This is a genomic window from Elioraea thermophila (ex Habib et al. 2022) (assembly GCF_003336755.1).
Lineage (GTDB): Bacteria > Pseudomonadota > Alphaproteobacteria > Acetobacterales > Acetobacteraceae > Elioraea > Elioraea thermophila.
In genome coordinates this window covers 1,061,507-1,176,240 of the sequence record NZ_QMDI01000002.1, presented here as the reverse complement: position 1 = coordinate 1,176,240, position 114,734 = coordinate 1,061,507, and the positions used below count along the sequence as shown (strand labels likewise).

Below are 114,734 nucleotides of genomic sequence, written 5' to 3'. Positions count from 1 at the left end.
CTCCGTCGAACTCGCCGACCTGCTTGCTCTCGGCGCGCTCGCGGGCCGCATGGCCGAGGTCGTCGGCGCCTCGAACGACGGCGACGGGCAGAAGGTGCTCGACGTACGGTCGAACGAGATCTTCCTCCGCCATCTCGAGCCCTGCCCGGTGGCCGCCATCGTTTCCGAGGAGATGGACGAGGTGAAGCTCACAGGGCGGGACGGGCCGCTCGCGGTGGCCATGGACCCGCTCGACGGCTCCAACAACATCGAGCAGAACATGTTGGTCGGCAGCATCTTCTCGCTGCTGCCTCTGACCGATCCGGCCGATCCGGCGAAGGCCTTCTTCCAGCCCGGCACCGCCCAGCTCGCCGCCGGCTTCGTGGTCTACGGTCCCTCCACCGTGCTCGCCCTCTCGCTCGGCGACGGGACCGATCTCTTCACCTTGCATCGACCGTCCGGGGAGTGGCGCCTGACGCATGCCAAGGTGCGGATCCCGACCTGGAAGCCCGAGTACGCGATCAACGCCTCCAACATGCGGCACTGGACGCTGCCGATCCGCACCTACATCGAGGAGCTGATCGCGGGTGCCTCGGGGCCCCGCGGCGTGGACTACAACATGCGCTGGCTCGCCTGCTCGGTGGGCGAGGCGCTGCGCATCCTGCTGCGCGGGGGCATCTACCTCTATCCCTCGGATGCGCGGCGCGGCTACGAGCGCGGTCGGCTGCGTCTCCTCTACGAAGGCTTCCCGATCGCTTTCGTCATCGAACAGGCAGGCGGGATGGCGAGCGACGGGTTCAACCGCATCCTCGAGCTCGTTCCGCAATCGATCCATCAGAAGATCCCGCTGATTTACGGCTCGCGTGAGAAGGTCGAGCGCGTGATGGCGATGCACAACACGGGCGTGATCCCGCCCGGCGGTCAGCGCCCGTTGTTCGGCGAGCGCGGCCTGTTCAAGTCCTGACCCGAGCCTTTCCCCTGCCCCGCACGCGCGACATGTCCGTCAAGCACCCGATCATCGTCGTCACCGGCTCCTCCGGTGCCGGCACAACCACGGTCAAGCACACCTTCGAACAGATCTTCCGTCGCGAAGGCATCACCGCGGCCTGGATCGAAGGCGACGCCTTCCATCGCTACGACCGCGCCGAGATGCGGCAGAAGATGGCTGAGGCCGAAGCGGCCGGAAACAAGCACTTCAGCCATTTCGGCATCGAGGCGAACCTGCTCGAGGAGCTGCAGGAAGTCTTCGTCCAGTACGGTACCAACGGCACCGGCCGCACGCGGCACTATGTGCACGATGCGCGCGAGGCCGAACTCTACGGCTCTCCGCCCGGCACCTTCACGGCCTGGGAGGAGTTCCCGCCGAACACCGACCTCCTGTTCTACGAAGGCCTGCACGGCTGCGTGGTGACCGACAAGGTCAACCTCGCCGCGCTCGCCGACCTCAAGATCGGTGTGGTGCCGGTGATCAACCTCGAGTGGATCCAGAAGATCCACCGCGACCGGGCCGCGCGCGGCTACTCCACCGAGGCGGTGATGGACACCATCCTGCGGCGGATGCCGGACTACGTGCACTACATCTGCCCGCAGTTCGCCGAGACGGACATCAACTTCCAGCGCGTGCCGACGGTCGACACCTCGAACCCCTTCATCGCGCGGTGGATCCCCACCCCCGACGAGTCCATGGTGGTGATCCGGTTCAAGAACCCGCGCGGCATCGACTTCCCCTACCTCTTGTCGATGATCCCCGGTAGTTTCATGAGCCGAGCCAACTCCATCGTCATTCCGGGCGCGAAGCAGGACTTGGCGATGCAGCTGATCATGACCCCGATCGTGCTGCAGCTCGTCGACCGCGCGCGTCGGGCACGGCACTGAGAACGACGGGCAAGAAGAAGGCGAGGGCGGAGGACGCGAGGATGAGTGGTGCGGCGGAAGTCGACCTGAGGACGATGGCGAACGCGATCCGCGCCCTCGCCATGGATGCGGTGGAGAACGCGAAGTCGGGCCACCCGGGCATGCCGATGGGCATGGCGGATGTGGCCACCGTGCTCTGGACCCGCTTCCTGAAGTACGACGCCGCCGCCCCCGACTGGCCGGACCGCGACCGTTTCGTGCTCTCCGCCGGCCACGGCTCGATGCTGCTCTACGCCCTCCTCCACCTCACCGGCTTCCCGGGGATGACGATGGAGGAGATCCGCCGCTTCCGCCAGCTCGGCTCGCTCACGCCGGGCCATCCGGAGTACGGGCACACGCCCGGGGTGGAGACGACGACGGGCCCGCTCGGCCAGGGGCTCGCCAACGCGGTCGGCATGGCGATCGCGGAGCGGATGCGCAACGCCCGCTTCGGGGACGCGCTCGTCGATCACCGCACCTTCGTCATCGCCGGCGACGGCTGCCTGATGGAAGGCATCAGCCACGAGGCGATCTCGCTCGCGGGCCATCTCAAGCTCGGGCGTCTCATCGTCCTGTTCGACGACAACGGCATCTCGATCGACGGGCCGACCTCGCTTGCGGTGTCGGATGACCAGTGCGCGCGCTTCGCTGCCTCCGGCTGGCACGTGCAGCGGGTGGACGGGCACGACATGGAAGCCGTTTCGGCCGCGATCGAGGCGGCGATCGCCGACCCCCGCCCCTCGCTCATCGCCTGCCGCACCATCATCGGCTTCGGCGCGCCCAACAAGCAGGGCTCGGAATCGACGCACGGTGCCCCGCTCGGCGCGGCCGAGGTGGCGGCGGCGCGCGAACGCCTCGGCTGGCCCTGGCCGCCGTTCGAAATCCCCTCGCCCATCCTCGAGGCCTGGCGTGCCGCCGGTGCCCGCGGCCGGGCTGCGCGCGAGGCGTGGGAGGCGCGCCTCGCCGCCGCGCCCGACGAGACGCGCGAGGCCTTCCGCCGCGGCGAGACCGGTGAGATCGCCGCTTCCGTGCGCCAGGCGACCGCCGCGCACATCGAGAAGCTGCTCGCCGAGAAGCCGACGGTGGCCACGCGCAAGGCCTCCGAGGCGGCGCTGAAGGCGCTCACCGCCGCGGTGCCGGAACTGATCGGCGGGTCGGCCGACCTCACGCACTCGAACAACACCGTCACGCCCGCCACACCGGCGATCAGGCCCGGCGACTTTTCGGGGCGCTACATCCACTGGGGCGTGCGCGAATTCGGGATGAGCGCAGGCATGAACGGCATCGCGCTGCATCGCGGCTTCGTTCCCTATGGTGGAACGTTCCTGGTCTTTTCCGACTACGCCCGCAACGCGATCCGCCTTTCGGCGATGATGAAACTGCGCGTCGTCTACGTGATGACGCACGACTCGATCGGGCTCGGCGAGGACGGCCCCACGCACCAGCCGATCGAGCACCTCGCGTCCTTGCGGGCGATGCCCGATTTGCTTGTCTTCCGCCCGGCGGATGCGGTGGAGACCGCCGAGTGCTGGGAAGCGGCGCTGACGGGGCCCGAAATGCCTTCGGTGCTCGCGCTGACGCGCCAGAACCTGCCCGCCCTGCGCACCCAGCCTGCAGCGGAGAACCTGTGCGCCAAGGGCGGCTACGTGCTCGCCGAAGCCGAAGGTGGCCCGCGCGCGCTGACCATCCTCGCCACCGGCTCCGAGGTCGCGCTCGCCGTCGAAGCGCGCAAGGCGCTGCAGGGGGAAGGCATCCCGGTCGCGGTCGTCTCGCTGCCGTGCTTCGAGCTCTTCGACCGCCAGAGCCCCGAGTACCGGGCGGCCGTGCTCGGTGCGGCGCCGCGCATCGCGGTCGAAGCGGCCTCGCCCTTCGGCTGGACGCGCTACGTGGCGAGCGAGGACGATGTGCTCGGCATTTCCACCTTCGGCGCCTCCGCCCCCGGGCCCGATCTCTTCCGCCACTTCGGCTTCACCGTCGACTCGCTCGTTCGGCTCGCCAAGGAGCGGCTCGCGCGCACGCACCGCGCGGCGGCCTGAGGGTTGGGTCGGGGCTACGGGGATCGAACCACGCAGGACGAAAGGACGCGATCATGGCCTTCATCACGCTTCGCCAGCTTCTCGATCACGCCGCCGAGCACGGCTACGGCGTGCCGGCCTTCAACATCAACAACATGGAACAGCTGCGCGGCATCATGGAGGCGGCGGCGAAGACGGAAAGCCCCGTCATCCTGCAGGCTTCGCGCGGTGCCCGCGCCTATGCGGGTGATGCCATCCTGCGCGCGATGGTGACCGCCGCGGTGGAGATGTATCCCGACATTCCCGTCTGCCTGCATCTCGATCACGGCGACAAGCCGGCGACCTGCCTCTCCGCCATCCAGGTCGGTTTCACCTCCGTGATGATGGACGGCTCGCTCGAGGAGGACGGCAAGACCCCCGCCTCCTACGAGTACAACCTCGAGGTCACCCGCAAGGTGGTGGAGATGGCGCACTGGGTCGGCGTCTCCGTCGAGGGCGAGTTGGGCTGCCTCGGTTCGCTCGAGACCGGGCACGGCGAGAAGGAGGACGGGCACGGCGCGGAAGGCACGCTCTCGCGCGAACAGCTGCTCACCGACCCCGACCAGGCGAAGGACTTCGTGGCGCGCACGGGCGTGGATGCGCTCGCCGTCGCGATCGGCACCTCGCACGGCGCCTACAAGTTCAAGCGCAAGCCGACGGGTGACATCCTGGCGATGGACGTGGTGCGCGCCATCCACGAGCGACTGCCGAACACCCACCTCGTCATGCACGGCTCCTCCTCCGTGCCGCAGGAGCTGCAGGACCTGTTCAACCAGTTCGGTGGCGAAATGCCGCAGACCTGGGGCGTGCCGGTGAGCGAGATCCAGGAAGGCATCAAGCACGGCGTGCGCAAGATCAACATCGACACCGACTGCCGCATCGCGATGACGGCCGAGTTCCGGCGCGTGGCGATGGAGAAGAAGGGCGAATTCGACCCGCGCAACTTCCTCAAGCCGGCGATGGCCGCGCTCACCAAGCTTTGCGCCCAGCGCTTCGAGGAGTTCGGCACGGCGGGCCAGGCGAAGAAGATCAAGCCGCTGCCGCTTGCGGCGATGGCGAAGCGCTACGCCTCGGGCGAACTCGACCCGGCGGTGCGCGCGGCGGTGGCGCGCGCGGCCTGAGGCCGGGACCAGGCCTCACCCTGGGGAACCGTTTTCATTGCGCAACACAGTCCGGCATTGCAGCAACGGTCGAGCGGGCGGAGGCATTCGGCCTCCGCCCTTTCCGCCTGATCCCCGCCGATCCCGTGGCCGATCGGCTTGATCGCCGGCGCGCAACGGGCGCAGGATCACCCCCCGTAACGATCGCACTTGGTGTGCGCGGCGAGCCTCTGCTCTCAGGGAGACGCGAACGTCCATGGCCCCCGTCCTGATCGCCCCCTCCATCCTTTCCGCCGACTTCGCGCGCCTCGGCGAACAGGTGCGGGAGGTGGATGAGGCCGGCGCGGACTGGATCCATCTCGACGTGATGGATGGCCATTTCGTGCCGAACATCACCTTCGGTCCCGACGTGGTGCGCGCCATCCGCAAGTATTCGGCGAAGTGCTTCGACACCCACCTGATGATTTCCCCGGTCGATCCCTACCTCGAGGCATTCGCCAAGGCGGGGGCCGACCGCATCATCGTGCACGCGGAAGCGACGACGCATCTCGATCGGACGCTGCAGGCCATCGCGGGCCTGGGCAAGAAGGCCGGCGTCTCGCTCAACCCTGCGACACCGGAGGACGCGGTCGCTTACGTGCTCGACCGCATCGACCTCGTGCTGGTGATGACGGTGAACCCGGGCTTCGGCGGCCAGTCCTTCATTCCATCGCAGCTGGAGAAGATCCGGCGGCTGAAGCGGATGATCGGCGATCGGCCCATCCATATCGAGGTCGATGGCGGCATCACGCCCGAGACAGCCCCGCTGGTCATCGAAGCCGGTGCGGACGTGCTGGTGGCAGGCTCCGCCGTGTTCGGCCGCCCTCCCTACCATCGCGCCATCGCCGCCCTGCGCGGAGAGCCGGTCGCCGCCTGACCGCGCCGCAGGGGCGCCGCACGCCGGGGGGCGAGGCGATGCGCGCCTTGGGCATCGACTGCGGCACCTCGGGCCTGCGCGCCGCCCTGATCGATGCCGCGGGCGAGTCGATCGCGCAGGCCGCCGTCCGTTACGCGACCGGGTCGGAGCGCGATCCCCAAGCCTGGGCGAGGGCATTGCGCGAGGCACTCGCGCTCCTTGCTCGCGAGGCCGACCCCGCCTCCGCCGCGGCGGTGGCGATCGACGGCACCTCGGGCACGCTCGTCGCCCTCGGCGAGGACGGGGCGCCGCTCGCCGCGTCCCTGTATGACGAACGCGCCGAAGCCGACGACGTCGCCGCCGTCGCCGCGGTCGCGCCGGCGGACAGTCCCGCCCGGGGCGCGACCTCGCCGCTCGCCCGCGCGCGCGCCCTGGCGCGGCGCGCCGGCGTCGTTCGTCTCGCCCACCAGGCGGATTGGCTCGCCGCCCTGCTGCACGGGGGGGAGCCGGTGGCGGACGAGAACAACGCGCTGAAGACCGGCTACGATCCCCTCTCGCGCCGCTGGCCGGCCTGGGTCGCCCGCGTGCTCGATCCCGCGCTGCTGCCGCGCGTCGTGCCCGCGGGCGGGCCGATCGGAACGGTCGCGCATCGTGCCGCGCGCGAGATGGGCCTGCGGGCTGGCGCCGTCGTCGTCGCCGGCACCACGGACTCCTGTGCGGCCTTCCTCGCCGCCGGTGCCACGGAACCCGGGGAGGGTGTGACCTCGCTCGGCTCCACGCTCGCGGTGAAACTCCTCTCTCTCGTGCCGGTGGCGGACGGCGCGCGCGGCGTGTACAGCCACCGGCTTGCCGGGGCCTGGCTCGCGGGTGGCGCGTCCAACACCGGTGGGGCGGTGCTCGCCCGCTTCTTCGACCCCGAGACGATCGCGCACATCTCGGCCCGCCTCGACCCGGCGCGGCCCTCGGGGCTCGACTACTACCCGCTGCTGGCCCCCGGAGAGCGTTTTCCGCGCCACGACCCCACCCTCGCGCCCCGGCTCACGCCCCGCCCGGCCGACGACGCCCTGTTCCTGCAGGGGCTCCTCGAAGGCATCGCGCGCATCGAGGCCGAGGGCTACCGCGCGCTCGCGGAACTCGGGGCGCCGGCGCTGCGCTGCGTCCGCACCACCGGTGGGGGCGCGCGAAATCCCGCCTGGACGGCGATCCGCGCCCGCATCCTCGGCGTGCCGGTGCTGCCGGCGGCCTGCGAGGAGGCGGCGGTCGGTGCGGCTCGGCTCGCCCTCGCCGGGCTCAGGCGAACGTCGCCTCCGCCGCCAGCGTGACGGCTCCCGACGGGTCGCGCACGGATAGCGCGACGCGGTCCCCGCTCTCCGCCCCGACGAGCCGCAGCCGCTCACCGACGAAGGCCGGGCGCAGGCCGCGGAAGGAGAAGCGGGCAAGCCGCCGCTGCGGTCGCAGGCGAGCGGCCAGGCCGGCAAGCCACGTCGCCTGCAGGGGCCCATGCACGACGAGGCCAGGATAGCCCTCGACCTCCCGCACGTAGTCGGCGTCGTAGTGGATGCGGTGGCCGTTGCCGGTGAGCGCCGAGTAGCGGAACAGGAGGACGGGATCGGGCACGATCTCCGCGATAGCGGCGCCCTCCGGCACAGGCTCCGGCGGGGCCTCCTTGCGGGCCGGGCCGGAACCGTCTCGATAGACGATGTCCTGCTCCTCCTCGATGACGCAGCCGCTGGGCCCGTCGATGACGTGGCGGACGGTGACGAAGACGAGCGGGCCGGAGGCGCCGTGCTTCTCCGTGATCGCGGTGATGGTGCTGGTCCGGCGCACCCGATCGCCGATCCGCAAGGTGCCCGGAAAGGCGAGGCGTCCGCCGGCCCACATCCGCCGCGGCAGATGGTGCACGGGAGGGAGGAAGCCGCCGCGCTTCGGGTGTCCGTCCGACCCGAGCGAGGCGGGCGGCCGCCAGTCCTGGAACAGGATCCAGTGCCAGAGCGGCGGCAGCGCCCCGCCGGGGGCGGCCTCGGCCAGACTGACGCCGAGCGTGGCGGCCAACCAGGCCGGCCGCCGCGGGTCGACCTCGTCCTCGAGCGTGACCGTGCGGCCAAGCCAGGCCTGCCATGCCTCCCCCATCGCGACCTCCTCTGGCGTGTGCGATCTGGTGCGGCGAGCGGCGCCGTGCGAAAGCCCGATTCGTCGGCGATCCCCGGCCGCAGGATGGAACCGCAAGAATACGACCTGATGGACCGTGTCGAGGGGGAGATGTGGTGGTACCGCGCTCTCCACGCTCGGGTCGTGTCCTGTCTCGACCGCTTTCCTGGCCTTGTGGAGCGGCCTTTGCTCGACGCCGGCTGCGGTACGGGCGGGCTGCTTGCGCGGCTTGCCGTCGCCTTTCCGACTCGGGAGCTCGTCGGGGTGGATGTTGCGCCGGAGGCGGTACGCCGTGCCCAGCGCAAGGTGCCGAGGGCACGGCTGATCGTCGGTTCGGTGTCTGCCCTGCCTCTGGCGCCGGGCTTCTTCGGCGCCATCGTGTCCTGCGACGTGCTGTGCCATCGCCTGGTCGACGAGCACGCGGCACTCGCTGAACTCCATCGTGTGTTGGCGCCGGGCGGAACCTTGGTGCTGAACCTGCCGGCGCATGAGTGGTTGCGCTCGGCGCACGACGAACGGGTGCACAACGCGCGCCGCTACTCGCGGAGGAGCCTTCGCCCGCTGCTCGAGCAGGCAGGGTTCATGGTGCGGGACATGCGGCATTGGAACGCGCTCCTGTTGCCGCTGATGGTCCTCAAGCGGAAGGTCTTGGCGCGGGGGAAAGGCGCGTGCAGCGACGTTGCCCTAATGCCGCCACCGATCGAAGAAATGCTTCACGCCATTACGCGGGTGGAAGCGGCGCTCGCCGGCGCCGGGGTTCGGTTTCCGGCTGGCGGGTCGCTGCTTGTCGTCGCTGAACGGTCCCCTTGAACGGATGAGATCCATGGTTGCCGCATTGCCCATGCCGCCTGAACACGGCGTAGGGTGCGACGGGCCGGCACCGACGCTGTCTGTCGTCATCCCCGTTTACAACGGCGCCGGCACGATCGGGGAACTGGTCGCCGCCCTCTCGGGGCTCGAGGTCGAGGGCGGGCTCGAGATCGTGTTGGTCAATGATGGCAGCCCCGATGACAGCGATCGCGTCTGTCGCGCCCTGCTTGAGACGTGCCAAGTCCCGATCACCTACGTCGAACACGCCCGCAACTATGGCGAGCACAATGCGGTGATGACTGGGCTGAGACACGCCCGCGGCGCGTTCGTGATCACGATGGACGACGATCTGCAGAACCCGCCCGAGGAGGTGCTTCGCCTGCTGCACGCCTGCCGCGATGGTGGTTACGACGTCGTCTACACGTTCTATGCGGAGAAGAAGCACGCCTGGTGGCGCAACCTCGGCAGCCGCTTCGCCAACTGGGTGGCCGATCTGCTGCTCGACAAGCCGCGCGGTGTGTACCTGTCGTCGTTTCGCTGCCTCAACCGTCTCGTCGTGGATGGGGTGACCCGCTACGAGGGCCCGTTTCCGTACGTGGACGGGCTGATCATGGAGGTGACGCAACGCATCGGCACGCTCGAGGTGCGCCACCTGCCGCGCGCCATGGGGCGATCGAACTACACGCTGCAACGGTTGGTGCGGCTCTGGCTCAACCTCGCGTTCAACTTCTCCCTCCTCCCGCTTCGCCTTGCCGTGCTGGCGGGGCTCGGCATGGCGGCGGTCGGGGCAGTGGCGGCGCTCTACGTCGTGCTGGAGGCGGTGTTCGGCGAACCGCCCGCCGGCTGGGCCAGCACCATCACGGTGGTGCTGCTGCTCTCGGGCGTCCAACTCTTCGTCCTCGGCATGATCGGCGAATACATCGGGCGGACGTTCCTCACCGGCAACCGCAAGCCGCAGGGCATCGTGCGGAGAGTCGAACGTTCGTCGGTGCCGGCGGTCTTGGGCTGAGCAGTTCGATGCATTGGACATTCCTCGCCGGCGCGCTGATCGTCGGCACGGCGGGTCAGCTCCTGCTGAAGATGGGCGCGGTCGGACCCGGGGGGTTCCTTGAGCAGCTTTTTCGCCCTGCGACGCTCGGCGGGCTCGTCTGCTACGGGTTGGCCGCGATGCTGTACATCGTCGCCCTGCGCGGCATTCCGGTGTCGATCGCCTTTCCGGCCGCCGCCTCGCAGTACGTGATCGTCGGCCTGTTCGCCTGGCTCGTGCTGCACGAGCCCTGGACCCTGCAACAGGCCGCCGGGCTCGGTCTCATCGTGCTGGGGGTCGCCCTGCTCGCGACGTCCCACTAGCCAGCGCGTCGGTCCTGTTTGGCAGGACCGGATGGTGCCGACACTCGGATTTGAACCGAGGACCTACTGATTACGAATCAGTTGCTCTACCGCTGAGCTATGTCGGCAACCCGCGGCGCGCGTTCTAAGCCGCACCGTCCGCCGGTGCAAGCGGCGCCACCGCAGCCCCGGCCCGCTTCAGACCCCACACATCCCCGGGCGGCCCCTTGCGGATCGCCGCCAGAAGGGTGCGCACCTCCTGCCGGGCCGCCACATGGCTCATGGTCAGCGACCCGCCGATGCCGGCCTCCTTCAGGTCCATCAGCGTCAGACCCTGCAGATAGAGCTCGCGGAAAATCACCCGCTCGCCGAAGCCGCGCACGGTGCGGAACCCGATCCGCTTCGCCAGTTCCTCGAGCGTGGCACCGACGTCGCGCTGGTTGCGCGCCTCGCGCGCGCCGAGCCTATTCCGCATCACGATCCAATCGAGCCGCCCGCGATCACGCGCGAAGCGTGCCTTGCGCGCCTCCCAAACGAGTTCGGCGTAGACCGACGGGCGTACCACGCGCCGATCGTCCGGATCGACGATCGCCAGCATGGAAAAGTCGACGAAGCTGTCGTTGATCGGCGTGATCAGGGTGTCGGCCAGGGCATGCGCGCGGCGGGCGAGGTAGGTGTCGGCTCCCGGACAGTCGATGACGACGAATTCCGCCTCGCGCGCGAGTGCGGCGATCGCCTCGCTGAGGGCCGCCTCGTCCTCGGCCTCCGCCTCGCGCCGCGTCTCCGCCCGCGAGGCGTGGATCGCCCGCGAGGCCGGCAGCGGCAGGGACACGCCGCGTTTCGCCGCCGTCGCCGCGCGCGCCTCGAGGTAGCGCGTCAACGTCGCCTGGCGCGCGTCGAGGTCGATCGCGCCGACACGGTAGCCGTCGCGCAACAGCCCGACGATGACATGCATCGCCGCGGTCGACTTGCCCGACCCGCCCTTCTCATTGCCGAGCACGAGGATGTGCGGGCGGGTGTCGAGCGTGACTCTCGGTGTCGGCAGCGTCCCGTGCACCGCTGATCACAGTCCGGGCAGAGGGGCGGGCAGCAGCAGTTGCGGCGACGCGGCCCGTGCCTCGCCCCAACGCAGGCTGCCCACCGCGCCGCAGGAGCTGCACAAGTGGCTCCACTCGGCGTGGCTCGAGCCGCAATTCGCGCAGGTCCAGTCCGGCGGTTCGGGGGCGGAGGCCGCATCGCGCCAATGCGCCTCGGCCTCCGCATGCGCCCGCTCCGAGCCGGCGAACTCGCCTTCCGCGATCTTGGCGAGGAGCGCGTGCAGGCGGCGATCCTCCACACCGCCCGATCGCGCCCGCTCCGCCCAGCGTCGGGCCTCGGCCCAATCCTCCGCTTCCAGCGCGGCCTGGGCGGCGGCCAGCGCCAGCTCCGCCCCGCCCACCTCAGTCGCCAGTGCCGCCACGCGCTTGGCGCGCCCGGCCTTGCTCTCGTCGGCCGGTCCCTCCAGCGCGAGGGCGGCGAGCATCGGATGCGACGCCTTGGCGAGCCCCTCCTTGAGAGCGGAATCGGCCGCCCGCGCTTTCCCCATGGCGCGCAGCCGCCGCACCACGGCGGCATGGGCGGGGGCGAGGGCGGGCGCGAGCGCCGCTGCCTGCTGTTCCAGGCGCAAGGCGGCGCGGGGCTCGCTCTCCTCCGCCGCGGCGGCGAGCAGGAGGGCGGCACGGCGAAGCCCCTCCTCCGACCCGCTTTCCGCCGGCGGCAACAGCCTCAGCGCCGCCTGCCAGTCGCGCCGGCGCACCGAATCCTCGAACGCCAGGGACTTCGCCCAGGCTGCATTCGGCTGGTAGGCGAGCGCCGCCCGAGCCGCCTCGGCCGCCACGGCGCGGTTGCCGCGTTCGACCGCGATCTGGGCGATGCCGCGCTGGCCGAGAGCGGCCGCCGGCCCGTCCTGTTCGGCCAGCAGGCGGAAGGTGGTTTCGGCCGCCTCGACGCGCCCCGCCGCGCGCGCCGCGTAGCCCGCGAGCATCAGCGTGAGCGGCGTGTCGCCGAGCAGACGTCGGGCCTTCTCGCCGTATTTCAGGGCGGCCGAACCGTCGCCGGCTGCCAGCGCGGCGAAGGCCGAGACCATCGCCTCGTCACCCTCGTCGCGGTGGCGCAGCGCGCGCTTGAGGCGCCGCCGGGCGAGCCAGGAGCGGATGCCGGCATAGAGCCGGACGATCAGCCCGACGACGAACAGCGAGATGGCGAAGGCGAGGGCCGCCAGCCACAGCGGGATGTCGATCGCGAGGTCGCCGGCGGCGACCGTGACGGAGGCGGGGCGAGCCGCGACCCACAGCGTGCCGGCGGCGACCAGGCCGAGGACGATCAGGATGAACAGCGCACGGCGCATCGGGGCGGCTCCTCAGCGGCCGGCGGCGAGGGCGACGAGGTCATCGCGGGCGGCGATGACCGATTCCGCCTGGGCGATCCAGCCTCCCATGGCCCTCGCCGCGCCCGGCGGCAGGCCGGAGAGCGCGGCCAGAGCCCCGCGCAGGTCGCCCGCCTCGAGCGCCTTCTCGGCCTCGGCGAGCAGGGTGGCGACCGGGTCGCCGACCACCACCGAGCCGCCGCGGCGGACGGTGACGAGGCCGGTGATGCGGTTGCCGGTGCGCTCCCAGAAATCCTCGCCCACGGTCTCGCGCAGCTCCCGCGCCGCCTTGGCGGCTTCGGGGAAGGACCGGCGCAGGGAGGCGATGGTCGGCGGCGAGCGCTCGGCGAAGGCGGCGAGCGCGCGCGGCACTTGCGTTCCCGGCGGCAGGGCGGCGAGGGCGGGGCCGAGCGGGCGCCCGGTCTCCAGCGCGGCCTGCGCGGCCATCGCCGCGGCGAGGCGGGCGGCGAGCGCATCGAGCCGCGGGTCCTGCATCGGCCGCTGCTCGAGGGCGGCGAGGCGGGCGGCGAGGTCGGGCAGTCGGGGGTCCTCGACCGGCTTCGCTTCCAGCGCGGCGAGGCGGGCGGCGAGGTCGGGCACGCGCGCATCCTCTACCGGGCGCTGCTCCAGCGCGGCGAGGCGGCCGGCAAGATCGGCGACGCGGGCGTCCTCGACGGGGCGCCCTTCGAGCGCGGCAAGACGGGCGGCGAGGTCGTCGAGGCGCGGATCGGCGGCGGGAGCGGCCGGCGCGGCAGGGCGCGCCTCGAGGGCGGCGAGGCGGCCGGCGAGCTCCTCCACCCGGGGATCCGGTGGTGCGGTGGGCGCCGGGCGCTGCTCGAGGGCGGCGAGGCGGCGGGCGAGCTCCTCCACGCGGGGGTCCGGCTGGGCGGCCGGGGCCGGGCGGCCCTCGAGGGCGGCGACCCGGCTGGCGAGCGCGGCCAGAGCAGGATCGGCCGCCGGCGCGTTGAGCCGATCGATCGTCTGCCAACCGACCAGGATGGCGAGCACGCCGACGGCCGCCCACAGCAGGCCCGTGCGAGCACCTGCGCTGGCCTGGGCCGGCGGCGGGGCGGCGGAGGGGGATGCGGGCGAGGCGGGTTTCGCTGCGGCGGACGGCGGCGGAGCTGCTGGCGGCGGGGTGGCGGGGGCCTTCGCCTGGCCGGCTGAACCGGCGGGTTGTCCCGGCTGTCCCGTCGGCGCGGTGGCGGGCTTCGCTTCCGCCTTGGGGTCGGGCTTGGCCTCGGGCGGGGGCTGGGGCGCCGCCGGCTTCTGCGCCTGGGCCGCTTGGCTGGAGGGGCTGGCTGGAGTTTGGGCCGAGGCTGGCGTCGGCGGCGCTCCGGATGGCTTCGGTGCCGGCGGGGGTGCGGCGGCCTGCGGTGCGGGGGGCTTCGGCGCTTCCGGCGCCGCCGCGGGTGGCTTCGCTGGCTCCGGTGCGGCGGCCGGCGGCTTGGCGGCCTGGGCCGGTGCCGGCGGCGCCCCGGCGGACGGCGAAGGGCTGGGCTTCTGCGGCTGCGGCTGGCCGTCGGTCTTGCCAGGAGCGACGTCTTTCCGCCCGTCCGGTGGAACGCTCATCCTCGATCCTTCCCCATCCCCTCAGAGCCGCAGGAGGCGGCGAGCAGGGCCAAGAGACTGTCCTGGTCCGGGCGCGCCGCCGAACGGATACGCCGGAACGCGAGCCCCGTCAGCCCCGACGCGGCGGCCTCGCTGATGGCGAGCGCCTCCGCCCCGGCGAGCTGCCCCTCGAGGCCGTGGTCCCGCACCAGTCTAGCGAAGACTCGCGCCGCCGAGGCGGAGAAAAAGAGCACGACCGCGACGTCGTGCGTCCGCAGCGCCGCCTCGGCCTCGGGTGCGAGCTCATCGACGGGAACCGCGTCGTAGGTCACGCGACGCAGGACCCGAAAGCCCCGGGTTCGGAGGTCGGCGGCGAGCCGCAGTCCCTCGCCCGGGCGGGTGGGCAGGAGCAAAGGGCCGGCGGTGGCGTCGAGGGTCCGCGCGGCGAGGGCGGCGAGGGCGGTGGCATCGCCAGAGGCGGAGCGGACGTCACGGAAACCGTGCCGACGGGCCTCCTCGGCGGTGGCGTCGCCGACCGCGAGCAGGGGCACACCCCGGTGCGTGGCGGGGAGGGTGCGGACGGCGTTCAGCGACCCGGCCAGCACCGCCTGCAGACGATGCGCCGGCGGCAGGCGGGCCGGCAACGGTGCGATGCGCAACATCGGCGCGAGCAGAGGCCGAAAGCCGCGCGCGCGCAGGAGCGCGGCGGTGGCGTGCGCGTCGGGCTCGGGCCGCGTCACCAGGACGACTGGGCCGACGCCTGCCGCCCCGCAACACCCGCCGTCGGCTGCCGCTTGGCCCCCTTCGCTCACGCTCCCCCGGTCCGTCGCCACGCCGTTCGCCCCGCGCGCGGACGGGCCTCAGTCGCCGGTCTCGATCCGGGCGACGAGTTCCTTCACGGTGGGGATGAAGCCGTTCGAGTAGAACGGATCGGTCGCGAACCGATAGGCATTGTGGCCGGCGAACATCAGGTTGCGTTCGACGTCCTCGCCGTGCGCGATGTCCTGCAGCGTCTTCTGGATGCAGAACGAGCGCGGGTCGGCCTTCTTGCCGGTGGTGAAGTCCGGTTCATGCTGCGACCAGTTGGAGAAGCGGCAGGCGGAGAGGCAGCCCATGCACTCGATCTGGTCGCGCCGGATCTCGGCCGCCTTCTCGGGGGTGACGAAGATCAGCGTGCCGTCCGGCGTGCGCATCGCTTCGGTGTAGCCGTCCGCCACCCACGCCCGCGCGCGCGCGGCGTCCTTCGGCGTCAGGTACACCGTCCGACCGCGCGGGCCGGTGGGGAAGGGCTCCGTGTGCTCGCCGAGCGCCTCGGCCGTATAGGCGACCTGGCGTTCGTTGCGCTCGCGCAACTCGCGCAGGAAGCCGTTGTTCACCGCCGACGACCAGAACCCGGTGGGCGAGAAGCGGTTGAGGAACACGTCACCGGGCTTCAGGGTGAGCAGGCGACGCTTCCAGGCCTCGGAGATCGGGCTTTCCTTGGTCAGCAGCGGACGGGTGCCGAACTGGAAGGCCACGGGGCCGAGCTCCGGGTTGTCGATCCAGTCCTCCCACTCGCGCAGGTACCACACGCCGCCCGCCATCACGATCGGCGTGTCGTGCAGCCCGAACTCGTTCATCGTGCGCCGCAGCGCCAGCACGCGCGGGTAGGGCGGTTCCGGCTTCTCCGGATCCTCCGAGTTGGACAGGCCGTTGTGGCCGCCGGCAAGCCACGGGTCCTCGTACACCACCCCGCCCAGCCACTCGCGTGTCTTGTGGTAGGCACGGCGCCAGAGCGCGTTGAAGGCGCGGGCGGAGGAGACGATGGGGTAGTAGTAGACCTTGAAGCGGGCGGCGATCTCGGAGAGCCGGTAAGGCATGCCCGCCCCGCAGGTGATGCCGTGGATCAGGCCCCTCGCTCCTTCCAGGATGCCGGTGATGACGCGCTCGGCGCCGCCCATCTCCCACAGGATGTTGGCGTGGATGCGGCCCCGCCCGCCGGACATCTCATAGGCGGTGCGCGCCTGCTGGATGCCGCCCTGGATGCCGAAGGCGATCAGCTCCTCATGCCGCTCACGCCGCGTGCGGCCCTCGTACACCTGCCGCACCAGGCGTCCGTCGGGCGTGTAGCTGTCGGCGTTGACGGCGGAGAAGGTGCCGATGCCGCCGGCCGCCGCCCAGGCGCCGGCGGACACGCCGTTGGAGACCGACACGCCCTTGCCGCCCTCGACGAGCGGCAGGACTTCCGCCCCGCTCATGCGGAGCGCGTTGAGCGGCTTCATCGCGCCACCGTTCCTTTCCTGCCGCGATGATAGAGGCGAGAGGGGAGGGCGGGCGCAAGCCCCGCCGCGACGCGGCCACGGTTGCCCGGTGCCATCGTTCGGCGGTCTTGCCTCCTTCCCCCGCCGCTGTCCGTCACGGCGACCGCGGCTCTCACTGCGCCGCCGGCGCCTCCGCCTCCTCGCGACGGCGCCCGCCCTTTGGCCCCACCTTGTCGGTGATGTCCTCGCCGGTCTTCTGGTCGACCACGCGCATGGAGAGCTTCACCTTGCCGCGCTCGTCGAAGCCGATGACCTTCACCTTCACCGAGTCGCCCACGTTGACCACGTCGGTGGTCTTCGCCACCCGGCCGGGGGCCAGTTCGGAGATGTGCACCAGCCCGTCGCGCGAGCCGAGGAAGTTGACGAAGGCGCCGAACTCGGCCGTCTTCACCACCTTGCCCTCGTAGATCACGCCGATCTCGGGTTCGGCGACGATGCCGCGGATCCAGTCGATCGCCGCCTTCGCCGCCCGTTCGTCGGTGGCGGCGACCTTCACCGTGCCGTCGTCCTCGATGTCGATCTTGGTGCCCGTCACCTCGGTGATCTCGCGGATCACCTTGCCCCCCGTCCCGATCACGTCACGGATCTTGTCGCGCGGGATGTGGATCACCGTGATGCGCGGCGCGTTCTGGCTCACCGCATCGCGCGGGCGGGCGAGCGCCTTGCCCATCTCGCCGAGGATGTGCATCCGCCCCTCGCGCGCCTGTTCGAGGGCCTGGCGCATGATGTCGGGCGTGATCGAGGTGATCTTCAGGTCCATCTGCAGGGAGGTGACGCCCTTCTCGGTGCCCGCCACCTTGAAGTCCATGTCGCCCAGATGGTCCTCGTCGCCGAGGATGTCGGAGAGGATCGCCACCCCCTTCTCTTCCTTGATCAGGCCCATGGCGATGCCGGCGACGGGGCGCGGCAGCGGCACGCCCGCATCCATCAGCGCGAGCGAGGAGCCGCACACGGTCGCCATCGAGGAGGACCCGTTCGACTCCGTGATCTCGGAAACGACGCGCAGCGTGTAGGGGAACTGTTCCTTCGACGGGATGAGCGGATGGATCGCCCGCCAGGCGAGCTTGCCGTGGCCGATCTCGCGCCGCCCCGGCGAACCGAGCCGCCCGGTCTCGCCGACCGAGAAGGGCGGGAAGTTGTAGTGGAGCAGGAAGCGTTCGCGATACTCGCCCTCGAGCGCGTCGATGATCTGCTCGTCATCGCCCGTGCCGAGGGTGGCGACGCAGAGCGCCTGCGTCTCGCCGCGGGTGAAGAGCGCCGAGCCGTGCGTGCGCGGCAGCAGGCCGACCTCGACGTAGATCGGGCGAATGTCCTTCGTGCCGCGCCCATCGATGCGCAGCCCCGTGTCCAGGATCGCGTTGCGCACGATGTCGGCCTCGATGTCCTTCAAGAGCTCCTTCGCCTTGGCGGCATCCAGGCCTTCGGCGGCGATGGTGGCGAGCGCGGCTTGCTTCGCCTGCTCGATCCGCTCGCGGCGCGTTTGCTTCACCGTCTCGCGATAGGCCTCGGCCAGGGGGCCGCGCGCGAGCTCGTCGAGGCGGGCCTTCAGCGCGGCCGCCGCGGCATCCTCCTCCGCGAGCGGCCAGGGGTCCTTGGCCGCCACTTCGGCGAGCTGCACGATCGCCTCGATCACCGGCTGCATCTGCTCGTGGCCGAAGACCACCGCCTGCAGCATCTCCTCCTCGGACAGCTCGTGCGCCTCGGACTCCACCATCAGCACGCCCTCGGCCGTGCCGGCGACGACGAGGTCGAGCTTGGAGGTCTTCATCTGCTCCTGGGTCGGGTTCAGCACGAACTGCCCGTCGATGTGGCCGACGCGCGCCGCCCCGATCGGGCCGAAGAACGGGATGCCCGAGAGCGTCAGCGCGGCCGAGGAGGCGATCATCGCCACGATGTCGGGGTCGTTGGTCAGGTCGTGCGACAGCACGGTGGCGATGACCTGGACCTCGTTGCGGAAGGCCGGGGGAAACAGCGGGCGGATCGGGCGGTCGATCAGCCGCGAGACCAGCACCTCGCGCTCCGTCGGGCGGCCTTCGCGCTTGAAGAACCCGCCCGGGATCTTGCCCGCGGCGAAGGTCTTCTCCTGGTAGTGCACGGTGAGGGGGAAGAAGTCCTGCCCCGGCTTCGGTTGCTTGACGCCGACGGCGGTGGCGAGCACCACCGTGTCGCCGTAGCGGGCGAGCACCGCCCCGTCGGCCTGGCGGGCGAGCTTGCCCGTCTCGAGGATCAGGGGCCGGCCGCCCCAGGTGAGTTCCTTGCGGAAGAATTGGAACATGCGTGTGGTCTCTCCGTCGCGCGGGCGCGAGCCAGGGCCTGGTCACGACGGAGGAGAGGGGGCGGTCGGCCGACGGCGTCTCGGGCGGCATGGGTCGGGGGCAGCGACGGCGAGCGGCACCTCCCCGCGGTCCATGTGGCCGGAAACGCCGGCGATCTCATCCGACGGCGCACTCCCTTCGTCGCGACGGGGGCTTGCCGCCGCGAACCCGCGAGTTGTCGCGCGCCCCAATGGCGCGCGAGCGTGATGTGGGGCCTGAGCGCGGTTTTCGCCACGTTCTGCCCCGCTTTCGCCTCGGGCGCCTGCCTAGCGCCGCAGCCCGAGGCGGTCGACGAGCGCCTTGTAGCGCGCGGCGTCCTTGCGGCGCACGTAGTCGAGCAGGCGTCGCCGCTGCCCGACCATCATCAGAAGCCCGCGCCGGGAGTGGAAGTCCTTGGCATGGGTCTTCAGGTGCTCGGTGAGGTTGCGGATGCGCTCCGACAGCAGCGCGATCTGCACCTCGGGCGAGCCGGTGTCGCCCTCGTGCTGAGCGAATTCCTTGATGAGCGCCGCGCGGCGCTCCGGCGTGATCGACATCGCGTGGGCTCCTTCGCCATCGCTTCGCCCGCAGCGCGGAGCGCTGACCGCTACCCCCGCGCCGCGGGCCCCTTTGCCCGCCTCAACCCGGCTGCGGGCTCAGCAGCCGCACCGGGTGCAGCATGCCGGCCTCGAGCCTGCCGATGGCGAGCGCCTTGCCCCCCGCCATCACCCGCACGACCCCGCCATCGGGATCGGCTTCGGGCGGAATGCGACCCAGGAACGACACGAGCGACAACCGCTCGCCGTTCGCCAGTCGCTGGGCTTCCGCTGCCGTCAGGGCCAGCGCCGGGATGTCGGCCAGCGCGGTCTCGATCGGCTTCAGGAAACCCGGAGCGCCGTCCTCTTGCCCCATCGCCTCGGCCCTGTCCAGGGCGACGGCGTCGCGCTCCGTGAAGGGGCCGACCCGCAGCCGGCGCAGGGCGGCGACGTGGCCCACCGTGCCCAGGGCGCGGGCGAGGTCGCGCGCGAGCGAGCGCATGTACACCCCCTTGCCGCAGACGACGCGAAAGACCGCCGTGTCGGGGTCGGGCCGAGCCTCGAGGAGGAGGGAATCGATGCGGGCGGGGCGGGGGGCGAGCTCGACCGCGATGCCCTCCCGCGCAAGGTCGTAGGCGCGCTCGCCCTCCACCTTCACCGCCGAGTAGCGGGGCGGGATCTGCTCGATGTCGCCCGTGAAGCGCGGCAGGGCGGCGCGGATCGCCTCGTCCGTCGGTCGCACGGGGGAGGTCTCGATCACCTGCCCGTCGGCATCGTCGGTGTCGCGCGCCTCGCCGAAGCGCAGCGTGAAGACGTACTCCTTCGCCCCGTCCATCACGTAAGGGACGGTCTTGGTCGCCGCGCCGAAGGCGATCGGCAGAACCCCGGTGGCGAGCGGGTCCAGCGTGCCGCCATGGCCCACCTTCTGGGCGCGGAAGGCGCGCTTCAGGCGGTTCACCACGTCGGTCGAGGTGAGGCCGGAGGGCTTGTCGATGACGAGCCAGCCGTCGATCGGCCGGCCCTTGCGGGTGCGGGGCATGGGGTCGGGGCGTGTGGTCGGGCGCGCGGGGCCGCGGCGCGATGCGGCGGCGTGATGGCACGGCCGGTCGCGGACGGAAAGCCCCTCCGCGGCGGGACCGAGACGCTTGCACCCATCCGCCGTGCCGTTCTACCTTCGAAAAAACAAAATCGTGAGGGGAAACGCCATGACCCGCCCAGCGGTCCGCCCGTCCCACCTGCCGCGGCTCTCTCGCCGCGCCGTGCTCGCCTCCGCTCTCGCCACCCCCCTGCTTGGCCCCGCCCGCGCGCAAGGGCGCGTGCGTGTGGCCGTGGTCGGCGGCGGTTGGGGCGGGCTTTCCGCCGCCCGCCACATCCTCAAGGCGATCGACGGGGCGGAGGTGACGCTGATCGAGCCCAACCGCGCCTTCTTCTCCTGCCCGCTCTCCATCCACTACATCGTCGGCGACCGGCGGGCGGAAAGCCTGACCTTCCCCTTCGACGGGCTCATTCGCGAGGGCGTGCGGCACGTGGCGGAGCGCGCGCAGGCGATCGACCGCGCGGCGCGCGTCGTCGTGACCGAGACGCAACGCATCCCCTACGACTTCCTCGTCCTCTCGCCCGGCATCGAGTACATGGAGGAGGCGATCCCGGGCTTCGCCGAAGCCAAGGGCGCGATCCCCGTGGGCTTCCGCGCCTTCGAACAGGAGGCCGTGCGGCGCGCGCTGGAGGCGCACCCGGGCGGGGACATCGTGCTTTCCGTTCCGCCCGTGCCCTATCGCTGCCCGATCGCGCCTTACGAGCGCGCGGCGCTGATCGCGCAGTGGATGGACCGCCGTGGCATGCCGGGCAAGGTGATCCTGCTCGACCTCAACCCGGCGATCCCGATCGGCGGGCCGACCATCCAGGCCGCCTTCCGCGAACTCTACCCCACGCGGCTCGAACACCATCTGGGGGTGAAGATCACCCGCGTCGATGCCCACGCGAAACGGATCGAGACCGACAAGGGCGTACTCGCCTACGGCACAGCTTCGCTGATCCCGCCGATGCGCGCGGGCTCGATCATTCGCCAGGCGGGGCTGGGCGAGCGCTGGGCCAACGTCACCTTCCCCAACTTCCTCTCCGCGGCGGACGACCGGATCTACGTCATCGGCGACGCGGTCGGTTCCACCCTGCCGAAGAGCGGCCACCTCGCCTACGAGACGGGGGTGCACGTGGCCGACCATATCGCCGACCGGGTGGCGGGCCGCACCGGCCAGGACGGCGACGGCTTGCCGTCCGCCATCTGCTTCGCCTTCTTCACCTCTGAGGAGGCGATGGGGGTGAAGATCGAATCGCGCTGGAACGATCTCACGCGCGAAATCGAGCGGCGGGCCGAGATCGATCCCCGCAAGAACCGCAACGCCGCCCAGGCGGCGCGGGAGTGGTCGGAATCGATCTGGGCCGAACTCGTCGGCTGACGCGCGGGGCGCGGGCGCGCGCGACGCCGCGTCGCCCGGCGTTCACTCCTCGCGCGGGCCGAGGTCGCGCGCCACGCCCGGGGATTGCAGCAGCGCCTCGATCCGCGCCGCTTGGTCGATCGCGGTATCGGCGCGAAAGACGAGGTCGGGCGCGAACTTCAGCCGCACCGCGGAGGCAACGCGCGACCGCAGGAACGGGGTGGCGCGCTTGAGGGCCGAGAGCAGGACGGAAGCGTCGCCGCCGCCGAGCCGGGTGACGAACACCGTCATGTGCCTGAGGTCGGGCGAGGCGCGCACTTCGGTGACGGTGATGCGGGCCGAGGCGAGATCGGGGTCGCGGAAATCCCCGCGCTCGAACAGGGCGGCGAGCGCGTGCCGCACCTCCTCGCCGACCCTGAGCTGGCGCTGTGAGGGCGCCTTTGTGCTCATCCCTCAACTCCCGCCCGAGGGTGCCGCTCCGCTCACGCCGGAACCGTCTCGATCTCGAAACACTCGACGACGTCGCCCTCGCGGATGTCCTGCCAGTTGGCGAAGGCCATGCCGCACTCGTAGCCGCGCGCGACCTCCTTCACGTCGTCCTTGAAGCGCTTGAGCTGCGACAGCTCGCCCTGGTGGATCACCACGCCATCGCGCAGAAGCCGCACGCCCGCGCCGCGCTTGACCACGCCTTCGGTGACCATGCAGCCCGCGACCTTGCCGACCTTGGTGATGTCGAACACCTTGCGGATCTCGGCGTAGCCCAGGAACTTCTCGCGCTCCTTCGGCGCCACCTTGCCCTTGACCAGCTTCTCGATGTCGTCGGCGACGTCGTAGATGATCGAGTAGTAGCGGATGTCCACGCCGTCCCGCTGCGCGAGGTCGCGCGCCTGGGCGGTCGCGCGCACGTTGAAGCCGACGATCACCGCGTTCGACGCCTTGGCGAGCTGCACGTCGCTTTCGGTGATCTGGCCGACCGCCGAATGCAGCACGCGCACGCGCACCTCGTCGTTGCCGAGCTTGGCCAGCGTGGCGGCGATCGCCTCCGCCGAGCCCTGCACGTCGGCCTTCACCACCACCGCCACTTCCTTCTGCTCGCCGGCCTGGATGCGGGCGAGCATCTGATCGAGCGTGCCGCGCGCGGCCACCGCCCCGGCGGCCGCCTTCTCGCGCAGCTTGCGCTGGCGGAACTCGGAGACCTCGCGCGCCCGCGCCTCGTCGGCGACGACGACGAAGCGCTCGCCGGCCGACGGCACGCCGGAGAGGCCGAGGATCTCGACCGGCATCGAGGGCGGCGCCTCCTTCACCTGGCGGCCCTTGTCGTCCAGCATCGCGCGCACCCGGCCCCACTCCGTGCCGGCGACGACGATGTCGCCCTGGCGGAGCGTGCCGCGCTGCACGAGCACGGTCGCCACCGGCCCGCGCCCGCGATCGAGCTTCGATTCGATCACGGTTCCTTCGGCCGCCCGCTTCGGGTTGGCGCGCAGGTCGAGGATCTCGGCCTGCAGCAGGATCGCCTCCTCGAGCTTGTCGAGGTTGATCTTCTTGATCGCCGAGACCTCGACGTCCTGCGTGTCGCCGCCGAGCTTCTCCACCACCACCTCGTGCTTGAGCAGCTCGTTGCGCACGCGATCGGGCTTCACCCCCGGCAGGTCGATCTTGTTGATGGCGACGATGATCGGCGCCTTCGCGGCCTTGGCGTGCCGGATCGCCTCGATCGTCTGCGGCATCACCCCGTCGTCGGCGGCGACGACGAGGACGACGATGTCGGTCACCGAGGCACCGCGCGCGCGCATCGCCGTGAAGGCCTCGTGGCCCGGCGTGTCGATGAAGGTGATCTTCTGCCCCGACGGCAGCGTCACCTGGTAGGCGCCGATGTGCTGCGTGATGCCGCCCGCTTCGTGCGCGGCGACGTCGGTCTGGCGCAACGCATCGAGCAAGGAGGTCTTGCCGTGGTCGACATGGCCCATGACGGTGACCACGGGCGGGCGCGGAACGAGATCGCTCTCCTGGTCGACGCCGCCTTCGAGGCCGAGTTCGACGTCGGACTCCGAGACGCGCTTCGGCTTGTGGCCGAGTTCGGTGACGACGAGTTCGGCGGTGTCGGCATCCAGCGTCTGGGTGATGGTCGCCATCACGCCCATGCGCATCAGCGCCTTGATCACGTCCGCCCCGCGCACCGCCATGCGGTTGGCGAGCTCCTGGACGGTGATCGCCTCGGGGATGACGACCTCGCGCACGATCCGGCTTCCCTCCGTGCGCAGTCGTTCGCGCTGCGCCTGCAGACGTTCGCGCTCGCGCTGCCGGCGCACCGAGGCGAGGCTGCGCACGCGCTCCTCCTCGTCGTTCAGCACGGCGGAGAGGTCGAGCCGGCCGGCGCGGCGATCGCGATCGGGCAGGCCCTTCTTCGCCGGGGCGAGGGCGGGCTTCTTCGGCGCGGCACCTGCGCGGCGCGCGGGGCGCGCACCCTCCTCGTCCTCCTCCTCGTCCTCGACCCCGCGCAGGCGGAGCGTGGTGCCGGCGATCGTCGGTGCGGCGGGCTTCGCGGGAGCGGTCGCCGCCTCGGCGGCGCGGCCGCGCGCTTCGGCGCGTTCGCCCGCGGCGGCAGCGCGGCGCTTGGCCTCCTCCTCCTCGGCGCGGCGCTTGGCTTCCTCCTCGGCCTTGCGGCGGGCCTCCTCCTCGGCCCGACGCTTGGCTTCCTCCTCGGCCTTGCGGCGGGCCTCCTCCTCGGCGGCGCGGCGAGCTTCCTCTTCGGCCTTGCGGCGCGCCTCCTCGGCGGCGGACAGGACGGAGATCTTCTGCGCCTCGGCCTCGCGCCGGCGCTGTTCGCGCAGCTGCTCTTCGAGCGCCCTCTGGCGGGCCGCGCGCTCCTCGCTGGTGAGCTGACGGGCGGGGGCTGCCGGGCGCTGCGCCGGCTGGGGAGCGCGAGCCTGCGCGGCGGCACCGGCGGCTGCGGCGGCCGCGGTGGCGCGTTGCGGGGTCGCGGGCGCGGCTGGGGCGGCGGTCCCGGCGGGAGCCGCTGCGGTGCCGGGGGCGACGACGCGCTTCTTCACCACCTCGACCTGCACGACCTTGCTGCGGCCGTGCGGGAAGCTCTGGCGCACGCTGCCGGCGTCCACCGTCTTGCCGAGCTCGAGCCGGCCACGGCCTAAGGAAAGCCGGCCCTTGGCCTGATCCGGTTCCTTCGTCTCGCTCATCCGCTCAGCCGGTCCTTTCTCGCTGCCCCCTCTTGCGCCGCGCCGCGCACGCCCGCAAGCCTCTCCGCATCACGCGCGATGGCCTGCGCGAGCCGCCCCGGCGCGAGGGCGACATGCACCACGTGGTCGCGCCCGAGCGCCGCCCCGAGCTCGGCCGCCGTCAGCGGCGACACCACGGGCAGGTGGCGCGCGCCGGAAAGGAGCTTGCGCCGCCCCTCCGGCGCGCCGTCGCAGGCTTCGACGATGAGACCCGCCCGGCCCGCCGTCACCCACTCGCGCGCGGCGACGAACCCGGCCACCGCCTGGCCCGCACGCCGCGCAAGGCCGAGATGCTCCGCGATGCGACGGGCGAGCAGCTGCGCCACGCTTTCACGCAGCCGGGTGGGGATCGTCACCGGCCCCTTGGCGGCGCGGGCGAAGGCGCGCGCAAGCTTGGGGTCGTCGAGGAGATCACCGCACGCGCGCAACCAGAAGCCACGCCCGGGCAGGCGTTCGGCGAGATCCGGCACCAGCGCGCGATCGGGGCCGAGCACGAAGCGGATCATCCGCTCGCGCGCGCCCCGCTCTCCGGTCGCCACACAGCGCCGGAGCGGGCCGGTCTCCCCGGCCTCCTCCGGCGCGTGCTCATCGTGCTCCGCCAACACCGCCATGCCTCGCGCCCGCTCCCGTCGCGCTCAGCCTTCCGCCTTCGCCTGATCCTCGCCCTCGAACCAGTGGGCGCGCGCGGCCATGATCACCGCATTCGCCGTCTCCTGGTCCATCGCCTCCTCGCCCAGGATCTCGATCAGCTCGTCGGAGGCGAGGTCGGCGAGGTCATCGAGCGTCTTCACCCCCTTCTCGCCCAGCGCCACCAGCATGGCCGGCGTGAAGGGATGCACGGTGGTGAGTTCCTGGGACACGCCGAGCTCCCTCGCCTTCTCCGACAGCTCGGCGTCGCGGCGGGCGATGAATTCCTCGGCGCGGCGCTTCAGTTCGGCCGCGATGTCCTCGTCGAAGCCCTCGATCGCGGCGAGCTCCTCGAGCGGCACGAGCACGAGGTCCTCGACCGAGGTGAAGCCCTCGGTGACGAGGAGCCCCGCGATCACGTCATCCACATCCAGCGCCTCGACGAAGAGGGCGGAGCGGCGGCGGAACTCCTCCTGGCGCCGTTCGCTCTCCTCCGCCTCGGTCAGGATGTCGATGTCCCAGCGCGTCAGTTGCGACGCGAGCCGCACGTTCTGCCCGCGCCGGCCGATGGCGAGGCTGAGCTGATCGTCCGGCACCACCACCTCGATGCGGCGGTTCTCCTCATCCAGCACCACCTTGCTCACCTCAGCCGGGGCGAGCGCGTTGACGACGAAGGTCGCCGGGTCGGGCGACCAGGGAATGATGTCGATCTTCTCGCCTTGCAGCTCCTGCACCACAGCCTGCACGCGCGACCCTCGCATGCCCACGCAGGCGCCGACCGGGTCGATCGAGGAGTCGTGGCTCACCACCGCCATCTTGGCGCGCGAGCCGGGATCGCGCGCCACCGCCTTGATCTCGATGATGCCGTCGTAGATCTCCGGCACCTCCTGGGCGAACAGCCGGGCGAGGAAGTTCGGGTGGGTGCGCGAGAGGAAGATCTGCGGGCCCCGCGTCTCCTCGCGCACGTCGTAGATGTAGGCGCGCACGCGATCCCCGTTGCGGTAGGTCTCGCGCGGGATCAGTTCGTCGCGCCGCAGGAGCGCCTCGGCGCGGCCGAGATCGACCATCAGGTTGCCGTACTCGGTGCGCTTGACGATGCCGTTGACGATCTCGCCCACGCGGTCCTTGTACTCGTTGTACTGGCGCTTCCTTTCGTACTCGCGCACCCGCTGCACGATCACCTGCTTGGCGGTCTGCGCGGCGATGCGGCCGAAATCGATCGGCGGCAGGGGGTCGACGATGAACTCGCCGACCTTGATGCCGGGCTTGATCTTCTGTGCGACCGAGAGCGGCATCTGGGTCGCCTCGTTCTCCACCGCGCCGTCCTCGACCACCTCGGTCCAGCGCGAGAGGCGAACCTCGCCGGTCTTGCGGTCGATGTGGGCGCGGATGTCCTTGTCGTGACCGTACTTGGCGCGGCCGGCCTTCTGAATGGCCTGCTCCATCGCCTCCAGCACTTCCTCGCGGTCGATCGACTTCTCGCGCGCGACCGCATCCGCGACCTGCAGGAGTTCGGGGCGGGCGATGGCGATGTCCATGGATGTCCTCCGGTGGTGTCAGTTGGCGGCCCGTTTCGGCCGCGAAGCATCGATCAGCGCCTCGGTGAGCACGAGCCGGGCGGTGCGGATGGCGGCGAGGGGCAGCGCCACCTCGGTGCCGTCCTCCAGCTTGAGCCGCGCCTCGCGCCCGGCTTCCGCGCCGAGCACGATGCCGGAGAATCGGCGCCGGCCGGCCAGCGGCGTGGCGAGCTCCACCTTGGCGAGGTGACCCGCGAAACGGTTCCAGTCCTTCGCCCGGGTGAGCGGGCGATCGATCCCGGGCGAGGAGACCTCCAGCGTGTAGGTGGAGGGGATCGGGTCCTCGACGTCGAGCAGGGCGGAGACTTGGTGGCTCACCGTCTCGCAGTCGTCGACCGTGATGGGAACCTGGTCGGCGCGTTCCACCATCACCTGCAGGGTGGGGCGTTCCTTGCCGGAGAGGCGCACGCGCACGGTCTCGTACCCCATCGCGGCGAGGGAGGGCGCGATCAGGTCGTAGATGCGGGCCTCGAGCCCTTCGTGGTGTGGTCGGTCTTCGCTCAAAACCAAAAAGGCGGCCCCGTTGCCGAGGCCACCCTCCGTTCGATCGGCTGGTGTCTTCGCTTCAGATACGATCGCGCGCCGGCGAAGACAAGCCCCCGCGCATCAGGCGCCTTTCGCGCGCGGGTGCGCGGCCCGCCAGACCTCGAACAGGCGTGTCTCGTCCACCGCCGTGTAGCGCTGCGTGGTCGAGAGGCTCGCGTGCCCCAGCAGGGCCTGGATGACGCGCAGATCGGCCCCCGAGGCGAGGAGGTGGGTGGCGAAGGAGTGGCGCAGGCTGTGCGGGGTCGCGCGTTCGGGCAGGCCTAAGCGCCGGCGGGCGCGTTCCATGGCGCGGCGCAGCAGACGATCGTTCAGGGGGCCCCCGCGCGCACCACGGAACAGCGGCGAGTCGGGAACGAGCGGGTGCGGGCAGAGGGCGAGGTAGCGCGCCACGCCCTCGCGCACGACGGGCAGCACCGGCACCTCGCGCTCCTTCGCCCCCTTGCCGCGCACGCGCAGCGGCGCGTCATCTCCCGGCAGGGGGGCGTCGCGGCGACGCAACGCCAGCGCCTCGGCCGAGCGAAGCCCGCAGCCGTAGAGGAGGAGGACGAGGGCGGCATCGCGGGCGGCGATCCAGGGCTCGTCGGTGAGCGTCTCGGCCTCGTCGACCAGACGGTCCGTCTCCGCAACGGTCAGCGCACGCGGGGCGGGCCGCCGCACCTTGGGTGTGGCAAGGAGTTTCAGCGCCGGGCAGTCGGGCCCGCCGGTGCGGGCGAGGTAGCGGAAGAAGGTGCGGATGGCGGCGAGTTCCCGCGCGCGGGTGGCGTTCGACGCCCCCGCCGCCGCCCGCTGCGCCAGGAAGGCGCGCAGGTCGGCCAGCGCCAGACCGCCGAGCCCGGCACGATCGGGGAGACCCCCCAGGTGGTCGGCGAGGAAGGCGAAGAAGCGCGCCAGGTCGCCCTCATAGGCGCGCAGCGTGGCGGGTGAGGCCCGGCGTTCGGCCGCGAGCCAAACGAGGAAGGCCGCGCGCGCCTCCTCCGCCGTCATGCCGGCCTCATCCGGCCGCGCGGGCGAAGCACGCCTCCAGCACGCTGGCGAGGAAGGCGAAGGTCTCCGCCCCGGACGCCAGCCCCCCGCGCTCTGCCTCGCGCCAGCCGAAGGCGACGAGCCCCGCCGTGCCGCCGAGGGTGAACCGCGCCAGCACATCAGCGGCGACGAGGGCCGCCGCCTCGCCATGGATCGCCTCGCGCTCCGTCGGGCGGTCGCGCACCACCGCCCCGGCCGTGCCGAGGATACGGCGGACGAAGCCGCGCGGCAGGCGCCTGAGCCCGAGGGTGCTCCGCCCTTCGACGGCGAGGGAGACGACATCCAGCCCGAGGATCGCCGGCCACTCGCCTTCGACGACCTCGACCGCCTCGGCCGCACTGCGCGCGGAAAGGATGGCGAGGACCGCGCGGCGGGCGCGTTCGGCGAGCTTGGCTTCGGCGCGACGGGCGGTGATCAGCGCCGCCTCGCGAGCACGCGCCTGCTCGATCATCGCCGCCATGTGGTCGGCAAGCCGCTCGCCGTGCACCCGCCGCGGTGGCGCAAGCAGGGCATAGAGGTGCGGCCGGCGAGCGAGGAAATCGGGCTGCGCGCGCAGGAAGGCTTCGACCGCGGCGGCCTCGTCCGGATCCCCCTCCGGCTCGGCGGCGGGGTGTCGCGTCGTCCGCCTCACAGGATGGACTGCCCGGTCTTCGCCCAGTCCGCCAGGAAGCCGGCCAGCCCCTTGTCGGTGAGCGGATGGTTGATCAGCGCGCGCAACACGGCGGGCGGCATGGTGGCGACATCCGCCCCCAGCTTCGCCGCCTGCACGACGTGCATCGGGTGACGCACGGAGGCGACCAGCACTTCGGTCGCGAAGTCGTAGTTGTCATAAATCGCGAGGATGTCGGCGATCAGCCCCATGCCGTCGTGGCCGACGTCATCGAGCCGGCCGACGAAGGGCGAGACGTAGGCGGCACCGGCCTTGGCGGCGAGCAGCGCCTGGGCGGGCGAGAAGCAGAGGGTGACGTTGACCAGGATCCCCTCCTCCGAGAGGTCGCGGCAGGCGCGAAGCCCGTCGGCGGTGAGGGGAAGTTTCACCACCACGTTGTGGGCGAGTTTGCGCAGCGCCCGCGCTTCCGCCAGCATGGCCGCATGCTCGGTCGCCGTGACCTCGGCCGAGACCGGGCCCTCCACCGCCTCGCAGATCTCGCTGATGACCTCCGCCATCTTCCGCCCCGTCTTGGCGATCAGGGACGGGTTGGTGGTCACCCCGTCGACCAGGCCGAGGGCGGCGAGTGCGCGGATCTCGGCGATGTCGGCGGTGTCGAGGAAGAACTTCATGACGAGAGCGGGGTCCCCTTGGCGCGACTGCGCGGCCGCACCTTAGCGGCGGGGGAGGCCCCGGAGAAGCGCGCGGCGGCGGAGGGTGCTCCGCGGCGAATTCCGGTGCTGCTGCCGCTACCGCTGGCCGGGCCCTACGACTATGCCCTGCCGGAGGGACTGGAGGTCGCGCCGGGGACGGTGGTCGTCGTCCCGCTCGGGTCGCGCCGGCTGTCGGGCGTGGTCTGGCACGGCGCGGCGTCCGGGGAGGTACCCGCGACGAAGCTCCGCCAGGTCGCGGCCCTTGCCGACGTCCCACCCCTGCAGCCGCCCTTGCTCCGCCTGATCGACTGGGTCGCCGCCTACACGCTGTCGCCGCCCGGCGAGGTGCTGCGCATGGCCCTGCCCGAAGCGGCACTCGCCCCGCCGCCAGCGCCGCGATCCGGCTGGCGTGCCGCCGCCCCGCTGCCCGAGGGGGCGCGGATCACGCCGGAACGGGCTCGCGTTCTCGCCGTGCTCGCGGACGCGGGCGGCCTCGCCTGGGCGGGGGCGGAGCTCGCCCGCGCGGCCGGGGTCTCGCCCGGGGTGATCCGGGCGATGGCGGAGGCCGGCCTACTCGTCCCCACCCCGCTGCCCGACCCTACCTTCTCTTCCCTCTCGCCGTCTTCGCCGCGGCCGCTGCGCGCGGCGCAAGCCGAGGCGGCCGCCGCCCTCCGCGCCCGCGTTGCCGACGGCGGCTTCTCCGTCACTCTCCTCGACGGGGTGACCGGGTCGGGCAAGACCGAGGTCTATCTCGAGGCCGCCGCCGAGGCGGTGGCGCGCGGCAAGCAGGTGCTGGTGCTGCTGCCCGAGATCGCGCTCTCCGCCCAGGTGATCGACCGTTTCGCCGCTCGTTTCGGTGCCGCCCCGGCCGTCTGGCACTCCGACGTGCCGGGGGCACGCCGCCGTGCCACTTGGCGGGCGGTGGCGGACGGCACCGCACCCATCGTGGTCGGCGCCCGCTCCGCGCTTTGGCTCAATTTCCGCTCGTTGGGGCTGATCGTCGTCGACGAGGAACACGAGACGGCGTTCAAGCAGGAGGAGGGCGTCATCTACCATGCCCGCGACATGGCGGTGGTGCGCGCGCGGCTCGAGGACATCCCCTGCGTACTCGTCTCCGCCACGCCCTCGCTCGAGACCCGCGCCAATGTCGAACGCGGCCGCTATCTCAGGCTTCACTTGCCCGACCGGCACGGGGCGGCGGGAGAGCCGACCGTCGAGGCGATCGATCTCCGGCGTGAGCCGCCGCCGCGGGGGTTCTTCCTCTCGCCCCCGTTGCGCGAGGCGCTGGCCGAAACCCTGGCGCGCGGCGAGCAGGGGCTTCTTTTCCTCAATCGCCGCGGCTTCGCCCCGCTCACGCTCTGCCGCGCCTGCGGCCACCGCTTCGCCTGCCCGAACTGCACCGCCTGGCTGGTCGAGCACCGCTACACGCGCACCCTGCAGTGCCACCATTGCGGGCACAGCGAGCCCGTTCCCCCCGCCTGTCCGGCCTGCGGGGCGGAAGGGGCCCTCACCGCCGTGGGTCCCGGGGTGGAGCGGATCGCGGAGGAGGTGCGCACGCTCTTCCCGTCCGCCCGTGTGCTGGAAATGTCCTCCGACACGGTGGACGGGGCGCGCAAGGCGGCGGCTCTGGCGGCGATGATCGAGGCGCGGGAGGTGGATCTGATCGTCGGCACCCAGCTCGTCGCCAAGGGCTGGCACTTCCCGCACCTCACCCTGGTCGGCGTGGTCGATGCCGATCTCGGCCTCGCGGGCGGGGACCTGCGGGCGGCCGAGCGCACCTTCCAGATCCTGCACCAGGTCGGCGGGAGGGCCGGGCGGGCGGAGCGGCCGGGGCGGGTGCTGCTGCAGACCTGGGTTCCCGACCACCCGGTGATGCGGGCTCTGGTTTCGGGCGATGTCGAGCGGTTCGTCGCCGCCGAGCTCGCCGAGCGTCGCGCCGGGGGCTGGCCCCCGTACGGACGTCTCGCCGCGCTGATCGTCTCCGCCGGCGATGCCGAGACGGCGGATCGCGCCGCCCGCGCTCTGCGGGACGCGGCACCCGAGGGGAGCCGCTTCGTCGTGCTCGGGCCCGCCCCCGCACCGCTCGCCATCCTGCGCGGGCGGCATCGGCGGCGGCTGCTGCTCAAGGCCGCACGCGACGTCGACGTGCCGGGGCTCTTGCGCGGGTGGCTCGCCTCCGCCGCGATCCCCCGCGCCGCGCGCATCGAGGTCGATGTCGACCCGATCAGCTTCCTCTGAGTGTGGCGCGAACCACCGTTTTTCGACGATGCCACCTTCCGGCCCGTGCTACGATCAGGCCTCTCCCGGAGGCCGCCGTGTCGCGTCTGCCAACCGTACTCTCCTGCCTTGTCGCCCTGACGGCGGCCTGCGCGCCCTCCGCTTCCGGCCAGACGGTCTGGGTCTGGGATCCGCATCGCGGCTGGGTCCCGGCTCCGGCGATCGTCGCGCCGCCATCCGCCGGCGTTCCTCCCCAAGCCGGCCCGGTGCCGCCGCTCTCAGGCTCACCCGTTCCGCCCTTGGCCGGCGCGCCGCCCTCCGCCGTGCCGGCGTATCCTCCGGGACCACCCTTCGTGCCGCGGCGGCCAGAGGCGATCGCGCGCGATGCCTTCGGCCGCCCCATCGGCACCTTCGAGCGCACCCCGACCGGGCGGGTGATCGAACGAGACGCCTTCGGCCGTCCGGTCGCCACCTACGAGCCGCGCCCCGACGGCGGTTGGGTCGAGCGCGACGCGTTCGGCCGGCGCGTCGGCACGGCTGACCCGCAGCGGGGCGGCGGCTGGGTGACGCGTGATGTCTTCGGTCGCCCGACCGGCCGGGTCGACCCGCGCCCGGACGGCGGCTACATCGTGCGCGACCCGTTCGGCCGCCCGACCGCGACGATCGAGCCGCGCCGCCGCTGACGCGTCACGCCGCTCTCGCCGGGAGCCCGCCCAACTCCCAGCGCGGGCGGGGGGAGACGAACAGATCCTCACCCGGGTCGCCCACGCGGGCGCGTTCGATCGCCGCCCAGGCGACCATCACCGCATTGTCCGTGCAGAGGGCGGGCGGGGGGGCGACGAGGCGACGCCCCTCCTCGGCGGCCACTTCGGCCAAGGCGGCCCTGACGGTCGCGTTCGCCGCCACCCCGCCGGAGATGACGAGGGTGGCGCAGGCGGGCACCGTCCGCAGCGCCGCCCGCGCCCGATCCGCCAGCTGCTCCGCCACCGCCGCCTGGAAGGAGGCGGCGAGATCGGCCGCCTCGCGCTGCGAGACCTCGGCCCCGCGCGCCGCCAGCCGGGTCGCCACCGCCGTCTTCAGCCCGGAGAAGGAGAAGTCGCAGCCCGCGCGGCCGCGCATCGCCCGGGGAAGGGGAACCGCGCGAGGGTCGCCCTCGGCGGCGAGCCGCTCCAGCGCCGGTCCCCCCGGCCAACCGAGCCCCAGCATCTTCGCCACCTTGTCGAAGGCCTCGCCCGGCGCGTCGTCGAGCGTGCGGCCGAGCACGCGATGCGCGCCTGGGCCCTGCGTCTCGACCAGCAGGCAATGCCCGCCCGAGACGAGCAGGGTGAGGTAGGGAAAGTCGGGCGGAGGCTCGGCCACCCCGGGCAGGCGCGCGGAGAGCGCATGCGCCTCGAGGTGGTTCACCGCGTAGAACGGCAGGCTGCGGGCCAGCGCGAGGCCCTTGGCGAGATTGGCGCCGACGATCAGCCCGCCGATCAGCCCGGGCCCGGTGGTGGCGGCGACGGCGGTCGGGGCCGCCCCGGCCTCGGCCAACACTGCTTCGACCATGCCGGGCAGGCGGGCGAGATGGGCGCGCGCGGCGAGTTCGGGGACGACGCCGCCGAAGCGCGCATGCTCCGCCACCTGGCTCCACAGCGCCTGGGCGAGCACCCGGCCCGCCCCGTCGAGCACGGCGGCTGCCGTCTCGTCACAGGAGGTCTCGATGGCGAGCACCGCACCGGCGCGGTCGGGTTCCGTCACGGGGCTGTCATTCCCGCTCTTTCGCTTATCTTCGCAACATCGTAGGAAACGTCCGCCATGTCACGCCACCCGGGGGAACGCCCCGTCTCGCCCCACGCTCCACCTCCCCGGGGGCACGAGCGTCGCCCCCTGCCGCTCCGCGTCGGCACGCGCGGCTCGGCGCTGGCGCTGACCCAGACCCGGCTGTTCCTCGCCCGCCTCACCGGCTTCTGCCCCGTGCTGCGCGACGCCGAAGCCTTCGAGGAGCACCCGATCACCACCACCGGCGACCGGGTGACCGATCGCCGGCTTGCCGATGTCGGCGGCAAGGGGTTGTTCGCGAAGGAGATCCACGAGGCGCTGCTCGATGGCCGGATCGACTTCGCGGTCCATTCGCTGAAGGACCTGGAGACCGAACTCCCGCCCGGCATCGTGCTCGCCTGCTGCCTTGCGCGGGAGGACGCGCGCGACGCGCTGGTGCTTGCTCCCCACTGCGGGCCGGTGGATCTCGGCGATCCGCTCTCCGCCATCCCGCCGGGCGGCACCGTGGGCACCTCCTCCGTCCGCCGCGCCGCCCAGCTTTTGCACCGTCGGCCCGACCTCGTGGTCACCCTGCTGCGGGGCAATGTCGGCACCCGCCTCGCCCGCGTCAGTGCGGGGGAGATGGACGCCACCCTGCTCGCCTACGCTGGGCTGCGCCGGCTCGGGCTCGAGGGCGCGGCGGCGGCGGTGCTCGACCCCGAGGTGATGGTGCCGGCGGCCGGCCAGGGCATCGTCGGCATCACCGTGCGCGAGGACGACACCGAGCTGCGCGAGCTTCTCGCCGCCATCGAAGACCCCGAGGCGGCCGCCGTCAGCCGGGCCGAACGGGCCCTGCTCGCGGCGCTGGACGGCTCCTGCCGCACCCCGATCGGGGGACACGCGGAGATTCGCCCGGACGGCACGCTCCGCCTCGTGGGCTTGGTTGCGAGCGAGGACGGCACCTTCCTGCTCAAGCGCGCCATCGTCGGCGCGCCCGCGGATGCCGTGCGGCTCGGGCGGGAGTTGGGGCAGAGCCTGCGCCGCGACAGCCCGGCGGAGATCTTCGTGGGATAGTGGGACGGGGATGCGGGGGAAGGGCCGATCGGCCCTTCCCCCGCCCGCCCCCATCCCGCTTCACGCGACGGCGGCGCCGCCGACCTCGCGCCACAGCTTGGCGAGGATCGCCTCGGCGAAGGCGGCGTAATCCTCGGCGCGAAGGACGAAGGCGCCGGGCCCGACGATCAGCGCCTCGCGGTAGTAGTCCGCGAGGTCGGGCTCCTCGTTCACCACCGCGAGCCCGTTCACCGTCACCCACGCGAGTTCTGCCGCCGCCCGCGCCGTGGCCAGCGGCAGGCCGGCGTTGGCGCGGCCATCGCCCGAGACATCGACCACGCGCCGCGCCGCGGGCCAGGGGCAGCGTTCGAGCAGGGCAAGCGAGGCCGCAAGCCCCTCGCCGAGGGCAGTGGCACCGGCGGGGATCATGCGCGGGGTGGCGTCGATCGCCTCCGCGAAGGCGGCAGCGTCGGCGACCGAAGCGACCCGCCGCCACGGCACGGCGATCTCGCGCACCCCCGGCCCCGACCAGAACAGCATGGCCACCGCCGTCGCCCCCGCCGCGCCCGAGGCGAGACGCTGCGCCAGCGCCTGGTCGCGGAACGCCGCCGCGTAGCCCCCCATCATCAGCCCGAATTCGCCGAAATCGACGGAGGCCGAGACGTCGACGGCCAGCACGAGCGCGAGATCGACCGGCGTGCCAGCGGCATGAACGGACGTTGGCATGCGGCAAGGCTAGGTGATGGCGGGCCTGAAGGGGATTTCATTCCCCCGACGCGCGCATCAGGCTATGGTGAGAGGCGGGAGCGTCGTATCGGCAGGGTGTGGTTCGGTCTGTTCGGGCCGGGCATCGTGCGTCGCGAAGGGGGGCAGACGATCGTGGAGTTGTCCGAGCCGAAACCGCTCCCGGTTGCGGAATCGCGGGCGAGCGTCCTCGGCTCGCTCTCGCCCCATCCCCCCGGCAAACCACCCGTCGGCGGCAATGGGCGCCATGTCCCCGTCTCGGTGCTGATGACGGAACTGGCCGCCGCCTGGCCGAAGCCGCGCATCACCCTGGGCGAGATGATCCACGCCTTCGGCGCGCGCGGCTACGGCATCCTGATGATCCTGTTCGCCCTGCCGAACCTGTTGCCGATCTACATTCCCGGCTGGTCGCCGATCTTCGGCATCCCGCTCGCCATCGTCTGCCTGCAACTCGCCCTCGGCCTTCCTGAGCCGAAACTGCCGCGGTTCCTCACCGACCGCTCGATGCGGCGGGAGGATCTCGCGATGATCGTCGAGAAGTCCTCGCCCTGGATCCGGCGCATCGAACGCTACATTCGCCCTCGCCCCTCGGTGCTGACGGGATGGAAGGCCGATCGCATCGTCGGTGCCTATGGCGTGTTCCTCGCCTGCCTCGTGATCGTGCCGCTGCCCTTCACCAACGGCCCGCCGAGCCTGGCCGTGGCCATCATGGCGATGGGGCTTCTGGAGGAGGACAGCCGAGCCATCGTCGTCGGTGCCCTGGTCGGTCTGCTCGCCTCGGCCCTGACCTTCGCGATCATCGGCGGCTTGTTCTGGATGGTGGTGCAGGCGATCGGCTTCGTCCTGTAAGGCCGGCGAGACCGCCCTCTTCCGAATCCGTCAGGGACGATTTACGGTCATTCCGGTGCCGGTGGCCCGCAAGGGCTGAAACGGGAACGCGGTGGGGTGCGCGCGGCCGGGGTGACGGGCCGGGGCGCGCCGAAGCCGCGGCTGCCCCCGCAACCGTAGGCGGAGAGGCCGCGCGCCGGAATGCCACTGGGCGGGATGCCCGGGAAGGCGGGGCGCGGCGGCGGAGGGTTCGCCCTCCGCGCTCCGCGAGCCGGGAGACCGGCCGGCACCGGCCGCTTCGCTGCCGGGCGGGGTGAACCGGAGCGACGGTCGGGCATAAGCCCTCCGCACGCGGCGTGTTGGTCGTGGCCGTTCGCGGAGGGGGCGAGCGTGAAGCGTGATCTGCGTGCGCCGTGCCTTCGGTCTGGCGGCTTCGGCCGTCGATCGAGACCGAAGGAGAGACCGTGCGCACACGCTTGCTTGCCGCCGCGGCCGCCGCCGCGATCGCCTTCCCCGCGCTTGCCCAGACGGAAGCCCCCGGCCTCAGGCTCCTGCCCGAGACGGTGGTGACGGCGACCAGGGTGCCGACGCCGATCGAGCGCCTGCCCGCCGGTGTCACGGTGATCACGCGGCAGGCGATCGAGGAGCGCGGCTATCGCAGTCTCGTCGATGCGCTTTCGGCCGTGCCCGGGCTTCGCCCGGTGCAGCTGGGCCCGATCGGCCAGCAGACGAGCGTTTTCATGCGGGGCACGAACTCCAGCCACGTCCTCGTGCTGCGCGACGGCATGCCGATCAACGATCCCTCCGCCCCGGGGGGCTTGTTTGACTTCGGCAACGATCTGCTCGACGATGTCGAGCGCATCGAGGTGGTGCGCGGACCGATGTCCGGCCTCTACGGCTCGGGCGCGATCGGCGGCGTGGTGAACGTGATCACCCGCTCCGGCCGTGGGGCGGGTCGCGCCGTGAGCGCGCTCGGCGAGATCGCCGGCGGCACGCAATCGACCGCGGCCGCATCGGGCGTCCTCGCCGGGGAGTGGCGCGGGCTCGACTACGCAATCGTCGCGAGCGGCCTCACCACCCAGGGCTTCAACATCCAGCCCCCGCGCCTCGCCACCAACATCGGCGAGCGCGACGGGGCGCGCATCGGCACGCTCACGGCCAATCTCGGCGCCGCGCTCGGCGAGCGTTTCCGCCTCTTCGCCTTCGGCCGGCTGCGCGAGAGCAAGGCCGATCTCGACCAGGCGGGTCAGGACGACCCGAACTACACGGTGCGCAACCGCAGCGGCATGTGGCGGGCGGGCATCGCCGGCACGGTGATCCCCGGCTGGCTCGACACCGCCCTCGCCGTCGGCCAGTCGCGCGACAACCGTCAGTTTCGTGACCGTCCCGACCTCTTCCCCTTCTCCGGCAGCGACGACTCGCGCTACCTCGGCACCCGCACCGTCTGGCAATGGGACAATACGTTGCGTCTGCCGAACGGTGGCGCGGTGGACGATGCGGCGATCACCTTCGGCCTGCAGCGGATCGAGGACCGAACCGACGTGAAGGTGCGCTTCGACGGTCCCTTCGGCCCCTTCGCGCGGGACGTCGATCGCGGCACGCGCAACCATGCGGCCTATCTCGGCGCGCAGTTCCGCCTGTTCCGACGCCTCGACCTCACCGGCAACATCCGTCACGAGATGCCGCGTGACTTCGCCGACACCACGACTTGGCGTGTGGGCGGCGTCCTCGCCGTTCCCGAGGCAGCCCTGTCGCTGCACGCCGCCTACGGGACGTCGTTCCGTGCTCCCACGCTGTTCGACCTGTTCGGCGTGGGCAGCTTCGGCTTCCGCGGCAACCCGAACCTGAGGCCGGAGAAGGGACGCGGCGGCGAGGTGGGCGCGGCGGTCGATCTCGCCGCCGTCATGCCGCATCCGGGCCGCTTCTCCGTCACCTATTTCCGGCAGAACATCCGCGACCTGATCGCGGATGATGCGTTCTTCACCACCCGCATCAATGTCGGTCGGGCCGAGATCGACGGCGTCGAGACGGCCTTCGACCTCTCTCCGGCCGACTGGCTCGACCTGCGCGCCACCTACACGTGGACGGTGGCGCAGGACGGGAACACCGGGCTGCAGCTGCAAAGGCGCCCCCGCCATCAGGGCAGCGTGGGCGCGACCCTGCGCGCCAATCCGCGGTTCAGTCTCTCGACCGACGTGCTCCTGTTCGGCCCGGCGGCCGACATCCTCTACCGCGACAGCGGCGCCTTCGCCGGACGGGGCTTCAACCAGGGCGGCACTCTGGTGAACGTCTCCGCGCGCTGGCAGGTGACGGAGGTGCTCGAATGGTTCGCGGTCGGGCGCAACATCACCGGCAGCCGCTACGAACCGGCGAACGCCTACGTCGTTCCGGGAGCCTGGGCGCTGACGGGCCTGCGCGCCCGCTGGTGAGGCGTCACGCCGCGAGCTCGCACCAGACGGGGGTGTGGTCGGAGGGGCTGTCCTTGCCGCGCAAGGAACGATCCACCCCCGAAGCGACCAGCCTCTCCGCCGCCCGTGGCGAAAGAAGCAGGTGGTCGATGCGCAAGCCGCGGTCCTGCGCCCACGCGCCACCCTGGTAGTCCCAGTAGGTGTAGCCCGGCTCCTCGGCGTGCAGGGCGCGGAAGGCGTCCGTCCAGCCCTGCCACAGCACGGCGTGCCAGGCGGCGCGGCTCTCCGGCTGACAGAGCGCATCGCCCGCCATCGCTTCTGCATCCGCCACGTCGCGCGCGGTCGGGCAGACGTTCCAGTCGCCGCCCAGCACGATCGGGCGCTCGGTGTCGAACAGCGCTTCGGCATGGGCGGCGAAGCGGCGCATCCAAGCGAGCTTGTAGGCGAACTTGTCGGTGCCCACCGGGTTGCCGTTCGGCGCGTAGAGCGAGACGACGATGAGGTCGTCGATCTCGGCTTCGAGGTAGCGCGCCTGGTCGTCCGTCCCGTCGCCCGGCAGGATGCGCGCCCGCTCCACCGCCTTCTCGCGCGAGAGGATCGCCACGCCGTTGAACCCCTTCTGCCCGACGATGAGCGCGTGGTAGCCCGCTTCACGCACCTCCAGGGCCGGAAACGCGTCTTCGGTCGCCTTGAGCTCCTGCAGGAGGAGGACGTCGGGTGCGTTCGCATCCCGCAACAGGTCCAGGAGGTGCGCAGCACGCGCCCGCACGCCGTTGAGATTCCAGCTCGCGATGCGCATCCGGTCCGCCATGGTCGCGCTCTCCCTCGTCTCCCTCTCCGATCAGTCGCGCAGCCGGAACGTGATCGGCACGGCGACCCGATCCTCCACCGCCACGCCGTTCCGGCGGGCGGGAACGAAGCGCCACTGCCGCACGGCTTCCATCGCCGCCTCGTCGAGCACGCCGTAGCCGGAGGAGCGTGCGATGTCGATCGCGATCGGGCGGCCATCTGGCGAGACGGTGACGGCGAGCAGCACCGTGCCCTGCCAGCGGTTGCGCCGGGCTTCCCAGGGATAGGTCGGATCTTGCCTCGTGCCGATGCTCGCGGGCAGCAGCGTGCCGCCATCGCCAAGCGCCGGCATGCTTCGCTCCACGGCGTCGCCGGTGCCGGCCGGACCGGCGGCAGGGGCGGGCAGCGGTGTCGGGCTCGCCCCAGGTCGCGCCAGGGCGCGCGGCGCCGACGGCAGCGGTGGCGGCAGCGGCAGCGCGGCGGGCGAAGGTGGTGCCGGTTCGGTGTCGGCGTCCACCGGCGGCGTGTCCTCCGTCACCGCCGGGGCATCCGCTTCGGTCGCAAGTGGGGGCGCGTCGTCATTCGCTCCGTTCGGCGACGATGGTCCTCCGACCACGCCGGCGGCGTCGGTCCAGACGAGGGCGAAACCAGGCGCCGCGTCGTGATCCATCGGTCGTCCGCCGGACGGCCCCTGCCACAACGCCGCCAGAACCGCGGCATGGATGGCGGCGGAGGCGGCGAAGCCAGCGGCGAAGGCTCGGCTCATGCCGGCAGTACCGCGTGATCCGCCCCGAAGCGCACGCCGAACACGCGACCCGCGGTCGCGTCGTTCAGCACGGCGGCGGCGGGGCCCTCGGCGACGAGGCGTCCTTGCGTGAGAAGAACGAACCGGTCGGCGAAGCGGGCGGCGAGCGTCAGATCATGCAGCACGACGACGACCGCGCGTGCTTCCTCTTCCGCCACCGTTCTGAAGAGGCGCATCACCGCAAAGCCCGCTGCCGGGTCGAGATCGGCGGTGGGCTCGTCAAGCAGCAGCACGCGCGGTTCTCCGGCGAGCACGCGCGCGATCATCACCCTCTTCGCCTCGCCGCCGGAGATCCGATCAATGCGCGCCCCCGCCAGCGAGGCGAGCCCGAGACGCGCGAGCGCCCGGTCGATCGGAGCCTGAGCCCGATCGCCGTGCGGGAGGCGGCCCAAGGAGACGACCTCGCGCACCGTCATGCCCCAGGCGGCACGCGCGCCTTGTGCGAGCCAGCCGATCCGTTTCGCCCGCGCCTGAGGGGGCAACCCCTCCAGCGGTTCGCCGTCCAGCAGCACGCGCCCGCGATCGGGCCGAACGAGGCCCGCGAGCCCGCGCAGCAGGGTGGACTTGCCGGCGCCGTTCGGGCCGATCAGCGCCACGACCTCGCCGATCCGCGCCCGGAAGGACACGCGATCGACGACCGGCCGGCCCGACCTGACGAGCGTGAGTTGCTCCGCCGCGATCATCCGACGCGCGCCTCGCGCAGGGCGACCGCGAGCAGCACAGGCGCGCCGAGCAGCGCCGTCAGCACGCCGAGGCGCAGCTCCTGCTGCAGCGGAACGAGCCGAACCGCGAGATCGGCCGCGAGCACGAGGGACGACCCGGCGAGGGCGGAAGGGAGGAGAAGCGCGCTCGGCCTCTCGCCGACCCTGCCGCGCAGGAGGTTCGGCACGATCAGACCGACGAAACCCACCCCACCTGCGACCGCCGCCGCCCCGCCGACGGCGAGCGCCGAGCCGAGGGCGGCGCGCGCCATGGTGGGGCCGATCGCGACGCCGAGCGAGGCGGCGGTCTCCTCGCCGAGCGCGAGCGCATCGAGCCTCTCGCCGAGCGACAGCAGCAGCAACAGCCCGGCGACGACGGCGGGCGAGGCGAGCCACACCTCGTGCCAGGAACGATCCGCGAGCGAACCGAGCAGCCAGATGGTGATCTCAGCGAGCGCAAAGGGGTTGGGAGCGAAGGAGAGCGCCATGGTGACGAGGGCGGAGGTGATCGCCGCCACGCCGATGCCGGCGAGGATCAGCGCAGCCCCGGTGCCGGCATGCGCCGCGACGGCAAGCACGGCGGCGGCGGCAACGAGCGCGCCGACAAGCCCGCCAAATGGCAGGGCGAGCGGGAACGCGGTCGCAAGCCCCCAGTAGAAGGCGAGCACGGCGCCGAGCGAGGCGCCGCCGGTCACACCAAGGAGGCCCGGATCGGCGAGGCGGTTGCGCAACAACCCCTGCAGTACCGCACCCGACAGCGCCAGCGCGGCGCCGACCAGGGCGGCGAGCACGGTGCGCGGCGCGCGCACCTGCCACAGGATGAGGGGATCGATGACGAAGCCGAATCCCGCCGCGCCGACGGCGAGCGAGAGGAGCGCGAGCGCGAGCGCGAGCGTACCCGCGGCGAGCGAAAGGATCATTGCGCGGCCAAAACCTCGACCGCGCGCAGGGTCTCGGGCCCGCCGCAGGCGAGCCAGGCGGCGGGAAGGGCGAGGCGGGGAATGCGCGCCAGGGCCGGGTGGTCGAGCAGCGCCTCCGACAGGGAGGGCGCGGCCGAGGCCGACAGCGTGACCAGGAGGTCGGGCGGGACGGCAAGTAATCGCTCCAGCGGCACGGTGCCGTAACCGGCGAAAGGGGCGGCGTTGCGCAGACCGGCCGCACGCAGCACCCAGTCGGCGAGGGTGGCTTCGCCGGCGGTGAAGCCGCGCGCCTCCCAGATCAACACGCGCCGATGTCGTTCCCCACGGCGAACCGTCGCGAGCCGCGCCTCCATCGCCGCGACCAGCGCCTCGCCGCGCGCGACTTCCCCGACCGCCTCGGCCACAGCGCGGGTCTGGGCGATGATGTCGTCGAAATCCCCCGCCAAGCCGAGACGAACGACGCGCACGCCGCGCGCTTCGAGCGCCGCGACGACCCGCGCGCCACCCCACGCGCCGGCAATGGCCAGATCGGGACGAAGCGGCAGGATCTCCTCGAGCACGGGCCGGGCCGTCGGCAGCCCGCGCGCAGCCTCGGCGGCGGCCGAGAGCGAGGGATCGGCGGCGAGCGGCGAAAGGGCCGCGATGCGCGCGCGATCGGCCAGCGCGAGCACGAACTGATCGGCGCAGAGGTTGAGCGAGACCACGCGCGACGGTTTCGCCTCCGCGCCCGTCATGCCGACCAGGAAGGCGAGCAGGAGCCTACAGGACGACCACACCGCGATGCTTCGCCTTGTGCGGCGGCTCGACATGGATGGTGATGACGGCCGGATCGAGTTCCGCCTTCAGGGCATCCTCGATCCGGTCGCAGATCTCGTGCGCTTCGCCGACGGCCATCGTCTCCGGCACCACCAGGTGGAATTCGATGAAGGTGAAGCGCCCTGCGCGCCTCGTCCGCAGATCATGCGCCTCGATCGCGCCGTCGGCATTGGTGGAGATCAAGGCCTTGATGCGATCGAGCGAGTCGGGCGCGAGAGCCTCGTCCATCAGCCCGCCCACGCTTTCGCGCATGAGGCGCCAGCCCGACCACAGCACGTTCGCCGCCGTCGCCGCGGCCAGCGCGGGGTCGAGCCAGAGGATGCCGGTGAGCGCGACGAGCGCGACGCCGACGATCACGCCGAGCGAGGTGACGACGTCGGCGACCAGGTGCTTGCCGTCGGCGACCAGGGCGGGAGAGCCGAGCCGTCGGCCGCGCCGGATGAGATGCCAGGCCCAGGTGCCGTTGATCGCCGTGGCGGCGGCCGTGACCGAAAGACCGAGCGGGGCCTGTTCGATCATGCGCGGGACGGTGAGGGCCTCCCAGGCTTCCTTCAGGATGGAGGCGGCGGCGATGACGATCAGCACGCCGGTGAACACCGCCGAGAAGTATTCGGCCTTGGCGTGTCCGTAGGGATGGTTCTGGTCGGCCGGACGCGAGGCGTAGAGGACGGCCGCGAGCGCCACCGCCGAGGCGGCGACGTTGACCACGCTCTCCAGCGCATCCGCGTAGAGCGCGACCGAGCCCGTGATCCACCATGCCGCGGCCTTGAGGCCGAGCACCACGACGGCGACGGCGAGCGAAGCCACGGCGAGGGACTGGGCGCGCTTCATCGCGGCGGCTTATAGCAGGGGGCGGAGGCCGGCGCAGCCGCGCCCGCGGTCGGCGGAACCATGCCACCACCGACCGTGCCGCCGGCCGCTGCGGCTCGCCTCCGGTCAGACCGAGAAGTACTTCGCGCGCGGGTGCAGGATGACGAGGGCCGAGGTGCTCTGCTCCGGATGGAGCTGCCACTCGTCGGAGAGGCTGACCCCGATCCGTTCCGCGCCCAACAGACGAAGCAGCGGCTCCTGGTCCTCGAGCCGCGGGCAGGCCGGGTAGCCGAAGGAGTAGCGGCTGCCGCGATAGCCCTGCTGCAGCATCCTCTCGATGTCGCGGTCGTCCTCGGCGGCGTAGCCGCATTCGGCGCGGATCCGCTTGTGCACGTACTCGGCCATCGCTTCGGCGAGTTCGACCGAGAGCCCGTGCAGGTAGAGGTAGTCCTGGTAGCGGTTGGCCTCGAACCAGGCGCGAGCGACATCGGAGGCCTTCTGGCCGACGGTGACCACCTGCAGGGCAATGACGTCGCGCGCCTCGGGCCCGTCCTCGATGTCGCGCACGAAATCGGCGATGCACTCGCCGTCCTCCTTCGCCTGCCGCGGCAGGGTGAAGCGGACGAGTTCGGTGATGCCGTCCTCGTCGAACAGGACGAGGTCGTTGCCTTCGCCGGCCGCCTTCCAGTAGCCGTAGATCGCCTGCGGCTTGAGGATCGCCTCATCCTCGCAGAGTTTCAGCATCCGCTTGAGCACGGGGCGCAGTTCCTGTTTCGCCCAGCCGAGGAAGTCCTCGAGCCGGCGGCCCTGTTTGCGGAACCCCCACTGGAACTGGTAGAGGGAGCGTTCGTTCAGGAACGGAACGATCGCCTTGGTCGGCGCCTCGACGAGGCGCGGGCCCCAGAAGGGTGGCGTGGGCGGGGTGTGCTCGCGGGCGAGACGACGCCGCCGCGCCCGCACCGTGGCGCGGTCGGGCGGGGCCCAGGCCGCCTCCACCGCCTCGCCGAGCTTGCGGCGCCGGTTGGTCGGCTTGCCGCGGCGCTTCGCTTGCACGGCGGCGAGATAGTCGTCGAAGGTGCCGCCCACCACCTTGTCCATCAGATGCAGGCCGTCGAAGGCATCCCGCGCATAGGCCACGCGTCCGCAGGCATAGGCCGCAACACAGTCCTGCTCGACGAAGTTCCGCGTCAACGCCGCCCCGCCGAGCAGGACCGGGATGTCGACGCCAAGCCGCGACATCTCCTCGAGGTTCTCGCGCATCACCACGGTGGATTTGACGAGCAGCCCGCTCATGCCGATGGCGTGGGCGTTGTTCTCGTTCGCCGCCTTCAGCATGTCGGAGAGCGGCACCTTGATGCCGAGATTGATCACCCGATAGCCGTTGTTGGTGAGGATGATGTCGACCAGGTTCTTGCCGATGTCGTGCACGTCGCCCTTGACGGTGGCGAGCACCACCGTGCCCTTGGCCTGGCCTTCGACGCGTTCCATGAAAGGTTCGAGGTAGGCGACGGCGGCCTTCATCGTCTCGGCCGATTGCAGCACGAAGGGGAGCTGCATCTTGCCTGCGCCGAACAGCTCGCCCACCGTCTTCATCCCGTCGAGCAGAATGTCGTTGATGATGGCGAGGGGCGCGTGGCCCTTCGCCATCGCCTCCGCGAGATCGGCCTCCAGCCCCTTGCGGTCGCCGTCGACGATGCGCTCCTTCAGCCGTTCCTCCACCGTCTCGGCGCGCTTGCGCCCGCCAGCGTCGGCGGCCTTGCGGTCGGCGAACAGTTCGAGCATGCGCGCGAGCGGGTCGTAGCCCTCGCGACGACGGTCGTAGATCAGGTCCTCGGCGACCCTCACCTCCTCCTCGGGGATCTGGTGCAGCGGCTTGATCTTGGAGACGTGGACGATCGCCCCCGTCATGCCGGCACGCACGGCGTGATCGAGGAACACGGAATTGAGCACGTGGCGGGCGGCCGGGTTGAGGCCGAAGGAGATGTTGGAGAGGCCGAGGATGATCTGGATATCGGGGAACTCCTCGCGGATCAGGCGAATGCCCTCCAGCGTCTCCAGCCCCAACTTGCGGTCGTCCTCGTTGCCGGTGGCGATGGTGAAGGTGAGCGGGTCGATCATGAGGTCGGAGGGCGGAAGGCCGTGCCTGCCGCAGGCGAAATCGACCAGGCGGCGTGCGATGCGCAGCTTGTCTGCCGCGGTCTTCGCCATCCCGCCCTCGTCGATGGTGAGCGCGATCACCGCCGCCCCGAAGCGTCGGGCGAGGATCATGCGGTCGTTCGCCGCGCGCTCGCCCTCCTCGAAGTTGATCGAGTTGATGATCGGCTTGCCGCCGTGCAGCTTGAGAGCGGCCTCGATCACGTTCGTCTCGGTGGAGTCGATGACGAGCGGGGCGTTGACCGAGGAGGTGAAGCGGCGCACCACCTCGCACATCTCGGCGAGTTCGTCGCGGCCGACGAAGGCGGTGCAGACGTCGAGCGCGTGCGAGCCTTCCGCCACCTGCTCGCGCCCCATGGCCACACAGCCGTCCCAGTCGTTCGCCGCCTGCAGTTCGCGCCACTTCTTCGACCCGTTGGCGTTGCAGCGTTCGCCGATGGCGAAGATGGCGTTCTCCTGCCGCAACGGCACCGCCGTGTAGAGCGAGGCGACGGAAGGGATCCACACCGCCTGGCGGGGCACGGGAGCGGGGCGGCGGGCGGCCCCGGCGCGGCGGCGCAGCATGGCGTCGAGGGCGGCGATATGGCGATCGTTGGTGCCGCAGCAGCCGCCGATCAGGTTGACCCCGTCCTCCTCGATGAAGCGTTCGAGCCAGACGGTGAGCTCCTCCGGGGTCAGCGGATAGTGGGTCTTGCCATCGACCAGTTCGGGCAGGCCGGCGTTCGGCTGGACGGAAAGAAGGCCCGGCCAGTGGCGGGAGAGCCAGCGGATGTGCTCGGCCATCTCCTGCGGGCCCGTCGCGCAGTTGAGGCCGATCAGCGGCACATCCAGCGCGTGCACGACCGTGGCGGCGGCGGCGATGTCGGGGCCGACGAGCAGGGTACCTGTCGTTTCGACCGTGACCTGGACGAGGATGGGCAGGTCGGGCCGGCTCGCGCGGCTGCGCGCGATCTTCGCCCCATTCACCGCAGCCTTGATCTGCAGCGTGTCCTGGCAGGTCTCGATCAGGATGCCATCCACACCGCCGGCGATCAGCCCTTCCGCCTGCACGGTGAGCGCCGCCTCCAGCGTGTCGTAGTCGACATTGCCCAAGGTGGGCAGTTTCGTTCCGGGACCGATCGAGCCGAGCACCCAGCGGTCGCGCCCATCGGTGAACTCCTCGGCCGCTTCGCGCGCGATCTCGCCCGCCCGCTTGTTGAGCGCAAAGGCTTCCGCCTCGAGCCCGAACTCGGCGAGCGTGATCGGCGAGGCGCCGAAGGTGTTCGTTTCCACCATGTCGGCACCGGCGGCGAAGTAGGAACGGTGGATGTCGCGCACGATGTCGGGGCGCGAGAGGAGCAGCACCTCGGTGCAGTTTTCCTTGCCGAGGAAGTCACGCTCGACGTCGAGGTTCATGGCCTGCACGCGGGCACCGAAGCCGCCGTCGCACAGCAGGACGCGGTCCTTCAGCACATCGAGAAGGTGAGGGCGGGACATGGCGTGGGCCTCAGGCGTGTGCGTCGGCGTGCTGCACGTGTTGGGCGGCGAGGGTGGGCTTGCGCGCGACCACGATCAGGGCGGGCAGTGCGCTCGGCACGGTGATGGCCGGCTCCGGGTCAAGACCAGCTTCGCGCAGCCAGGCGTCGAGGCGGGCGGGCGCGAAGCCCGGCCAGCGATGGGCGAGGCGACGCAACAGCGCGTCGTCGCCGTGCGGGGCGAGGTCGATCAGCGCAAGGGTGCCGCCGGGAGCCAGCACGCGACCCGCTTCGGCGATCACCGCCGCCGGATCGTCGACGTGGTGCAGCAGCATGGAGAGCGTGACGGTGTCGAAACTGCCATCCGCGAAGGGCAGGCGGGTGGCGTCGGCCTGGCGCAGCGCGACGCGGCCAAGGCCAGCCGCGCCGAGCCTCGCCCGGGCGGCGGCCAGCATGTCACGGGAGAGATCGATGCCGGTGGCAGCTTCGGCACGCGGCGCCAGCAGTTCGAGGAGGCGGCCCGAGCCGGTGCCGAGATCGAGCAGGCGGCCGAGCCCGCGGGCGGGCAGGGCGGCGACCAGTTTGGCCTCGATGACGTCGGCCGGCAGGCCGAGCGCGCGGAGTTCGTCCCAGGCGGCGGGGTTGGCGCGAAAGGTTTCCGAGGCGGCGCGCGCGCGGGCCGCGCGCAGGCTGGCGGCGCGGCGACGGTCGGCACTCAGCAGGGGGGCGTCCTGCGGCAGGTGGGCGAGCGCGGTGCGGGCGAGGGCGGCGGCGGGGCCCGCGGTCGCGAGGCGGACGATGAGGTGCGGACCTTCGCGGCTGCGCTCGACCACGCCCGCTTCGCCGAGGAGCTTGAGGTGACGGGAGAGGCCCGGCTGGGAGGTGCCGAGGATGTCGACAAGGTCGGACAAGGTCCATTCGCCGTCGGCGGCGAGGGCGGCGAGGCGGAGCCGCGTGGGCTCGGCGAGGGCGCGCAGGGCGGCGAGAACGTCGTCCATGGGTTGTTGATGACATAAACATATGTTTATGTCGAGCGCCATGGTGGGAAAAATCCCGGTGACCTTTGCCGCCTCCGCGCCCCGGCCGGTGAGCGCCGGAACGGCGGTCGTCGTCGCGGCGGACGCGATCGCGCCTCGCGGCAACCCGCTGGTGCGCCGGCTCGCGTCCTCGCGGCACGGTGCGGCGTGCGCCTGCTGCCGCCCGCGCGCAGCCCTCGCCGAGGCGCTGCACCGGCTTTTTCTCGATCGGGCGCGCGGCGCGGTGCCCTGGTTCGACCGCGTCGAACTCCGGCTCGCGCCGGATACGGAGACGCTGGCGGCGTTTGACGACCCGCTGGTCGCCGCTCGCTTCAGCCTGGATTCGCCGCGCCCCGACGACGGGCAGGCCCCTGCGGAAGGCGGCTTGCGCGGCACGCGCTGATCGGTATAGACGCGCATTGTGTCGCCGCAGCGACCTGAAGCGGGCGTAGCTCAGGGGTAGAGCACAACCTTGCCAAGGTTGGGGTCGAGGGTTCGAATCCCTTCGCCCGCTCCAGTTGCAGGACCTTGCTCACAGGTCTTCCATGTAGGACCGCGACGTCAGCCACCGCGGTTCGCGACGGCAGGGAACGGATGACGGTAGCCGTCGCTTACCCGGCGACCGCGACGGGCGATCCAACCGCTTGCGCACCCCTTCTTCCCCTGCGCCACACGCGGTGAGGACGACCTCGACAGCCGGCAGCCGACGCGTGTACAACGCGGGTGCGGTTCGCGCTCCGCGTGTTGGAGCCCCACCTCCTTGGATGTCGGACGCATAGCTTCCAAGCCGACCTTTGACCCGCCGTCGACCGAAGGCGCGACCGCACGGAGTTTGGAGACCAGGCCTCGTCGTCTGATCGCTCTCCTCTGGGCGGGGGCCGTCACGGTCGCGACGAGCATCCTCCTCAGCGCCTGGTACTTCGTCTCGCTCGAGCGCGCCCGGACCGAAGCCGCGGTGGGCGAAACCCTGCTCCGCCTCACCGCCACCCTCGCCGCCAATGCGGAAAGCGTGCTCGCCGAGGCGGAGCGCCGGCTGGTCCAGGCCTCAGCCGCCCTCGCCTGGATGGTGCCGGAGCACGCGGCGATCGTCGGCGTGCGCCGTGCCCCGGGCGAGGGTGTGGCGGAGAGCGAAGAACCGGCCGTCGTGGTGTTCGTCGCCAGCGATGGCCAGGGCATGGCGCCGATCCCTGTCCTCGGCCAGTCGTTCTCCGATCGTAGCGAAGTCGCCATGGCGCTGAAGGCGGAGCCTGGCGAGGTCACGTGGGGGCCGGTTCGTTACAGCGAACGACTGGGCACCTACATGCTGCCGCTGAGCCAGCGACTTGCCCCCAACCCGCACGACGCCGCAGTCGCTGTCTCCGCCGTGCCGCTGCCCCTGCTGCTCGGCGTTCTCGCCTCCGCGCAGCTGCCGCTCAACGGTGCCGTCGCGCTGATGTACGAGGACGGCAGCTTCATCGCGCGCCTGCCCTTCGACCCCCGCATCCTCGGCCGGCGCTTTTCCGGACCTGCCGTGCAAGGGTTCCAGCGCGCCGACCTCGGTGTGGTCGCCGGCCCGGTGCAGACGGACGGCGCCGACCGGATTATCGCCTTCCATCGAGTCGGCAGCCGCCCGGTCTTCGCCCTGGTCGCTACCGGGCGCGAGGAGCTGTTGGGTCTCGGCCGAACCAGGGAGCTGCTCGTCTTCGCCTTCGCCGGGGTCCTTGCGGGCGGACTCCTGTTCGGCGCGGCGGCGACCTCCCGGCAGTTCCGGCGCGACTCCCAGCGCCTCGTCGAGATCCGTCGCGCGCGGGAGGAGGCGGAACGCGTCGCCGCCACGCTGCGCGAGATGGGGGCGGCGATCGCGGTGACCGACGGCGAAGGCCGGCTATCTTGGGCCAACCGGGCCTTCTTCGGCCTGACTGGGCTGCGCGACGACGACTTCGGGGGCCGGGCCATCTTCACGCTGCTCGTCGATCACGAGGCTCAGCCTGAGCCACAGCCTCATACCCGACTCCGCGCTGCGATCCGGGACGCCCAGCCCTGCGATGAGGTGCTCCAGTTGCGCAAGATGGACGGCGCTCCGTTCTGGGCGCGCTGTGTTGGGGCGCCCTTGTCGGCGCGCCTCGAGACGCACGAGCGCTACGTCCTCGTGCTTGCCGATGTGACGGAGGAAATGCGCGCCCGCGAGGCGGCGGTGCGGGCGGAGCGGCTCTCCGCCCTCGGCCGGCTCGCCGGGTCGGTCGCCCACGACACCAACAACCTGTTGGCGATCGTGGCACTGCACCTCGAGGTGCTCGCCGAGACGCCGCTGTCGCGCGAGCAGCGGGAGCTCGTCGATGCCGCCCTGGGTGCCGCCCAGAGGGGGGCCGACCTCACCCGCCCACTGCTCGCCTTCGCGCAGCGCAGCATCGACGCGCCTCGCACGATCGACCTCACGGCGACGCTAGAGAAGCTCGTGCCCCTGCTCGTGAAAGCAATGCCGAACCGGATCGCGCTGGTGACGGAACTCGGCAGTCTCGGCCGCGGCCGTGCCGATGAGGGCGGGCTGGAGAGTGCGGTGACCAACCTCGTCCTCAATGCCCGTGATGCGATCGGCGACCAGAGGGACGGCCGGATCGTGCTCTCCTGCCGCCGCGTCTCCCTCGACGGGCCGGCGGCGCGGCGGCTGGGCCTCGTCCCCGGGCCCTATGCGGCGCTGGTGGTGGAGGACGACGGTCCCGGGATGCCGCCCGAAGTGCTCGAGCACGTGCTTGAGCCGTTCTTCACCACCAAGGGCGATCGCGGCAGCGGGCTCGGCCTGCCGTCGGCTTATGGCTTTGCCCGCCAATCGGGCGGCACGCTGGAGATCGAGAGCACGCCGGGCGCGGGCACACGGGTGACGATCTACCTTCCGCTGGTCGACGGCACGGAGCCCGCCGCGCCGAACGGCACCGCGGTCGGCACGGACGCTTCGCTGTCGCTCCGCGACCGCACGGTGCTGGTGGTGGAGGACGACCCTCAGGCCCTGCTCGGCCTGCAACGACTTCTCGAGGCTCAGGGGGCGCAGGTCTTCGGCGCCCTGGACGAGGACCAGGCTTTGGCCCGGGTGGCGGTCTCCTCGCCGGACCTCCTGGTGCTCGACATCAAGTTGGGGCACGGAGCGAACGGCCTCGATCTTGCCCGCAGGATCCGGCGATCCCTGCCGAAGGTTCCAATCGTGTTCGTCACCGGCGACCCCGGTCTCGATTTCGAGGCCAGGATCGCCGCCCTAGACATGGTGACGGTGGTGCAGAAGCCGTTCCGACGCGACACGCTGCTTGCCGCGATGGCCGCGGTGATGCGACAGGGAACGGTCGTGGCACGCGACGTTGAGACGGAACCCCTCTGCGAGGCGCGACGATAGCGCCGGACCGTCGATGCGCGAGGTCGCGGTCGGCTCGGCTGCACCGTTCCGCTCCTTGCGGATCGTATCCCACAGCCGTCGCGGGATCGTCGCTTTCGGGTCGGCGGCGTCGCAGCGGCGTTCGGGGGTGTCGCGGGGCCCTTGACCGCTCACCGATAGAACACGGTCGGCAGATAGAGCACGAACCCCGGCCAGTAGGTGACGATCAGGAGCGCAGCGAACAGCGGCACCAGGAACGGCGCGATCGCGCGCGTGACGAACTCGAAGCTGCGCCCCGAAATGCGCGCCAGGATGTAGATCACCATGCCCACCGGCGGGGTCAGCAGCCCGATGACCAGGTTCAGCGTCATGATGATACCGAAATGGACGGGATCGACGCCGACCTTCGTCACCAGCGGCAGCAGCACGGGCACCAGGATGGTGATGGCGGCGATGGTCTCGAGGAAGCAGCCGACGACCAGCAGGAGCGCGTTGACGACCAGGAGGACGAGCACGCGGTCGCTGGTGACTGCAAGCACCGCCTCGGCGATCTCCTCGCTCACCCGCGTGGTGGTGATCAGCCAGCCGAAGATGGAGGCACCCGCAACGATCAGGAGCACGACCGCGGTGGTTTCGATCGTCTCCATCGAGACACGCACGAGGCGGTTCCATCCGAGCGTGCGATAGGCGACGAGACCAAGGAACAACGCGTAGACGGTGGCGGCGATGGCGGCCTCGGTCGGCGTGAACAGGCCGGACTTCATGCCGCCGATCAGGATCACCGGCGTGAGCAGGGGGAGCGTGCCGCGCCAGGCCGCGCGCGCGAGCCTGCCCAAGCGGAAGGCCGCGTCGCGCGGGAAATGATTCAGCCGTGCGACCACCGCAACCCAAGCGAACAGCACGAGCGCAATCAGGAGCCCGGGCAGGATACCGGCGGCGAAGAGCTGGCCCACGGACGCGTTTGCCATCACGCCGTAGATGACCAGAGGCAACGAGGGCGGAATGATCGGGCCGATGACGGTGGAGGCCGCGGTGATGCCGATCGAGAACTTGTCGGGATAGCCGTTGTCGCGCATCGCCTTGATTTCGATCGTGCCGAGGCCGCCGGCATCGGCCACTGCGGTGCCGGACATGCCGGCGAAGATGATCGAGGCGAAGACGTTGACGTGACCGAGGCCCCCACGCGCCCAGCCGACCGCGGCGAGCGCGAAGTTGAAGATGCGGTCGGTGATGCCGGCGCTGTTCATCAGGTTGCCGGCCATGATGAAAAACGGCACGGCAAGAAGAGGGAAACTGTCGATGCCGTTCACCATGCGATGCACGACGACGAGCAGCGGCAGATCCCCGGTCAGCGCGACGTAGAGGAGAGACGCACCGCCGAGCGCCACCGCCACGGGAAGCCCGATCAGCAGGCCACCTAGGAAGGTGCCAAAGAGAAGGGCCGTCATGTGCGGGCGGACAGCGAAGGATCGATGGCCTCCGGCTGCGGCGCACGGAATGCCGCGACCGCATGCCAAGCGAACCGCACCGTGGTGAGTGCGAGACCGAACGTGGCGACGTAATAAACGATGCCGAGCGGCACATTGATCACCACCATCGGTTGGTACCACATCGCCTGTGCGATCTCGAAGCACAACCAAGCGGCGATGGCGAAGAAGGCGGTCGCGACGAGATCAAGACAGAAGCGAAACCAGCGCCGGGCGGCTGGCGGCAAGGCGAAGGCAAGGATCTCGAGCGCGATGTGGCTGCCCTTGCGCGCCGCCATCGCCGCGCCGACGAAGGTGGTACCGATCAACAGGTAGCGTGCGATCTCCTCGGTCCAGGCGATCGAGTCGTTCAGCACGTAGCGGGTGAAGAACTGCAGGAAGACGACCGCGGCGAGCACCCAGAAGATCGCGAAGGCCAGCCAGTCTTCGATTCGCCAGTCGCCCGGCGGTTCGTGCCGTTCGCGCTCCTCCTGCTCGTGCAGCAAGGTCTCGTAGCCGGCCTCCGCCGCAAGCGTATCCCCCGCGTCTGTCGTCATGCCCTTTTCCTCGTCGCCACCCGGCCTAGACTGCACTCTCCGGAAGCGTCATGCCCAGGATGGAGCCTCTCTCGTGCCGAGGATCGTGCGCGTCGAGATCGGTCTGATCGACCTTCGCCCGCGCGTGGCGCGCAGCGATGCGATCCAGGCCTTCACGGTGCAGGAAACGCCCTTCGTGCGCCTGTGCGATGCGGAGGGTGCGGAGGGCACGGGCTACAGCTACACCATCGGCACGGGTGGCAGTTCGGTCATCGCGCTGCTGCGCGACCATCTCGCGCCGCGGCTGATCGGTCGCGAGGCGGAGGCGATCGAGGCGATTTGGCAAGACCTGTTCTGGCACACCCACGCCCTGTCCGTCGGTCCGCTGACCGCGCTCGCCCTCGCTGCCATCGACGTCGCGCTGTGGGACCTGCGCGGGCGCCGGCTTGGTCTTTCGCTGGCGCGCCTCGCCGGGGGGGCGAAGGACTCGATCCGCGTCTACGATACCGAGAGCGGGTGGCTGCATCTCGAAACCGGCGCTCTGGTGGACGCGTGCAGCGCCGCCGCGGCGCGCGGCTTTCGCGGTGTGAAGGTGAAGGTCGGCAAACCCGGCTTGCGCGAGGATCTCGCCCGCCTCGAAGCCGTGCGGCGTGCACTTGGTCCCGACGTCGAGCTGATGACCGACGCCAACCAGGGCTTCAACGTGGCGGAGGCGATCCGTCGCGCCGGCGCCTTCGAGGCGGCGGGGCTTGATCTTGCCTGGTACGAGGAGCCGCTGCCGGCCGAGGACGTCGAGGGCCACGCGCGCCTTGCCGCGGCGACCACGATCCCGATCGCGGTCGGCGAAAGCCTCTACCACCCAGCGCAGTTCCGCGACTACCTCGCCCGCGGCGCCTGCCGCATCGTGCAGGTCGATGTCGCGCGCATCGGCGGCATCACGCCGTGGCTCAAGGTCGCGCACATGGCGGAGGCGTTCAACGTCGCGGTCTGCCCGCACTACCTGATGGAGCTGCACCTGCCGCTCTGCTGCGCGGTGCCGAACAGCGCCTGGCTCGAGCACATTCCGCAGCTCGACGACGTGACGGAAAGCCGGATCGAGATTTCGCACGGCACGGCATCCGCGCCCGACCGGCCGGGGCACGGCATCATCTGGGATCAGCGCGCCATCGAACGCCATCAGCGCTTCTCGCCGATCGTCGTGACGTGAGGGGCGGCGAGCAAGGCCGCCGCCCCAGGGCCGGAGGCTACCTCAGTTCGTCCGCGCGCCGAGCGCCTGCAGGCGGTCGTATTGTTCGCGCGTCCAGCCAGCACCCGCCTGCGGGTCGTTGTGCAGCGGCAGGGCGGCGGCGCGGAAGGCGGCACGATCGGGGCGAATGACGGTCTTCCCCTGCTGTTCGAACCAGGCCGGCAACGTTTCTTCCGCGATGCGAATGGCGTAGGTCGCGCGATTGGCCGCTTCCCGCCACACCTCCTCGAACACGGCGCGATCCGCCGCCGAGAGGCGTCGCCACAAGTTGCCCGAGGCGATCGTCAGCAGCGACTCGGTGATATGCCCGGTCAGGATGATGTGGCTCTGCACCTCGTAGAACTTCTTGGCCTGGATGGTGGGCAGGGGATTCTCCTGTCCGTCCACCGTGCCGTTCTGCAGGGCGAGATACACTTCCGCGAACGCAATGGGCGTGGCGTTGGCACCGACGGAGCGAGCGAACATGAGGTACAGCGGGGCCTGCGGGACGCGCAGCTTCATCCCGCGCATGTCCTCGGGGCGGTGGATCGGCCGGTTCGCGGTGACGTGGCGCGCGCCGTAGTACGTCATCGCGAGCACCTTGTGGCCGGTTGCGCGATCGTAGCCGGCCATCAATTCCTTCAGCAGGTCGCTGTCGCGGTAGGCGAGCCAGTGGTCGAAGTCGCGGAAGACGTAAGGCGCGTTGCTGATGGCGATGGGGCGAAAGCGGCTGCCGGCGAAGGCGGTGCCGGTGTAGATCATGTCGATCGTGCCGAGGGTGAGTCCCTCATTGATCGCCGGCTCGTTGCCGAGTGCCGAGGCGGGAAACACCTCGATTCGCCAACGATTGTTCGTCCGCTTCGCGATCTCCTCCGCTGCCCAGAGCGCCTCCGTGTGATAGGGTTCGCTCACCTCGTACACATGCGCGAAGCGGAGCCGGGTTTGGGCATCGGCCGGCAACGCGCCGGCCAAGGTCGCAGCGGCGACGACGGACGCGAGCAGCGAACGGAACATGACGTGACCCTCCCTGTCTTGCCGGTTTGCCCGGCGCTTCGGATGATTGGAGGATGACGAAGGCCAAGGCGGGGTGCAATACCGGCAACCGCGGCGGTCAAGGCATGGGACGCATGAGATGGCTGCAGCCTCACTGACCATTCGTCTTCATCCCGCCGACGGCGTGGTGATCGCACGCACCGACATCCTGCCGGGCACGCCTCTGCCGGGAGAGGGAGTGATCACGGCGGAGCGCATTCCACCAGGCCACAAGGTGGCAACCCGCCCGCACGCCCCCGGCGAGGCGGTGCGGCGGTACGGACAGATCATCGGCGTCGCCACGCGGCCGATCGCGCCCGGCGAGCATGTGCATACGCACAACCTGGGCATGGGCGAACACGAGCGCGACTACGGCTTCTGTTCCGAAGCGCGGCCGACCGCCTTCATCGACCCGCCGGCGACTTTCGATGGCATCGTCCGCGCGGACGGCCGTGTCGCCACCCGCAACTACATTGGCGTGCTGACGACGGTGAACTGCTCCGCCACGGTGGCGCATTACGTGGCCGATGCGTTTCGTCGCAACCCCTTCACCGGGCATGATCCGTTGGCGGAGTTCCCGAACGTCGATGGTATCGTTGCACTGACGCATCGCACCGGTTGCGGGATGAGCGACGACGAGCCGCTGCGGTTGTTGCGCCGCACCCTCGCCGGCTATGCCCGGCACCCGAACTTCGCCGCCGTCGTCGTGCTCGGCCTCGGTTGCGAAGTGAACCAGATCGCCGGCTTGATGGAGGCGGAAGGGCTGGAGGGCAAGCCGCGCCTGCGCGCGCTCACCATCCAGGCGAGCGGCGGGACGGCGAAGACGGTCGCGCGCGCCGTCGAGTTCGTGCGCGAGATGCTGCCGGAGGCGAATGCCGTGCGGCGCACGCCCGTTCCCGCCAGCCATCTCTGCGTTGCCCTGCAGTGCGGCGGGTCGGACGGCATGTCGGGGATTTCCGCCAATCCCGCCCTTGGCGCCGCCTCCGATCTCGTCGTTCGCCACGGCGGCACGGTGATCCTGTCCGAAACGCCGGAGACCTATGGCGCCGAGCACCTGCTGACCCGGCGGGCGGTGAGCGCAGAGGTCGGGCGCAAGCTCGTCGAGCTGATGCGGTGGTGGGAGGACTACACGCGGCGCCAGGGAGGAGAGCTCGACGACAATCCGTCTCCGGGCAACAAGGCCGGCGGGCTCACCACCATCCTCGAGAAGTCGCTCGGTGCGATGGCGAAGGCGGGCACGACCAATCTGGTCGAAGTCTATGGCTACGCGGAGCCGGTGACCGCAAAAGGCTTCGTGTTCATGGACACGCCAGGCTACGACCCGGTGTCCGTCACCGGGCAGGTGGCCGGTGGGGCGAATGTCGTCTGCTTCACCACGGGTCGGGGCTCCGTGTTCGGCTGCAAGCCGGCGCCATCGATCAAGCTCGCCACCAACACGCCGATGTTCCTGCGCATGCAGGACGACATGGACATCAACTGCGGCACCATCATCGACGGCGAAGAGACCGTCAGCGCCTGCGGCGAGCGAATCTTCCATGAAATTCTCGCTGTTGCCTCCGGCAAGAAGACGAAGAGCGAGGTGTTCGGCTTCGGCGACCAGGAATTCGCGCCGTGGGTGCTGGGGGCGACGATGTGAGGAGGGAGCGTGGACGCTTCGCCGATCGTTGGACGCGCCGTCGGCGGAAAGGGAGCGGGACAGGCGCCTGCCAAGCGCACGGAAAAGGGGCCGAGGTTGTTCCCCGGCCCCGAGTGCCCGACCGTGAGGTGTTCTCGGATCAGTTCGTCGCCACGGCGGGCGCGAGACGGAACACGCGGCCGTGGATCTCGTCGGTCAGCACGTGGATGAAGCCGTCGGGCCCCCGCCGGACGTCACGCACCCGCTGGCCGATGCGCATCGATTCGTGCGCCATGACCGAAACCTGGGAAGCGCCGACCTTCGAGGGAATCCGCATGGATGCCGAAGTCCGCTCCTACAGCGATGAACTCGCCGAGGAAGAAATCTGATCCGCCTCCGGCGACCGGCCTCGGCCGGTCGCCGGCTCCAACCACGTCCACATGCAGGTCCGAGTTCTCGGCTCGGCGGTCGGGGGTGGCTTTCCGCAGTGGAACTGCGCCTGCCGGCTTTGCGAGAGGCTTCGCCGTGGCACTCTCCGCGCGAAGCCGCGGACGCAGGAAAGCACGGCCGTCAGCGCTGATGGCGAGCGTTGGGTCTTGCTCAACGCGAGCCCTGAGATCCGAGCGCAAATTGAAGCGACACCTTCCCTGCATCCCCGCGCAAAACGGCATTCCCCGATCGCCGCCGTGGTGCTGACGAACGGGGACCTCGACCATGTCCTCGGTCTGTTGTCGCTGCGCGAAGGGCAGCCGCTTGCGGTCCACGCCACGGAGCCGGTGCGACCCGGCTTTGTCGACGGGACCACGTTCGCGCGCACGCTCGCAAGATTCGAAAATCAAGTCGTCTGGCGCACCATTGCAGACGGCGAAGAGATTCCGCTTGCCGACCGCGACGGTCCCCCGCTCGGTCTCAGCCTGCGTGCCTGCCCCGTACCGCGGCGTCCGCCACCGCACCTCAAGGGCTTGGCCCTCGAGGATCCGCTCGAGACGATCGCCGTCGCCTTGAGCTGCAACGGCCGACGGCGGCTGTGTTACGTTCCCGGCGCGGCGGCGATCACGCCTGACCTGCGCGCCTTCCTGGACGACGCGGACGCCATCTTCTTCGACGGAACGTTCTGGTCGGACGACGAGCTGATCGCCGAAGGGCTAGGCACGGCGACGGCGCGCAGCATGGGCCACCTGGCGGTCGGAGAGCCTGACGGGAGCCTCGCTGCTCTCAGAGGCCTCTCCGTCGGTCGTCGTCTGCTGAGCCATCTCAACAACACGAACCCTCTCCTCGACGAGGACAGTGCCGAACGTCACGCGGCCGAAACGGCGGGATGGCAGATCGCCGAGGACGGCATGGAGATGACACTGTGAACGAGCCGATCGATCCGCTGCGCCCCCCGTTGCCTGAACAGGAGTTCATCGATTGGCCGCGCCGCGAGGGGGCCGCTCGCGATCATGACCATCATCCGTTCCATCGGCGCATGCACGCCGGCCGGATCTCCCGCGAGGAGATCCAAGGATTGGTTTGCAACCGGTACTATTGTCAGACCCGCATCCCGATCAAGGATGCGATCATCCTCTCCAAGTCCGACGATCCTGCCTTCCGGCGCATGTGGGTCCGCCGCATTCGCGAACATGACGGCGAAAGAGACGGCGAGGGTGGGCTTGCGCTCTGGCTCAGACTTGCCGCCGGCGTGGGTCTCGATGTCGAGCGGGTGCGCTCCTGCGTCGACGTCTTGCCTGGCGTGCGCTTCGCCTGCGACCACCACGTCACGCTGGTGCGTGAACGCTTCCTGCTGGAGGCGGTCGCCTCGTCGCTGACCGACTTCTTCTCGCCCGACATCATGACGAAGCGGATCAACGCTTGGGAAACGCACTACCCGTGAGTCGATCCGGCGACGATCACTATTTTCGCAATCGCGTGGTGCAAGCCAGGGTGGACAGCGCCGAGGCCATCGCCTTCGTCGTCCGGCACGCCGATACCTGCGCCAAGCAGGCAGCTTGCGTCGCGGCTTTGGTCCGCAAGACGGGGATCCTGTGGCATGTGCTCGATTGCATCGAGGCCGCAACGGCACCTGCGGCGGCGCCACGCGCCGCCTGAAACCATGGCGCCCGACGCGAAACCGCAGCTCGTGCCGCATGCGCGGTTGCGTCCTGACCGGCTGACGGGCGAGACGCTGCTGCTCTACTCCGAAGCGGGGCTCAAGTTGAACCCGACGGCAGCGGCCACCCTCGCTCTCTGCGAAGGGACCCGCACCTTCGCCGAGATCACGCAGCTGCTTGCGCGACGATATGGATGTGACGCGGCCGCCGTCGCCGCCGCCGCCGATATCGGGTCCTTTCTCGATCGCCTGCTGGCCCGTGGTCTGATCGGGGCCAAGTGATGGCCGTGCCACGCCCCTATACGGTCGTTGCGGAGCTCACCTACCGATGCCCGCTCCGTCGCCCCGTTGTTCCAATCCGCTCGACTGGACGACGCGACGGGACGCGCTGACCACGTCCGATTGGCTGCGCGTGCTGCGAGAGGCCGAGGCGCTTGGCATCGTCTCGGTCAATCTGTCCGGAGGAGAACCCTTCCTGCGTCAAGACCTCGACGACATCGTGCGGGAGGCAAAACGGCTCGATCTCTTCAGCACCCTGATCACGTCCGGCCTGCCCTGCACCGGACAACGCCTCGGCGCTCTGGCTGAGGCCGGCCTCGACGCCGTGCCGCTCTCGCTCCAGGACGTGACGGAAGCGCGATGCGATCGAATCGCGGGCACCCCGAGCCTTCGCCAGAAACTTGCGGTCGCCCGCTGGACCAAGGCGTTCGGTCTTCCGCTCACGCTGAACATCGTCCTGCATCGAGCGACCATGCCTCATGTCGATGCCGCGATCGCGCTCGCCGAGGAGCTCGGCGCCGATAGGCTCGAGCTCGCCGACACGCAGTATCTCGGCTGGGCGCTGCCGAATCGCGCGACGCTGATGCCGAGCGCGCAGGCCATCGCGGCGGCCCGAACCTTGGCGCAGGCGGCGAGAGACCGTCTGCGGGGTCGGATGGACATCCTGTTCGTGCTGCCCGACTACCTGGCCGATCGGCTGCGCCCCTGCATGGACGGCTGGGGAGAGCGTTTCATCGTGGTCACACCCGACGGCTTCGCGCTCCCATGCCACGCCGCGCAGGTCCTGCCGGGCGTCGTGTGGGAGAAGCTCACGGACAAGGCGCTCGCCGACATCGGGCACCACAGTGTCGGCTTCAACCTGTACCGTGGCACCGACTGGATGCGAGAGCCGTGTCGCAGTTGCGATCGCCGCGCGAAGGATCACGGTGGATGCCGTTGTTAGGCCTTCCTGCTGACCGGCGATGCCGCCGCGACCGATCCGGCCTGTATCCTCGCTCCCGACCATCATCGTGTCGTCGCCGCGCGCGAAGCGGCTGCGACGGCGAGCGAGACGTGGCTTTCTCGCGCGGGCCGCCCTTCGCCCCGCCAATAGGGCAAGGCGGCCTCAGCGTGGCGATGTCCGCTGCGGTGGCCGACTCGCCAGCGCGGCGGCAAGCCGCCAGAACCGAACACTGCGCTCGCAGAAGGTCAGCAGCGCGATCAGGATCGGCGGCCCGAGAAAGGCCCCGGCCACGCCCCACGGCAGTCCGCCCATGAAGACGGCGAACCGCATCGCGAATGGCGAGACCGAAACGATCCGCCCGCTGATGCGGGGCTCGAGGCAGGAGCCGAGGACGAGGCGGATCGCGTTCATGCCGAGGAAGACCGTGATCATCATCTGCCAGGTGCCGAACTCCAGGCCGGCGAATGAGGTCGGGAACAGCCTGGCGACCGGCGGACCGATGAAGGGAATATCGTTCATCGTGAAGGTGATGACGGCCCACTCGAGGGCAAGCTCATGCCCGGTTGCGCGTGCCAAGGCCCAGATGCCGAACCCTGCCGTCACGGCGATGACCATCGTCGCTGCCGCGAGCCATTCAAAGCTTCCACGAAGTGGGCCGGCTGCCTCCTCCTGCTGGCATGACGTCATCATCGCCGGAACCTCGGCGCACATAGCGCACGACGCCCCGCCGGGTCGCACGCGTTCAGGGCACCAGCAGACCATAGACGGCGGTGGCGACTTCGATCGCGATCAACGCGGCGACGGCGGCTTCCAGACCGAGGGAGCGCCTGGCCTCGACCAACGAGAGCAGCGTCTGCGTGGTCTTCCCGATCAGGACAAGTTTGCGATCCAACGCCTCGCCGCGGTCGCGCCGTTCATACTCTTCAACCAGCCTCGCGTGGAACCGTTCGAGCTCGGGATGGTCCCAGAGCAGGTCGGGCTTCTCATCGGGCTGCAGACGGGCGACGGCGCGGCTGCGGGCGGAGATCGCGGCACCGATGGAACGGAGCAAAAGGCCGGAGCGCAAGCCGAGGCGCCCGCGATCGCGGAGGCTGGCGATCGCCGGTTCCATCCGGTCGAGCGTTGCCGTCAGCAACGTCTCCTGCTGGCTGAGTGCCGCGCTCTTCGCCAGGGCATCGGCGACCAGTCCGACCCGCGGCGCGGCGAGATCCTGCAGCGCGATCGTGCCGTCGGGTTCGATCCGATCCTGCTCCGCTCCCGCCGTCACCGTGGCGATCTCGTCCATCGGCATGGCGAGCGGCCGGGTGACGCGCGGCGCTAGGGCGTGCAGCAGGGCCGCTTCCTGCTCCGCCGTCATCCCTATCATGGCAACCGCGCCCCAACGGAAGACGAAGGCGCGGGTGCCGGGGCAGGCCTCGATCTCGATCGGGTCGCCGGTTTCGGCCCCGGTACGGGCAAGGCCGCGCACATCGAGGCGCTCGCCGACGAGACAGCCGCGAAAGCGGAGCGAAGAGAGGGCAGCCATGGCGGCAGAGGCCAGCGCAAGGGAAGCAGCAGCGGCACGAGAAGCACCGAGACGACGAGGACGACGAGCGAGAAGGGCACGCCGATGCGGACGAAATCGCCGAACCGGTCGTTGCCCGGCCCGACCACCAGAGTGTTCACCGGTGACGAGATCGGCGTCATGAACGCGGTGGAGGCGGCGAGCGCGACGATCATCGCGAACGGGCGCGGCGACAGGCCGCTCCCTTGCCTTCGCCAATGCAATCGGCGCCATCAGCACTGCCCTCGCGGTGCTGGAGATGAAGAGCCCGATGCCGGCCGTCAGCGCGAACAGCGTCGCGAGCACGGCCGTGCTGCCGGCTTCACCCAAGACGGACAGCACGGCATCGGCGGCAAGGTCGACGCCGCCGGTACGCTGCAGCGCGATGGAGAAGGGGAGCATCCCGACGATGAGAACCAGGGCTCTTCCAGTCGATCGAGCGGTGGGCGGAGGCGAAATCGACGCAACCGAACAGGCCCATCAACAGGCAGCCGATCAGTGCGGCCTGCACGATGGGCAGCACGCCGGTCGCCATCAGCACGACGGTGAGGCCGAGCGAAGCGACCGCGTGCGGCGCCTTGGTGGCGGCGGGTGGCACGTCCTCAAGCTCGGCCGGTACGTTGAGCAGCACGACCTTGCCGCCACTGGCACCGAGCCGCGCGATGTCGCTCCCGAAGCCGACGAGCAGCAGCGTGTCGCCGACCCGAAGCCTCTCCGCGCGCAGTCCTTTGGCGACCACATCCCGCCCACGGCGAAGCCCGATCACGGCGAGGTTATGGCTGTCGCGCAGCAGAGCGCCATCCACCGTCCGGCCGACGACGGGGGATTCGGCGTGGACGATCACCTCAGCCATGCCGATCTCGTGCTGGCGGTCGGTGAAATAGCCGCCCGAAGGGTCGAGCGGCAGGCGATCGAGCTTCAGGTCGCACCGGACCGTCTCGATGTCGATCTCCGGCTCGAAGATGTCGAGCAGGAGCACATCGCCCTCCTCGAGCGTGCGTTCGGGTAGCGGGCGTAGCGTGTCGACACCGAAACGGAGAGGCCGCTCGATCGCGATCAGGGTCACGCCCCTCATCGTGCCGCGCAGGTCACCGAACCTTTTGCCGATCAGCGGCGAGCCCGCCGTGATGCGTACGCGATGCGCGCGCTCGGCGAGGCCGTCGGCCGTGATCCGTTCCTGCAGGCGTGGTCGCCGGTGCCTCGCCGTTTCCGCCCCCACGCCACCGCCGAGGAAGCGGCGAGCGACCATCATGTAGAGGATGGCGAGCGCAAGGATCGGCAGGCCGAACGGCGTGAAGGCGAAGAAGCCGAACCCCTCGTGGCCCCGACGCGTCAGCTCCGGGCCGACGACCAGGTTGGGTGAAGTCGCCATCAGTGTCACCATGGCGCTGATCAATGCCGCCGTGCTGAGCGGCATCATCAGCGAAGACGGCGCGAGACCGCTGTTTCGGCAGAGTCGCAACACGACGGGGATGAAGATCGCGACCACGGCGGTCGAACTCATGAAGGCGCCAGGCCCGGCGACGATCCTCATGAGCAGAACGACGAGTCTCGTCTCGCTCGCTCCCGCGGTGCGGTAGAGCCAGTTGCCGAGCTGGCGCGCGACCCCGGTGCGCCCCAGGCCTTCGCCGAGCCAGAACAGGGCGGCGAGCAGTGAACAACCCGCCGATCAACAGGACGGTGCGATCGCCGAATAGTGTCAGCCGGCCGAACGCGTGCAGGCCCAATGCGGCACAGAGGGCGACGATTGCGACCGGCACGCGGCCCGAGGCGAACAGCGGCACCATGACCGCGATGGTGCCAAAGACGATGGCGACGGGGCTCGGGGTCGGCACCGTCGATTCCGATCAGCGGTCTCGCCGCAGCCGTGCCGCTTTGCCGGCCTGCCGCGATCCGCTCAGAAGCCCCAAGGCAGACCGGCGAGCTGCCAGAGCGCGAAGAACGCCATCCACACTGCCATCAGGATCAGCAGGTACGGCAGCATGAGCGCGATTACCGTGCCGACCCCGGCATCCTGCTGGTACTTCTGGCAGAAGGTGTCGACGAGAGCGAAGTAGGCGTTCAGCGGCGTGATGGCGTCGATCGGCGAATCCGCCACGCGGTAGGCGGCCAGCACGGCTTCGGGTGGGACATCGAGGCGCATCAGCAAGGGGATGAAGATCGGCGCGAAGATAGCCCATTTCGGGATCGCGCCGGTGATGATCACGTCCAACAGCAAGGTGACGACGATGAAGCCGATCAGGAGCCGGAGCGTGTCGAGATCGAGCCGCTGCAACACGTCGGCGAGCGAGACGGCGACGAGCGGTGCGATGTTGGAATAGTTGGGGAAGGCGAGAGACTGGCTGATGACGAACAGAAAGAGCAGGAGGCCGGACAGGCTGGAAAGCGATTTGGCCATCGCATCCACCACTTGGTCGACGTGGGTCATGGTGCCCGACCCCTCGCCGTAGCAGATGCCAGAGACCCGAAAGACCAGCGCGATGGTGACGATCAGGCTATTCATGAACGGCGTGGCGCCGATGATGGCACCCGTCTCCGGGTCGCGCAGCGGGGCGCCTGGCGGCAGCGTCGTCAGAGCGACGAAGGCGAGCGAGCCGAGGAGCCCCCACAGCGCCCAGCGCGGACCGCGCGCCTCCGCCTCCGGCTTGCCCGCCGTCTCCTCTTCCAGCCTGTACTCCCCGCGGTAGGGGCCGAGTCGCGGCTCGATGATGCGGTCGGTGATCAGTGCGATCAGCACGGTGAGTACGACCACGGAGCCGACGGAAAACCAGAAGGTGGCCGTCAGCGAGATTTGGCGTTCGGCATCGATCAACGCGATCGCGTCGTTCGTCATTTCGGTGAGGATGCCGTCGACCGGCACGATCAGGACGTTCACCAGGAATGCCGCTGCGACCGAGGCGAAGCCGAGCCCGAGCCCGGCGATGGATGTCGGCCGATGCTGGAGAAGGCGACCGCCGAGAGCGGGATGAGCACGAGATAGCCTGCGTCCGCCGCGATCGACGAGACGATGCCGATGAAGGCGAGGAGTTAGGACAGGGCCGAGGCCGGTGCCACCCGTACGAGGGCGCGGATCGAGGCCTTGATCAGCCCCTTCTCCTCGGCGACGCCGACCCCCAAGCATGGCGACGATGATCACGCCGACGGCGGTGGAGGACATGAAGTTGGCGACGACGCCGGTGTACATGAACCGGAAGCCGTCGACGGTGAGCAAGCTGCGCGCGACGGTGGTGCGTTGCTCGTAGTCGGAGGTCTCCGGGTTCCAGACCCAGTAGGTGACGGAGGCCCCGACGAGGCCGAGAACGGCGGAGAGGACCGCGACGAGCAGGATCAGGTAGACGAAGATCATCGCCGGGTGCGGCGCGCAGTTTCCCGCGCGCTCCACCGCATCCAGGATCCGCTGCATTCGCGTCTTCCGTACCGCTGTGGCGTCTGCCATTCCCGCGCCCTCCCACCAACCGCGCCGTCGAAGCCGGCGGCGAACGCATTGTCGATCTCGGCCGCGACGGTGATCAGAGCGGCCGGTGTCAGTGAGGGGCTCGGCAGGCGAAAGGGGGGATCGGCTCGCGATATGCGCGACATCGGCAAGCGCCGGCACCGAGGCAACAAGCTCTGCCGCGCCGAGCTTCGGGGCGAGCCCCCCACGTTCGGCCGGCAGCATGGTGATGGTGCCCGAGAGAGAGGACGAGGAGCCGCGGCCTTCTCATACGCGCGCGCCGCTGAGGCGCAGCTCCGCCTCCGCCTTCTCCACCTCTTGTGCTGCCGCCTTCAGCGCCTCCTGGCTCTCCGGCTCTGGGTGCGCGGGGATCTGCCCGGGCTTGAAGTCCGGCAGGCGACCAGCCGGAAAGATGGCGAGGAAGGCAACGCCCGCCATCAACAACAGACCGATCTTGATCGCCTGGATCCGCGACTCGGTGTTGATCCGCACTGCCTCGGCCAGGCGGCCTCGGAGGCACCGGTGTAGGCCATGATTTTGTTGAGACGCGAGGTTGAAGGGCAGCATCGCCACGGCGGTTTCGAGCGGCGTGCGGCCCTGCCCGATCTGGATGTAGAGCGGCACCGAGAAGTTCAGCATCGCCTCCAGCGCGACCACGGCGAACATGCAGATCACGGCCGCCTTTTCGCGGCTGGAGGTGATGACGCAAAGATCGAGCAGCGGCGTGCGCCCTTGGGGCTGCGCGCGCCTGGTCCAGGTCAAGAAGGCTTGCAGCAGGAACACGCCGACCACGATCATGATCGGCGCCGGAGAGAGACCGACGATCTCGAACCGCGCGCCCGGTCGGGCGAGGCCGAGACCCCATCGGGTGAGGTTGTTGAAGCCAAAGCCGATCAGGATGATCGCGGTGGCGGCGAGGACCACGCCCACGACATCGATGCCGACCTCAGGCCTGCCTTCCTCCGGCTTCAGCTTGAAGCTGAGGAGGAAGACGAGCGCGCTGACCGCGATCAGAGTGCCGAACACCGGTCGCCAACCGATGAAGGTGCCGAGAATGCCGCCGATGAGGAAGGCGAGCACGCCCGGACCTGCACGGGCCGAGCCGAGCGCGCCGACCGCCGTCGCCTGCTGCTCCCCGCGATAGTGGTGCGCGATCAGCGCCACCAAGGCGGGCACGATGACGGCGGCGGCAAGCCCGGCGCAGAGCTGAGCGACCAGCATCACCATCGCTGCCTGCGAGAAGGTCATCAGCACCTGGGCGATGCCGAACGACGCGACGACGACGCGGGACACGCGCGTCGAGCCGAAGCGCCGCACCGGTTTCGCGCCCAGCATGACGAAGCCGGCAACGGCGAGGGAGTACATGACAATGCCGGTCGCGATGGTGGTCGGCGGCACACCGAAGCTCTGCACCATCCCCGCCGAGCGAGACCGGCAGCGCGGCGACGTTGAACGACATGATCGCCTGCCCGAGGGCGATCGCGATCATTGGCGTCCTGGGTTCGCGGGCGGCGCTGGCCGACGCAGTGGCAGTTGCTGTGGTGGCCATTGCGGCGGTCCCTCGCCTGTATCGTGCGGCGGCGATCGAGGGCGCAGGCTCAGGCAAACGTGCGGGAAGCGAACAGGTTGTGGCCGAGCCGCTCCGACAGGTAGGCGGTAACGCGCTGGCCCTTGATGCTGTTGCCCGCGGCATCGAGCGGTGGGGCCAAGGTGCCGAGGCCGCCCTTGCCGGGAGAGATGGCGACGATGGCGCCGCCGCCCCCGCTCTTGCCGGACAGGCCGATCTCGAAGAGCCAGTCGCCGGATCGCTCGTAGAGCCCGGCGGTGGCGAGAGCGGCAACCACGTGCTTGCAATGCGCAGCATCGATCACGCGCTCTCGCGTCAGCGGATTGACGCCGCCATCGGCCAGGGTGGCTCCCATCACGGCGAGGTCGTGCGCGGTGACGTTGAGCGAGCACTGGCGGGTGGTAGATGTCGGTCGCTTCCAGCGCGTCCCAGTACATCCGCCCCTAGCCTTCCAGCAGTTTGGCGATGCCTCGGTTCCGCAGCTTGGTCGCTGCCTGCGACTGGTCGACCTCCTCGTTCAAGGCGAGGTCACGCCCGGCGAAGCGCGACAGCCCTTCTCGGATGGACTGCCATGTCGCCTCCGCCGTATCGCCTGGGGCGAGGCTCGTGGTGGCGATCGCGCCGGCGTTCACCATCGGGTTCATCGTCCGATCGGGATTGAGCTCGATCGCCATGACGGAATTGAACGGAAGTCCGGTCGCATTCACCCCGATCTTGGCCTGGACCGTTTCGGCACCGACTGCCGGCATGACGAGGGCGTGGACGAACGGTTTGGAGTCGGACTGGATGGAGAAGGGATGACCGACGTCGCCGACCTCGACGATCGTGCCATCGGAGCCGACGGCCGCGATGCCGAACAGGTGGCGTGGCACCTGCGCCAAGGGCGGGGATGTAATCGGCCACCCTGCCGCCTTCGTTGTCGCGATACCGCTGGCAGGCCGCGTGCACGTTCTGCACCACGTCCTCGCGCGTCGGCAGCCTGCCGGTGGAGACGAGGGGGGCTGGATCGTCCTCGATCGGGGCGAACATTCACTCGCCCCGGCTGTGCTGAACGTGCTCGCCCGTGGGTGCCACGTTGCCTGGCGCGGACATGCCGCCATCTCCTTCCGACCGTGCCGGCGAACGCCGCGCGGCGGCGCTTCCCGGACATCGATCGACAGGATTAGTCCGTTTCGCTGATGACGTCCCGTGCTGCGGGTCCGGCGGCCGTGCGCGCCGTCTCAAACGGAGGCGGAATGACCGTGCCGGCTCACGGCGCTAGAGATCGCGCAGCAGGCGGGCAAAGTTGTCCGGGCCCGTCTTGGCCGCCGGGCCTTCATGCTGAGCCATGGGAACGATGGCACCTGCGCTGGCGGCGAGCCGCACCTCGGTCGGCGTGCAGCCGAATTCGGCACGGAACGCACGCGAGAAGGTGGAGCCATCAGCGAAGGCAAAGGCTTCGGCGATGGCCTGGATGGTTGCGGTCGTCGTGCGGATCCGACAGGGCGGAATGAGCTGCCCGCAGATGTTCGCGCTGGATGACGGAAGCGACGCCGCCCTGACCCTCGAACAGGCGATAGAGGAGGGACCGCGCCAGGCCCGACATTCGGCAGAGCTGGCGTGGGGTCAGTCTTCTGTGCAAGCCGAGGTTGGACCGGATCGGCCGACGGACGCGCTCCCGCCGGGAAAGGTCGGCGGCGGCGCTGCGTGGGACGTAGAGGACGCGATACTGCGCGCTCCGACGCTTGATCACCTTGGGCAGTGCGGTCGACGCGATCACCGGCGCACCGGGACGTATCGTGAGGCACCGATCTGCGATGCGCAGCCTCGTTTCCCGCTCCCGGCTTGCGCTCAGCAGGAACCCATGGTCGACGGAGTCGCGTCGGGCTTGTCTCTCGTGGCGGACGATCCGAACCGGGCTTGCCAGCAGGCTGTGACTGAATGCCAGAGGCCCGATGCGCCACACGCGATGCACGCCGGAAAAGTCACGCGCGCTATCGTCGAGCGGCTGAATGTCAAGCGTGGGCGAAAACCATTCGCGCCAAGCCGGGAAGCGATCAGCAGGGCTGAGAGGATCGGTGCAGAAGGATCGGTTCGCGTCCATGGTATGCCCTGATCACGGAAGGATCGGTGCTACCCGGCGGAACCTTGCATGTTACCACCCTGTCGCCGACGTCGCTGCCGGCAGACGCTTTCGAGCGTTCACGGCATCGGGTCTTCAACAGGACCGGCCGTAGCACGCCACGCTCCTCGCGGCTGCACGCCAGTGGTGTAAGCAGGCCGGCACGGAACCCTGTGTTTTCCACACGCTTCGGCAGAAGCGCGCTTTCGCGAACGCGTTCCGGCGCCCTCCGTCACCACGGCCGGGCTCACGCCAAGACGGCGGCCGGAGCAGTGCGACGGAAAGAGCTGCCGAACCTGGCGGCAGCCTGCCGCAGCTGCAGGCAGATCCGACATCGTTGCCGGCAGGGCGCCTGGAGCACCGCACCGCCAGACGATGGAATGACTCTTGCTCTCAGCCGTGCCTGGACTGGTGCTTGGACTGGTGCTTGGGGCTGGGTCGGTGCGCTTGGCCCGGCAGCGACAGGGAGCGGGCGGGGAGAACGGACGATGACGCAGAGCAAGCCAACCCGGCGTGCGGTCCTGGCAGGTGGTGCGGCTGCAGCGGCCGCGCTGGCCGCGCCCGCCCTCGCTCAGACGCGCGAGGTGACGATCGCGCACCAGTATATGGTGGTACCGTTCCGGGCCGCCATGGCCGCGCAGGAGGTGGAACGCGCCACCGGCTACCGGATCAACTGGCGGATGTTCACCGCCGGCGCGGAGGTCATCCGCGCCATGGCCTCGGGCGGCGTGAAGATCGGGGAAGTCGGCTCCTCGCCGACCACCGCGGCGATCGCGCAGGGCTTGGACATCGAACTGTTTTGGATCCTCACCGACATCGCCGATGCCGAGGCGCTGGTGGTGCGCAACGGCGCAGGGATCAACGCGCCGCAGGACCTGCGCGGCAAGCGCATCGGCGTGCCTTTCGTCTCGACCACGCACTACCACCTCCTGTTCGCGCTCGAACAGTTCGGCATTCCGGCGAACGCGCTGCGCATTCTCAACATGCGCCCGCCCGAGATCGCCGCTGCCTGGGAGCGCGGCGACATCGACGCCACCTTCGTTTGGGAACCGACCCGCAGCGCGGTGCTGCGCACGGGCAAGGTGCTCATCACTTTGGGCCAGCTCGCGGCCTGGGGTCGGCCGACCTTCGACGGGGTGGTCGTGGATCGCAGTTGGGCGCGGCAAAACGAGGAGTTTTTGCGTGCCTATGCGCGCATCCTGGCGAAGTACGATGCCGAGTATGCGGCGGACCCGAGTGCCTGGGGCCCGGGCACCGAGCGTGCTGCGGTGACCGCTCGCATCACCGGTGCGAAGCCCGAAGACGTGCCGGGCATGATGAAACTCTATCGCTTCGTTCCGGCGAGCGAACAGGCCTCGCCCGCCTGGCTCGGCGGCGGGGCGGAGGGCGGGGCCGTGCGGGCGATCCGGCACACGGCCGAGTTCCTGCAGGCGCAGGGCAGGATCCAAGCCGTGCCGACCAACATCGCCGCCCACGTCACGCCACGCTTCGCCGCGGCCGCCGCTGCCTGAGGCCGTGGGAGCGGTCTCGATCCAGGGCCTCTCCGTCTCCTTTCCGCTGCCGGGAGGAGGCTGGATCGACGCGCTTTCCGGGATCGATCTCGCCATCCCGGAGGGTGGCTTCTGCGTCGCGCTCGGCGCCTCGGGCTGCGGCAAGACAACGTTGCTCAACTGCATCGCCGGCTTCATCGCGCCCTCCTCCGGGCGGATCCTGGTCGCGGGCCGCGAGGTCTCCGCGCCGGGCGCCGATCGCGGCGTGGTGTTCCAGAAGCACGCCCTTTTGCCCTGGCTCAGCGTGTGGGAAAACGTGGCATTCGGGCCGCTGCTCGCGGGAATGAAACGGGCGGAGCGGCGTCGGCTCGCCGAGGAGAAACTCGCTCTCGTCGGCCTTGCCGGCTTCGCCGATCGGCCCGTCTGGACGCTTTCGGGCGGACAACAGCAGCGGGTGGGCATCGCGCGGGCTTTGGCCGCCGACCCGCAGGTTCTGCTGATGGACGAGCCGTTCGCCGCCCTCGACGCGCTGACCCGCGAGGCGATGCAGGAGCACCTGCTCGAGGTCTGGGCAGCCTCGGGCAAGACCGTGTTCTTCATCACCCACGGTGTGGAGGAGGCGCTGTTCCTTGCCACCGAAGTGGTGGTGATGAGCCCCCGGCCGGGGCGGATCGTGCGCCGGCTCCCGGTCTCATTCGGTCGTCGCTACTTGGAGACCCGTAACGCGCGAGCAGTGAAATCGGATCCGGCCTTCATCGCCCTGCGCGAGGAGGTTCTGGCCGAGGTGCGGGCGAGCGCGCGCGACGGCGCGGGAGCCCTCGCGTGAGCGGGGAGGAGGCGGCGGCGCGCCGATCTCGCCCGCGCGCCGCGTCGGCATCACCGACCGATCGCCGGCCCGCCGCCGCGCGCAATGTCTTCCCGGATCCGCGCAGCGCGGTCGCGATCAGCATCGCCACCACCATCGCCCTTCTTCTGCTCTGGTGGGCGGCAACGGAGTGGCGCTGGATCGGCCCCCTGTTCCTGCCTGCTCCGGGGGTAGTGTTCGATCGTCTCGTCGAGGGCTTGGCACGTCCGATCGGCGATGCGACCCTGGTGGGCCACGCCGCGCTGAGCCTGTTCCGCGTGCTGTCGGCCTTCGTGCTTGCCTGTCTCACTGCGGTGCCGGCCGGTATCGCCATGGGTGTGTCGCGCGTCGCGCGCGGCCTGCTCGACCCGCCGATCGAGTTCTATCGCCCGCTGCCGCCGCTCGCCTACTTGCCGCTGGTGGTGATCTGGTTCGGCATCGACGAGGCGGCGAAGATCGTCCTCATCTATCTCGCCTGCTTTGCTCCCCTCGCGCTCGCTGCGCGCGCCGGCGTGCGCAGCGTGGCGCCGGAGCAGGTCAATGCCGCGCTCTCGCTCGGCGCCACGCGCGCGCAATTGCTGCGCCACGTCATCCTGCCCGCCGCGCTGCCCGAGATCCTCACCGGCATGCGCATCGGGCTCGGCTTCGGTTGGACGACGCTGGTGGCGGCGGAGATGGTGGCGGCGAATGTGGGGCTCGGGCAGATGGTGCTGAACGCGTCGAACTTCCTGCGCACCGACCTGGTGGTGATGGGCATCGTGGTGATTGCCGCCTTCGCCTACGCGTTCGACCTCCTCATGCGGCTCGCCGAACGCCGGCTCGTGCCCTGGAAGGGGCGGATGTGACGGCACGAGCCGGTGGCGCGCCTCAGTCTGCGATGGCGGGCTTCTGACCATCGACATTCCAGCACGTTTCGCGACGCGCGAATGCCAGGCGGCGCGACCCGCCGGCGGTTTGGCGAACGCGGATCCGCTATTCGGCCGCCAGGGCAGGGCGAAGGGCCGCCAGGGCGCGATCGAGCCCCCGCAGGAAGCGCGCGCCGATCTCGTGCGCTTCGTCCTCGCTCAGGATCAGGGGCGGGGTGAAGGCGATGCGGTCGCCGATCGCGCGCACGATCAGGCCCTCCTCCTCGCAGCCCTTCTGCACGTCGAGCCCGGCCTTGGCCGCCGGCGGGAAGGGAGCGCGCGTGCGCTTGTCGGCGACGATCTCCACGCCGCAGAGGAGTCCGACCCCGCGCACGTCGCGGACCAGCGGGTGGCTGCGCGCCTGTTCGAGGGCGCCGAGGAAGACGGGCGACACCCGTCGCACATGGCCGAGGATGTCGCGCTCCTCGTAGATCTTCAGCGTCTCGACCCCGACCGCGCAGGCCACCGGGTGGCCGCCATAGGTGAAGCCATGGCCGAAGGTGCCGTGCTTGCGGCTACCCTCGAGGAGGGCGTGATGGATCTCCTCATTGATCAACAGCGCGGAAAGCGGCTGGTAGGCCGCGGAGAGCTGTTTGGCGCAGGTGAGCAGGTCGGGCTCGATCGCGTAGGTGTCGCAGCCCCACATGTTGCCCGTTCGTCCGAAGCCGCAGATCACTTCGTCGGCGACGAACAGGATGTCGTGGCGGCGCAGGATCGGCTGGATCAGGTCGAAGTAGCGCGCGGGGGGCGTGATCGCGCCACCCCCACCCTGCACCGGTTCGGCGAAGAAGGCGGCGATGGTGTCAGCCCCCTCGCGTTCGATCAGCGCCTCGAGGTTCGCCGCCATCCGCGCGCTGAACGCCTCCTCGCTCTCGCCGTCCTCCGCGAAGCGATACCAGTTCGGATTGTCGATATGCAGGAAGCGATCGCCGTAGGGCAGGTCGAAATCGGCGTGCATGTGCGGCTGGCCGGAGACCGAGGCGGCGGCGACGGTGTTGCCGTGATAGCCGCGGATGCGCCCGATGATCTTCTTCTTCCGCGGCCGGCCGCGCAGATTGTTGTAGTACCAGATCAGTTTGATCGCGGCATCGTTCGCCTCGGACCCCGAGCACTGGAAGGCCACGCGGGCGAAACGTCCGCCGCGAGCGGGGGGCGCGATCGCCAGCAGGCGTTCGGCAAGCTCGATCGCCGGTTCGTGCCCCTTCTGGAAGAAGGTGTGGTAGTAGGGGAGGGTGAGGAGTTGGCGGTACGCCGCTTCGGCGAGCCGCTTCTCGCTGAAGCCGAGCGAGGCGCACCAGAGCCCCGCCATCGCCTCGATGTACTCGCGCCCCTCCGTGTCCCATACCCGGCAGCCCTGGCCGCGCGCGATGATCAGCGCGCCCTCGCGGCTGAACGCGTCGAGATCCGTCTGCTGGTGGATCAGGCTCGCGATGTCGCGGGCATGCAGGCTGTTGGGACGCATCGCCAACCACTCCCCGTGCTTCGCCGCATGAACGGTCGCGCGCCGGAGCGGCAGGTGCAAGGCATCGCCGGCACGACGGCGGGCGATCTCACGCGAGGAGCGACAGCCCCGACAGCGCGACGTCGAGCGCCGCGCTCGGCGAAACCACACAGGCCATCCTCAAACCACAAGGCGGGCCCTCGCCTCCGGCGCCCGAATACGGTGGCGTGCGAAGCGGGCGCCGCCCAACTCTGTCGTTGCAGAACGCCAACTGTCTGCATACACTTCTCGCGTGGCGATCCCGGGGTGGAGGGGCGCGCCAGCCTGTCAGGCTCGATGCCCCTTAGTCCGCCTTTGGGAAGCGCAATCATGCTTCGACGTTCAAGCCTCTTCCTCTCGGTCATTGTCCTGATCGCGGTCTTCTCCCTTCTCGCTCCCGCCTCGGCCGATGCCTCGCCGAAGATCACGGTGACGGCGAGGGGAACGATCATCGAGGGCCGGGATGTCGACGGATCGCTGACCGGTGGCGTCGACAGGGATCTCGAAGGGGTCAGCGCATCCGTCGTTCAAGTGTTCACGCTCGCACCGGATACGTTCGTGATCGACACGAGCGCACGGGGTACTCTCTTTGCCTTCTTCCAGGAGGTGACGACGACAGTGATCGTCGGATTGGACGGTCTGACGGTATCGAGCACGACCGGCAGCGCGTTCTACGTCCTGCTCAGCGGCGAAGGTTGGGGCGCGCAGAGCACGATTGCGACCGGGACGATGGAACTCAATGCGAGCGTGTTCGTCTTCGACGCCGCTTTCGCCTTCTCCTCCATCTTCCAGGACTTCGCGTTCACCGCCGATCCGGGTGACCCGAGTTCGCCCTCGTCATTCGGAGCGTCGTTCCTCGACCCGAACTCCGAAGCGACCGCGTTCTACTTTCTCGCCCAACCCCTGTCGGTCGCCGTGACGGTCGAGGGTGTGGCGGTGCCGACCCCGGGGGCCCTCGGCGTGTTCCTCGCGGGCCTTGTCGGTCTCGCAGCCGCGCGCCGCCTCGCCTGATCCGGCGGGTGCGTGACCCGGGTCACGCCGATCGCCCGGGCGAGTCCTGTTCCTTTCGTTTGGTACGGTTCCGTTCGCAGATCTCCGCTCGAAGCGTCGTGCCGGCGGGCGTTGGCCCGGAGGCATTGAGAAAGGGTGACGCATGAACCCGTCGATGACGTTCAACCTCGCGGGCGGGCCGGGGATCCGCGTCACCGTCGTGCAGATGCCCGACGGAACGCTGCAGATCACGGCAAGCCTCATCTCGACCGCCATCGTCGGCGACCTGCGCGGCCTGTTCTTCCAGGTGAGCAACGAGAACCTGCTCGGTGGTCTGTCCGTCACCGCGAGCACGAGCGGCGTTACGAGATTCGCGCAGAACGCCAACGCGGTCTCCAATCTCGGGTCCGGAGTCAACACGCTCGGCGCGGCCCGCGCCTCGGATGTCGGCATCGCCTTCGGCACGGCCTCGGCGAGCGGAGCGGACGACATTCGGTCCGTCACCTTCACGCTGGCGCACGCCACCGAGGCCCTGACGCTCGACTTCCTGAGCCAGATGCAGTTCGCCGCGGTGATCGGCAGCGTCGGGCCGGCCGGAGGCCCCCGAAGTGCCACCGTGCGGGCCGTCGGCTCTGCTCCCGCGAACGCACCGCCGCTGGCCCAGGACGACACGGCCACGGTGGCGGAAGGTGGCAGCGTGACCATCGACGTGCTCGCCAACGACACCGATCCGACCAACGACGCGCTCACCATCGCCGGTTTCACCGAGCCGGCCAAGGGAAGCGTGACGCTCGCCGACGGCAAGCTCGTCTTCGACGCGAGCGCCGGGTTCGAGAGCCTCGGCGACGGCGACAGCGAGATCCAGACTTTCACCTACACGGTCTCGGACGGCCGCGGCGGCATGACGACCGCCACCGTGGCGGTGACGGTGACGGGTGTGACGCCGCCTGCACCAACGATCGCCTTCGCCACGCCCGATGCCGGGGCGACGCCGGAGAACGGCGGCGCCCTGGTCTTCATCCTCACCCGCACGGGCGACCTCTCCGCCGCCTCCACCGCGGATCTCCGCCTTTCCAGCACGGCCGACGGGGACGACATCTTCGGCATCACGGGCGCGGTGCAGCTGGCCGATCCCGCGCTCTGGCGCGTGTCCTTCGCGCCCGGGCAGGCGAGCGCGACCGTCGAGGTGCTGATCGCCCCCGACAGCGTGCCCGAACCGGACGAGACCGTGACCTTCACCATCGCGGCCGCGACGGGGGCCGTGCTCTCCCCGACCGGGCCTCTGGTCGCAACCGGCACCATTTCGAACGACGATTTCCCGCCCGCGCTCGCCTTCCGCAGCCTCGACCTCGGCAGCAGCACGGAGGGCACCGCCGGGTTCTCGCCCCAGGGCCGGCTCGTCGTCGCGCTCGACCGCAGCGGCGACCTTTCCTTCGCCACCAGCGTGGTGTTCGACCTCGGCGGCACGGCCTCGCTCGACGACATCGCCTCCGTCTCCGCCACCAATGGCGGCAGCGTCACGCTCTTCCCCTTCGTCGCCACCCGCTACATCCTCACCTTCGATCCCGGCGCGGCGAGCGCCGAGATCGAACTGTTCCTGACGCCCGACACGGAGATCGAGGCGGACGAGACGGTCACCATCACCCTCGTCTCCGCGACGGGCGGCGTGCTGCCGCCGGAGGGGCAGCGCACCGCGACGGGCACCATCCTCGACGACGACGCGGTCTCCGTCGGCTTCGCCGAGGCCGATGCCGGCAGCGTGAACGAGGGCGGCCCGGGCCCGGACGGGCGGCTCGCCTTCACGCTCCAGCGGAGCGGCAGCCTGGCGCTCGACACGGTGGTGCGCTTCGTCGTGCAGGGCGAGGTGGCGGCCGACGAGATCGACCTCCTCGGCGCGACGCGCATCGGCGACGGGCCGCCGGGCAGCGCCGGCCTCTTTGAGGCGACCATCGCCGCCGGCGCGAGCGAGACGGTGATCGAGGTCTTCGCCCGCGGCGACCGCATCCCCGAGGCGGACGAGACGGTGACTCTCGATCTCGTGGAGGTCGTCGCCAACGGTGCGCTCGCCGGAATCACCTCAGCCTCCGGCGTGTTCCTCAACGACGACGTGCCGCCCGCCGTCGCCTTCCGCGCCCTCGACGCCGGCGCCACGCTCGAAGGCACGGCCGGCACCACGCCGCAGGGCGTGCTGTTCTTCGTCCTCGAACGCAGCGGCGACCTCTCCTACGCGACCACCGTCACCTTCGAGGTCGGCGGCACCGCCTCGCCGGACGACATCGCCTTCCTCGCCGCGACCAATGGCGGCAGCCTCGCCCCCGTGCCGGGCGCGCCGGGCCGCTACACGCTCACCTTCGATGCCGGTGCCGCAAGCGCCGACATCGAGGTGTACATTACCCCCGATGCGGCGGAGGAAGCGCCGGAGACCGTCACGCTGACGCTGCTCTCGGCCTTCGACGGCCGCCTGCCCGACCCGGCGGAGCGCACCGCGACGGGGATCATCCTGGACGACGACGCACCGCCTCCGCCGCCCGCGCTTGCCCTGCGCGAGGCCGATGCCGGCAGCGCGCCGGAAGGCACGCTAGGCGTCGCCCCGCCCGGGCGCCTGGTGTTCGCCGTGACGCGGACGGGCGATTTGTCCGTGCCGACGACCGTGACCTTCGACCTCGGCGGCACCGCCTCGGCCGACGACTACTGGGTCAGCAGCGTCGCGGCCGGCGGCAGCGTCGCACCCGTCCCGCTCGTCCCCGGGCGCTACATCCTCACCTTCGACGCCGGCGCCGCCGAGGCGGAGATCAAGCTGCTCATGGTGCCGGACGCGGCGATCGAGCCGGACGAGACGGTCACCCTCACGCTGGTCTCCGCCACCGGCGGCACGCTGCCGCCGGCCGATGAACGGACCGCCACGGGCACCATCCTGGACGAGGACACGCCGCCGCCCAACACGCCGCCGGTGGCGAACGACGTGTCCTTCGCCATCGACGAGGACACGCCCTTCATCGCCAACATGTTCGGCTTCACGAGCGATGCGGAGCTGAACCAGGAGAGCATCGCGATCCTGGGCACGACCAACCTGACCGTCACGAGCTTCGACGGGGCAACCGGCGCGATCGAGGTCCAGCCGCTGCCGAACTTCTTCGGCATCGCCACCATCACCTACCGGGTGACCGACTCGGGCGGGCTGAGCGACACGGGCGTCATGACGCTGACCGTGGTGCCGGTGGACGACCCGCCGGTCGGCGTGCCCGACACGGCGACGACGGCCCCCGGCGAGATGGTCGTCATCGACGTGCTCGCCAACGACTTCGACGTGGAGGGTGAGGATCTCTACGCGATCTACACCTTCACCCTCCCGCAGAACGGGTTCGTGATCTTCTTCCCCGGTCTGGCCGGCGGGCCGGTCCACTACACGCCCGATCCGGGCTTCGTCGGCACCGACAGCTTCACCTACACGCCCTTCACCATCGGGCCCGACGGGACCGCCGTGCCCGGCAACGAGACGCTGGTGACGGTGACGGTCGCTCCGCCCGCCCCCTTCGCCATCACCCAGACGGGCGAACGCGCGCGGCCCGAAGGCAACCCGGACACCCCGATCGGCTTCGTCTTCGAGGTGACGCGGAGCGGCGCCCACCTGCCGGCGGCGACACTGACCTACGCCCTTGGTCCCGGGCCCGGCATCTCCGCCGACAGCGCCGACCTCGTCTTCGGCTTCGGCACCTTCACCGTCGACTTCGCGGCCGGGCAGACCTCCTCCGGGATCATCTCCATCCCCGTTACGGCCGACCTCGTTGCGGAACCCGACGAGACCTTCACCCTCTCGCTCGTCGGCGCCACCGCGGGGGATGTGGACACGACGCCGATCGTCTTCACCATCCTGGACGATGACGGGGTGCCGCCGCCGCCACCCCCATCGGGCGCGCGCTTCTACTTCTCGGGCTCCACCCCCGGCGCGGGCCGCGAGCTCTGGTTCTACGACACCAACTCCGACCCCAGCACACCCTTCGCGACCATGGTCGAGGGGGCGGAGTGGCTCGCCGGTCCGCAGTCTAGCACGCCGCGCGAGATCATGGGCCGCTCCGGCACCGTGTTCTTCCGCGCCGACGAGGACGGCACGCCGACCTGGCTCGCCTGGACCGGCAGCACCCTGATCGCGCTCGGCGCCGTGGACACCGAGGCCTTCGACGCCGGGCTGCCGCTCGCCGAGCGGAACCTCGGCGTCCTCTCGGGCGATCTCGCCTGGCTCGCGATCGAGGGGGAACTCCGCGCCTTCGACGCCGAGGGGCAGCAGGTGGCGGCGGTGCCGCTCGAGGGCACGGAAAATCGCCGCCTGCTGACGGACGGGGGCGGCAAGCCGGTCTTCGCGGCCGAGACCCCGTTGTCCGACAACGGCGACGTGTTGGTCCCGGTGCTCGATGCCTATGGCTGGACCTACACATCCGCGGGCTCGTTCAGTTCGCCGAACATCAACGTGATCCGCGAGATCGCAGGCTTCCGGGACACGCCCGAAGGCGTCCTGCTGAACGTCAGCGATCCGGCGAAACGGGTGCTCGATGCCGCCGCGTTCTTCTTCTCGGGCGATCATAACGGCCACCCGAGCCTCGGCTTCGTGACCGACGCGCTGTTCCGGCAGGATCTGTGGTTCGCGGAAGTCACCCGCTCCTTCGGGCCGGGCATCGATCCGCTGATCGACATCGTGCTCTACCTGCCGTCCGCCAGCTTCGTGGACATCAACGGCACCGACGGAGCGGTGCCGCTCGCCCCCTTCGCGCTGACGGTCGCACCCGTCACGGACGGCGCGGGTGGCAGCCGCGACACGCTCTTCCTGTTCGGCAACGACAACCAGGGCCTCGGCCGCCTCTTCGCCTACCGATTCGACGCGCTGTCCAACGCCGCGGGCCTAGGTGGCGACGAGCAGATCACCAGCACCGACCTCGCCGGCGCGCCGCTACTTGGCCTGGACATCGCGCCCTGGATCAACGGCGTGGTGTTCAGCGCGCTCGGCGAGGACGGTATGGGGGGCTTCGAGGCCGTTGTCGGCCGCTGGACCGACGCGGACGGCAACGGCGCCTTCGACCTGTCCATCCTGTTCAGCACCCCGGGCGGCACCATCGAGCACCTGACGGTGGACGGCGCCGGCAACGCCGCCTGGGTGCTGGATACCGGCGATGTGGACATGCTCTACGCCTATGCCGGCGGCACGCTCACGCCGGTGGATGTGCGCTTCGGCGAGATCGACGAGCTGCAGATGGCCGGCGGCCACCTCGTCTACCGCGCGGACAGCCTCGCCAACCCCGGCGAGGCCGCGCTGTTCGACTACGCCTACGCTGCCCTCTCTCCCGTCCCCACCGAGGTGCCGACCGACGAGGACACCGGCGGCATCCCCGGCTCCGGCTGGGCCGGCGGCCTGTTCGACCGCGCGATCAGCGAGGGCTTCGTCTTCGAGGCGCTGGTCAACAACGGCGCCGAGCGGCGGCTGTTCGTGACCAACGGCTCCGAGGTGTTCGATGCGCTGCGCGGCGGCACCCGCCACAGCGAGGGCGCGGTGCTGGACGGCCACTGGGTCGGCACCGGCCAGCGCGGCGACACCGGCGAGTTCGGCCTGTTCCAGGTTCAGGCGGACGGCAGCCTGACGACGCTCTATGCTGCCGCCGCCCCGCTCTCCCTCGAGGCGGAGGTGCTCGGCCGCCAGGTGCTGTTCGGCACGCGCGACGCGGCCGGCAACGACATCCTCGTCTACGACGCCGTGTTCGGCACGACCGAGGTTCTGCTCGAAGACCACCTGCTCGGCTCGGCCAGCACCATCGGCAGCCGCATCGTCTTCACCGCGCGCGACGAGACCCGCGCCGAGAACAGCGACGCCGACCCGACGAACGATGTCTGGTCGCTCTATGCCTTCGACGGCATGGAGGCGCAGTTCTACTCCGATCTCTTCTCGCCCTTCGGGCAGGATCCGATCCAGGGCTGGCATGGCGGGACGGCGGATTTCGTCGGGGGCGGCAGCCGCGCGTTCTGGAAGCAGGCGCATTTTCTCCCCTTGCCCGCGCCGGGTGAGCCGATCGAAGCCTCGATCGCCTCCCTCGACCTCGACGAGCCGCCCGGTTCGGCGCTGTACTTCTTGCATTTCGCCAACGAGACGGGGGGCAACTACGACGAGGCGACCTTCGCCGACGGCCGCGCCTATTTCCAGGGCTCGAACGCCGGCGGCATCGACGTTCCGGGCGGGCTCGCCCAGATGCGGGTCTGGACCTGGGACGGCGTCATTCCGGAGGGTGTGCTGGCCGCTGTCACAGGGGCGGAGCTGCGCCATCCCTTCGGCTTCCCGGCGAACCTGGCGGCGATCGGGGAGGAGGTCTTCTTCCTCGCACTGCGCGAGCCGACGGGCAGGCCGTCCATCTTCCAGGTGGAGGATGACGGCGTGACCGCATCACCGATCCTGCACCCGGGCTTCCTCGATACGAGCGGCCTCGTGGCCGGCGGCAGCGACCTCTTCTTTTTCGGCAAGTCTGCGCCTGCGGAAGCGGCGCAGATCTGGCGCCTCTCGCCCGGGGCGACGCCCGGCGAGGCGGGGCTGCCGGAGGCGCTCACCAACTTCGCCGCCGACGCCTTCATGGCCGGCCTCCGGCTCGGCGGCGACGGCAACCTCTACTTCGTGCGCTTCGACGATGCGACGGGGATCGAGTACTGGGTGGTGGACGTGACTGCGCCCGGCGGCGCACGGCTGCTGCTGGATGCGAACCGGGACGTGACGCCCTTCGGCTACGCACCGCAGCAGGTGGTGTTCGCGCCCGATCTGATCCTGGTCTGACCGGATCAGTACGTCGCGCGGCCGCCCGAGAGATCGAACACCGCGCCGGTGCTGAACCCGTTCTCGCGCGTGCAGAGCCAGGCGATGAGGCTCGCCGCCTCGTCGAGTTCGAGGAAGCGCCCGCGCGGGATCTTGGAGAGCATGTAGGCGATGTGCTCCTGCGTCATCTGGTCGAAGATCCGCGTGCGCGCCGCCGCCGGCGTGACGCAGTTGATCGCGATGTCCTGCGCGGCGTGCTCCTTGCCGAGCGACTTGGCGAGCGCGATCACGCCGGCCTTCGAGGCCGAGTAGGCGGCCGCGTTCGGGTTGCCTTCCTTGCCGGCGATCGAGGCGATCAGCACCACCCGCCCGTAGTTCTGCTTCACCATCGCGGGCAGCACGCACTTGCAGCAATGAAACGTTCCGTTCAGGTTGACATCGAGGATCCGCCGCCACTCATCGACTGGATAGTCGATCACCGTCGCATTCATGCCCGCGATGCCGGCGCTGGTGACGAGCGCATCGATGCGGCCGAAGGCGGCCAGGGTGTCGCGGGTGGCCGCCTGAACGGCATCGAAATCGGTCACGTCGACGGCGAAGGACCGCGCGCCGTCGCCGAGTTCGGCGGCCGAGCGTTCGGCGAGCGGACCCTCGACGTCCCAGATCGCCACCTGCGCGCCGGAGGCGGCGAGGCGTCGGGCGACGGCGAAGCCGATGCCCTGCGCCCCGCCGGTCACCACCGCGACCTGACCATCCATGTCATACCGGTTCACCCGCCTCCTCCCCCCTTTTCCCTGTCCGACCCGGCTCAGCCGAGCGCGGCGATCACCGCGTCGACGGTCGTGACCATCGACACGTTCTGCAGCGCGTAGTTGATCGAGGCGCGGTGCCAGTCCGCGTTCATGGTCGAACACCCGTCCTCGGGCACCACCATCACGTAGCCCTTGTCCGCTCCCGTCCGCGCGGTGTGCTCGATCGACATGTTCGTCCAGGCGCCGGTGACGATCACGATGTCGCGCCCTTCCGCCTTCAAGATGGTCTCCAGGCTCGTGCCTTCCCAGGCCGACATGCGCATCTTCTCGACGATGTGGTCGCCCGGCCGCGGCTCGAGGCCGGGCACGGGTGCCGCACCCCAGGTGCCGCGCACGAGGGCCTTCGCCTCGACCACGCCTTCGAACAGAGGCGCGTTCAAGGTGAGGCCGCGCGCGCCTTCCGTGACGACGAACCAGACATGGATCACCGGCACGCCGAGCGCGCGGCAGCGATCGGCAAGACGCGCGATGTTGGCGATCGCGTTCTGCTCCCGGCAGTGCTGGGCCGACCCGGTGGCGGCGAAGGCGCCGCCCTCCATCACCACGTCGTTCTGCATGTCCTGGATGATCAGCGCGCAACGCCGCGCATCGAGCCTGAGCGGAGCGTCGCGCGCGGGGTTGCGCGACGTGGCGCGGGCGCGCATGAACGGCTCGCTGCGCGGGCCGACCTTGACCGGGACCGCATAGACCGAGGTGGTCGCGCAGACGAACAGCGTGCGCCAGTCCGGCCCGCCCCAGGCGAGATTCGCCGCCGGTTCCGGGATCGAAACGCGCCCGATGTGCGTGCCGTCCGGGCGGAAAACCCACAGCCCGCCCGGCCCCGTGACCCAGACATTGCCCTCGGCATCGCACTTCATGCCGTCGGGCACGCCGGGGTTGAGGCTTTCGCGAATTCCCGAGGCGAAGACGCGACCGCGCCGCAGCGAGCCGTCCTCGGCGACGTCGAAGGCGCGGATGTTCGCCTGCTCGGTGTCGTTGACGTAGAGGGTGCGCTCGCAGGGCGAGAAGCAGATCCCGTTCGGCTGGGTGAACAGGTAACGCTCGACGAGGAGCTGCGGTTCCGCCCGGGGAACGTGATTCGGCGGCAGGCGATACACCCCCTGGAAACCGAGCTCGCGCGGACGCTCCACCCCGTAAACGGGCATGCGGCCGTACCACGGGTCGGTGAAGTAGATCGCCCCGGAGGAATGGACGCAGAGATCGTTCGGGCTGTTCAGCTCACGCCCCTCGAAATGGCTGGCCAGCACCTCGCGGCGCCCGTCGGGTCGGAACCGCGCCACGCAACTCGTCGCGTGCTCGCAGGCGAGCAGGTTGAGCTCAGCGTCGAAGGTCAGGCCGTTCGCCTTGTTGGACGGCCGCATCACCTCGCGCACACCGGCTTCCGTCCAGCGTCGCCGCACGTCGGCCGGCATATCGGAGAAGTAGAGCGCCTGCTCCTCCGGGTGCCAGACGGGGCCTTCGGTGAAGGTGCATCCGCCGACGAGCTGCCGCACCGGGGCATGCTCGTCGATCAGGCGGCGGAACGCCGGGTCGAGGGCGATATGCGCCATCGGTCCCTCCTCACGCCGGGAACCAGGCGCGACGATGCACGCTGTGGCTGACCGGCCCCGGCACCTCCCACTCGAGCCGGCCGACCACCTGGCCACGGTGCACCTTCGCCGGCTTGTCGTGCACGGGAAGCAGGAAGTCGGATCCGTTGAGCAGCTTCTTGATCGCCGCCTTCTCGGCCCGTTTCGACCCGGCGTGGTTCCCCGTCACCTGCACCTCGTCGGCGAAGGCAATGCGGAACGGTTCGACCACCTGGTCCTGGATGTCGTAGATCACGTCGCCGCAGATCGTCGCTCGCCCCTCGGCGGTCTCGACATGCACGTTGAGCGAGCCCTCGGTGTGGGCGTAGGCCGCTTCCAGTACCACGCCCGGGATCAGCTCGATCGGGCCGGAAAGCTCGAGATCCTCGAGCCGCAGCGCCTGCGGCGTGTGCAGGCGCTCGATCAGGTGGATGATGTCGGGCTTCGGATACTGCGGATGCATCAGCCCGGAGACGGAATATTCGAGCTCGCGCCGGTTCACCACCACCGTCGTCGTCATCGGGAAGTGATCGTCCTTGCCGGCGTGGTCGATGTGCAGGTGGGTGTGCACGATGTAGCGCACGTCGCGCGGTTTCACCCCGTGCTTGGCGAGTTGGCGCTCGATCATGTTCTCGTGGAACTGCAGCCCCCGCATGCCCAGCGTCTCCATGATCGCGTTGTCACGGTAGCCCGTGTCGACGAGGACTGGGTATGCGCCGCCGAGGATCAGGAAACCATAGGTGGGCACGCGTCGCGTGCGCCCGCAGTCGCGCCCCAGCACGAGGAAGCTCGATTCGAGTTCGATGTCGCCGTAGTCGAGGATCCTGATCTCGAGCGCCATGCGGCCTCCCCCTCTCAGAGCCTGTAGATGCGTTGCGCCGTGCGGGCGAAGATCGCGTCCGCCGCCGCCGTGCCGATGCTCGACACGGCGGTGCGGTGTGCGGCGAGAAGCGCAGCGTAGTCGGTCCAGAGCTTCTCGATCGGGAAGTTCGAACCCCAGAGACAGCGGTCGGGCCCGAAGAGAGCAACGGTTTCCGCCACTACGAAGCCGATGTGGCCCTGATCGACGCAATGGAGGAAAGTGCTCAAGCCCGAAAGCTTGGCGACCACGTTCGGGCGCGCGGCGAGCAGCGCCATGCCCTCGCGCCATCGATCGATGGCGGCCGGCGAGAGGTCCTCGAGCATCCCGGCGTGCTGCAGCACGAACGTCGTGTTCGGGCAGGCCTCGGCGAGCGCGGCGGCCCCCGTCATCTGATGGGAGAAGACCTGCAGTTCGAACACGAGCCCCGCTTCGCCGATCCGTGCGATGTTGCGCTGCACCGCGGGGTCGAGGCAGAGGTCGGGACGGGCGGCAAAGCGATACTGCGGATTGTCGTGCCAGTGGAATTGCTGGCGGATTCCCCGCAGGAGCGGAAACCGCAGGAGCCGCTCCAGCGCGGGGCGGACGTCCGGCACCGTGACGTCGGCGAAGCCCACGATCGCCTGCGGCCAGCCCGTTTCCTCGGCGATCGAGGACACCCAGGCGACCTCGTCTTCCGCCCGCTCCGGAGGCCAGTTGGCCTGCACGTAGACCGCGGCCGCAACACCTTGGCCCGCGATGTCGTCCAGATACTCGGTCATCGGGTAGTCGCGCCGGATCGCCTCGTAGGGGCCGAAGATGCGCGGCTGCATCGGTCCGGTCAGCCACGGCAGGTCGGCCATCCGCCAGATGTGGAAATGCGCATCGACGATGCTCATCGCCGGTCGCGGGCTCCGTCGGGGCCGAAGGCGGCCGCCAGCGACGGCACGGAGCTTCCGTCGCCGAAACGGTCGAGCAGCGGAAGGATGGCCCTTAGCGCTGCGGTCTCCGGGCGGTATGCGGGGTCCTGGGCGAGCGGGGAGAGCCAGACGATGCGCCAAGCGAGGCCACGCAGCCGCGTCATGGCGGAGACGAGCGCCTCGGGCCCTCCACGCTCGAGCCCGTCGGAGACGACGACGACCAGCGCGCCGCGCGCGAAACCGACGAAGCGCGGCACGGAGAGGAACACGGCGAGGGCTTCTCCCAGTCGCGTCCCGCCGTCCCAGTCGGCCACCAGCCAGGAGGCGCGCTCCAGCGCGATCGTGGCGTCGCGGTGGCTGAGCGCCCTGGTGATGCGCGTGAGCCGCGTGCCGAGGGTGAAGACCTCCGCCCGCTCCGCCGCACGAACAAGAGCGTGAGCGAAACGAAGCGTTCCGTCCGTGCTCCCTTTCATCGACCCGGAGACGTCGATCAGCAGCAGGACATGACGCTGGCGCTGGCGACGGCGCATCCTGGGCAGGACCATCAGCTCGCCGTCCCGCCGCACGAGCTGACGGAAGGCACGCCTCGGGTCGACCCAACGACCTCGGCCGGGGCCGCGTCGCCGCGTCGGCCGACGCGGCAGGAGACGCGGCGCGGCGCGGGCGAAGCGCTGGAGAACCATGTCGTCGCTCTCCGGGCCGAACACACGTCGGCCGAGCCGTTCCGCCGCCGTGGCCGAGCGACCCGATTCCTCCTCCGTCGCGTCCTCGCCGGCGAGATCGAACCCGCCCGCTTCGAACACGCGAGGCAGATCCTCCGCTTCTCCCGGCATTGGAGCGGCGATCGAACGGCCGAGGAACACCTGGTCGAACACCGCATCGAACTCCGCCATGCGTTCCGGGGGAGGGCCGAACACGGCACGGGCGGCGAGCCGGATGTCGCGCAGGGATCGCGGCCCCAACGCGGAGACGGCGTCGAGGAACGCCACCCCCTGGTCGGGCGAGGCCGGGAAACCGGCGGCGCGAAGTGCGCCGGGGAAAGCGAGGAACGGGTCGAGAACGGAACGAGCGGTCATGCCGCTGCCTTGGCGATGATCGCTTCGAGGCGCGGCGCCAGATAGGCGAGGTCGTCCTGGTCCTTCACCGCCACCCCGATCGAGCGCAGGAAGGCCGCGGGCCATGGCGCGCCGTGCCCGTGCAGGAGTGTTGCGGCCTCGGCCCACTCCACCGTCTCCGCCACCCCCGGCGGCTTGGCGAGCGGTTCCGCGCGCAAGGCGCCGACCGCGGCGACGATGCGCTCCGCGGTGTCGCGCGCCACCGCCGAGGCCCGCATCAGCACGATCTCGGTCTCCAGCAGCGGGTCGGGATAGGCGATCCAGTGGTAGACGCAGCGACGCCTGAGCGCCTCGTGCAGCTCGCGCGTCCGGTTCGAGGTCAGGACGACCACCGGGGGTTCCGAGGCCCGCACCGTTCCCCGCTCGGGGATGGAGATCGCGAAGTCGGAGAGGAACTCGAGGAGGAAGGCCTCGAACTCGTGGTCCGCGCGATCGATCTCGTCGATCAGGAGAAGGCGGTCGCGCGGCGCCTGCAGCGCGAGCAGGAGGGGGCGTGCGATCAGGAACTCGTCGCCATGGAGATTGACGTAAGCATCGCCCGCCCGGCGGATGGCGAGCATCTGGCGTGGGAAATTCCACTCGTAGAGCGCGGCCGAGGCATCGATGCCCTCGTAGCACTGCAACCGCACCACCTCGCGGCCGAGCACGGAGGCGAGCGCCCGCGCGGCCTCGGTCTTGCCGACACCCGGCGCACCTTCGAGCAGGAGCGGCTTGCCGAGGGCGAGAGCGAGATAGGCGGCTGTGGCGAGACCTTCGTCCGCGATGTACTGGGCGTCGCGCATCGCCCGCGCGAGCGAGGCAGGGTCGGAAATGCCGGCGATGCTGCGTCTTACGGGCACGGGTCAGAGCCGCCGCTTCGGCCGCGCCCCGCCCTGCGCCTTCAGCGCGCGCAGGATCTTCTCGGGCGTCGCCGGCAACTCGTCGATGCGCACGCCGACCGCGTCGTAGATCGCGTTCACCACGGCCGGCAGCACGGGATTGGCGCACATCTCGCCTGGTCCCTTGCCGCCGTAGGGGCCGTCGGGGGCGGGCCGTTCCAGGATCGAGATGTGATGCGGGGCGAGATCGCCGGGCCCGGGCATCAGGTAGTGGGTGAAGTCGACCGGGCGGTGCGAGCGGTCGGGATAGCAGGGCTCCGTCGTCTCCCACAGCGCGTGGCTCATGCCCATCCATGCGCCGCCGCGGAGCTGCTGCTCGACGAGTTTGGGGTTCAGCGCGCGGCCGACCTCGTAGGCCGACTTCATGTCGAGCACACGCACCTCGCCGGTCTCGTCGTCCACCTCGACCTCGACCAGCATCGCGGCGTGGGCGAAACAACTGACGGGTGTCATCTCCCCGGTCTCGGGATCGACGTCGGAGAGCGGGATGAGGAAGATCCCCCGCCCGGCGATGGTGCGCCCCTGGCGGAACTGAGCGGCCTGCGCCGCCGCCATCACCGTGATCGTCCGCGCCGGCGTGCCGCGGACGTGGATGTTGCCTTCCCCGTCGGTGACGAGGTCGGCAGCATCGACCTCGAGCTCCTCCGCCGCCGCCTCGAGCAGGATGGCGCGCGCCTCCTGTGCCGCCTGGATCACCGCGTTGCCGACACGGTGCGTGCCGCGCGAGGCGAAGGATCCCATGCAGTGCGGGCCCGTGTCGCTGTCGGCGGTGTCGACATAGACGTCCTCCACCGGCACGCCCAGCGTCTCGGCGGCGATCTGGCGGACGACGGACTTCATCCCCTGGCCAAGATCGATGGAGGAGAGCGTGACGGTGAACTTCCCGTCGGGGTTGGCGTGAACCAGCGCCTGCGACGGATCGCCACCGAGGTTCATGCCGATCGGATAGTTGACGGCGGCGAAGCCGCGCCCACGGTGCAGCGCCATCAGCGCCTCCTGAGGCCGGAGATCGAGGAGAAACGGATGGGCGCGCGCGGCGCCGGTCCCGACGGAGGAGACGGCAGCGGCGGCTGCGAAGGGGCGGCGCGCGCGGGAGCCGGCTGCGGTGGCGCACCTGCAGTCGAGGGAGGTTTCGAGGCGATGTCCCTGGCAGGCAACGCCGACGATGTCCGCGCGAAGGCGGGTTCGGGCGATGGCCGCACCGGGGTGTCGGGCGCGCCGCGTCGGTGCCCTTTCCGCGCGTAGCCGTGCGCGGCGAAGCCCTCGACCCGCCCCTTCTCGTCGAGGGCCGTGCGGGGCGGGAGTTGCGCGCGCTCGCCTCCGCCGCCCTGGCGCGAGGAGGCGCGCTTCGCCTCGGGGCTCAGCGCCACGCCCGCCTTCTCCGCCACGACCTGGCAGCACTCGATCAGCGCGCAGTTCTTCGCGATCCTCCGATGCGCCTTCATGTCGCCGTCGCGGTACGAGTTGAGGATGCGGAACTCGATCGGATTCATGCCGACGACCTCCGCCACCTTGTCCATGTGCGCCTCGATCGCGAAATCCACCCCCGTGATGCCGAAGCCGCGCATCGCGGTCGCCGGCGTGCGGTTGGTGAACACGCAATAGACATCGGCATACACGTTGGGGATGGTGTAGGGCCCGGGCAGGTGGCCGACCGCTTTCATGATCGCGTAGGAGGTGAGGCGGGTGTAGGCACCGGAGTCGAAGTAGCCGACGAACTTGCGCGCGACGATCCGCCCATCGCGCATCACCCCGTCGGTGATGTACCACCGTTCGGCCCCGCGCGGCCCGCCGACCTGCATCTCCTCCTCGCGGTCCCAGGCGTACTTCACCGGCCGCCCGGTCAGCATCGCGCCTAGGATGGCGAGCGGTTCATGGATCGAATCCACCTTGCCGCCGAAGCCGCCGCCCACCGTGCCGCCGATGAAGTGCAGCCTGCTCGAGGGCAGGCGCAGGACCTTCGACGTGGTCGCGAGCGAGAAGAACAGCGCCTGCGTGGAGGTGTAGCACACGTAGCGATCGTTCGTTTCCGGAGCGGCGATCGCACCGCAGGTCTCGATCGGCGCCTGTTCGATCGGCGACATCTGATAGCGCCCCTCGACCACGTAGTCGGCCGTCCGCAGCGCGGCTTCGACGTCGCCGAAGCGCAGCTTCTGGTGGTCGTACTTGCCGTGACAGATGAACCGGTTGCCGGGATAGATGTCGAGCACGACGGGGGCGCCCGGCTTGATCGCTTCCTCGACGTCGAGCACGTGCGGCAAGGGCTCGTAGTCCACCCGCACCTTCGCCGCGCCCTCGCGCGCCGCCGCCTCGCTCTCCGCGATCACCGCCGCGACGGGCTCCCCCATGTAGCGCACCCGCTCGCCGCTCAGCACCGGCTCGTCGTCGATGCCGAAATCGAGCAGGGAGAGGAGCGTGTTCAGGTTGCACGGCACGTCGCGCCCCGTGAGTACCCGCACCACGCCTGGGCTGCGTTCGGCCTCCGTGACGTCGATGCGCCGGATCCGCGCGTGATGGTGCGGGGAGCGCGCGCAGCGCAGGTGCAGAAGCCCCTCGAACAGGTGGTCGTCGAAGAACGGCGATCGCCCGGTGACGTGGCCGAGAATGTCCTGCCGGCGCACCGGCTTCCCGATCACCGTCAGACGATCGTCGCGCTCGTCGGCGAAGAGATCCTTTCGGAACTCGATCATGCTGTCGCTCATGGGCGTGCCCCGCTTGCGGCGGCGGAGAGGATGGCGGCGATGATCGGCTCGTAGCCCGTGCAGCGGCAGAGATTGCCGGAAATCGCTTCGATCACCTCCTCGCGCGTCGGGCGCGGGTTGCGATCGAGCAGCGCCTTGGCCGACATCAGCATCCCCGGCGTGCAGTAGCCGCACTGGGCGGCGAAGTGGGCCATGAACGCCTCCTGCAGCGGATGCGGTGCGGGGCCGCCGAGGCCGGCGACGGTGTCGACGCGGCGTCCCTCCACGGCCTCCGCCAGGGTGAGGCAGGCGAGCACCGGCTCGCCGTCGAGGAGAACGGTGCATGCGCCGCACCCACCCTGGCCGCAGCCGTATTTCGGGGTGAGATCGCCGACACCGCGGCGCAGGAAGTCGAGCAGGTTCTGCCCGGGATCGGCGAAGGCCGCGCGCTCCGCGCCGTTGAGGACGAAGGTGATCGGTTTCTTCGGCATCACGGTCTCGACAAGCGTTCGAGCAGACGTCGCAGGTGGACGCCAACCACCTCGCGCCGGTACCAGGCGGAGGCGAGCGAATCCGTCGGCGGCTCGAGGCCCTGCGCCGCAACCGCGACCGCGCGCGCGATCGTCCCTTCGTCGAGCACGGCGCCTTCCAGCGCCCTTTCCACGGCTGCCGCCTGGATCGGGCGATCCGCCATGCCGCCGTAGGCGATGCGGACGCCGCGCATGCGTGATCCCTCGCGCGGCAGGAATGCGGCGATGGACAGCAGTGAGGCGCCGCGGGGATGGATGCGCGCGATCTTGACGAAGCCGAACGCGCGGTCGCCCCGCGGACGCGGCACCTCGATCTGCGTCACGAGGGCGGGGCGTTCGCGATCGCGCAGGAGATCGGCGAGCGACCGCAGGCTCGTCTGTCCGGCGAGAGCGACGCGGGCCCCGAGTGCCAGCAGGGCAACGGCGAGATCGCCGTAGGGGTGGCGCGCGAAGAGGTTGCCGCCGACGGTCGCCATGCTGCGAACCTGCGGCCCCCCGATCTGGCGTGCGACGTCGTGCAGCACGGCGCAGTCCCGGCTCGCAAGGATCTGCGCCATGGTGACGCCGGCGCCGAGTCGGATCGTCTCTGAGCTCGCGACGATCTGACGAAGTCCAGGGTCGACCGTCCGCACGAGCCGCGGCGGCGTGCGATTGGCGTTCACCTCGGCCATCACCAGGGTGCCGCCGGCGAGATAGATCGCCCCTCCGCCGCCGAGCGCGCGCGCCGCCTCCTCCGCCGAACGATAGGTCTCGACGGCGGTGATCATGGCGTCACTCCGGCGGCGAGGTGATCGCGGAGTGCTGCGAAACCACCCTCATAGATCTCGCGCCCGACGAGGTCGGCGAGTTCCCGCTCCCGGCCGCGCGGCGTATCGAAGCGGCTCTCCCAATGCCAGAAGGTGCCGTTCCCGTCCGTCACCGGCGCAAGCCGCACATGCGCGACGTAGTTAAACAGCGGCACCGGTGTGTCGAGCAGGCAATACGAGTAGGCCGTATCGGCATCCGACAGGGTGAGCAGGAGTTCGCGCAGCTCCGAACCGTCACGCAGTCGAAACCGGCGAACGCAACCGACGCGGTCCGACGGCTGCCCGCGCTCGATCGTACTCTCGGCGACCGCCGGGTGCCAGCGATCGTGCCCGTTGAAGTCGCGCAGCACGGCCCAGACCTCGTCGATCGGCCGGTCGATGACGGTGCTCCTCACCACGCGCGGCATGCTCAGGCCGCCAACTGTCGCTTCAGGGCGTCGAAGCCGGCCTGGAACACGTTCCGGCCGATCCCCTCCACCAGTTCCGCCGCGACCTCGGGCGCGCATTCGAACTCCGCCGTCCACTCGGCGAAGGTGCGATCGCCGTCCGTCACCGGTGTGAGCCGAAGTGTGGCCACGTAGTCGGTGAGCGGCATCGGCGATTCCAGGATCGCGTACGTGACGAACATGTCGTAGTCCGAGAGGCCGAGGAGGCGCTCGCGGATCCGCTCGCCGTTCTGCAGGTGGAAGTCACGGACGCAGCCGACGCGGTCGGAGGGATCGCCGTTCTCGATGCGGCTGTCGCGGATGCGCGGGTGCCAGCGCGGCAGCGCGTTGAAGTCCCGGATCCGTTCCCAGACCTTGCTGGCCGGAGCATCGATCACCGAGGAGACGTACACGCGCGGCATCGCTCAGGCTTGCCCCTCGCCCTTCTCGGGTTTCGCCACCGCCTTGCGCGCCTCCGAGGCGATGCGTTGCATGTCGGCGGCCTCGCGGATCAGTCCGCCCTGCTTGGCGAGGCTGCCGCCTTCGATGCCGAGATCGGCGAGCAGGGAATCGATGAGCGGCGCCTGCACGCGGTAGCGCAGGGCGGAGGTGACCACCTCGTCGGTCGGGCTCTGCCCGCGACCGCCGCCGGTGCCCAGCCCGTCGAGCTGCATGATCTTGATCTCGTTGATCTTCTCGAGCGGCTTGACGGAAGCCGCGATGATGCCCTCGACGTGCTCGAGGAGCTTGCGGCGGAACAGCGAGAGGCGTGCGGGGTCGGTGAGCACGTTCTCCGCCTCGTTCATCAGTCGTTGCGCCTCCGCCTCGACCAAGCGCCGCACCTTCTCGGCCTCGGCTGCCAACTTCACCTCGGCAGCCTCCTTCTCGGCGATCAGCATGTCGATCCGGCGACGACGCTCGGCGACCTCGGTCTCGCGCGCGGTGCGGATCCGCTCCTCGGCCTCCGCTGCGCGCGCACGCGCCTCGTCGGCCTCGATACGGGCCGCACTCTCCTCGAGTGACTTGCGGGCGATGGCGATCGACTTCTCGATCTCCGCCGTCTCGACCAGCCGTTCGCGCTCGATCTCCAGGCGCCGGCGCTCCGTCTCGTGACCGATCCGGATCTCGTCGAGGGCGCGCTCGCAGGCGATGCGGGCGCGCTCGATGTCCTCGCGGCTCTGGATCTCGGCTTCGCGCAATGCCTGCATGCGCGCGATCTCGAGCTGCTCGAGCGAGCGGCGCCGTTCGATCCGCGCCGCTTCGACCGCGCGCTCCCGCTCCACCTCCGAGGTCTCGACCGACCGCTGGGCGTTGATCTGGGCCTGGCGAACCGCCGCTTCGGCGGCCGCGGCCTCGGAGCGCTTCTCGGCGAGGGCGACCACCCGCTCGTGGTCGGCCTCCTCGATCGCCTTGCGGCGCGCGATCTCGGCCGCCTCCAATTCGCGCTCGCGCGCGATCTCCCGCGCGCGCACGGCGAGTTGCGCCGCGATCCGCGCCTCGTCCAGCGAACGGTCGCGCAGGATCTCCTGCTCGCGCGTCGCCGCTTCGGCCGCGATCCGTTCCGCGGCGAGGGCCTTGTCGCGCGCGATCTTCGCCGCCTCGACCGCCTGCCTCGCGGCAACCTCCGCCGCCTCGAGGGCGCGTTCCCGCTCGATCTCGAGTTCGCGGATCCTGCGTTCGCGCGCGATCCTCTCCTCGCTGACCTGCGCCGCTTCGGCGATGCGCAACCGTTCGGTCGCCTCGCGCGCGGTGATCTCGGCCTCGTCGGTGGCGCGACGTTCGGCGATCTCGCGCTGCCGGATCTCCTCCTCCTTGGCGATGCGCGCTTCGGCGATCGCCTTCTCCTGGGCGATGCGGGCCTGCTCGATCGCTTCGCGTGCGGCGATCTCCTCCGCCTCGATCGCCTTCTCGCGTGCGATTTCCTGCGCCCTGATCTCCCGCTCCGACGCGATGCGCGCTTCGGCGATCGCCTTCTCCTGGGCGATGCGGGCCTGCTCGATCGCCTCGCGTGCCGCGATCTCCTCCGCCTCGATCGCCTTCTGCCGCGCGATCTCCCGCGCCCTGATGTCGCGCTCGGAGGCGATCCGCGCCTCGGCGATCCGCCGTTCCTGCTCGATCCGGGCCTCCTCGACCGCCTCGCGGGCGGCGATCTGCGCGGCCTCGGCGTCCCGTTCGCGTTCCGCCCGCTCGCGGGCCAGTTCCGCGCGTTGCTGCGCGCGACGGAACTCGATCTCGCGCTCCTGGGCGAGCCGTGCCTCCTCGCTCATCCGCTCGATGTCGAGGGCCTCGCGCTCCGCCTCCAGGTTGCGGACGCGGATCGCGATCATCGCACTCTGCTCGATGTCGTTGCGCAGCTTGCGACGCTCCTCGATGTCGCGGATCAGCGCGGTCAAGCCCTCGGCGTCGAAGCGGTTAGAGGGGTTGAAGTACTCGAGGGGAGTCTGATCGATGTCGAGGATGGCGACGCTTTCGAGTTCAAGCCCGTTCTTCTCGAGGTCCGCTTGAGCGACCTCGCGCACGCGCGAAACATACTGGGCGCGCTGCTCGTGCATCTCGCTCATCGTCATCTCGGCCGCGACCGCACGCAACGCGCTCTCGAACTTGCCGGCGAGCAGGGCGTGCAGCGTCTCGGGCTCGAGCGTGCGCCGCCCGAGGGTCGAGGCGGCCATCGCGACAGCGTCGCGGTCGGGACGGACGCGAACGTAGAACTCCGCCTCGATGTCGATCCGCATCCGGTCCTTGCTGATCAGCGCATCATTCCTGCTGCGTTCGATCCGCAAGGGCAGCGTGTTCATGTTGACGGGGGTGATGTCGTGGATGATCGGCCAGACGAACGCGCCGCCGTCGATCACCACCTTCTGCCCGAGAAACCCTGTGCGGACGAAGGCGACCTCCTTCGTCGAGCGACGATAGAGGTATTGCATCACCCAGTAGACGACCGCGATGACGACGACCGCGACGATGATCCAGAGGATCGCCTGGCCGATGAATGCTCCGCTCATCCCCTCACCTCATCCCTTTTCCGCCGCTCGGCCGACCTTCGCCAACGCGCGCGTGCGCAGCGCGACGAACGCGCGCACCTGTTCCGTCAAGGCCCGCTCGACGGGCAGCCGTTCCATCGAGGACGCGCCATAGAAGCCGTGCACGACATGGCTTCGTTCGAGCACGTAGGCGGCATCCGCCGGCTCCGCCACCGGCCCTCCATGCACGAGGACCAGGATGTCGGGATTGACCCGCAGCGCCGCTTCGCCCCAGGCGTCGGCGAGGGCCGGGCAATCCTCCAATCGGATCGCGGTTTCGGCACCGATCGTGCCACCCGTCGTCAGACCGAAATGACAGACGATGATGTCCGCTCCCGCCCGCGCCATCGCCTGCGCCTCCTCGGCATTGAACACGTACGGTGTGGTCAGCAGGTCCTTGGCGTGTGCCTTGGCGATCATGTCCACCTCGAGGCCGAAGGACATGCCCGTCTCCTCGAGATTGCGGCGGAAGATGCCGTCGAACAGCCCGACGGTCGGGAAGTTCTGCACGCCGGCGAAGCCGAGCCGCTTGATCTCGTCGAGGAACACGTCCATCCGCCGGAAAGGGTCGGTTCCGTTGACGCCGGCGAGAACCGGTGTGCGGCGAACGATCGGGAGAACCTCGGCGGCCATGTCGAGGACGATCGCATTCGCATCGCCATAGGCGAGCAGTCCGGCGAGCGAGCCCCGGCCCGCCATGCGATAGCGACCCGAGTTGTAGAGCACGATCAGGTCGATGCCGCCGGCCTCTTCGCACTTCGCGGAAAGCCCCGTGCCGGCGCCGCCGCCGATGATGGCCTCGCCGCGCGCCACCTTGGCCCGAAGCCGCTCCAGGATCGCCTGTCGCGATGTCACGCCTTCCTCCGTCGTCCGTCGCTTCGCCGCCGCAGCCGGTCGTCCCCGTGGAGGGCGCGGAACGCCTTCACCAGTTCGGCGGCGAAGTCGGTGTCGTTGATGTGAAGCGGCAGGCGGATCAGCTGCCGCTGCGGCGACTGGCGAACGGTTGCCTCGAGCGCGGAGAAGAGGGCTTCGCGTGCTTCGCGGTCCTCGAACGGCTGGCCGGGCGCATCGAGCGCCGAGACGCCGCCCTCCGGCAGGAAGAAGCGGACCGGCCCTTCCATGGCGTTCAGGCGTTCGCCGATCCAGCGACCGATGCGCGTGCTCTCCTCCGCGGTCGTGCGCATCAGGGTCACCTGCGGATTGTGCCGGTAGAAGAGGCGGCCCGCATAGCGTTCCGGGATCGTTTCGGGAGGGCCGAAATTGACCATGTCGAGCGCGCCGACCGAGCCGATGTACGGCATGCGCAGGCGGATGATGGCGCCGAAGCGATCCTCGTGCGCCGGCAGCACGCCGCCGCAGAGCAGGTCGGCGACCTCGGTGGTCGTGACGTCGATCACGGCGTCGACCTTGCCGGAGTCGATCAGCTTCTCCATCGACTGGCCGCCGATCCCGGTGGCGTGGAAGACGAGGCAGTCGTAACCATCGCCGAGCAAAGCGACCACTTGGCGAACGCAGGGCGTGGTGACCCCGAACATGGTGAGGGCGACCGTGCGCTTCGCCGCGTCGCGGGGCGGTGTGGCGGGGCGTCCCTTGACCATGCCCACCATCGCGTAGGCGGCGTTGGTCAGGACCTCGCGGGTGATCGCGTTCAGTCCCTGCACATCGGCGACCGAATGCATCATCATGATGTCGGAAGGGCCGATGTAGCGACGCACCTCGCCGGAGGCGACGGTGGAGACGATCAGCTTCGGCACGCCGACGGGCAGCGCGCGCATCGCAGGGGCGACGATCGCCGTGCCGCCTGAGCCGCCGGCCGAGACGATGCCCGCGATCCCCGTCTGACGGGCGATCCAGCGCGCGAAGGCTTCCGTCATCGCCGCGACCGACTCGCCGCGATCGCCGGTGAACACCGCAGCCGGTCCGCGCGGATGGAAGGCGGCGACGAGATGTGCCGGCACGTCAGCCCCGCTCTCCTTGCCGCTCGTCGAAAGGTCGACGAGACGGACGACAAGGCCGGCGTCGCGGATCAGGTCGCGCAGGAAACGAAGCTCGTCGCCCTTGGTGTCGAGCGTGCCGGCGACCAGCACGACACGCTCGCCGGGGGCGGCGAGCGGGCGGAGCTCGGGCTGGTTGGAACTCGGTCCCGGCGGCAGCGCGCTCAGCACGCGGGCGGCGCGTTCGATCTGCTCGACGGGCACCGGTTGCGACCAGCGCGTCGGGCGGACGGGGTTGGAGAGGTAGATCCGCGCGATGCCAGGCGGCGGCTCGGCGCCGGCCCCCCGCGCCTCGGGCGAGGTCTGGATCTCGAGAGGAGTGTCGTCGTGCCCGTGCCGTCCCACGCCGAGGAGCCGTTGCTGCAGGGCAACGTCCTGCGCGAGCTCGCGCGCCGGCACGATCCGGTTGATGCGCCCGTTCACCATGACGGCGACGCGATCCGCCGTCGCACAGGCGACTCCGATGTTCTGCTCGACGAGCAGCACCTCGAGATCGCCCTCCTCGGCGAGCCGGTGCAAAAGCTCTTCCAGCTGCTCGACGATCACCGGCGCGAGGCCCTCAGTGGGCTCGTCCATGACCAGCAGGCGGGGGTTCTGCAGCAGCGCCCGCCCGATCGCGAGCATCTGCTGCTCGCCGCCCGAGAGCTGCGCCCCACCATTGTTCCGCCGCTCGGCGAGGCGGGGGAAGGTCGCGTAGATGCGATCGACCGTCCAGGCGCCGCGCGAACCGCGCGCGACCATGCGCAGATGCTCATCCACCGTGAGCGAACGCCAGAGCCGCCGGCCCTGTGGCACGTAGCCGATGCCGAGCCGGGCGATCTCGGACGGCGCCAGACCGACGAGGGATCGGCCGGCGAAACGGATCGTTCCCGAGGCGATCGGCACGAGGCCCATGATCGCCTTGCACAGCGTGGTCTTGCCCATGCCGTTACGGCCGACGAGGGAGAGCACGCCGCCTTCGAGCGTCAGGTCCACCCCTTGCACGGCGTGGCTCGCGCCGTAGAACACGTTGAGCCCGCGGATCTCGAGGGCCGGAACGCGGGCGCGCTCAGCCATGGGCCCCTCCGAGATAGAGGGCCTGCACCTCGGGGTCGTCCTCGATCTCGTCGGGCGCGCCTTCCTTGAACACGCGACCGTTGTGCAGCATGGTCACGCTTTCGGCCACGCGCAGCGCGACGTCCATGTCGTGTTCGATGATGACGAAGCCGATATGACGCGGCAGGGTGGTGAGGATCTCGACCAGCTCCCGGCGCTCTGCGGGAGAGAGGCCGGCCGCCGGTTCGTCGAAGAGGATCAACCGCGGCGCGCCCGCGAGTGCGAGCGCGATCTCGAGCTGGCGCTGCTGGCCGTAGGACAGTTCGGAGACGAGTCGGTCGCGCGCCGGTGTCAGATGCACCGCCTCGATGAGTTCGGCGGTGCGCATGAGCAGCGGATCGCCGGTGCGCGGGCGCAGCAGGGAGTAGCGCCAGCGCGAGACACCGCGGCAGGCGAGATAGACGCTGTCGGCGACGCTGAGGCCCGGGAACAGGAGCGAAATCTGGTAGGTCCGGCGCAGCCCGCGCCTGATCCGCTCGTAAGGCGGGAACCGCGTGACGTCCTCGCCGAACAGGCGAACCGTGCCGGAGGTCGGCAGGATGTCGCCGGTGATGCAGTTGAACAGCGTGGTCTTGCCGGCACCGTTGGAGCCGAGCACGGCACGGCGCTCGCCGGGACGCACGGTGAGGCTGACGTCCGCGATGGCGGCGAGCGCCCCGAACATCCGCGTGACGCCGCGCAACTCGAGGGCCGCGGTCGCGCCGACCGAGGCCAGTCGACTGGAGGGTGCCGGGCTGTCGAGCACGCTCACGGCACCTTCCCCGTCAGCGGGTCGGGCCGGCGTGCGCGCCGTGCCTGCCAGCGGTCCCAGAGCCCGAGCACGCCGTCGGGCGAGAAGAAGACGGCGGCGAGGAATCCGAGGCCGACGATCAGCTTGAAGCGGTCGGGCTCGAGGCCGAAGGCGGTGAGGATGTCGGGGGCGAAACTCGACAGCACGACGTAGATCAGCGCGCCGATGAAGGGTCCGATCGGTCGCCTGAGCCCGCCGACCACGGCGATCACCAGGATGTCGATCACTGCCGGGATGCCGGCCGTTCCGGGCGCGATCTGACCGTTCTGCCAGACGAGCAGCACCCCACCGACCGCCGCCAGCACCGAGGCGAAGCCGTAGGCTAGGATGCGATGGGCGGTGACGTTGTAGCCGAGTGCGGCCATGCGCCGCGCATTGTCGCGGATGCCCTGCAGGGCGAGGCCGAACGGGGCGCGCGCGACGTAGACCACCGCCGCGTAGCAGAGCGCGGCGCAGGCGAGGGAGAGGTAGTAGAACGGCACGGGCTGGCGCCAGTCGACGCCGAACAGGTCAGGCGGACGGACCAGGGTGAAGCCGTTGTAGCCGTTGAAGATCGTGTAGTTCTGGCGAGTGAAGTAGAAGAAAGCGGAAGCGATCGCGAGGGTGATCATGATCGTGTAGATCCCCTCGGTGCGCACCGCGAGGGTGCCGACCAGCGTGCCGAACAGGGTGGCGACGGCGAGCGCGACCGGCAGGTAGATCCACCAGGAGAGGCCGAGGCTGATCTGCTCCGTCCCCGAAGGCCCCAAGATCGCGACCATGTAGCCGGCAAGCCCGGCGACGGTCATCTGGATCAGCGAGACCATGCCGCCGTAGCCGGCAAGGAACATCAAGGACAGCGCAATGATGCCGAGGATGAAACTCCAGCCGAACACCTGGAACAGCACGAAGTTGTTCGCATAGGCCGGCATGGTCAGCAGGACCGCGCCGACGAGCCAGACGCCGGTCGGAATGCGGGCGAACCACGGCGCCTCGATGCCGGGGTCGGCGGCTGCACGGCCTGTCGCCGCAAGCGTGCTGCGCGTGCGGGCGGCGACCGCCATCTCAGAGCCTCCGTCCCATCAGGCCCTGCGGCCGGAAGGCGAGCACCGCCGCCATCAGGAGGAAGGTGAAGACGACGGAGTAGGTCGGCGCGTAGGTCAGGCCGATCTGCTCGGTCAGTCCGACGATCAGCGCTCCGAGCGCGGCCCCGGTGATCGAGCCCATGCCGCCGACGATGACGACGACGAGGCTGGCGAGCAGGAACCGCGTGTCCTCGCCGGGCGAGAGGGATTGGAACGTTCCGCCGACGATGCCGGCGATGCCGGCGAGACCGGCCCCGAAGGCGAAGACGGCGACGAACACCGCCTGCACCGGAAGCCCCGAGGCGGCGAGCATCTCGCGGTCATCGACACCGGCGCGGATCAGCATGCCGATGCGCGTGCGGTTGATGACGAGCCACATCGCGATGCCGAGCACGATCGCGGCGGCGAGAATCCAGATCCGCACGCGCGGGTAGCGGAGATAGACGAAATCGCCGTTCGGGCGCACCGCGGTGACCAGCGGCAGTTCCATCGGCCCGGACAGGAAGTCGGGCGTCAGGATCTGGTAGGAGCGACCGCCCCAGATCGCCAGCATCAGGTCCGCAAGCACGATGGAGAGGCCGATGGTGACTAGGGTCTGACGCAACTCCTCGCCCTCCATGCGGCGGAACACGACATATTGCAGCACGATCCCGATCAGCGCGGTGATGACGAACACGATCGGGAAGGCGAGCAGCCAGGATCCCGTCCGGTCCGCGACCTCGAAGCCGATGTAGCCGCCGAGGAGGTAGAGCGAGCCGTGCGCGAGATTGACGTTGCGCATCAGCCCGAAGATGAGCGTGAAGCCGGAGGCGACGAGGAAGTAGAGCGCGCCCAGGGTGACGCCGGAGAGGATCGCGGAGAGGAAGACGCGCTTCGGTCCCATCACCTCGGTCACGGCGGGTGGCCAGGGCGCGAGGACGAGCCAGGCGAAGAAGGCGACGACAACGGCGATGGCGAGCGTGGCGATCGGACGTCGCTGCACGAAGCCCGTCACGGCTCGGATGCCTTCCTGCGGGCGATACGCCCGGCGTGGCGCGGTGACGCCGCGCGGTTCCGGGGATCCGGCACGGCCGGGCCGAGCAGCGCAACGTTCCGCAGCGACGGACGCCGCATCCGGTCCGGTCTCATTCCGCGATTCCCGATCGGCGATCCGAGTCCATCACGCGACGGCGCATGCAGGGGACATCGCCTCGCCCGCGTCAGCCGCTTCTCCTCAGTCGCGCGCAGTTCGGCGTGTCGCGCCCGGGCAGGCCGAGAGCGCGGAACTCCTCGATCGGCAGTCCCAGCGTCTGGTTGACGTCATCGATCCGCCGCACCATCCGGTTGTAGAGCGCGCCGTCCGCGCGCTGCGTCACCTCGGAAACAAAGACGGGTCCGATCGCCTGGCGGTTCTCATCAAGACGGATGGCACCGAGCGGCGTGTCGAGCACGAGCGAGGCGAGCGCGCGCTGGAACGCCCGCTGTCCGTCCGAGAGGTCGCCGCGCACGGCGTCGAGCGCAGCGAGCGCGGCGCGGGCGGCGATGAAGTAGGAGGTGGCGAAGAAGGAGGGCGAGGCGAAGCGCTGGCCTTCCGGGAAGCCCTCGCGATAGGCGCGCACGAAGCCCTGCCAGGCGGGGTCGGGGTTCTCGTCGGAGATCATCCCCGAGGTCGGCGTGCCGATCAGCGCCTCGCGCGCCCGCCCGCGCGAGGAGAGGATGGTCTGATCGGCCATGGCGGAGCCGCCGATGAAGTTCATCCGCGCTCCTGCCTGCAGGTATTGGTTGAGGAAGTTGATCGCGTCCGACCCGCCGAGGCCGAGATAGATCGCGTCCACGTCGTCGGGCAGCTGGGCCACGACGGAGCCGAAATCCGCCTGGCCGAGCGGCACCCAGAAACGGCGCACGATGTCGCCCCCGGCGCGGCAGAAGTCGATCGCGAAGCCCATGAAGTTGGTGTGGCCGAACGAATAGTCGGCAGCGACGGTGGCGATGCGTCGCCAGCCCTTGCTGCGCACCACGTATTCCCCGAGCCCGGCACCCCACTGCAGGCCGTGGGTGATGAAGCGGAAGAAGTTCGGCGCGGGGTCGATGAAGGTGGTCTCCAGCGCGGCCGAGGAACCGTTGATGATGGTCCGATCGGGGATCGTCTTCGCGTAGTCGCGCAACGCGATCCCTTCCGAACCCGAAAGCGGCCCGATGATGAAATCGACTCGGTCCTGTTCGATCAGCTTGCGTGCCTGACGCAAGGCGACGTCGGGCCGGGCGTCGGTCGGTCCGACCACGGTTTCGATGCGGCGCCCGGCCACGCTGTGCCCCGCTGCGCGAAGCGCGAGTTCCAGCCCGCGCAGCCCGTCCTGGCCCGAGGCGGCGAAGGGCCCGTCGAGGGTGACCAGGACGCCGATCTTCAGCGGTGCCGCCTGGGCGAGCGGGGACCGGGCGGCGGCCGCGCCGGCGAGGACGGCCGGAGCAGCCAGGAGGTGACGGCGGGTCAGACGGATCATCGGTTCCTTCCCACGGCTTCGACCAGCTGCGGAGACGGCAGGAATGATCCGAGCCCGGATCATTCCTGCATCAGTCCTCTTCGGTGCGATCGTTCAACGCCGCCGCAGGCGGGCGCAATCGGGCGTGTCGCGTCCCGGCATGCCGAGCGCGCGGAACTCCGCCACCGGCAGGCCCAGGGTCTGCGACACGTTGTCCACCCGCTTCACCATGCGGTTGTAGAGCGAACCGTCCGGGCGTTGCGCCACCTCGTTGACGAAGACGGGGCCGATCGCCTGCCGGGTCTCGTCGAGGCGGATCTTGCCGAGCGGCGTGTCGAGCTCGAGGCGGGCGAGCGCGGCCTGGAAGGCGCGCTGCCCGCCGGAGAGGTCGCCGTTCACCGCCTTCAACCCCTCGAGCGCAGCCATGGTGCTGATGTGATAGGCGGTGGCGAAGATGGTGGGCGAAGGGAAGCGCTGGCCTTCCGGATAGGACTCGCGATAGCGGCGCACGAAGGCCTGCCAGGCGGGGTCGGGGTTCTCGTCCGAGATCATGCCCGAGGTCGGCGTGCCGATCAGCGCCTCGCGCGCCCGCCCGCGCGACGTCAGCACCGTTTGATCCGCCATGATCGTGCCGCCGATGAAGTTCATCTTCGAACCGGCCTGGGCGTATTGATTGAGGAAGTTGATCGCGTCCGTGCCGCCGAGGCCGAGATAGATCGCATCGACGTCATCGGGCAGTTGCGCGATCACCGCGCCGTAGTCGGCGGCACCGAGCGGCACCCAGAAGCGGCGCACGATGTCGCCGCCCGCACGGCAGAAATCGATCGCGAAGCCCATGAAGTTGGTGTGGCCGAAGGAGTAGTCGGCGGCGACGGTGGCGATGCGCCGCCAGCCCTTGGTGCGCACGACGTACTCGCCGAGCCCCGCACCCCACTGCAGCCCATGGGTGTGGAAACGGAAGAAGTTGGGCGCCGGGTCGACCCACGTCGTTTCCAACGCGCCCGAGGCGCCGTTGATGAAGGTCTTGTCAGGCTGGGTCTTGGCGTGGTCGCGGATCGCGATGCCCTCGGACCCGGAGAGAGGACCGATGATGAAGTCGACGCGATCCTGCTCGATCAGCTTGCGCGCCTGCCGCACCGCGGTGTCAGGCCGCGTGTCGGTCGGCGCGATCACCGTCTCCAGCCGCCGTCCGGCGATCTGGTTGTTGACGCTGCGCAGCGCCATCTCGATGCCGCGGATGCCGTCGCGTCCGCCTTCCGCGAAGGCGCCTTCCAGTGCGACCAGGATGCCGATCCGGATCGGTTCCTGCGCGACCGCCACGGTCGGCAGGCCAAGTGCAAGCGCGGTGACGCCCGCGAGGAACGCCCTTCTCATCCGTCTCTCCCCAAGTTCGTTCTTCGGTCGGCGCGTGGTTCGCCGTCGCCGCGCGGTTCCTTCGTCACCGCTGTTCGAGACGATACCGTCCGGTTGGATCGGCTGTAAACGGCTCCTGCGTCGGTCGGCGACCGCGGCTGCTATCTTCCTGGCTGCGAAGGCTCAGCCGCAGCCGAGACAACCGCAGAGATGGGAGGCGATGGCACGATCGAGCGCGGGCAGCGCGGCGGCGAAGGCGTCGGGCCGGGCGAGGCCGGCGCGCGCTCGTGCCAGAAGTTCCCGGCTGAGCGCCGCATGGTCGACGCCGGTCAGCCGGCCGTCCCGCACCACGGAGCGGCCCGCGACGATCAGCTCACGGATGTGGCGCGCCGTGCCGCGCGCGAACAGGAGATCAAGCAGGTCGCACTCGGGCAGGAGCCGATCCCCGTCGAGCGCATCCGCGTCGAGCAACAGGAGATCGGCCGGTTCGCCGACGGCGAGCGTGCCCCCTTCCTGCCGCCCGGTCACCGTTTCGCATCCGTTTCGAAAGGCGAGGGCGAGCATGGTCGCGCGAGGGATCGTCTCGTCGAAGCCCCAGCCGCGGTGCAGCGCCCAGAAGAGCCGCATCTCGCGCAACCCGTCATCGTCCTCGTCGAAGGCCATGCCGTCGACGCCGAGGGCGACCCGGCAGCCGCGGCGCAGCATCTCGGCCACCGGTGCCACGCCGGAGCGCAAGCCGAGATTGGACGAGGTGTTGACCGCGATGGTTGCGCCCGAGGCGGCGATGCGTTCGAGCTCGTCGGGCCGCGCCCAGACGCAGTGCGCAAGCGTGAGGCGAGGGCAGAGCAGGCCGAGCCGCTCAAGGTGAGCGACGATCCCGCCTGGCCCCGGATAGGTGCGGTCCGCCCAGTCCCGCTGATAGCGCGTCTCGAGGAGGTGCATGTGGATCCGGCGCCCGGTGCGGGCCGAAGCCTCGGCGATCGCCGCGAGCAGGGCGTCGCTGCACCACTGGGGGCCGGCCGGTCCGTACTGCACGGAGACCATGTCGTCGGCGATCCGATCCGCTACGGCATCGACAAGCGCGATCCACTCGGCCGGCGGGACTGGGGGCCGTACGAGTCGCGCCTCGATCGCCGCGCGGTCGGCAGGGGAGAGCGCGGCGAGCAGCGGACCGTGATCGCCGTAGACGAGCGGGTTGCGGTCACGCATCGCGACGGCGAAACCGATGCGTACCCCAACGTCACGCGCAGCCCGCGCCACCTCGGCTGCCTCATCGGGCAGCGGCATCGGGCCGAAGGGGCGGGTGTAGTGCACCATCACCGCGCCCGCCCCGCCGAGGGCGGCACGGCCGAGCGCGACGGCCGCGGCAAGGTAAGGCTCGAGCGGCGGCAGGATGGCGAGATGGTGCAGCCAGGTCTCGAGCGGGCGGTGCGCCGCACCGAGGCTCGAGGAGCGCACCGGCCGCGCATGGTCGTGCGCGTTGACGAGAGCGGGCAGCACGAGGAGGGACGCATCGGCTGCGGTGTCGGGCTCGACAGCAGCGATCCGTCCCTCGACGAGGCTCAGCGCGACATCGCGCCGGACGTTGTCGGGGTCGGCGACGGTGCGGGCCACGATCCGTCGCGGCCCGAACCCCTCGCTCATGCCCGCGGCGGCGTCAGCACGCGCTCGGAAGCGGGCGGCAGGAAGGCACGGTTGAACACCACTGCCGGCGCCGGTGTGCGCGGCAGCTCGAACACCTCCACCGTCTGCGCGATGGCCTTGACGAGACGGGCGTCATCGAGATCGCCCGCACCCAGGCGCACCGCCTCGGGGGTGGCGATCACGGTGCGCCAAGCATACTCGATGCGCTGGCGTTCGATGTCCTCGTTGAGGTTGGGCTCGATGCGCGCCATCAGCTTCGCCCCTTCGGCGGGGTTGCGGCCGACCTCCAGCATGGCGCGGTTCACCACGGCAACGAGGGCGCGCACGGCTTCGGGGCTGTCGCGCAGCAGGCGCTGGCTGACCATCACGCCGTTCGAATAGGCGGCGATGCCGTGATCGGCGAACACGAACCAGCGGAAGTCGCGATCCGGGTTCTGCCGCATGCCGACGAGATTCATGTACGACGTGAGGGTGAAGACGAGCGAGCCATCGACCTGGCCGCGGATCAGCATCTGCTCCTGCAGGTTGGGCGCGATGTTGACGATCTCGTTCTTCGCGGGGTCGATGCCGTTCAGCCGCGCGAACAGCGGATAGATGCGGGTGGCGGCGGAGCCGGCGGGGCCGGCGAGCTTCTTGCCGGCAAGGTCGGCCACGGTGCGGATCGGCCCGTCCGCCTTGACCACGATGGCGAAGGGCGCCGCGTTGTAGATCTGGTAGACCATCACCGGCTGTTCGCCCGGCCGTGCCGCCGCCTGTTGGATGATGGCGTTCATGTCGCCGAAGCCGGCATCATAGGCCCCGCCCATGATGCGCGTCACGGTGGCGGCAGAACCCTCGCCCTGGTCGATCGTCACGTCGAGCCCGGCGTCGCGGAACCAGCCGCGATCCCGCGCCAGGAAGTACCAGGAATGCACGCCCTGCAGGCGCCAATCCAGCGTGAAGCGGATGGCCGTGCGCGCCTGCGCGATGGCTGGGGCGGCGAGCGGCGAGGCGGCGAGGGCGACGGTGGCGGCGAACAGCGAACGTCGGGACAGGGTCATCGTGGCCTCCTGTTCGTTGTGGTTCGATAACGGAACGCTGCCGCCACCGGCGCGGTTCAGGTGGCGACGGCCAGATCGGTCTTGCGGTGCGCCCAACCGGTGACGCGACGCTCGATCAGCGAGAAGATGACGTAGAGCGACACACCCATGGCGGCGAGCAGGAAGAGCCCGGCGAAGACGAGCGGCACATTGAACGAGGACGAGGCGATCATCATCATGTTGCCCACGCCGCGGTTGGAGGCGACCGTCTCGGCCACCACGGAGCCGACGAAGGCGAGGGTGATCGCCACCTTCAGCGAGGCGAAGAAGTAGGGCATCGCGCGCGGCAGGCCGACGTTCCAGAGGATGTCGAGCTTCGAGGCGCGCAAGGTGCGCATCACGTCCTCGAGTTCGGGCTCGACGGTGGCGATTCCCGTCGCGACGTTCACCACGATCGGGAAGATGCAGATGATCATCGCCGTCAGCACCGCCGGCACCGTTCCGGCACCGCACCAAAGGACGAAGATGGGCACGACCGCGACCTTCGGGATCGAGCTGATGCCGACGAGCAGCGGATAGGCGGTCTGGAAGGCGAGCCGCGAGGAGCCGATCAGCACGCCGAGGGCGACACCCACCAGCACGCCCCAGCCGAAGCCGACCAGGGTGGTGTAGAGGGTCTGCGAAGCGTGCGGCGCGATCGCCGGCCAGCGGTCGACCAGCACGGCGACGACCTGGGACGGCCGGGGCAGGATGATGTCGCTGACGCGGAATCCGAGGCAGGCGACTTCCCAAACCACGAACACGCCGAGGATCAGCGCGATCGAAGCTGCCCGGGTGCGCACGGTGTCGAGCAGGCGCTCCATGGCGAGCGACCCCTAGAGGGAGGCGGCCGAGCGCACGCCCATGATCAGCGTGCGCAGCCGCTGCGTCAGCGTGACGAAATCGGGCTCGTAGACGACCTCCATCGGGCGCGGGCGGGGGAAGGCAACCGCGCAGTCCTCAAGGATGCGGCCGGGCCGCGCGCTCATCACGCAGATGCGGTTGGCAAGATAGGCGGCCTCGCGCAGGTCGTGGGTGACGAGCAGCACGGTGGTGCGCTTGGTCATCCACAGCTCCTGCATCGTCGCCCACAATTCCTCGCGGGTGAACTGGTCGAGCGCGCCGAAGGGTTCGTCGAGCAGCAGGAGATCGGGCTCGTGGATCAGCGCGCGGCAGAGATTGGTGCGCTGCTGCATCCCACCCGAGAGCTGCCAGGGATACTTGTCACCGAAGCCCTTGAGGCCGACCTGAGCGAGCAAGGCCTCGGCGCGGTCGCGGTATTCGCCCCGCTTCTTGCGCCGCCACGCCGAGCGGAAGGGCTCGACGATCTTGAGCGGCAGCATCACGTTCTGCCGCACGGTGAGCCAGGGCAGCAGCGTGGCGTTCTGGTAGGCCATGCCGATGCGTACCGGCTCGGCGCCCACTTCCCGCCCGGCGACGATCACGGTGCCGGAGGACGGCGGCAAGAGCCCGGAGACGAGACGAAGGATGGTGCTCTTGCCGCAACCCGATGGGCCGACGAGGGCGACGAAATCCCCGCGCGCGATGGCAAGTCGCGTCTCGGCGAGCGCGGTGACGGACGCCGCGCCACGGCCGAAACGCACCGTGACATCCTCGAGCGCGATCAGCGGGCGCGGCGGCAGGCCGGCCGCCGCTGTGGTGGAGGCGAGGGGAGGCGAAGCCTGCACGAGCGGCGCGACCGTCATGCCGCCGACCTTGCCAAGGGAAGGCGCGGGGCGAGGCGGTCGATGGCGAGATCGGCGTTGCGCAGCACGGGCGTGGGCATGCGCTGGATCTCCGTCACCGGCCTGCCCCAGCCGGACGAGTCGGAGACGAAACGACGATCGCGCTGCACGAGCCGGCCGCGCACCAGGGTGTGCACGGGAACTCCGGTGACGGTGACCCCGTCGAACGGCGTCACCTTGGCGCGGCTGTGCAGGTCAGCGGCGCGGATCGTCTCCGTCCGCTTCGGGTCGACGATGGCGATGTCGGCATGCGCGCCGGGCGCGATGCGCCCCTTCGTCGGCCACAACCCGAAGGCCTTGGCCGGTGCCTCGGCGGCGAGCCGCACATACTGCTCGATGGTCAGCCGCCCGCGCGCGACCTCGGTCAGCATCAGCGGCATCTGCGTCTCCACGCCGGGAAAGCCGCAATCTGCCCGCCAGATCGGCAGGCGCGCCTTCTCCTCCGGCGTGTGCGGCGCGTGGTCGGTCGCGATCATGTCGATGACGCCCGAGCGAAGGGCGTGCCAGAGCGCGTCCCGGTCATAGGCTTCACGCACCGGCGGGTTGACGCGGATGAGGGGCCCGAGGCGGCCGTAGTCCTCGCGGGACAGCAGGAGATAGCAGGGGCAGGTCTCGCCGGTGACGTCCACCCCGCGCGCCTTCGCCTCGGCCAAAGGGCGGAGCTCGGCTGCCGAGGAAATGTGCAGGATGTGGATCCGCGCGCCTGTCCATTCGGCAAGGGTGGCGGCGCGGCCGACCGCCTCGACCGCGACCACGGCGGGGCGGGCGAGCAGGTGGTCGAGCGGATCGTTCCGCCCGGCCGCGGCGAGGCGTGCCTGGCGGCGGGCCATGATCGTCGCCTCTTCGGCGTGCAGGCTGATGCGAAGCCCCGTTCGCGCGATGATCTCGAAGCCCTCGAGCATCGCCCCCGTCGAGGGTGCCGGCAGATCGCCGAAGGTGTTGCCCATGAAGCACTTGAAGGCGTTGGCCCCGGCCGCGATCAGGCCTTCGAGCTCATCGAGATTGTCCTCGGCAAGCAGGCCGTAGAGGCCGAAATCGACCGAGGACTTGGCGGCGAGCGCGCGCTTCTCGGCGAGCTCCGCCGCACTGCGGGTGGGTGGGTTGGTGTTCGGCATCTCGAACACCGTCGTCACTCCCCCCATCGCCGCCGCGGCCGAACCGGTCGCCCAGTCCTCCTTGTGCGTGTAGCCGGGTTCGCGGAAGTGCACATGGACGTCGATCGCGCCCGGCAGCACGAGAAGCCCCCGCGCCTCGAGCCGCTCGCGCGCCGGCGGCATCGCCTCCGGCCTACCCACGGCGACGATGTGCTCGCCAGCGATCGCGACATCGGCCGCGATCGAGGCCTCGCCGCTCACCACCGTGCCGCCGCTGATCACGAGATCGGCGACGAAGGGCGCCGCCCCCATTGCATTCATGGATCGTTCTCCTAAAGCATCGCCCAACCGCCATCGACCGGCAGGTCGACGCCGGTGATCTGCCGCGCCGCCCGATCGGAGGCGAGGAACAGGCAGGCATGGGCGACGTCCTCGGCGGTGGAGATGCGCCTGAGCGCGTAGTCCGCGGCATGGCGCCGGGCCGCCTCCTCCTCCGAGATGCCGAGCCGTGCCGCCATCTCCCGACACACCTTCTCGCGGAAGCGCGGGCCGTCGACCATGCCGGGAGCGACGGTGTTCACCGCAATACCGTGCGGGCCGAGTTCGAGGGCGAAGGACTTGACGATGCCGCGAAGCCCCCACTTCGAGGCCGAGTAGGCGAGCCGCCCGGCGCGGCCGCGCATGCCGAAGGTGCCGCCGACGGCGACGATGCAGCCCGCCCCCTGGCGCACCATGGCGGGTGCCACCGCGACGATGGCGTTGAACACCCCGCGCATGTTCAGATCGACGATCTGGTCGAACTCCGCCTCGGTCGTCTCGAGCCCCGACTTGCCGATCGGGCCCGTCCCACCTGCGACGGCGACCAGGATGTCGATGCGACCGAAGCGGGCGAGGGCCGCTTCGGCCGCGGCGCGGCAGGCCGCCCCGTCGGTCACGTCGCAGGCGGAGACGATCGCCTCCGTTCCGCCTGCGGCGAGGTCGGCGGCCAGCGGTTCGATGGCGGCAAGATCGCGCCCCCACAGCGCGAGCCGGCAGCCTTCGGCGGCGAAGGCGCGGGTGATCGCTTCCCCCATGCCCTTGGCCGGGCCGGTGATGGCGCAGACCTTGCCGGCGAGAGCGAGCTCCATCGCCGCTCAGCCCATCACGCGGGTGATGCGCTCGGCGAGCGGGGGCAGGAAGTCGCGGACGAACACCTCGCCCATGGCGGGCCGCCGCGGCAGCGCCTGCGCCTGCACGATGATGTCGATGCCACGCTCGAACCGCTCGTCCACGACATCGCCGAGGCCGATGCGCGCGATTTCTGGATGGTTCATCTCGTCGCGCACGGTGGCATCCAGCCGCGCGCGCTCGACTGCGACGTTGATCGGCGGTTCGCGCCGGGCGACGGCGGCGACGGCGGCATCCGGTTCGGCCAGCATGGCGGCGAGCCCGCGGTTGATGCCGCGCAACAGGCCGCGCACGGCTTGGGGAGTGTCGCGGGCGAGACTGCGGGAGACGACGATGCAATTGGAGTAGAGGTCCATGCCGTAGTCGCCGTAGGCGATGAAGCGGTAGGCTTGGTCGGCATCGGTGCCGATCAGCCGGGCCGAGAAGCGGATGGTGTTGATGAAGCCGAACACACCGTCGACCTGGCCTCGATTCAGCATCTGCTCGCGCAGTTGCGGCTGCATGGTGACGATGGTCACCTTCGACGCATCGATGCCGGCGAGCCGGGCGAAGGCGGGGAAGAGCCGAAGCGCCCCGTCATTGGCGGGGCCGCCCAGGGTGCGGCCCTCCAGGTCCTTGGGGGTGCGGATCGGCCCGTCGGCGCGAACCGCGATGCAGAACGGCGGGCGGTTGTAGAGCATCATCACGCCCAAGGGGGCCTCGGCCGGCCGGGTGGCGGCGAGAGCCACGGTGGCGTTGATGTCGCCGAAGCCGACGTCGTAGGCCCCCGTGGCCACCTTGGTCACGGCGGCGGCCGACCCTTCGCCCTGGTCCATCGCGACCTCGAGCCCTTCCTCGCGCCAGAACCCCCGGTCCTCGGCGAGGAAGAACAGGCCCTGCGGGCCCTGGTAGCGCCAGTTGAGGATGAACTTCAGCCGCGTGCGCACTTGGCCGATGGCGGGTGCGGCCCAGGGTGCGGCGAGTGTCGCGGCGAGAAACGAGCGTCGGTTCATGCGGCACCTTCCGTGATGGCCGGGATGGCTCCGAAGGAGGTGCCGTGTGGTCTGGCGTTGTCAGGAGCGCGGGTGACAGAGGTCGTCCCTGCTGAAAAGTCCTCGCCGTGCTCATTCCTGCTGAGGTTGGCGCGCCCTTCCCGCAGACATCGTGTGGGCGTGGCGGCCGTGTCATCGAGCCGGGGTTGCACGAGGCGGGCGGCGAATCCTATACCCTCGGCGACCCCGCGGGCCGTCCATGGGCGAAACATGCCGGTGTAGGACCGGAGACGACGGGAAACGCCGGCGGCGCGGTGGCGGGAACGGGTGGGGCAGGAAGGCACTTCGTTGCAGGAAGAAGACGGCCGCCAGGCCATGCCGAAAGTCGGCGTGGCCGTGTTCGCCTACAACGAGGAGCGACTGATCGGCGGCGCGCTCGATCGTTTCGAGGCGATGCGCGACGAGGCGGCGCTCGAGGTCCACGTGCTGGTCAACGGCTGCACGGATCGGACCGAGGACATCGTTCGCGCCCGCGCCGCCACCCGCCCCTGGATCCGTCCCGTCGTCATCGCGCGAGGCGACAAGGCCAATGCCTGGAACACCTACGTCCACGAGACGGCCCCGCTGGACGCGGCCGTGCACGTCTTCACGGACGGTGACGTGCGGATCCGCCCGGGCGCGATCGCCGCCCTGGTGCGCCGCCTCGCCGAGGTGCCGCACGCGAATGCCTGTGCCGGCGTTCCCGGCAGCGGACGAAGTGCCGAGGCCTTGCGGCGCCGCATCGTCGAAGGGGGCGAAATGTACGGCAACCTCTATGCGCTGCGTGGATCCTTCGTGGCCGAGTTGCGGCGGCGGGGCGTGCGGCTGCCATTCGGCATGTTCGGCGAGGACGGGCTCGTCACCGCCCTCGTCTGGTGCGACCTCGATCCGAGGCGGCCGTTCGACCACTCGCGCGTCACCGCGGCGGAAGACGCGGTGTACGAATTCGATGCACTTTCACCGTGGCGCCTCGGCGACTGGCGGATCTACCGCAACCGCAAGCGGCGCTACGCGCTGCGCCTGCGGCAAGGCGAGATGCTGTGGTCGTTGCTGCAGGAGCATGGCCTCGCCGCCATGCCAGCGCACGTGGTCGACCTCTACCTGTTGAAGGGGGCCGGCCTGAAACCGCGCGGCCGCGGCCTGAACCGCCTGTTCGATTGGGAGGCACGGCGGTGGATCAGGAAGGCGATCGCGGCCGCCGAGGCGGCGAAGGCGCGCGAGGCTGCTCACCTGTTCAGCTGAGGCATCGCGCAGGGGGGCGTGTCGGTCGGCCCGATCTCGGGCGGAGCGAACGGTCGTCTGCGCGAGCGGACGGTCGCCGAAACAGGAAGGCCGCGCCGGGTGGCCCCGACGCGGCCTGGAAGAGGGGGAGCGGAGCCCCGCGCTCAGCGGAACGGCGGCGAGTACATCAACCCGCCCTTGGTCCAGAGCTCGTTGATGCCGCGCTGGATCCCGAGCGGCTTCACGTTGCGCTCGAAGCTCTCGCCGTAGTTCCCGACCTGCTTGACGATGTTGTAGGCCCAGCGGTTGTCCACCCCGAGCATCTGGCCGAAGCCGCCCGTCGCACCGACGAAGCGCTGGATGGTGGGGTTGGTGCTGTTCAGGTGCTGGTCGATGTTGGCGGAGGTGAGGCCGAGCTCCTCGGCCTCGATCATCGCGAAGTGCGCCCAGCGCACGAGATCGGCCCAGCGGTTGTCGCCGTGGCGCACGACGGGGCCGAGCGGCTCCTTCGAGATCACCTCGGGCAGGATCACGTACTCCTCGGCGCGTGCGCCTTGCGAGGCGCGCACCGAGGCGAGACCCGACACGTCGGTGGTCAGCGCGTCGCAGCGACCGGCGAAGAAGGCGGCGTTCACCTCCTCGAGCCGCTCGATCACCACGGGGGTGAAGCGGAGATTGTTGGCGCGGAACCAGTCGGTGAGGTTGAGCTCGGTGGTGGTGCCCGGCTGGACGCAGATGGTGGCGCCATCCAGCTCCTTGGCCGACTTCACGCCGAGCGAGCGCTTCACCATGAAGCCCTGGCCGTCGTAGAAGTTGATGCCGACGAAGTCGAGCCCGAGCGAGGTGTCGCGCCCGAGGGTCCAGGTCGTGTTGCGCGACAGCATGTCGACCTCGCCGGACTGGAGCGCGGTGAAGCGCTGCTGTGCGGTCAGCGGCACGAAGCGGACCTTGGTGGCGTCGCCGAACATGGCGGCGGCGACGGCGCGGCAGAGATCGACGTCCAGGCCGCGCCACACGCCCTGGCTGTCCGGGGCGGCGAAGCCGGCGAGGCCCGTGTTGACGCCGCAGTTCACCACGCCGCGCGCGCGCACCGCATCGAAGGTGCTCTGCGGCTGGGCGAGCGCGGGGCTGGCGGCGAGGGTGAGGCCGACCGCGGTCGCGGCGGCGAGCAATCTCCTGCGCATGGCGCATCTCCCTGTTCGTTCGTCCGAAGCCTCCCCGCGACCCGGCCGCGGGGACCGCCCGTCCCTTACGCGGAAGGGGGGGCGCGATCAACGCCTCTCGCAGCCCTGCTCTG

The 114,734-nt window shown here is 70.4% G+C and carries 99 protein-coding genes, 2 tRNA genes, 2 pseudogenes and 1 riboswitch (1 of these 104 cut by a window edge); of the genes and pseudogenes, 31 read left to right on the top strand and 72 right to left on the bottom strand.

Annotation, left to right across the window (positions count from 1 at the left end; genetic code table 11):
- The 6 genes from DWB05_RS07320 to DWB05_RS07295 all read left to right on the top strand — a co-directional run.
- A protein-coding gene (locus DWB05_RS07320; protein ID WP_198669075.1) for a class 1 fructose-bisphosphatase crosses the window boundary here: on the top strand, nt 1–943 show its 3' portion. The gene continues 92 nt to the left of window position 1, outside the view; the window shows 943 of its 1,035 coding nt (coding positions 93–1,035); its start codon lies off the left edge, out of view; its stop codon occupies nt 941–943.
- A gap of 32 nt (nt 944–975) precedes the next feature.
- Nucleotides 976–1,854: a phosphoribulokinase gene (locus tag DWB05_RS07315; protein WP_114376456.1), complete on the top strand. Its 879-nt coding sequence runs from the start codon at nt 976–978 to the stop codon at nt 1,852–1,854.
- A gap of 41 nt (nt 1,855–1,895) precedes the next feature.
- Complete coding sequence (gene tkt, locus DWB05_RS07310; protein ID WP_114376455.1) at nt 1,896–3,908, top strand: transketolase; 2,013 nt, start codon at nt 1,896–1,898, stop codon at nt 3,906–3,908.
- 53 nt (nt 3,909–3,961) lie between these two features.
- The gene (gene fba / locus DWB05_RS07305) at nt 3,962–5,047 is read left to right on the top strand and encodes a class II fructose-bisphosphate aldolase (RefSeq protein WP_114376454.1); all 1,086 of its coding nucleotides are present in this window, start codon (nt 3,962–3,964) and stop codon (nt 5,045–5,047) included.
- Nucleotides 5,048–5,282: 235 nt separating this feature from the next.
- The gene (gene rpe, locus DWB05_RS07300) at nt 5,283–5,942 is read left to right on the top strand and encodes a ribulose-phosphate 3-epimerase (protein ID WP_114376453.1); all 660 of its coding nucleotides are present in this window, start codon (nt 5,283–5,285) and stop codon (nt 5,940–5,942) included.
- 38 nt (nt 5,943–5,980) lie between these two features.
- Nucleotides 5,981–7,243, top strand: a complete 1,263-nt coding sequence (locus DWB05_RS07295) for an FGGY-family carbohydrate kinase (RefSeq protein WP_114376452.1) — start codon at nt 5,981–5,983, stop codon at nt 7,241–7,243.
- Here DWB05_RS07295 and DWB05_RS07290 read toward each other — a convergent pair.
- A complete protein-coding gene (locus DWB05_RS07290) occupies nt 7,212–8,051 on the bottom strand; it encodes an HTD2 family dehydratase (protein WP_114376451.1) in 840 nt (279 codons plus the stop codon). The genes DWB05_RS07295 and DWB05_RS07290 overlap by 32 nt on opposite strands.
- Nucleotides 8,052–8,159: 108 nt before the next feature.
- On the opposite strand from DWB05_RS07290, the gene DWB05_RS07285 reads away from it, so the two are divergent.
- The 3 genes from DWB05_RS07285 to DWB05_RS07275 are packed head-to-tail and all read left to right on the top strand — an operon-like array spanning nt 8,160 to nt 10,229.
- Nucleotides 8,160–8,879, top strand: coding sequence for a class I SAM-dependent methyltransferase (locus DWB05_RS07285; RefSeq protein WP_232818431.1), 720 nt, complete (start codon nt 8,160–8,162; stop codon nt 8,877–8,879).
- Between the two features lie 13 nt (nt 8,880–8,892).
- The gene (locus DWB05_RS07280; protein WP_232818430.1) at nt 8,893–9,888 is read left to right on the top strand and encodes a glycosyltransferase family 2 protein; all 996 of its coding nucleotides are present in this window, start codon (nt 8,893–8,895) and stop codon (nt 9,886–9,888) included.
- Nucleotides 9,889–9,896: 8 nt separating this feature from the next.
- A complete protein-coding gene (locus tag DWB05_RS07275) occupies nt 9,897–10,229 on the top strand; it encodes an EamA family transporter (protein ID WP_114376448.1) in 333 nt (110 codons plus the stop codon).
- A gap of 32 nt (nt 10,230–10,261) precedes the next feature.
- Here the strand turns inward: DWB05_RS07275 and DWB05_RS07270 are convergent.
- The 9 genes from DWB05_RS07270 to truB all read right to left on the bottom strand — a co-directional run bounded on the left by DWB05_RS07270 (nt 10,262) and on the right by truB (nt 20,332).
- Nucleotides 10,262–10,336 (bottom strand) — tRNA-Thr (locus DWB05_RS07270).
- 17 nt (nt 10,337–10,353) lie between these two features.
- A complete protein-coding gene (locus tag DWB05_RS07265; RefSeq protein WP_232818429.1) occupies nt 10,354–11,265 on the bottom strand; it encodes a division plane positioning ATPase MipZ in 912 nt (303 codons plus the stop codon).
- 6 nt (nt 11,266–11,271) lie between these two features.
- Nucleotides 11,272–12,594 (bottom strand): heme biosynthesis HemY N-terminal domain-containing protein, encoded by a 1,323-nt coding sequence (locus DWB05_RS07260; protein ID WP_114376447.1) that lies wholly within the window; start codon nt 12,592–12,594, stop codon nt 11,272–11,274.
- Between the two features lie 12 nt (nt 12,595–12,606).
- On the bottom strand, nt 12,607–13,620 hold the full coding sequence (locus DWB05_RS07255; protein WP_114376446.1) for a COG4223 family protein: 1,014 nt from the start codon (nt 13,618–13,620) through the stop codon (nt 12,607–12,609).
- Between the two features lie 560 nt (nt 13,621–14,180).
- Nucleotides 14,181–14,975 carry a uroporphyrinogen-III synthase gene (locus DWB05_RS07250; RefSeq protein ID WP_114376444.1) on the bottom strand — a complete coding sequence of 265 codons (795 nt, stop codon included), beginning with the start codon at nt 14,973–14,975 and terminating at the stop codon, nt 14,181–14,183.
- 48 nt (nt 14,976–15,023) lie between these two features.
- The gene (locus DWB05_RS07245; protein WP_114376442.1) at nt 15,024–16,424 is read right to left on the bottom strand and encodes an NAD(P)H-dependent flavin oxidoreductase; all 1,401 of its coding nucleotides are present in this window, start codon (nt 16,422–16,424) and stop codon (nt 15,024–15,026) included.
- A 151-nt stretch (nt 16,425–16,575) separates the two neighbouring features.
- Nucleotides 16,576–18,738: a polyribonucleotide nucleotidyltransferase gene (gene pnp, locus DWB05_RS07240; RefSeq protein ID WP_114376440.1), complete on the bottom strand. Its 2,163-nt coding sequence runs from the start codon at nt 18,736–18,738 to the stop codon at nt 16,576–16,578.
- Between the two features lie 306 nt (nt 18,739–19,044).
- The gene (gene rpsO / locus DWB05_RS07235) at nt 19,045–19,314 is read right to left on the bottom strand and encodes a 30S ribosomal protein S15 (RefSeq protein ID WP_114376437.1); all 270 of its coding nucleotides are present in this window, start codon (nt 19,312–19,314) and stop codon (nt 19,045–19,047) included.
- A gap of 82 nt (nt 19,315–19,396) precedes the next feature.
- On the bottom strand, nt 19,397–20,332 hold the full coding sequence (truB, locus tag DWB05_RS07230) for a tRNA pseudouridine(55) synthase TruB (protein WP_114376434.1): 936 nt from the start codon (nt 20,330–20,332) through the stop codon (nt 19,397–19,399).
- Between the two features lie 166 nt (nt 20,333–20,498).
- On the opposite strand from truB, the gene DWB05_RS07225 reads away from it, so the two are divergent.
- Nucleotides 20,499–21,749: an FAD-dependent oxidoreductase gene (locus DWB05_RS07225; RefSeq protein ID WP_114376432.1), complete on the top strand. Its 1,251-nt coding sequence runs from the start codon at nt 20,499–20,501 to the stop codon at nt 21,747–21,749.
- Between the two features lie 42 nt (nt 21,750–21,791).
- Here the strand turns inward: DWB05_RS07225 and rbfA are convergent, their stop codons facing one another.
- The 8 genes from rbfA to fsa form a co-directional block, all read right to left on the bottom strand.
- Complete coding sequence (rbfA, locus tag DWB05_RS07220) at nt 21,792–22,178, bottom strand: 30S ribosome-binding factor RbfA (RefSeq protein ID WP_114376430.1); 387 nt, start codon at nt 22,176–22,178, stop codon at nt 21,792–21,794.
- A 32-nt stretch (nt 22,179–22,210) separates the two neighbouring features.
- Nucleotides 22,211–24,922 carry a translation initiation factor IF-2 gene (gene infB / locus DWB05_RS07215; RefSeq protein ID WP_114376427.1) on the bottom strand — a complete coding sequence of 904 codons (2,712 nt, stop codon included), beginning with the start codon at nt 24,920–24,922 and terminating at the stop codon, nt 22,211–22,213.
- Nucleotides 24,919–25,572, bottom strand: coding sequence for an RNA-binding protein (locus DWB05_RS07210; protein ID WP_114376424.1), 654 nt, complete (start codon nt 25,570–25,572; stop codon nt 24,919–24,921). Before DWB05_RS07210 ends, infB begins: the two co-directional genes overlap by 4 nt.
- Before the next feature lie 24 nt (nt 25,573–25,596).
- Nucleotides 25,597–27,126, bottom strand: coding sequence for a transcription termination factor NusA (gene nusA, locus DWB05_RS07205; protein ID WP_114376421.1), 1,530 nt, complete (start codon nt 27,124–27,126; stop codon nt 25,597–25,599).
- Nucleotides 27,127–27,144: 18 nt separating this feature from the next.
- Nucleotides 27,145–27,669, bottom strand: a complete 525-nt coding sequence (gene rimP, locus DWB05_RS07200; protein ID WP_114376419.1) for a ribosome maturation factor RimP — start codon at nt 27,667–27,669, stop codon at nt 27,145–27,147.
- Between the two features lie 102 nt (nt 27,670–27,771).
- Nucleotides 27,772–28,695, bottom strand: a complete 924-nt coding sequence (locus DWB05_RS07195; protein ID WP_114376416.1) for a tyrosine recombinase XerC — start codon at nt 28,693–28,695, stop codon at nt 27,772–27,774.
- A gap of 7 nt (nt 28,696–28,702) precedes the next feature.
- Nucleotides 28,703–29,365 carry a DUF484 family protein gene (locus DWB05_RS07190; RefSeq protein WP_157967122.1) on the bottom strand — a complete coding sequence of 221 codons (663 nt, stop codon included), beginning with the start codon at nt 29,363–29,365 and terminating at the stop codon, nt 28,703–28,705.
- Nucleotides 29,362–30,015 carry a fructose-6-phosphate aldolase gene (fsa, locus tag DWB05_RS07185; protein ID WP_114376412.1) on the bottom strand — a complete coding sequence of 218 codons (654 nt, stop codon included), beginning with the start codon at nt 30,013–30,015 and terminating at the stop codon, nt 29,362–29,364. Before fsa ends, DWB05_RS07190 begins: the two co-directional genes overlap by 4 nt.
- Nucleotides 30,016–30,042: 27 nt before the next feature.
- Here fsa and DWB05_RS07180 point away from each other — a divergent pair, with 27 nt between their 5' ends.
- Nucleotides 30,043–32,274, top strand: a complete 2,232-nt coding sequence (locus DWB05_RS07180; protein ID WP_114376605.1) for a primosomal protein N' — start codon at nt 30,043–30,045, stop codon at nt 32,272–32,274.
- A gap of 77 nt (nt 32,275–32,351) precedes the next feature.
- Nucleotides 32,352–32,936 carry a hypothetical protein gene (locus tag DWB05_RS07175; protein ID WP_114376410.1) on the top strand — a complete coding sequence of 195 codons (585 nt, stop codon included), beginning with the start codon at nt 32,352–32,354 and terminating at the stop codon, nt 32,934–32,936.
- Between the two features lie 4 nt (nt 32,937–32,940).
- Here DWB05_RS07175 and tsaD read toward each other — a convergent pair whose 3' ends face one another.
- Nucleotides 32,941–33,993, bottom strand: coding sequence for a tRNA (adenosine(37)-N6)-threonylcarbamoyltransferase complex transferase subunit TsaD (gene tsaD / locus DWB05_RS07170; RefSeq protein WP_232818428.1), 1,053 nt, complete (start codon nt 33,991–33,993; stop codon nt 32,941–32,943).
- Nucleotides 33,994–34,050: 57 nt separating this feature from the next.
- Here tsaD and hemC point away from each other — a divergent pair, with 57 nt between their 5' ends.
- Nucleotides 34,051–35,067, top strand: coding sequence for a hydroxymethylbilane synthase (hemC, locus tag DWB05_RS07165; protein ID WP_114376407.1), 1,017 nt, complete (start codon nt 34,051–34,053; stop codon nt 35,065–35,067).
- A 60-nt stretch (nt 35,068–35,127) separates the two neighbouring features.
- Here hemC and DWB05_RS07160 read toward each other — a convergent pair whose 3' ends face one another.
- Entirely contained in the window at nt 35,128–35,772 is a 645-nt protein-coding gene (locus DWB05_RS07160) for a DUF1194 domain-containing protein (protein WP_114376404.1), read from the bottom strand.
- A 153-nt stretch (nt 35,773–35,925) separates the two neighbouring features.
- Here DWB05_RS07160 and DWB05_RS07155 point away from each other — a divergent pair, with 153 nt between their 5' ends.
- Together DWB05_RS07155 and DWB05_RS07150 are read left to right on the top strand one after the other, a co-directional pair.
- Nucleotides 35,926–36,639: an exopolysaccharide biosynthesis protein gene (locus tag DWB05_RS07155; RefSeq protein WP_157967121.1), complete on the top strand. Its 714-nt coding sequence runs from the start codon at nt 35,926–35,928 to the stop codon at nt 36,637–36,639.
- Between the two features lie 42 nt (nt 36,640–36,681).
- A riboswitch (cobalamin riboswitch) is annotated at nt 36,682–36,920 on the top strand.
- A 162-nt stretch (nt 36,921–37,082) separates the two neighbouring features.
- Complete coding sequence (locus DWB05_RS07150) at nt 37,083–39,047, top strand: TonB-dependent receptor plug domain-containing protein (protein ID WP_198669074.1); 1,965 nt, start codon at nt 37,083–37,085, stop codon at nt 39,045–39,047.
- Between the two features lie 4 nt (nt 39,048–39,051).
- On the opposite strand, the gene xth is transcribed toward DWB05_RS07150, so the two are convergent.
- From xth to DWB05_RS07110, 8 genes are all read right to left on the bottom strand, one after another.
- On the bottom strand, nt 39,052–39,837 hold the full coding sequence (gene xth, locus DWB05_RS07145) for an exodeoxyribonuclease III (RefSeq protein WP_232818427.1): 786 nt from the start codon (nt 39,835–39,837) through the stop codon (nt 39,052–39,054).
- A gap of 30 nt (nt 39,838–39,867) precedes the next feature.
- The gene (locus tag DWB05_RS07140; RefSeq protein ID WP_114376397.1) at nt 39,868–40,581 is read right to left on the bottom strand and encodes an energy transducer TonB; all 714 of its coding nucleotides are present in this window, start codon (nt 40,579–40,581) and stop codon (nt 39,868–39,870) included.
- Nucleotides 40,578–41,303, bottom strand: coding sequence for an ABC transporter ATP-binding protein (locus DWB05_RS07135; protein ID WP_114376395.1), 726 nt, complete (start codon nt 41,301–41,303; stop codon nt 40,578–40,580). Before DWB05_RS07135 ends, DWB05_RS07140 begins: the two co-directional genes overlap by 4 nt.
- Complete coding sequence (locus DWB05_RS07130) at nt 41,300–42,241, bottom strand: FecCD family ABC transporter permease (RefSeq protein WP_114376393.1); 942 nt, start codon at nt 42,239–42,241, stop codon at nt 41,300–41,302. Before DWB05_RS07130 ends, DWB05_RS07135 begins: the two co-directional genes overlap by 4 nt.
- Nucleotides 42,238–43,017: an ABC transporter substrate-binding protein gene (locus tag DWB05_RS07125; protein ID WP_157967120.1), complete on the bottom strand. Its 780-nt coding sequence runs from the start codon at nt 43,015–43,017 to the stop codon at nt 42,238–42,240. Before DWB05_RS07125 ends, DWB05_RS07130 begins: the two co-directional genes overlap by 4 nt.
- On the bottom strand, nt 43,001–43,888 hold the full coding sequence (locus tag DWB05_RS07120) for a cation diffusion facilitator family transporter (protein WP_114376388.1): 888 nt from the start codon (nt 43,886–43,888) through the stop codon (nt 43,001–43,003). Before DWB05_RS07120 ends, DWB05_RS07125 begins: the two co-directional genes overlap by 17 nt.
- 105 nt (nt 43,889–43,993) lie before the next feature.
- Complete coding sequence (gene metH / locus DWB05_RS07115; RefSeq protein WP_114376385.1) at nt 43,994–47,497, bottom strand: methionine synthase; 3,504 nt, start codon at nt 47,495–47,497, stop codon at nt 43,994–43,996.
- 10 nt (nt 47,498–47,507) lie between these two features.
- Complete coding sequence (locus DWB05_RS07110) at nt 47,508–48,473, bottom strand: ArsR/SmtB family transcription factor (protein ID WP_114376383.1); 966 nt, start codon at nt 48,471–48,473, stop codon at nt 47,508–47,510.
- Between the two features lie 88 nt (nt 48,474–48,561).
- On the opposite strand from DWB05_RS07110, the gene DWB05_RS07105 reads away from it, so the two are divergent.
- The 3 genes from DWB05_RS07105 to DWB05_RS07095 all read left to right on the top strand — a co-directional run bounded on the left by DWB05_RS07105 (nt 48,562) and on the right by DWB05_RS07095 (nt 51,852).
- On the top strand, nt 48,562–48,894 hold the full coding sequence (locus tag DWB05_RS07105) for a hypothetical protein (RefSeq protein WP_157967119.1): 333 nt from the start codon (nt 48,562–48,564) through the stop codon (nt 48,892–48,894).
- A gap of 39 nt (nt 48,895–48,933) precedes the next feature.
- Nucleotides 48,934–49,008, top strand: a tRNA-Gly gene (locus DWB05_RS07100).
- A 315-nt stretch (nt 49,009–49,323) separates the two neighbouring features.
- Nucleotides 49,324–51,852, top strand: a complete 2,529-nt coding sequence (locus DWB05_RS07095; RefSeq protein WP_114376379.1) for an ATP-binding protein — start codon at nt 49,324–49,326, stop codon at nt 51,850–51,852.
- A 149-nt stretch (nt 51,853–52,001) separates the two neighbouring features.
- Here DWB05_RS07095 and DWB05_RS07090 read toward each other — a convergent pair whose 3' ends face one another.
- Nucleotides 52,002–53,279, bottom strand: a complete 1,278-nt coding sequence (locus tag DWB05_RS07090) for a TRAP transporter large permease (protein ID WP_114376377.1) — start codon at nt 53,277–53,279, stop codon at nt 52,002–52,004.
- Nucleotides 53,276–53,854, bottom strand: coding sequence for a TRAP transporter small permease (locus tag DWB05_RS07085; RefSeq protein ID WP_114376374.1), 579 nt, complete (start codon nt 53,852–53,854; stop codon nt 53,276–53,278). The genes DWB05_RS07090 and DWB05_RS07085 overlap by 4 nt, the downstream gene beginning before the upstream one ends.
- Nucleotides 53,855–53,927: 73 nt before the next feature.
- On the opposite strand from DWB05_RS07085, the gene DWB05_RS07080 reads away from it, so the two are divergent.
- Nucleotides 53,928–55,040 carry a mandelate racemase/muconate lactonizing enzyme family protein gene (locus DWB05_RS07080; protein ID WP_114376372.1) on the top strand — a complete coding sequence of 371 codons (1,113 nt, stop codon included), beginning with the start codon at nt 53,928–53,930 and terminating at the stop codon, nt 55,038–55,040.
- A 42-nt stretch (nt 55,041–55,082) separates the two neighbouring features.
- Here the strand turns inward: DWB05_RS07080 and DWB05_RS07075 are convergent, their stop codons facing one another.
- A complete protein-coding gene (locus tag DWB05_RS07075) occupies nt 55,083–56,072 on the bottom strand; it encodes a sialic acid TRAP transporter substrate-binding protein SiaP (RefSeq protein ID WP_114376370.1) in 990 nt (329 codons plus the stop codon).
- Between the two features lie 118 nt (nt 56,073–56,190).
- Here DWB05_RS07075 and DWB05_RS07070 point away from each other — a divergent pair, with 118 nt between their 5' ends.
- Nucleotides 56,191–57,726 carry a UxaA family hydrolase gene (locus DWB05_RS07070; protein ID WP_114376368.1) on the top strand — a complete coding sequence of 512 codons (1,536 nt, stop codon included), beginning with the start codon at nt 56,191–56,193 and terminating at the stop codon, nt 57,724–57,726.
- Nucleotides 57,727–57,865: 139 nt separating this feature from the next.
- Here DWB05_RS07070 and DWB05_RS07065 read toward each other — a convergent pair whose 3' ends face one another.
- Complete coding sequence (locus DWB05_RS07065) at nt 57,866–58,000, bottom strand: PQQ-dependent sugar dehydrogenase (RefSeq protein WP_198669073.1); 135 nt, start codon at nt 57,998–58,000, stop codon at nt 57,866–57,868.
- A gap of 145 nt (nt 58,001–58,145) precedes the next feature.
- On the opposite strand from DWB05_RS07065, the gene pqqB reads away from it, so the two are divergent.
- The 5 genes from pqqB to DWB05_RS07045 are packed head-to-tail and all read left to right on the top strand — an operon-like array spanning nt 58,146 to nt 61,016.
- A complete protein-coding gene (gene pqqB, locus DWB05_RS07060) occupies nt 58,146–59,063 on the top strand; it encodes a pyrroloquinoline quinone biosynthesis protein PqqB (RefSeq protein WP_114376363.1) in 918 nt (305 codons plus the stop codon).
- Entirely contained in the window at nt 59,060–59,578 is a 519-nt protein-coding gene (locus DWB05_RS07055; protein ID WP_198669072.1) for a thiaminase II/PqqC family protein, read from the top strand. Before pqqB ends, DWB05_RS07055 begins: the two co-directional genes overlap by 4 nt.
- Nucleotides 59,575–59,793 (top strand): hypothetical protein, encoded by a 219-nt coding sequence (locus DWB05_RS14870; protein WP_198669071.1) that lies wholly within the window; start codon nt 59,575–59,577, stop codon nt 59,791–59,793. The genes DWB05_RS07055 and DWB05_RS14870 overlap by 4 nt, the downstream gene beginning before the upstream one ends.
- A gap of 4 nt (nt 59,794–59,797) precedes the next feature.
- On the top strand, nt 59,798–60,076 hold the full coding sequence (gene pqqD, locus DWB05_RS07050) for a pyrroloquinoline quinone biosynthesis peptide chaperone PqqD (RefSeq protein WP_157967118.1): 279 nt from the start codon (nt 59,798–59,800) through the stop codon (nt 60,074–60,076).
- Between the two features lie 46 nt (nt 60,077–60,122).
- Nucleotides 60,123–61,016 carry a radical SAM protein gene (locus DWB05_RS07045; RefSeq protein WP_232818426.1) on the top strand — a complete coding sequence of 298 codons (894 nt, stop codon included), beginning with the start codon at nt 60,123–60,125 and terminating at the stop codon, nt 61,014–61,016.
- 162 nt (nt 61,017–61,178) lie between these two features.
- Here DWB05_RS07045 and DWB05_RS07040 read toward each other — a convergent pair whose 3' ends face one another.
- The 11 genes and pseudogenes from DWB05_RS07040 to DWB05_RS15020 all read right to left on the bottom strand — a co-directional run bounded on the left by DWB05_RS07040 (nt 61,179) and on the right by DWB05_RS15020 (nt 69,318).
- Nucleotides 61,179–61,703 (bottom strand): AI-2E family transporter, encoded by a 525-nt coding sequence (locus tag DWB05_RS07040; RefSeq protein ID WP_269815561.1) that lies wholly within the window; start codon nt 61,701–61,703, stop codon nt 61,179–61,181.
- 55 nt (nt 61,704–61,758) lie between these two features.
- Nucleotides 61,759–62,541 (bottom strand): RMD1 family protein, encoded by a 783-nt coding sequence (locus DWB05_RS07035; protein ID WP_114376356.1) that lies wholly within the window; start codon nt 62,539–62,541, stop codon nt 61,759–61,761.
- Nucleotides 62,542–62,600: 59 nt separating this feature from the next.
- Nucleotides 62,601–62,702 (bottom strand): annotated as a pseudogene (locus DWB05_RS15300) (hypothetical protein); the annotation flags it as partial.
- Between the two features lie 179 nt (nt 62,703–62,881).
- Nucleotides 62,882–63,931, bottom strand: coding sequence for a cation:proton antiporter regulatory subunit (locus DWB05_RS07030; RefSeq protein WP_332871711.1), 1,050 nt, complete (start codon nt 63,929–63,931; stop codon nt 62,882–62,884).
- A 33-nt stretch (nt 63,932–63,964) separates the two neighbouring features.
- Nucleotides 63,965–64,180: pseudogene (locus DWB05_RS15295) on the bottom strand (SLC13 family permease); the annotation flags it as partial.
- Between the two features lie 276 nt (nt 64,181–64,456).
- A complete protein-coding gene (locus DWB05_RS07025) occupies nt 64,457–65,962 on the bottom strand; it encodes an AbgT family transporter (protein ID WP_198669069.1) in 1,506 nt (501 codons plus the stop codon).
- 297 nt (nt 65,963–66,259) lie between these two features.
- Nucleotides 66,260–67,405 carry an MFS transporter gene (locus DWB05_RS07020; protein ID WP_198669068.1) on the bottom strand — a complete coding sequence of 382 codons (1,146 nt, stop codon included), beginning with the start codon at nt 67,403–67,405 and terminating at the stop codon, nt 66,260–66,262.
- 185 nt (nt 67,406–67,590) lie between these two features.
- The gene (locus tag DWB05_RS15205; protein WP_198669101.1) at nt 67,591–67,914 is read right to left on the bottom strand and encodes a glutaminase; all 324 of its coding nucleotides are present in this window, start codon (nt 67,912–67,914) and stop codon (nt 67,591–67,593) included.
- An 88-nt stretch (nt 67,915–68,002) separates the two neighbouring features.
- Complete coding sequence (locus DWB05_RS15200; RefSeq protein WP_269815560.1) at nt 68,003–68,431, bottom strand: glutaminase; 429 nt, start codon at nt 68,429–68,431, stop codon at nt 68,003–68,005.
- A 385-nt stretch (nt 68,432–68,816) separates the two neighbouring features.
- Nucleotides 68,817–69,005: an AraC family transcriptional regulator gene (locus tag DWB05_RS15350; RefSeq protein WP_408608476.1), complete on the bottom strand. Its 189-nt coding sequence runs from the start codon at nt 69,003–69,005 to the stop codon at nt 68,817–68,819.
- Complete coding sequence (locus tag DWB05_RS15020) at nt 68,980–69,318, bottom strand: hypothetical protein (RefSeq protein ID WP_232818425.1); 339 nt, start codon at nt 69,316–69,318, stop codon at nt 68,980–68,982. The genes DWB05_RS15350 and DWB05_RS15020 overlap by 26 nt, the downstream gene beginning before the upstream one ends.
- Nucleotides 69,319–70,148: 830 nt before the next feature.
- On the opposite strand from DWB05_RS15020, the gene tauA reads away from it, so the two are divergent.
- The 3 genes from tauA to DWB05_RS06995 are packed head-to-tail and all read left to right on the top strand — an operon-like array spanning nt 70,149 to nt 72,839.
- Nucleotides 70,149–71,171: a taurine ABC transporter substrate-binding protein gene (gene tauA / locus DWB05_RS07005; RefSeq protein ID WP_114376351.1), complete on the top strand. Its 1,023-nt coding sequence runs from the start codon at nt 70,149–70,151 to the stop codon at nt 71,169–71,171.
- A 4-nt stretch (nt 71,172–71,175) separates the two neighbouring features.
- Nucleotides 71,176–71,976 (top strand): taurine ABC transporter ATP-binding protein, encoded by an 801-nt coding sequence (locus tag DWB05_RS07000; RefSeq protein WP_114376349.1) that lies wholly within the window; start codon nt 71,176–71,178, stop codon nt 71,974–71,976.
- A complete protein-coding gene (locus tag DWB05_RS06995; RefSeq protein ID WP_114376346.1) occupies nt 71,973–72,839 on the top strand; it encodes an ABC transporter permease subunit in 867 nt (288 codons plus the stop codon). Before DWB05_RS07000 ends, DWB05_RS06995 begins: the two co-directional genes overlap by 4 nt.
- A gap of 127 nt (nt 72,840–72,966) precedes the next feature.
- Here DWB05_RS06995 and DWB05_RS06990 read toward each other — a convergent pair whose 3' ends face one another.
- Nucleotides 72,967–74,361 (bottom strand): aminotransferase, encoded by a 1,395-nt coding sequence (locus tag DWB05_RS06990; protein WP_114376344.1) that lies wholly within the window; start codon nt 74,359–74,361, stop codon nt 72,967–72,969.
- Nucleotides 74,362–74,646: 285 nt separating this feature from the next.
- On the opposite strand from DWB05_RS06990, the gene DWB05_RS06985 reads away from it, so the two are divergent.
- Entirely contained in the window at nt 74,647–75,390 is a 744-nt protein-coding gene (locus tag DWB05_RS06985) for a hypothetical protein (RefSeq protein ID WP_157967115.1), read from the top strand.
- A gap of 154 nt (nt 75,391–75,544) precedes the next feature.
- On the top strand, nt 75,545–82,171 hold the full coding sequence (locus DWB05_RS06980; RefSeq protein WP_157967114.1) for an Ig-like domain-containing protein: 6,627 nt from the start codon (nt 75,545–75,547) through the stop codon (nt 82,169–82,171).
- Between the two features lie 5 nt (nt 82,172–82,176).
- Here DWB05_RS06980 and DWB05_RS06975 read toward each other — a convergent pair whose 3' ends face one another.
- The 27 genes from DWB05_RS06975 to DWB05_RS06845 all read right to left on the bottom strand — a co-directional run bounded on the left by DWB05_RS06975 (nt 82,177) and on the right by DWB05_RS06845 (nt 112,198).
- Nucleotides 82,177–82,923 (bottom strand): SDR family NAD(P)-dependent oxidoreductase, encoded by a 747-nt coding sequence (locus DWB05_RS06975; protein ID WP_114376336.1) that lies wholly within the window; start codon nt 82,921–82,923, stop codon nt 82,177–82,179.
- A 35-nt stretch (nt 82,924–82,958) separates the two neighbouring features.
- Entirely contained in the window at nt 82,959–84,512 is a 1,554-nt protein-coding gene (locus DWB05_RS06970; RefSeq protein ID WP_114376334.1) for an isochorismatase family protein, read from the bottom strand.
- A gap of 10 nt (nt 84,513–84,522) precedes the next feature.
- Nucleotides 84,523–85,371 carry an N-acyl homoserine lactonase family protein gene (locus DWB05_RS06965; protein WP_114376332.1) on the bottom strand — a complete coding sequence of 283 codons (849 nt, stop codon included), beginning with the start codon at nt 85,369–85,371 and terminating at the stop codon, nt 84,523–84,525.
- Between the two features lie 14 nt (nt 85,372–85,385).
- Entirely contained in the window at nt 85,386–86,267 is an 882-nt protein-coding gene (locus tag DWB05_RS06960; protein WP_114376329.1) for an amidohydrolase family protein, read from the bottom strand.
- The gene (locus tag DWB05_RS06955) at nt 86,264–87,364 is read right to left on the bottom strand and encodes a vWA domain-containing protein (RefSeq protein ID WP_157967113.1); all 1,101 of its coding nucleotides are present in this window, start codon (nt 87,362–87,364) and stop codon (nt 86,264–86,266) included. Before DWB05_RS06955 ends, DWB05_RS06960 begins: the two co-directional genes overlap by 4 nt.
- Nucleotides 87,361–88,242: an AAA family ATPase gene (locus DWB05_RS06950; RefSeq protein ID WP_114376324.1), complete on the bottom strand. Its 882-nt coding sequence runs from the start codon at nt 88,240–88,242 to the stop codon at nt 87,361–87,363. The genes DWB05_RS06955 and DWB05_RS06950 overlap by 4 nt, the downstream gene beginning before the upstream one ends.
- Before the next feature lie 3 nt (nt 88,243–88,245).
- Nucleotides 88,246–89,268: a xanthine dehydrogenase family protein molybdopterin-binding subunit gene (locus tag DWB05_RS06945; protein WP_114376321.1), complete on the bottom strand. Its 1,023-nt coding sequence runs from the start codon at nt 89,266–89,268 to the stop codon at nt 88,246–88,248.
- On the bottom strand, nt 89,268–90,971 hold the full coding sequence (locus tag DWB05_RS06940; RefSeq protein WP_114376602.1) for a xanthine dehydrogenase family protein molybdopterin-binding subunit: 1,704 nt from the start codon (nt 90,969–90,971) through the stop codon (nt 89,268–89,270). The genes DWB05_RS06945 and DWB05_RS06940 overlap by 1 nt, the downstream gene beginning before the upstream one ends.
- Before the next feature lie 8 nt (nt 90,972–90,979).
- Nucleotides 90,980–91,453: a (2Fe-2S)-binding protein gene (locus DWB05_RS06935; RefSeq protein ID WP_114376319.1), complete on the bottom strand. Its 474-nt coding sequence runs from the start codon at nt 91,451–91,453 to the stop codon at nt 90,980–90,982.
- Nucleotides 91,453–92,259, bottom strand: coding sequence for an FAD binding domain-containing protein (locus DWB05_RS06930; protein ID WP_114376317.1), 807 nt, complete (start codon nt 92,257–92,259; stop codon nt 91,453–91,455). Before DWB05_RS06930 ends, DWB05_RS06935 begins: the two co-directional genes overlap by 1 nt.
- Nucleotides 92,256–92,693, bottom strand: coding sequence for an SRPBCC family protein (locus DWB05_RS06925; RefSeq protein ID WP_232818424.1), 438 nt, complete (start codon nt 92,691–92,693; stop codon nt 92,256–92,258). Before DWB05_RS06925 ends, DWB05_RS06930 begins: the two co-directional genes overlap by 4 nt.
- A 14-nt stretch (nt 92,694–92,707) precedes the next feature.
- Nucleotides 92,708–93,145 carry an SRPBCC family protein gene (locus DWB05_RS06920; RefSeq protein ID WP_114376314.1) on the bottom strand — a complete coding sequence of 146 codons (438 nt, stop codon included), beginning with the start codon at nt 93,143–93,145 and terminating at the stop codon, nt 92,708–92,710.
- A gap of 3 nt (nt 93,146–93,148) precedes the next feature.
- Nucleotides 93,149–95,725, bottom strand: coding sequence for a flotillin family protein (locus DWB05_RS06915; protein WP_114376312.1), 2,577 nt, complete (start codon nt 95,723–95,725; stop codon nt 93,149–93,151).
- Between the two features lie 9 nt (nt 95,726–95,734).
- On the bottom strand, nt 95,735–96,598 hold the full coding sequence (locus DWB05_RS06910; protein WP_114376309.1) for a phosphoenolpyruvate hydrolase family protein: 864 nt from the start codon (nt 96,596–96,598) through the stop codon (nt 95,735–95,737).
- Nucleotides 96,595–98,793 (bottom strand): ABC transporter permease, encoded by a 2,199-nt coding sequence (locus DWB05_RS06905; protein WP_114376307.1) that lies wholly within the window; start codon nt 98,791–98,793, stop codon nt 96,595–96,597. The genes DWB05_RS06910 and DWB05_RS06905 overlap by 4 nt, the downstream gene beginning before the upstream one ends.
- Nucleotides 98,786–99,583, bottom strand: a complete 798-nt coding sequence (locus DWB05_RS06900) for an ABC transporter ATP-binding protein (protein WP_232818423.1) — start codon at nt 99,581–99,583, stop codon at nt 98,786–98,788. The genes DWB05_RS06905 and DWB05_RS06900 overlap by 8 nt, the downstream gene beginning before the upstream one ends.
- Entirely contained in the window at nt 99,580–100,665 is a 1,086-nt protein-coding gene (locus tag DWB05_RS06895) for a branched-chain amino acid ABC transporter permease (protein WP_114376304.1), read from the bottom strand. The genes DWB05_RS06900 and DWB05_RS06895 overlap by 4 nt, the downstream gene beginning before the upstream one ends.
- 1 nt (nt 100,666) lies before the next feature.
- Nucleotides 100,667–101,680 (bottom strand): branched-chain amino acid ABC transporter permease, encoded by a 1,014-nt coding sequence (locus DWB05_RS06890; RefSeq protein WP_114376302.1) that lies wholly within the window; start codon nt 101,678–101,680, stop codon nt 100,667–100,669.
- 205 nt (nt 101,681–101,885) lie between these two features.
- Complete coding sequence (locus tag DWB05_RS06885; RefSeq protein ID WP_114376299.1) at nt 101,886–103,166, bottom strand: ABC transporter substrate-binding protein; 1,281 nt, start codon at nt 103,164–103,166, stop codon at nt 101,886–101,888.
- A 93-nt stretch (nt 103,167–103,259) separates the two neighbouring features.
- Nucleotides 103,260–104,519 (bottom strand): ABC transporter substrate-binding protein, encoded by a 1,260-nt coding sequence (locus DWB05_RS06880; RefSeq protein ID WP_114376297.1) that lies wholly within the window; start codon nt 104,517–104,519, stop codon nt 103,260–103,262.
- 162 nt (nt 104,520–104,681) lie between these two features.
- Nucleotides 104,682–106,142, bottom strand: coding sequence for an amidohydrolase family protein (locus tag DWB05_RS06875; RefSeq protein WP_114376295.1), 1,461 nt, complete (start codon nt 106,140–106,142; stop codon nt 104,682–104,684).
- Nucleotides 106,139–107,182: an ABC transporter substrate-binding protein gene (locus tag DWB05_RS06870; RefSeq protein ID WP_114376292.1), complete on the bottom strand. Its 1,044-nt coding sequence runs from the start codon at nt 107,180–107,182 to the stop codon at nt 106,139–106,141. The genes DWB05_RS06875 and DWB05_RS06870 overlap by 4 nt, the downstream gene beginning before the upstream one ends.
- A 56-nt stretch (nt 107,183–107,238) precedes the next feature.
- A complete protein-coding gene (locus DWB05_RS06865; RefSeq protein ID WP_114376290.1) occupies nt 107,239–108,024 on the bottom strand; it encodes an ABC transporter permease in 786 nt (261 codons plus the stop codon).
- A gap of 12 nt (nt 108,025–108,036) precedes the next feature.
- The gene (locus DWB05_RS06860) at nt 108,037–108,906 is read right to left on the bottom strand and encodes an ABC transporter ATP-binding protein (protein WP_114376287.1); all 870 of its coding nucleotides are present in this window, start codon (nt 108,904–108,906) and stop codon (nt 108,037–108,039) included.
- Nucleotides 108,903–110,360 carry an allantoinase AllB gene (allB, locus tag DWB05_RS06855; RefSeq protein ID WP_232818422.1) on the bottom strand — a complete coding sequence of 486 codons (1,458 nt, stop codon included), beginning with the start codon at nt 110,358–110,360 and terminating at the stop codon, nt 108,903–108,905. Before allB ends, DWB05_RS06860 begins: the two co-directional genes overlap by 4 nt.
- A gap of 11 nt (nt 110,361–110,371) precedes the next feature.
- Complete coding sequence (locus DWB05_RS06850) at nt 110,372–111,166, bottom strand: SDR family NAD(P)-dependent oxidoreductase (RefSeq protein WP_114376283.1); 795 nt, start codon at nt 111,164–111,166, stop codon at nt 110,372–110,374.
- A gap of 6 nt (nt 111,167–111,172) precedes the next feature.
- Nucleotides 111,173–112,198 carry an ABC transporter substrate-binding protein gene (locus DWB05_RS06845; protein ID WP_114376280.1) on the bottom strand — a complete coding sequence of 342 codons (1,026 nt, stop codon included), beginning with the start codon at nt 112,196–112,198 and terminating at the stop codon, nt 111,173–111,175.
- 354 nt (nt 112,199–112,552) lie between these two features.
- Between DWB05_RS06845 and DWB05_RS06840 the strand changes: the two genes are divergently transcribed.
- Nucleotides 112,553–113,458, top strand: coding sequence for a glycosyltransferase family 2 protein (locus DWB05_RS06840; RefSeq protein ID WP_114376278.1), 906 nt, complete (start codon nt 112,553–112,555; stop codon nt 113,456–113,458).
- 143 nt (nt 113,459–113,601) lie between these two features.
- On the opposite strand, the gene DWB05_RS06835 is transcribed toward DWB05_RS06840, so the two are convergent.
- The gene (locus DWB05_RS06835; RefSeq protein WP_114376276.1) at nt 113,602–114,621 is read right to left on the bottom strand and encodes an amino acid ABC transporter substrate-binding protein; all 1,020 of its coding nucleotides are present in this window, start codon (nt 114,619–114,621) and stop codon (nt 113,602–113,604) included.
- Nucleotides 114,622–114,734: the final 113 nt, after the last annotated feature.

Coding starts and splice junctions, on each gene's coding strand:
- DWB05_RS07315 (WP_114376456.1), top strand. CDS start 976: ATGTCCGTCAAGCACCCGATCATCGTCGTCACCGGCTCCTCCGGTGCC.
- tkt (WP_114376455.1), top strand. CDS start 1,896: ATGAGTGGTGCGGCGGAAGTCGACCTGAGGACGATGGCGAACGCGATC.
- fba (WP_114376454.1), top strand. CDS start 3,962: ATGGCCTTCATCACGCTTCGCCAGCTTCTCGATCACGCCGCCGAGCAC.
- rpe (WP_114376453.1), top strand. CDS start 5,283: ATGGCCCCCGTCCTGATCGCCCCCTCCATCCTTTCCGCCGACTTCGCG.
- DWB05_RS07295 (WP_114376452.1), top strand. CDS start 5,981: ATGCGCGCCTTGGGCATCGACTGCGGCACCTCGGGCCTGCGCGCCGCC.
- DWB05_RS07290 (WP_114376451.1), bottom strand. CDS start 8,051: ATGGGGGAGGCATGGCAGGCCTGGCTTGGCCGCACGGTCACGCTCGAG.
- DWB05_RS07285 (WP_232818431.1), top strand. CDS start 8,160: ATGGACCGTGTCGAGGGGGAGATGTGGTGGTACCGCGCTCTCCACGCT.
- DWB05_RS07280 (WP_232818430.1), top strand. CDS start 8,893: ATGGTTGCCGCATTGCCCATGCCGCCTGAACACGGCGTAGGGTGCGAC.
- DWB05_RS07275 (WP_114376448.1), top strand. CDS start 9,897: ATGCATTGGACATTCCTCGCCGGCGCGCTGATCGTCGGCACGGCGGGT.
- DWB05_RS07260 (WP_114376447.1), bottom strand. CDS start 12,594: ATGCGCCGTGCGCTGTTCATCCTGATCGTCCTCGGCCTGGTCGCCGCC.
- DWB05_RS07245 (WP_114376442.1), bottom strand. CDS start 16,424: ATGAAGCCGCTCAACGCGCTCCGCATGAGCGGGGCGGAAGTCCTGCCG.
- pnp (WP_114376440.1), bottom strand. CDS start 18,738: ATGTTCCAATTCTTCCGCAAGGAACTCACCTGGGGCGGCCGGCCCCTG.
- rpsO (WP_114376437.1), bottom strand. CDS start 19,314: ATGTCGATCACGCCGGAGCGCCGCGCGGCGCTCATCAAGGAATTCGCT.
- truB (WP_114376434.1), bottom strand. CDS start 20,332: ATGCCCCGCACCCGCAAGGGCCGGCCGATCGACGGCTGGCTCGTCATC.
- DWB05_RS07225 (WP_114376432.1), top strand. CDS start 20,499: ATGACCCGCCCAGCGGTCCGCCCGTCCCACCTGCCGCGGCTCTCTCGC.
- rbfA (WP_114376430.1), bottom strand. CDS start 22,178: ATGAGCACAAAGGCGCCCTCACAGCGCCAGCTCAGGGTCGGCGAGGAG.
- infB (WP_114376427.1), bottom strand. CDS start 24,922: ATGAGCGAGACGAAGGAACCGGATCAGGCCAAGGGCCGGCTTTCCTTA.
- DWB05_RS07210 (WP_114376424.1), bottom strand. CDS start 25,572: ATGGCGGTGTTGGCGGAGCACGATGAGCACGCGCCGGAGGAGGCCGGG.
- nusA (WP_114376421.1), bottom strand. CDS start 27,126: ATGGACATCGCCATCGCCCGCCCCGAACTCCTGCAGGTCGCGGATGCG.
- DWB05_RS07195 (WP_114376416.1), bottom strand. CDS start 28,695: ATGACGGCGGAGGAGGCGCGCGCGGCCTTCCTCGTTTGGCTCGCGGCC.
- fsa (WP_114376412.1), bottom strand. CDS start 30,015: ATGAAGTTCTTCCTCGACACCGCCGACATCGCCGAGATCCGCGCACTC.
- hemC (WP_114376407.1), top strand. CDS start 34,051: ATGTCACGCCACCCGGGGGAACGCCCCGTCTCGCCCCACGCTCCACCT.
- DWB05_RS07160 (WP_114376404.1), bottom strand. CDS start 35,772: ATGCCAACGTCCGTTCATGCCGCTGGCACGCCGGTCGATCTCGCGCTC.
- xth (WP_232818427.1), bottom strand. CDS start 39,837: ATGGCGGACCGGATGCGCATCGCGAGCTGGAATCTCAACGGCGTGCGG.
- DWB05_RS07140 (WP_114376397.1), bottom strand. CDS start 40,581: ATGAGCCGAGCCTTCGCCGCTGGCTTCGCCGCCTCCGCCGCCATCCAT.
- DWB05_RS07135 (WP_114376395.1), bottom strand. CDS start 41,303: ATGATCGCGGCGGAGCAACTCACGCTCGTCAGGTCGGGCCGGCCGGTC.
- DWB05_RS07130 (WP_114376393.1), bottom strand. CDS start 42,241: ATGATCCTTTCGCTCGCCGCGGGTACGCTCGCGCTCGCGCTCGCGCTC.
- DWB05_RS07120 (WP_114376388.1), bottom strand. CDS start 43,888: ATGAAGCGCGCCCAGTCCCTCGCCGTGGCTTCGCTCGCCGTCGCCGTC.
- metH (WP_114376385.1), bottom strand. CDS start 47,497: ATGTCCCGCCCTCACCTTCTCGATGTGCTGAAGGACCGCGTCCTGCTG.
- DWB05_RS07110 (WP_114376383.1), bottom strand. CDS start 48,473: ATGGACGACGTTCTCGCCGCCCTGCGCGCCCTCGCCGAGCCCACGCGG.
- DWB05_RS07090 (WP_114376377.1), bottom strand. CDS start 53,279: ATGACGGCCCTTCTCTTTGGCACCTTCCTAGGTGGCCTGCTGATCGGG.
- DWB05_RS07085 (WP_114376374.1), bottom strand. CDS start 53,854: ATGACGACAGACGCGGGGGATACGCTTGCGGCGGAGGCCGGCTACGAG.
- DWB05_RS07075 (WP_114376370.1), bottom strand. CDS start 56,072: ATGTTCCGTTCGCTGCTCGCGTCCGTCGTCGCCGCTGCGACCTTGGCC.
- DWB05_RS07070 (WP_114376368.1), top strand. CDS start 56,191: ATGGCTGCAGCCTCACTGACCATTCGTCTTCATCCCGCCGACGGCGTG.
- DWB05_RS07065 (WP_198669073.1), bottom strand. CDS start 58,000: ATGGCGCACGAATCGATGCGCATCGGCCAGCGGGTGCGTGACGTCCGG.
- pqqB (WP_114376363.1), top strand. CDS start 58,146: ATGCAGGTCCGAGTTCTCGGCTCGGCGGTCGGGGGTGGCTTTCCGCAG.
- pqqD (WP_157967118.1), top strand. CDS start 59,798: ATGGCGCCCGACGCGAAACCGCAGCTCGTGCCGCATGCGCGGTTGCGT.
- DWB05_RS07045 (WP_232818426.1), top strand. CDS start 60,123: ATGCCCGCTCCGTCGCCCCGTTGTTCCAATCCGCTCGACTGGACGACG.
- DWB05_RS07040 (WP_269815561.1), bottom strand. CDS start 61,703: ATGACGTCATGCCAGCAGGAGGAGGCAGCCGGCCCACTTCGTGGAAGC.
- DWB05_RS07035 (WP_114376356.1), bottom strand. CDS start 62,541: ATGGCTGCCCTCTCTTCGCTCCGCTTTCGCGGCTGTCTCGTCGGCGAG.
- DWB05_RS07030 (WP_332871711.1), bottom strand. CDS start 63,931: ATGGCGACTTCACCCAACCTGGTCGTCGGCCCGGAGCTGACGCGTCGG.
- DWB05_RS07025 (WP_198669069.1), bottom strand. CDS start 65,962: ATGCAGCGGATCCTGGATGCGGTGGAGCGCGCGGGAAACTGCGCGCCG.
- DWB05_RS15205 (WP_198669101.1), bottom strand. CDS start 67,914: ATGGGAGCCACCCTGGCCGATGGCGGCGTCAATCCGCTGACGCGAGAG.
- tauA (WP_114376351.1), top strand. CDS start 70,149: ATGACGCAGAGCAAGCCAACCCGGCGTGCGGTCCTGGCAGGTGGTGCG.
- DWB05_RS06990 (WP_114376344.1), bottom strand. CDS start 74,361: ATGCGTCCCAACAGCCTGCATGCCCGCGACATCGCGAGCCTGATCCAC.
- DWB05_RS06980 (WP_157967114.1), top strand. CDS start 75,545: ATGACGTTCAACCTCGCGGGCGGGCCGGGGATCCGCGTCACCGTCGTG.
- DWB05_RS06970 (WP_114376334.1), bottom strand. CDS start 84,512: ATGGCGCATATCGCCCTCGACCCGGCGTTCCGCCGCCTGATCGACGAG.
- DWB05_RS06965 (WP_114376332.1), bottom strand. CDS start 85,371: ATGGCGCTCGAGATCAGGATCCTCGACTACGGCGACATCGAACTCGAA.
- DWB05_RS06960 (WP_114376329.1), bottom strand. CDS start 86,267: ATGAGCATCGTCGATGCGCATTTCCACATCTGGCGGATGGCCGACCTG.
- DWB05_RS06955 (WP_157967113.1), bottom strand. CDS start 87,364: ATGACCGCTCGTTCCGTTCTCGACCCGTTCCTCGCTTTCCCCGGCGCA.
- DWB05_RS06945 (WP_114376321.1), bottom strand. CDS start 89,268: ATGGCGCTGCACCGTGGGCGCGGCTTCGCCGCCGTCAACTATCCGATC.
- DWB05_RS06940 (WP_114376602.1), bottom strand. CDS start 90,971: ATGATCGAGTTCCGAAAGGATCTCTTCGCCGACGAGCGCGACGATCGT.
- DWB05_RS06935 (WP_114376319.1), bottom strand. CDS start 91,453: ATGCCGAAGAAACCGATCACCTTCGTCCTCAACGGCGCGGAGCGCGCG.
- DWB05_RS06930 (WP_114376317.1), bottom strand. CDS start 92,259: ATGATCACCGCCGTCGAGACCTATCGTTCGGCGGAGGAGGCGGCGCGC.
- DWB05_RS06920 (WP_114376314.1), bottom strand. CDS start 93,145: ATGCCGCGCGTGTACGTCTCCTCGGTGATCGATGCTCCGGCCAGCAAG.
- DWB05_RS06915 (WP_114376312.1), bottom strand. CDS start 95,725: ATGAGCGGAGCATTCATCGGCCAGGCGATCCTCTGGATCATCGTCGCG.
- DWB05_RS06905 (WP_114376307.1), bottom strand. CDS start 98,793: ATGGCTGAGCGCGCCCGCGTTCCGGCCCTCGAGATCCGCGGGCTCAAC.
- DWB05_RS06895 (WP_114376304.1), bottom strand. CDS start 100,665: ATGGCGGTCGCCGCCCGCACGCGCAGCACGCTTGCGGCGACAGGCCGT.
- DWB05_RS06885 (WP_114376299.1), bottom strand. CDS start 103,166: ATGATCCGTCTGACCCGCCGTCACCTCCTGGCTGCTCCGGCCGTCCTC.
- DWB05_RS06880 (WP_114376297.1), bottom strand. CDS start 104,519: ATGAGAAGGGCGTTCCTCGCGGGCGTCACCGCGCTTGCACTTGGCCTG.
- DWB05_RS06875 (WP_114376295.1), bottom strand. CDS start 106,142: ATGAGCGAGGGGTTCGGGCCGCGACGGATCGTGGCCCGCACCGTCGCC.
- DWB05_RS06870 (WP_114376292.1), bottom strand. CDS start 107,182: ATGACCCTGTCCCGACGTTCGCTGTTCGCCGCCACCGTCGCCCTCGCC.
- DWB05_RS06865 (WP_114376290.1), bottom strand. CDS start 108,024: ATGGAGCGCCTGCTCGACACCGTGCGCACCCGGGCAGCTTCGATCGCG.
- DWB05_RS06860 (WP_114376287.1), bottom strand. CDS start 108,906: ATGACGGTCGCGCCGCTCGTGCAGGCTTCGCCTCCCCTCGCCTCCACC.
- allB (WP_232818422.1), bottom strand. CDS start 110,360: ATGAATGCAATGGGGGCGGCGCCCTTCGTCGCCGATCTCGTGATCAGC.
- DWB05_RS06850 (WP_114376283.1), bottom strand. CDS start 111,166: ATGGAGCTCGCTCTCGCCGGCAAGGTCTGCGCCATCACCGGCCCGGCC.
- DWB05_RS06845 (WP_114376280.1), bottom strand. CDS start 112,198: ATGAACCGACGCTCGTTTCTCGCCGCGACACTCGCCGCACCCTGGGCC.
- DWB05_RS06840 (WP_114376278.1), top strand. CDS start 112,553: ATGCCGAAAGTCGGCGTGGCCGTGTTCGCCTACAACGAGGAGCGACTG.
- DWB05_RS06835 (WP_114376276.1), bottom strand. CDS start 114,621: ATGCGCAGGAGATTGCTCGCCGCCGCGACCGCGGTCGGCCTCACCCTC.